At 64.1% G+C, this 112,780-nt stretch carries 104 protein-coding genes, 1 tRNA gene and 1 pseudogene (1 of these 106 cut by a window edge); 61 read left to right on the plus strand and 45 right to left on the minus strand.

Going from position 1 to position 112,780, the window contains the following annotated elements; all coding sequences use genetic code 11:
- Positions 1–863, plus strand: the 3' portion of a protein-coding gene (locus tag ACWGS8_RS00260; RefSeq protein WP_454580097.1) for a glutamine synthetase family protein. The gene continues 511 nt to the left of window position 1, outside the view; 863 of the gene's 1,374 nt are visible here — the last part of the coding sequence; its start codon lies off the left edge, out of view; its stop codon occupies positions 861–863.
- 2 nt (positions 864–865) lie between these two features.
- Positions 866–2,164 carry an NAD(P)/FAD-dependent oxidoreductase gene (locus ACWGS8_RS00265; protein WP_454579074.1) on the plus strand — a complete coding sequence of 433 codons (1,299 nt, stop codon included), beginning with the start codon at positions 866–868 and terminating at the stop codon, positions 2,162–2,164.
- Between the two features lie 16 nt (positions 2,165–2,180).
- On the opposite strand, the gene ACWGS8_RS00270 is transcribed toward ACWGS8_RS00265, so the two are convergent.
- On the minus strand, positions 2,181–2,951 hold the full coding sequence (locus ACWGS8_RS00270; protein ID WP_454579075.1) for an IclR family transcriptional regulator: 771 nt from the start codon (positions 2,949–2,951) through the stop codon (positions 2,181–2,183).
- A gap of 118 nt (positions 2,952–3,069) precedes the next feature.
- Between ACWGS8_RS00270 and ACWGS8_RS00275 the strand changes: the two genes are divergently transcribed.
- From ACWGS8_RS00275 to ACWGS8_RS00305, 7 genes are all read left to right on the plus strand, one after another.
- Entirely contained in the window at positions 3,070–3,927 is an 858-nt protein-coding gene (locus ACWGS8_RS00275; protein ID WP_454579076.1) for a CoA transferase subunit A, read from the plus strand.
- Entirely contained in the window at positions 3,924–4,718 is a 795-nt protein-coding gene (locus ACWGS8_RS00280) for a CoA-transferase subunit beta (RefSeq protein WP_454579077.1), read from the plus strand. Before ACWGS8_RS00275 ends, ACWGS8_RS00280 begins: the two co-directional genes overlap by 4 nt.
- 1 nt (position 4,719) lies before the next feature.
- Positions 4,720–5,925 (plus strand): 3-oxoadipyl-CoA thiolase, encoded by a 1,206-nt coding sequence (pcaF, locus tag ACWGS8_RS00285; protein WP_454580098.1) that lies wholly within the window; start codon positions 4,720–4,722, stop codon positions 5,923–5,925.
- Positions 5,926–6,079: 154 nt separating this feature from the next.
- Positions 6,080–7,111, plus strand: a complete 1,032-nt coding sequence (locus ACWGS8_RS00290) for a BMP family protein (RefSeq protein ID WP_454579078.1) — start codon at positions 6,080–6,082, stop codon at positions 7,109–7,111.
- 173 nt (positions 7,112–7,284) lie between these two features.
- Positions 7,285–8,796 (plus strand): ABC transporter ATP-binding protein, encoded by a 1,512-nt coding sequence (locus tag ACWGS8_RS00295; RefSeq protein ID WP_454579079.1) that lies wholly within the window; start codon positions 7,285–7,287, stop codon positions 8,794–8,796.
- Entirely contained in the window at positions 8,796–9,851 is a 1,056-nt protein-coding gene (locus ACWGS8_RS00300; RefSeq protein WP_454579080.1) for an ABC transporter permease, read from the plus strand. The genes ACWGS8_RS00295 and ACWGS8_RS00300 overlap by 1 nt, the downstream gene beginning before the upstream one ends.
- Positions 9,848–10,792 carry an ABC transporter permease gene (locus ACWGS8_RS00305; RefSeq protein WP_454579081.1) on the plus strand — a complete coding sequence of 315 codons (945 nt, stop codon included), beginning with the start codon at positions 9,848–9,850 and terminating at the stop codon, positions 10,790–10,792. Before ACWGS8_RS00300 ends, ACWGS8_RS00305 begins: the two co-directional genes overlap by 4 nt.
- A gap of 72 nt (positions 10,793–10,864) precedes the next feature.
- On the opposite strand, the gene ACWGS8_RS00310 is transcribed toward ACWGS8_RS00305, so the two are convergent.
- On the minus strand, positions 10,865–11,632 hold the full coding sequence (locus ACWGS8_RS00310; RefSeq protein WP_454579082.1) for an SDR family NAD(P)-dependent oxidoreductase: 768 nt from the start codon (positions 11,630–11,632) through the stop codon (positions 10,865–10,867).
- Positions 11,633–11,924: 292 nt separating this feature from the next.
- Here ACWGS8_RS00310 and ACWGS8_RS00315 point away from each other — a divergent pair, with 292 nt between their 5' ends.
- Together ACWGS8_RS00315 and ACWGS8_RS00320 are read left to right on the plus strand one after the other, a co-directional pair.
- The gene (locus tag ACWGS8_RS00315) at positions 11,925–12,080 is read left to right on the plus strand and encodes a hypothetical protein (protein ID WP_010912229.1); all 156 of its coding nucleotides are present in this window, start codon (positions 11,925–11,927) and stop codon (positions 12,078–12,080) included.
- A 137-nt stretch (positions 12,081–12,217) separates the two neighbouring features.
- Positions 12,218–13,159, plus strand: a complete 942-nt coding sequence (locus ACWGS8_RS00320; protein WP_454579083.1) for an LLM class flavin-dependent oxidoreductase — start codon at positions 12,218–12,220, stop codon at positions 13,157–13,159.
- Positions 13,160–13,169: 10 nt separating this feature from the next.
- Here the strand turns inward: ACWGS8_RS00320 and ACWGS8_RS00325 are convergent, their stop codons facing one another.
- Complete coding sequence (locus tag ACWGS8_RS00325) at positions 13,170–13,853, minus strand: cysteine hydrolase family protein (protein WP_454579084.1); 684 nt, start codon at positions 13,851–13,853, stop codon at positions 13,170–13,172.
- A gap of 265 nt (positions 13,854–14,118) precedes the next feature.
- Between ACWGS8_RS00325 and exbB the strand changes: the two are divergent.
- The 3 genes and pseudogenes from exbB to ACWGS8_RS00340 form a co-directional block, all read left to right on the plus strand.
- Positions 14,119–14,832 (plus strand): annotated as a pseudogene (gene exbB, locus ACWGS8_RS00330) (tonB-system energizer ExbB); the annotation flags it as partial.
- A 7-nt stretch (positions 14,833–14,839) separates the two neighbouring features.
- On the plus strand, positions 14,840–15,307 hold the full coding sequence (exbD, locus tag ACWGS8_RS00335; RefSeq protein WP_454579085.1) for a TonB system transport protein ExbD: 468 nt from the start codon (positions 14,840–14,842) through the stop codon (positions 15,305–15,307).
- Entirely contained in the window at positions 15,304–16,209 is a 906-nt protein-coding gene (locus ACWGS8_RS00340; RefSeq protein WP_454579086.1) for a TonB family protein, read from the plus strand. The genes exbD and ACWGS8_RS00340 overlap by 4 nt, the downstream gene beginning before the upstream one ends.
- Before the next feature lie 52 nt (positions 16,210–16,261).
- Here ACWGS8_RS00340 and ACWGS8_RS00345 read toward each other — a convergent pair whose 3' ends face one another.
- From ACWGS8_RS00345 to ACWGS8_RS00365, 5 genes are all read right to left on the minus strand, one after another.
- On the minus strand, positions 16,262–16,582 hold the full coding sequence (locus ACWGS8_RS00345; protein WP_454579087.1) for a hypothetical protein: 321 nt from the start codon (positions 16,580–16,582) through the stop codon (positions 16,262–16,264).
- Between the two features lie 193 nt (positions 16,583–16,775).
- Positions 16,776–17,015 (minus strand): hypothetical protein, encoded by a 240-nt coding sequence (locus tag ACWGS8_RS00350; RefSeq protein ID WP_010912222.1) that lies wholly within the window; start codon positions 17,013–17,015, stop codon positions 16,776–16,778.
- A gap of 66 nt (positions 17,016–17,081) precedes the next feature.
- Positions 17,082–18,140: a SagB/ThcOx family dehydrogenase gene (locus ACWGS8_RS00355; RefSeq protein ID WP_454579088.1), complete on the minus strand. Its 1,059-nt coding sequence runs from the start codon at positions 18,138–18,140 to the stop codon at positions 17,082–17,084.
- Between the two features lie 409 nt (positions 18,141–18,549).
- Positions 18,550–19,299 (minus strand): helix-turn-helix domain-containing protein, encoded by a 750-nt coding sequence (locus tag ACWGS8_RS00360; protein ID WP_454579089.1) that lies wholly within the window; start codon positions 19,297–19,299, stop codon positions 18,550–18,552.
- 328 nt (positions 19,300–19,627) lie between these two features.
- Positions 19,628–19,703 (minus strand) — tRNA-Ala (locus ACWGS8_RS00365).
- A 146-nt stretch (positions 19,704–19,849) separates the two neighbouring features.
- On the opposite strand from ACWGS8_RS00365, the gene ACWGS8_RS00370 reads away from it, so the two are divergent.
- Both ACWGS8_RS00370 and ACWGS8_RS00375 read left to right on the plus strand, forming a co-directional pair.
- Positions 19,850–20,140 (plus strand): YggT family protein, encoded by a 291-nt coding sequence (locus tag ACWGS8_RS00370; protein ID WP_027047523.1) that lies wholly within the window; start codon positions 19,850–19,852, stop codon positions 20,138–20,140.
- A 13-nt stretch (positions 20,141–20,153) separates the two neighbouring features.
- The gene (locus ACWGS8_RS00375) at positions 20,154–20,465 is read left to right on the plus strand and encodes a DUF167 domain-containing protein (protein WP_454579090.1); all 312 of its coding nucleotides are present in this window, start codon (positions 20,154–20,156) and stop codon (positions 20,463–20,465) included.
- Between the two features lie 190 nt (positions 20,466–20,655).
- Here ACWGS8_RS00375 and ACWGS8_RS00380 read toward each other — a convergent pair whose 3' ends face one another.
- From ACWGS8_RS00380 to ACWGS8_RS00390, 3 genes are read right to left on the minus strand one after another with little or no spacing between them, the layout of a single operon-like run.
- On the minus strand, positions 20,656–21,537 hold the full coding sequence (locus tag ACWGS8_RS00380) for a MurR/RpiR family transcriptional regulator (protein ID WP_454579091.1): 882 nt from the start codon (positions 21,535–21,537) through the stop codon (positions 20,656–20,658).
- A gap of 42 nt (positions 21,538–21,579) precedes the next feature.
- Positions 21,580–22,647, minus strand: a complete 1,068-nt coding sequence (locus ACWGS8_RS00385) for an ABC transporter ATP-binding protein (protein WP_454579092.1) — start codon at positions 22,645–22,647, stop codon at positions 21,580–21,582.
- Positions 22,648–22,649: 2 nt separating this feature from the next.
- Complete coding sequence (locus tag ACWGS8_RS00390; protein ID WP_454579093.1) at positions 22,650–23,420, minus strand: SDR family NAD(P)-dependent oxidoreductase; 771 nt, start codon at positions 23,418–23,420, stop codon at positions 22,650–22,652.
- A 181-nt stretch (positions 23,421–23,601) separates the two neighbouring features.
- Between ACWGS8_RS00390 and ACWGS8_RS00395 the strand changes: the two genes are divergently transcribed.
- From ACWGS8_RS00395 to ACWGS8_RS00410, 4 genes are all read left to right on the plus strand, one after another.
- Positions 23,602–24,834, plus strand: a complete 1,233-nt coding sequence (locus ACWGS8_RS00395) for an ABC transporter substrate-binding protein (RefSeq protein WP_454579094.1) — start codon at positions 23,602–23,604, stop codon at positions 24,832–24,834.
- A gap of 109 nt (positions 24,835–24,943) precedes the next feature.
- The gene (locus ACWGS8_RS00400) at positions 24,944–25,813 is read left to right on the plus strand and encodes a carbohydrate ABC transporter permease (RefSeq protein WP_454579095.1); all 870 of its coding nucleotides are present in this window, start codon (positions 24,944–24,946) and stop codon (positions 25,811–25,813) included.
- Positions 25,810–26,634, plus strand: coding sequence for a carbohydrate ABC transporter permease (locus ACWGS8_RS00405; RefSeq protein ID WP_454579096.1), 825 nt, complete (start codon positions 25,810–25,812; stop codon positions 26,632–26,634). The genes ACWGS8_RS00400 and ACWGS8_RS00405 overlap by 4 nt, the downstream gene beginning before the upstream one ends.
- Before the next feature lie 20 nt (positions 26,635–26,654).
- Entirely contained in the window at positions 26,655–28,127 is a 1,473-nt protein-coding gene (locus tag ACWGS8_RS00410; protein ID WP_454579097.1) for a M81 family metallopeptidase, read from the plus strand.
- Positions 28,128–28,318: 191 nt separating this feature from the next.
- On the opposite strand, the gene ACWGS8_RS00415 is transcribed toward ACWGS8_RS00410, so the two are convergent.
- From ACWGS8_RS00415 to ACWGS8_RS00440, 6 genes are all read right to left on the minus strand, one after another.
- On the minus strand, positions 28,319–30,373 hold the full coding sequence (locus tag ACWGS8_RS00415) for a M3 family metallopeptidase (protein WP_454579098.1): 2,055 nt from the start codon (positions 30,371–30,373) through the stop codon (positions 28,319–28,321).
- Positions 30,374–30,463: 90 nt separating this feature from the next.
- Positions 30,464–30,898: a nuclear transport factor 2 family protein gene (locus ACWGS8_RS00420; RefSeq protein ID WP_454579099.1), complete on the minus strand. Its 435-nt coding sequence runs from the start codon at positions 30,896–30,898 to the stop codon at positions 30,464–30,466.
- Positions 30,895–31,539, minus strand: coding sequence for a carbonic anhydrase (locus ACWGS8_RS00425; protein WP_010912207.1), 645 nt, complete (start codon positions 31,537–31,539; stop codon positions 30,895–30,897). The genes ACWGS8_RS00420 and ACWGS8_RS00425 overlap by 4 nt, the downstream gene beginning before the upstream one ends.
- 147 nt (positions 31,540–31,686) lie before the next feature.
- A complete protein-coding gene (locus tag ACWGS8_RS00430; RefSeq protein ID WP_454579100.1) occupies positions 31,687–32,457 on the minus strand; it encodes a DUF429 domain-containing protein in 771 nt (256 codons plus the stop codon).
- A complete protein-coding gene (gene pdxY, locus ACWGS8_RS00435) occupies positions 32,454–33,338 on the minus strand; it encodes a pyridoxal kinase PdxY (protein WP_454579101.1) in 885 nt (294 codons plus the stop codon). The genes ACWGS8_RS00430 and pdxY overlap by 4 nt, the downstream gene beginning before the upstream one ends.
- 13 nt (positions 33,339–33,351) lie before the next feature.
- Positions 33,352–33,603, minus strand: a complete 252-nt coding sequence (locus ACWGS8_RS00440) for a hypothetical protein (RefSeq protein WP_454579102.1) — start codon at positions 33,601–33,603, stop codon at positions 33,352–33,354.
- Positions 33,604–33,765: 162 nt separating this feature from the next.
- On the opposite strand from ACWGS8_RS00440, the gene ACWGS8_RS00445 reads away from it, so the two are divergent.
- The 6 genes from ACWGS8_RS00445 to ppa all read left to right on the plus strand — a co-directional run bounded on the left by ACWGS8_RS00445 (position 33,766) and on the right by ppa (position 38,203).
- Positions 33,766–34,404: a LemA family protein gene (locus tag ACWGS8_RS00445; RefSeq protein ID WP_172348005.1), complete on the plus strand. Its 639-nt coding sequence runs from the start codon at positions 33,766–33,768 to the stop codon at positions 34,402–34,404.
- A gap of 48 nt (positions 34,405–34,452) precedes the next feature.
- Entirely contained in the window at positions 34,453–35,271 is an 819-nt protein-coding gene (locus ACWGS8_RS00450) for a TPM domain-containing protein (RefSeq protein ID WP_454579103.1), read from the plus strand.
- 4 nt (positions 35,272–35,275) lie between these two features.
- Positions 35,276–36,169, plus strand: a complete 894-nt coding sequence (locus ACWGS8_RS00455) for a TPM domain-containing protein (protein ID WP_454579104.1) — start codon at positions 35,276–35,278, stop codon at positions 36,167–36,169.
- A 4-nt stretch (positions 36,170–36,173) separates the two neighbouring features.
- Positions 36,174–36,812 (plus strand): TPM domain-containing protein, encoded by a 639-nt coding sequence (locus ACWGS8_RS00460; protein ID WP_454579105.1) that lies wholly within the window; start codon positions 36,174–36,176, stop codon positions 36,810–36,812.
- A gap of 149 nt (positions 36,813–36,961) precedes the next feature.
- Positions 36,962–37,468, plus strand: a complete 507-nt coding sequence (locus ACWGS8_RS00465) for an N-acetyltransferase family protein (RefSeq protein ID WP_454579106.1) — start codon at positions 36,962–36,964, stop codon at positions 37,466–37,468.
- A gap of 201 nt (positions 37,469–37,669) precedes the next feature.
- Positions 37,670–38,203, plus strand: coding sequence for an inorganic diphosphatase (gene ppa / locus ACWGS8_RS00470; RefSeq protein ID WP_454579107.1), 534 nt, complete (start codon positions 37,670–37,672; stop codon positions 38,201–38,203).
- Positions 38,204–38,213: 10 nt separating this feature from the next.
- Here ppa and ACWGS8_RS00475 read toward each other — a convergent pair whose 3' ends face one another.
- Both ACWGS8_RS00475 and ACWGS8_RS00480 read right to left on the minus strand, forming a co-directional pair.
- A complete protein-coding gene (locus ACWGS8_RS00475) occupies positions 38,214–38,807 on the minus strand; it encodes a hypothetical protein (RefSeq protein WP_454579108.1) in 594 nt (197 codons plus the stop codon).
- A gap of 44 nt (positions 38,808–38,851) precedes the next feature.
- Positions 38,852–39,469: a TetR/AcrR family transcriptional regulator gene (locus ACWGS8_RS00480; RefSeq protein WP_454579109.1), complete on the minus strand. Its 618-nt coding sequence runs from the start codon at positions 39,467–39,469 to the stop codon at positions 38,852–38,854.
- Positions 39,470–39,543: 74 nt separating this feature from the next.
- Between ACWGS8_RS00480 and ACWGS8_RS00485 the strand changes: the two genes are divergently transcribed.
- Positions 39,544–40,827 carry an MFS transporter gene (locus ACWGS8_RS00485; RefSeq protein WP_454579110.1) on the plus strand — a complete coding sequence of 428 codons (1,284 nt, stop codon included), beginning with the start codon at positions 39,544–39,546 and terminating at the stop codon, positions 40,825–40,827.
- Between the two features lie 134 nt (positions 40,828–40,961).
- On the plus strand, positions 40,962–42,536 hold the full coding sequence (locus tag ACWGS8_RS00490; protein ID WP_454579111.1) for an alkaline phosphatase D family protein: 1,575 nt from the start codon (positions 40,962–40,964) through the stop codon (positions 42,534–42,536).
- Between the two features lie 13 nt (positions 42,537–42,549).
- Here ACWGS8_RS00490 and ACWGS8_RS00495 read toward each other — a convergent pair whose 3' ends face one another.
- Positions 42,550–42,828: a hypothetical protein gene (locus tag ACWGS8_RS00495; protein WP_454579112.1), complete on the minus strand. Its 279-nt coding sequence runs from the start codon at positions 42,826–42,828 to the stop codon at positions 42,550–42,552.
- Between the two features lie 197 nt (positions 42,829–43,025).
- Here ACWGS8_RS00495 and typA point away from each other — a divergent pair, with 197 nt between their 5' ends.
- Entirely contained in the window at positions 43,026–44,855 is a 1,830-nt protein-coding gene (gene typA, locus ACWGS8_RS00500) for a translational GTPase TypA (RefSeq protein WP_454579113.1), read from the plus strand.
- A gap of 59 nt (positions 44,856–44,914) precedes the next feature.
- Here typA and ACWGS8_RS00505 read toward each other — a convergent pair whose 3' ends face one another.
- On the minus strand, positions 44,915–45,541 hold the full coding sequence (locus ACWGS8_RS00505) for a DUF1062 domain-containing protein (protein ID WP_454580099.1): 627 nt from the start codon (positions 45,539–45,541) through the stop codon (positions 44,915–44,917).
- A gap of 378 nt (positions 45,542–45,919) precedes the next feature.
- A complete protein-coding gene (locus ACWGS8_RS00510) occupies positions 45,920–46,705 on the minus strand; it encodes an alkaline phosphatase family protein (protein ID WP_454579114.1) in 786 nt (261 codons plus the stop codon).
- Positions 46,706–46,917: 212 nt separating this feature from the next.
- On the opposite strand from ACWGS8_RS00510, the gene ACWGS8_RS00515 reads away from it, so the two are divergent.
- The gene (locus tag ACWGS8_RS00515) at positions 46,918–47,532 is read left to right on the plus strand and encodes a LysE family translocator (RefSeq protein ID WP_454580100.1); all 615 of its coding nucleotides are present in this window, start codon (positions 46,918–46,920) and stop codon (positions 47,530–47,532) included.
- 93 nt (positions 47,533–47,625) lie between these two features.
- On the opposite strand, the gene ACWGS8_RS00520 is transcribed toward ACWGS8_RS00515, so the two are convergent.
- Both ACWGS8_RS00520 and ACWGS8_RS00525 read right to left on the minus strand, forming a co-directional pair.
- Complete coding sequence (locus ACWGS8_RS00520; RefSeq protein WP_454579115.1) at positions 47,626–47,949, minus strand: hypothetical protein; 324 nt, start codon at positions 47,947–47,949, stop codon at positions 47,626–47,628.
- Positions 47,950–48,084: 135 nt separating this feature from the next.
- Positions 48,085–48,648 carry a peroxidase-related enzyme gene (locus tag ACWGS8_RS00525; protein ID WP_454579116.1) on the minus strand — a complete coding sequence of 188 codons (564 nt, stop codon included), beginning with the start codon at positions 48,646–48,648 and terminating at the stop codon, positions 48,085–48,087.
- 137 nt (positions 48,649–48,785) lie between these two features.
- Between ACWGS8_RS00525 and ACWGS8_RS00530 the strand changes: the two genes are divergently transcribed.
- Both ACWGS8_RS00530 and ACWGS8_RS00535 read left to right on the plus strand, forming a co-directional pair.
- Positions 48,786–53,600, plus strand: coding sequence for an NAD-glutamate dehydrogenase (locus tag ACWGS8_RS00530; protein WP_454579117.1), 4,815 nt, complete (start codon positions 48,786–48,788; stop codon positions 53,598–53,600).
- Positions 53,601–53,808: 208 nt separating this feature from the next.
- On the plus strand, positions 53,809–55,185 hold the full coding sequence (locus ACWGS8_RS00535; RefSeq protein WP_454579118.1) for an MFS transporter: 1,377 nt from the start codon (positions 53,809–53,811) through the stop codon (positions 55,183–55,185).
- A gap of 131 nt (positions 55,186–55,316) precedes the next feature.
- On the opposite strand, the gene purH is transcribed toward ACWGS8_RS00535, so the two are convergent.
- The 4 genes from purH to htpX form a co-directional block, all read right to left on the minus strand.
- On the minus strand, positions 55,317–56,933 hold the full coding sequence (gene purH / locus ACWGS8_RS00540) for a bifunctional phosphoribosylaminoimidazolecarboxamide formyltransferase/IMP cyclohydrolase (RefSeq protein ID WP_454579119.1): 1,617 nt from the start codon (positions 56,931–56,933) through the stop codon (positions 55,317–55,319).
- A 94-nt stretch (positions 56,934–57,027) separates the two neighbouring features.
- Entirely contained in the window at positions 57,028–58,752 is a 1,725-nt protein-coding gene (locus ACWGS8_RS00545; RefSeq protein ID WP_454579120.1) for a heparinase II/III family protein, read from the minus strand.
- Between the two features lie 206 nt (positions 58,753–58,958).
- Positions 58,959–60,341, minus strand: a complete 1,383-nt coding sequence (locus ACWGS8_RS00550) for an RsmB/NOP family class I SAM-dependent RNA methyltransferase (RefSeq protein WP_454579121.1) — start codon at positions 60,339–60,341, stop codon at positions 58,959–58,961.
- On the minus strand, positions 60,338–61,357 hold the full coding sequence (htpX, locus tag ACWGS8_RS00555; RefSeq protein ID WP_454579122.1) for a zinc metalloprotease HtpX: 1,020 nt from the start codon (positions 61,355–61,357) through the stop codon (positions 60,338–60,340). The genes ACWGS8_RS00550 and htpX overlap by 4 nt, the downstream gene beginning before the upstream one ends.
- Positions 61,358–61,462: 105 nt before the next feature.
- Between htpX and ACWGS8_RS00560 the strand changes: the two genes are divergently transcribed.
- A complete protein-coding gene (locus tag ACWGS8_RS00560) occupies positions 61,463–61,684 on the plus strand; it encodes a DUF1674 domain-containing protein (protein WP_454579123.1) in 222 nt (73 codons plus the stop codon).
- 59 nt (positions 61,685–61,743) lie between these two features.
- On the opposite strand, the gene ACWGS8_RS00565 is transcribed toward ACWGS8_RS00560, so the two are convergent.
- Positions 61,744–62,409: an HAD-IA family hydrolase gene (locus ACWGS8_RS00565; protein WP_454579124.1), complete on the minus strand. Its 666-nt coding sequence runs from the start codon at positions 62,407–62,409 to the stop codon at positions 61,744–61,746.
- 166 nt (positions 62,410–62,575) lie between these two features.
- Here ACWGS8_RS00565 and ACWGS8_RS00570 point away from each other — a divergent pair, with 166 nt between their 5' ends.
- The 3 genes from ACWGS8_RS00570 to ACWGS8_RS00580 all read left to right on the plus strand — a co-directional run bounded on the left by ACWGS8_RS00570 (position 62,576) and on the right by ACWGS8_RS00580 (position 66,756).
- Positions 62,576–63,445 (plus strand): transglutaminase-like domain-containing protein, encoded by an 870-nt coding sequence (locus ACWGS8_RS00570; RefSeq protein ID WP_454579125.1) that lies wholly within the window; start codon positions 62,576–62,578, stop codon positions 63,443–63,445.
- Positions 63,446–63,758: 313 nt separating this feature from the next.
- Entirely contained in the window at positions 63,759–65,120 is a 1,362-nt protein-coding gene (locus tag ACWGS8_RS00575) for a pilus assembly protein TadG-related protein (protein WP_454579126.1), read from the plus strand.
- A gap of 373 nt (positions 65,121–65,493) precedes the next feature.
- The gene (locus ACWGS8_RS00580) at positions 65,494–66,756 is read left to right on the plus strand and encodes a class I SAM-dependent methyltransferase (RefSeq protein ID WP_454579127.1); all 1,263 of its coding nucleotides are present in this window, start codon (positions 65,494–65,496) and stop codon (positions 66,754–66,756) included.
- Here the strand turns inward: ACWGS8_RS00580 and ACWGS8_RS00585 are convergent, their stop codons facing one another.
- Together ACWGS8_RS00585 and acs are read right to left on the minus strand one after the other, a co-directional pair.
- Positions 66,757–67,506, minus strand: a complete 750-nt coding sequence (locus tag ACWGS8_RS00585; protein ID WP_454579128.1) for an MOSC domain-containing protein — start codon at positions 67,504–67,506, stop codon at positions 66,757–66,759.
- Entirely contained in the window at positions 67,506–69,461 is a 1,956-nt protein-coding gene (acs, locus tag ACWGS8_RS00590) for an acetate--CoA ligase (RefSeq protein WP_454579129.1), read from the minus strand. Before acs ends, ACWGS8_RS00585 begins: the two co-directional genes overlap by 1 nt.
- A gap of 314 nt (positions 69,462–69,775) precedes the next feature.
- Between acs and ACWGS8_RS00595 the strand changes: the two genes are divergently transcribed.
- Together ACWGS8_RS00595 and ACWGS8_RS00600 are read left to right on the plus strand one after the other, a co-directional pair.
- Positions 69,776–70,048: an usg protein gene (locus tag ACWGS8_RS00595; RefSeq protein ID WP_044548405.1), complete on the plus strand. Its 273-nt coding sequence runs from the start codon at positions 69,776–69,778 to the stop codon at positions 70,046–70,048.
- Positions 70,049–70,173: 125 nt separating this feature from the next.
- Positions 70,174–70,566 (plus strand): DoxX family protein, encoded by a 393-nt coding sequence (locus tag ACWGS8_RS00600; protein ID WP_454579130.1) that lies wholly within the window; start codon positions 70,174–70,176, stop codon positions 70,564–70,566.
- 49 nt (positions 70,567–70,615) lie between these two features.
- On the opposite strand, the gene ACWGS8_RS00605 is transcribed toward ACWGS8_RS00600, so the two are convergent.
- The 3 genes from ACWGS8_RS00605 to ACWGS8_RS00615 all read right to left on the minus strand — a co-directional run bounded on the left by ACWGS8_RS00605 (position 70,616) and on the right by ACWGS8_RS00615 (position 74,230).
- Complete coding sequence (locus ACWGS8_RS00605; protein WP_454579131.1) at positions 70,616–71,650, minus strand: aldo/keto reductase; 1,035 nt, start codon at positions 71,648–71,650, stop codon at positions 70,616–70,618.
- A gap of 44 nt (positions 71,651–71,694) precedes the next feature.
- The gene (locus ACWGS8_RS00610) at positions 71,695–72,975 is read right to left on the minus strand and encodes an SGNH/GDSL hydrolase family protein (RefSeq protein ID WP_454579132.1); all 1,281 of its coding nucleotides are present in this window, start codon (positions 72,973–72,975) and stop codon (positions 71,695–71,697) included.
- A 61-nt stretch (positions 72,976–73,036) separates the two neighbouring features.
- Positions 73,037–74,230, minus strand: a complete 1,194-nt coding sequence (locus ACWGS8_RS00615; RefSeq protein WP_454579133.1) for an MFS transporter — start codon at positions 74,228–74,230, stop codon at positions 73,037–73,039.
- Between the two features lie 126 nt (positions 74,231–74,356).
- On the opposite strand from ACWGS8_RS00615, the gene ACWGS8_RS00620 reads away from it, so the two are divergent.
- Together ACWGS8_RS00620 and ACWGS8_RS00625 are read left to right on the plus strand one after the other, a co-directional pair.
- On the plus strand, positions 74,357–75,262 hold the full coding sequence (locus tag ACWGS8_RS00620; RefSeq protein ID WP_454579134.1) for a LysR substrate-binding domain-containing protein: 906 nt from the start codon (positions 74,357–74,359) through the stop codon (positions 75,260–75,262).
- Entirely contained in the window at positions 75,231–76,112 is an 882-nt protein-coding gene (locus ACWGS8_RS00625; RefSeq protein ID WP_454579135.1) for a neutral zinc metallopeptidase, read from the plus strand. Before ACWGS8_RS00620 ends, ACWGS8_RS00625 begins: the two co-directional genes overlap by 32 nt.
- 40 nt (positions 76,113–76,152) lie before the next feature.
- Here ACWGS8_RS00625 and ACWGS8_RS00630 read toward each other — a convergent pair whose 3' ends face one another.
- The 3 genes from ACWGS8_RS00630 to ACWGS8_RS00640 all read right to left on the minus strand — a co-directional run bounded on the left by ACWGS8_RS00630 (position 76,153) and on the right by ACWGS8_RS00640 (position 78,728).
- Complete coding sequence (locus ACWGS8_RS00630; RefSeq protein WP_454579136.1) at positions 76,153–76,458, minus strand: hypothetical protein; 306 nt, start codon at positions 76,456–76,458, stop codon at positions 76,153–76,155.
- 153 nt (positions 76,459–76,611) lie between these two features.
- Entirely contained in the window at positions 76,612–77,661 is a 1,050-nt protein-coding gene (locus tag ACWGS8_RS00635; RefSeq protein WP_454579137.1) for an aldo/keto reductase, read from the minus strand.
- 404 nt (positions 77,662–78,065) lie between these two features.
- Complete coding sequence (locus tag ACWGS8_RS00640) at positions 78,066–78,728, minus strand: YggS family pyridoxal phosphate-dependent enzyme (RefSeq protein ID WP_454579138.1); 663 nt, start codon at positions 78,726–78,728, stop codon at positions 78,066–78,068.
- 157 nt (positions 78,729–78,885) lie between these two features.
- On the opposite strand from ACWGS8_RS00640, the gene leuS reads away from it, so the two are divergent.
- The 3 genes from leuS (at position 78,886) to ACWGS8_RS00655 (ending at position 84,915) form a co-directional block, all read left to right on the plus strand.
- Positions 78,886–81,510, plus strand: a complete 2,625-nt coding sequence (gene leuS, locus ACWGS8_RS00645) for a leucine--tRNA ligase (RefSeq protein ID WP_454579139.1) — start codon at positions 78,886–78,888, stop codon at positions 81,508–81,510.
- Entirely contained in the window at positions 81,497–82,075 is a 579-nt protein-coding gene (gene lptE, locus ACWGS8_RS00650; protein ID WP_454579140.1) for an LPS assembly lipoprotein LptE, read from the plus strand. Before leuS ends, lptE begins: the two co-directional genes overlap by 14 nt.
- Positions 82,076–82,329: 254 nt before the next feature.
- Positions 82,330–84,915, plus strand: coding sequence for a DNA translocase FtsK (locus ACWGS8_RS00655; RefSeq protein WP_454579141.1), 2,586 nt, complete (start codon positions 82,330–82,332; stop codon positions 84,913–84,915).
- Positions 84,916–85,002: 87 nt separating this feature from the next.
- On the opposite strand, the gene fsa is transcribed toward ACWGS8_RS00655, so the two are convergent.
- On the minus strand, positions 85,003–85,659 hold the full coding sequence (gene fsa / locus ACWGS8_RS00660) for a fructose-6-phosphate aldolase (protein ID WP_143975754.1): 657 nt from the start codon (positions 85,657–85,659) through the stop codon (positions 85,003–85,005).
- Between the two features lie 90 nt (positions 85,660–85,749).
- On the opposite strand from fsa, the gene ACWGS8_RS00665 reads away from it, so the two are divergent.
- The 9 genes from ACWGS8_RS00665 (at position 85,750) to lepB (ending at position 95,816) form a co-directional block, all read left to right on the plus strand.
- A complete protein-coding gene (locus ACWGS8_RS00665; RefSeq protein ID WP_454579142.1) occupies positions 85,750–87,933 on the plus strand; it encodes a primosomal protein N' in 2,184 nt (727 codons plus the stop codon).
- Between the two features lie 50 nt (positions 87,934–87,983).
- On the plus strand, positions 87,984–88,679 hold the full coding sequence (locus ACWGS8_RS00670; RefSeq protein ID WP_454579143.1) for an aspartate/glutamate racemase family protein: 696 nt from the start codon (positions 87,984–87,986) through the stop codon (positions 88,677–88,679).
- A gap of 175 nt (positions 88,680–88,854) precedes the next feature.
- Positions 88,855–89,250: an AGROH133_08824 family phage infection protein gene (locus ACWGS8_RS00675; protein ID WP_454579144.1), complete on the plus strand. Its 396-nt coding sequence runs from the start codon at positions 88,855–88,857 to the stop codon at positions 89,248–89,250.
- Between the two features lie 246 nt (positions 89,251–89,496).
- Complete coding sequence (locus tag ACWGS8_RS00680; protein WP_454579145.1) at positions 89,497–90,057, plus strand: F0F1 ATP synthase subunit delta; 561 nt, start codon at positions 89,497–89,499, stop codon at positions 90,055–90,057.
- The gene (gene atpA, locus ACWGS8_RS00685) at positions 90,057–91,586 is read left to right on the plus strand and encodes a F0F1 ATP synthase subunit alpha (RefSeq protein ID WP_095775827.1); all 1,530 of its coding nucleotides are present in this window, start codon (positions 90,057–90,059) and stop codon (positions 91,584–91,586) included. The genes ACWGS8_RS00680 and atpA overlap by 1 nt, the downstream gene beginning before the upstream one ends.
- A 32-nt stretch (positions 91,587–91,618) precedes the next feature.
- On the plus strand, positions 91,619–92,503 hold the full coding sequence (locus ACWGS8_RS00690) for a F0F1 ATP synthase subunit gamma (RefSeq protein WP_010912153.1): 885 nt from the start codon (positions 91,619–91,621) through the stop codon (positions 92,501–92,503).
- Positions 92,504–92,572: 69 nt separating this feature from the next.
- Complete coding sequence (gene atpD / locus ACWGS8_RS00695) at positions 92,573–94,153, plus strand: F0F1 ATP synthase subunit beta (protein ID WP_454579146.1); 1,581 nt, start codon at positions 92,573–92,575, stop codon at positions 94,151–94,153.
- A 110-nt stretch (positions 94,154–94,263) separates the two neighbouring features.
- Positions 94,264–94,671 (plus strand): F0F1 ATP synthase subunit epsilon, encoded by a 408-nt coding sequence (locus tag ACWGS8_RS00700; protein ID WP_095775824.1) that lies wholly within the window; start codon positions 94,264–94,266, stop codon positions 94,669–94,671.
- A gap of 404 nt (positions 94,672–95,075) precedes the next feature.
- A complete protein-coding gene (gene lepB / locus ACWGS8_RS00705) occupies positions 95,076–95,816 on the plus strand; it encodes a signal peptidase I (protein WP_454580101.1) in 741 nt (246 codons plus the stop codon).
- Positions 95,817–95,862: 46 nt separating this feature from the next.
- Here lepB and ACWGS8_RS00710 read toward each other — a convergent pair whose 3' ends face one another.
- A complete protein-coding gene (locus ACWGS8_RS00710; RefSeq protein ID WP_454579147.1) occupies positions 95,863–97,371 on the minus strand; it encodes a mannitol dehydrogenase family protein in 1,509 nt (502 codons plus the stop codon).
- 138 nt (positions 97,372–97,509) lie between these two features.
- Between ACWGS8_RS00710 and uxaC the strand changes: the two genes are divergently transcribed.
- The 3 genes from uxaC to ACWGS8_RS00725 are packed head-to-tail and all read left to right on the plus strand — an operon-like array spanning position 97,510 to position 100,041.
- Positions 97,510–98,919 carry a glucuronate isomerase gene (gene uxaC, locus ACWGS8_RS00715; RefSeq protein ID WP_454579148.1) on the plus strand — a complete coding sequence of 470 codons (1,410 nt, stop codon included), beginning with the start codon at positions 97,510–97,512 and terminating at the stop codon, positions 98,917–98,919.
- Positions 98,916–99,698: a 2-dehydro-3-deoxy-D-gluconate 5-dehydrogenase KduD gene (gene kduD, locus ACWGS8_RS00720; RefSeq protein WP_454579149.1), complete on the plus strand. Its 783-nt coding sequence runs from the start codon at positions 98,916–98,918 to the stop codon at positions 99,696–99,698. The genes uxaC and kduD overlap by 4 nt, the downstream gene beginning before the upstream one ends.
- Before the next feature lie 10 nt (positions 99,699–99,708).
- Complete coding sequence (locus ACWGS8_RS00725) at positions 99,709–100,041, plus strand: cupin domain-containing protein (RefSeq protein WP_454579150.1); 333 nt, start codon at positions 99,709–99,711, stop codon at positions 100,039–100,041.
- A 183-nt stretch (positions 100,042–100,224) separates the two neighbouring features.
- Here the strand turns inward: ACWGS8_RS00725 and ACWGS8_RS00730 are convergent, their stop codons facing one another.
- A complete protein-coding gene (locus tag ACWGS8_RS00730) occupies positions 100,225–101,646 on the minus strand; it encodes a coniferyl aldehyde dehydrogenase (protein ID WP_454579151.1) in 1,422 nt (473 codons plus the stop codon).
- A 255-nt stretch (positions 101,647–101,901) separates the two neighbouring features.
- Between ACWGS8_RS00730 and recQ the strand changes: the two genes are divergently transcribed.
- The 3 genes from recQ to ACWGS8_RS00745 all read left to right on the plus strand — a co-directional run bounded on the left by recQ (position 101,902) and on the right by ACWGS8_RS00745 (position 106,033).
- On the plus strand, positions 101,902–103,746 hold the full coding sequence (gene recQ, locus ACWGS8_RS00735) for a DNA helicase RecQ (RefSeq protein WP_454579152.1): 1,845 nt from the start codon (positions 101,902–101,904) through the stop codon (positions 103,744–103,746).
- A 476-nt stretch (positions 103,747–104,222) separates the two neighbouring features.
- Positions 104,223–104,486 (plus strand): PilZ domain-containing protein, encoded by a 264-nt coding sequence (locus tag ACWGS8_RS00740; RefSeq protein WP_454580102.1) that lies wholly within the window; start codon positions 104,223–104,225, stop codon positions 104,484–104,486.
- 272 nt (positions 104,487–104,758) lie between these two features.
- The gene (locus ACWGS8_RS00745; RefSeq protein ID WP_454579153.1) at positions 104,759–106,033 is read left to right on the plus strand and encodes a tyrosine-type recombinase/integrase; all 1,275 of its coding nucleotides are present in this window, start codon (positions 104,759–104,761) and stop codon (positions 106,031–106,033) included.
- Between the two features lie 178 nt (positions 106,034–106,211).
- On the opposite strand, the gene ACWGS8_RS00750 is transcribed toward ACWGS8_RS00745, so the two are convergent.
- Positions 106,212–106,418: a helix-turn-helix domain-containing protein gene (locus ACWGS8_RS00750; protein ID WP_454579154.1), complete on the minus strand. Its 207-nt coding sequence runs from the start codon at positions 106,416–106,418 to the stop codon at positions 106,212–106,214.
- A gap of 182 nt (positions 106,419–106,600) precedes the next feature.
- On the opposite strand from ACWGS8_RS00750, the gene ACWGS8_RS00755 reads away from it, so the two are divergent.
- Complete coding sequence (locus tag ACWGS8_RS00755) at positions 106,601–107,269, plus strand: hypothetical protein (RefSeq protein WP_454579155.1); 669 nt, start codon at positions 106,601–106,603, stop codon at positions 107,267–107,269.
- A 258-nt stretch (positions 107,270–107,527) separates the two neighbouring features.
- Here the strand turns inward: ACWGS8_RS00755 and ACWGS8_RS00760 are convergent, their stop codons facing one another.
- Entirely contained in the window at positions 107,528–107,740 is a 213-nt protein-coding gene (locus tag ACWGS8_RS00760; protein ID WP_454579156.1) for a helix-turn-helix transcriptional regulator, read from the minus strand.
- A gap of 127 nt (positions 107,741–107,867) precedes the next feature.
- Positions 107,868–110,864 (minus strand): Ti-type conjugative transfer relaxase TraA, encoded by a 2,997-nt coding sequence (gene traA / locus ACWGS8_RS00765; RefSeq protein WP_454579157.1) that lies wholly within the window; start codon positions 110,862–110,864, stop codon positions 107,868–107,870.
- Between the two features lie 172 nt (positions 110,865–111,036).
- On the opposite strand from traA, the gene ACWGS8_RS00770 reads away from it, so the two are divergent.
- Entirely contained in the window at positions 111,037–111,363 is a 327-nt protein-coding gene (locus ACWGS8_RS00770; RefSeq protein ID WP_454579158.1) for a conjugal transfer protein TraD, read from the plus strand.
- Position 111,364: 1 nt separating this feature from the next.
- On the plus strand, positions 111,365–111,631 hold the full coding sequence (locus ACWGS8_RS00775; protein ID WP_454579159.1) for a conjugal transfer protein TraD: 267 nt from the start codon (positions 111,365–111,367) through the stop codon (positions 111,629–111,631).
- Positions 111,632–111,762: 131 nt separating this feature from the next.
- Here the strand turns inward: ACWGS8_RS00775 and ACWGS8_RS00780 are convergent, their stop codons facing one another.
- Positions 111,763–112,032 carry a hypothetical protein gene (locus tag ACWGS8_RS00780; protein ID WP_454579160.1) on the minus strand — a complete coding sequence of 90 codons (270 nt, stop codon included), beginning with the start codon at positions 112,030–112,032 and terminating at the stop codon, positions 111,763–111,765.
- Positions 112,029–112,685: a hypothetical protein gene (locus ACWGS8_RS00785; RefSeq protein ID WP_454579161.1), complete on the minus strand. Its 657-nt coding sequence runs from the start codon at positions 112,683–112,685 to the stop codon at positions 112,029–112,031. The genes ACWGS8_RS00780 and ACWGS8_RS00785 overlap by 4 nt, the downstream gene beginning before the upstream one ends.
- Between the last annotated feature and the right edge of the window lie 95 nt (positions 112,686–112,780).

Genomic DNA, 112,780 nt, shown 5'->3' on the forward strand with positions numbered 1-112,780 from the left:
GCGCGGAAACTGTGCAGCATCCCTACGACATGGTGGCGCTGGAGGAATTCGAGCCGGTGATCCGGCGCGTCTACGACTATGCCGCGGCCGCCGGCCTGCCGCTCGACACGCTGATCCATGAATCGGGCACGGCGCAGCTGGAGATCAATCTTCTGCATGGCGACGCGCTGCCCCTGGCCGATCAGGTGCTTTTGTTCAAGCGGCTGACGCGCCAGGCCGCGCAGCACTGCGGCATGCATGCCACCTTCATGGCCAAGCCGATCGCGGCTCAGGCGGGCAGTTCGATGCATCTGCACATGTCTGTCATCGACGAGAAGACGGGCGCTGCGCTGTTTGCCAGCGACGATGATGCCGATACCGAGATGTTCGGCCATTTCATCGGCGGCCTGCAGAAATATGTGCCGGAAATCATGCCGCTGTTCGCACCGAACGTGAATTCGTTCCGGCGGATACGGCCGAACCACAGCGCGCCGGCCAACATCGAGTGGTCGCACGACAACCGCTCTTGCGGCCTGCGCGTGCCGGCTGGTGGCCGCGCGGCGCGGCGCGTGGAGAACCGTCTGCCGGGCGCCGATTGCAATCCCTACCTGGCGATCGCCGGCTCGTTGCTCGCCGGCTATCTCGGCGTCGAGCAGAGACTGGCGCGCTCGGCCGAAGCCACGGGCAATGCCTACAAGATCAAGAGCACGCTGCCGAAGACCATGGAGGAGGCGCTCGACCGCTTCACCGCCTGTGAGCCGGTGCGTCAACTGCTCGGCGAGGATTTCTTCCAGACCTATCTGCGCGTCAAGAGCGTCGAGCTCGACCTGTTCCAGAGCGTGGTGACAAGCTGGGAACGCGATCATCTGCTGCTGAAGGTGTGATCATGGCATCTTCCACAGGTTTCAATTCCGGTCTCGATATCGGCAAATCCTACTATGTCGCCACCGCCAATCCGGCGCCGGACCATCCGGCGCTGGTGGGAGATGTCGAAGCCGACCTGGTTGTCGTCGGCGGCGGCTGCACCGGCCTGTCGGCTGCCCTTCACGCCGCCGAGCGCGGCCTGAAGGTGGTGCTGCTCGAAGGCGGCAAGATCGGCTGGGGCGCATCGGGCCGCAATGGCGGGCAGATGATCCCCGGCCTGCGCAAGGGCGCCAAGGGCCTGGTCAAGCTTTACGGGCCGGCGCGGGCGAAGGTGCTGTTCGACCTTGCCTTCGAAGCGCGCGGCCTGGTGCTCGAGCTTATCGAGCGCCACGCTATCGACTGCGATCTCAGGCTTACCGGCCATCTGGTTGGCGCCGTCAACGGCTCCGATCTCAAGGATTTGGAGGAAGAGGCCAAGTGTCTCGAGAGCGTGATGAGATCCCACGATGTCGAGATCCTGTCGGCGGCGGACGCCCGCGCCAAGGTCGACACGCCTTATCACGGCGCGATGTATGAGCCGCTCGGCGGCCACATGCATCCGCTGAACTACACACTTGGCCTCGCCCGCGCGGCAGTGGCCGCCGGCGTCGTCATTCACGAGAATTCGGTGGCGGTGAAACTGGAGCGCGAGCCTGCGATCCGGGTCTCGACATCCAAGGGTTCGGTGCGGGCCAAACATGTCGTGCTGGCGGGCGATGCGCTGCTCCATGGGCTGGAGCCGCGCGTCAACAGCCGCATCATGCCGGTCGGCAATTACATCGTCGCCACCGAGCCGCTGGAGGGCAAACGCAATGTCATCCCGGCCAATGTCGCGGTGTCCGACACGCGCTTCGTCGTCAATTACTACCGCATGTCGGCGGATGGGCGCCTGCTGTTCGGCGGCGGCGAGCGCTACACGCCATCGCCGCCGGCCGACATTGCCGGCTTCGTGCGGCCGCATATGGAAACCACCTTCCCGCAGCTCAAGGGCTGCCGCATCGACCATGCCTGGGGTGGGCTGGTGTCGGTGACGACGTCACGGCTGCCGCATGTCGGGCACTATGGCGAGGTCTATTTCGCGCATGGCTATTCCGGCAAGGGCGTCATCCTGTCGACGCTGTCGGGCAAACTTTTGGCCGAAGCGATCACCGGCGACGCCTCGCGGCTGGATCTGTTCTCGACGCTGACCCCGCTGCCGTTCCCAGGCGGCACGGCGCTTCGCGGGCCGCTCTATGTGCTGGGCATGCTGTGGTACGCGATGCGGGATCGTATCAAGCATTGAGAGGGCCGGACGCGACCTAGACAACGAAGAAATCCTCGATGCGCTGCCTGGCCTCAAGCAGCGCCGGCAGGATTTCCCGCTCCATCTCGGCGACGGTGAATCGCGCCGATTGCGTCGAGACATTGATCGCCGCGACCGTGCCGCCAGCGCGGTCGCGGATCGGCACGGCGATCGAGCGCAGGCCGAGTTCCAGCTCCTCGTCGACGATGGCAAAGCCGATCGCCTTCGCCTTGCCGATGGCCTCGGCCAGCAGCCCGATGTCGGTGATCGTCTTCGGCGTCCGTCTCTCGATGGTCGCCCGGTGAAGGAATTCGTCGAGTTCCTCCGGCGCCAGGCCGGTGAGCAGCATGCGCCCCATCGAGGTGCAATAGGCGGGCAGCCTGGTGCCGACATCGAGCGACACGCTGAGGATACGGCGGCCGGGAATGCGGGCGACATAGACGACATCCTGGCCCGACAGGATTGCCGCAGAGCAGGCCTCGTTCAGCTGTGCCGCAACGGTCCGCATGATCGGCGCGGCGAAGCTCCACAGCGAGCCGCCGCCCAGCCATGTGCGGGCGACGGTCAGCAGGCGCGGCGACAGCGAGAACACACGGCCGTCCTGGGTGGCATAGCCCGTGGCGACAAGCGTCAGCAGGAAACGGCGAGCGCCGGCACGGGTCAGGCCGGCTTGCTCGGCCATTTCGGTCAGCGTCATGCCAGAGGGGTGGCGGGCCAGGATCTCCATGACGGCAAGGCCACGCTCGAGCGAGCCGACATGATCACGGGAAGCGGCCTCTTCGTCCATCTCACCTCCGCCAAACGGCATCGCCGTCGGGATTGACTCCACGACCTCACTCGGCATAGAAAGTTTCGCATACAAAACAAATGTTCGCAATACGAACTTTCTGAACCGGGAGTCGACGATGGTCAAGTTCCTGCCGCTCAAACAGGCCGTGGCCGAGAATTTGAACAATGGCGACTCCGTCGCCTTCGAGGGCTTTACCCATCTGATCCCGACCGCCGCCGCGCATGAGGCGATCCGCCAGGGGTTTCGCGACCTGACACTCATCCGCATGACGCCGGACCTGATCTACGATCAGATGATCGGCATGGGCATGGCGAAGAAGATCATCTTCTCCTATGTCGGCAATCCCGGCGTCGGCCTGCTGCGGCGCGCCCGCGATTCCATCGAAAACGGTTTCCCCCGGACGATCGAGGTCGAGGAGCACAGCCATGCCGGCATGGCCAATGCCTATGAGGCGGGCGCGGCCGGCCTGCCCTGCGCGGTGTTCCGCGGCTATCGCGGCGCCGGCCTTGCGGCGGTCAACCCGAACGTCAAGTCGGTCACTTGTCCGTTCAGCGGCGAGGTGCTGGCGGCCGTTCCCTCGATCCGGCCTGATGTTACCTTCATCCATGCGCAGAAGGCCGACCGGAAAGGCAACGTGCTGGTCGAGGGCATCATCGGCATCCAGAAGGAGGCCGTGCTGGCGGCCAGGCGCGCCGTGGTGACGGTGGAGGAAGTGGTCGACAATTTCGACGATCTGCACCCCAATCTGACCGTGCTGCCGCGCTGGACGATCGCCGCGATCTCCGTCGTGCCCGGCGGCTCGCATCCGTCCTATGCCCATGGCTATTATGCGCGCGACAATGCCGCTTATCTCGAATGGGACGAGATCGCCGCCGACCGCGAGAAATTCCAGGCCTGGATGCAGGTAAATGTCATCGAGAAGAACGCCGGTGACTTTGCCGGACGTGTCGAGCATCTGAGGAAAGCGGCATGAGCGCGTTCGGCTTTACCCCCAACGAGATGATGACGATCGCCGCCAGCCGGGCGCTGCGGAATGACGATGTCTGCTTCGTCGGCATCGGCGCGCCGTCAGCCGCCTGCAATGTGGCGCGGTTGACGCATGCGCCCAATATCACGCTGATCTATGAGAGCGGAACGATCGGCACAGCACCCGACGTGCTGCCGCTGTCGATCGGCGACGGCGAATTGTGCGAGACCGCCGTCACCACCGTCGCGGTGCCGGAAATGTTCCGCTACTGGCTGCAAGGTGGCCGTATCTCGATCGGCTTCCTCGGTGCCGCACAGCTCGACAAGTTCGGCAACATCAACACCACGGTCATCGGCGACTATGTCCATCCCAAGACAAGGCTGCCCGGCGGTGGCGGCGCGCCAGAGATCGCGACCTCGTCAAAGGAGATCTATATCACCATGGCGCAGACAAAGCGCGGCATGGTCGAGAAGATCGACTTCTTCACTTCCTTCGGCCATGGCGAGGGCGGCGATCACCGCAAGCGGCTTGGCATCGATACGGCTGGCCCGACCCTGCTGATCACCGATCTCGCCATCTGGAGGCCGGATCCGGTGACCAAGGAATTCACGGTCGTGTCGCTGCATCCCGGCGTCACCCGCCAGCAGGTGCAGGACAGCTGTGGCTGGGTGGTTAAGTTCGCCGAGGCGCTTGACGAAACACCAGCGCCAAGCGAACTCGAACTCAATACATTGCGCGACCTGCAGGCCCGCACCAAGGCGGCGCATGAGGGAACCGGAAAAGCAAAGGCTGCGTGACATGGCCGAGGCCTATATCTGCGATTACATCCGCACGCCGATCGGCCGCTTCGGCGGTTCGCTGTCCTCGGTGCGCGCGGACGATCTCGGCGCCATCCCACTGAAGGCGCTGATCGAGCGCAATGCCGACATCGACTGGCAAGCGGTGGACGACGTCGTCTATGGCTGCGCCAACCAGGCCGGCGAGGACAACCGCAACGTGGCGCGCATGGCGCTGTTGTTGGCCGGCCTGCCGAAGGAAATACCGGGCTCGACCGTCAATCGCCTGTGCGGTTCCGGCATGGATGCTCTGACCATCGCCGCGCGGGCCATCAAGGCGGGCGAAGCGGAACTGATGATTGCGGGCGGCGTGGAATCGATGAGCCGGGCGCCCTTCGTCATGCCCAAGGCCGACGCGGCGTTTTCCCGCAATGCCGAGATCTACGACACCACGATCGGCTGGCGGTTCGTCAACCCGCTGATGAAAAAGCAATATGGCGTGGATTCAATGCCGGAGACCGGCGAGAACGTCGCCGAGGATTTTGGCGTCTCCCGCGCCGACCAGGACGCCTTTGCCGTGCGCAGCCAGGACAAGGCCGTCGCCGCACAGGCCAATGGAAGGCTGGCCAAGGAAATCACCGTGGTGACAATCCCGCAGCGCAAAGGCGATCCGGTGGTGGTTTCGAAAGACGAGCATCCCCGGGCCGGCACCACGGTCGAGGCGCTGGCCAAATTGCCGACGCCGTTTCGCCAGGGCGGCACGGTGACCGCCGGCAACGCCTCCGGCGTCAATGACGGGGCGGCGGCGCTGATCGTCGCTTCGGAAGCGGCGATAAAGAAATACGGCCTGACGCCGATCGCCCGCATTCTCGGTGGCGCCGCCGCCGGCGTCGCGCCGCGCATCATGGGCATCGGCCCGGCGCCGGCGACGCAAAAACTTTGCGCGCGGCTTGGCCTGACGCCGCAACAGTTCGATGTCATCGAGCTCAACGAAGCCTTTGCCTCGCAAGGCATCGCCGTGCTGCGCCAGCTCGGCATTGCCGAGGACGCCAAACACGTCAACCCGAATGGCGGCGCCATCGCGCTCGGCCATCCCCTGGGCATGTCGGGCGCGCGCATCTCCGGCACGGCGGCGCTGGAGCTGCGTGAGCGCGCCGGCCGCTATGCGCTGGCCACCATGTGCATCGGTGTCGGCCAGGGCATCGCCATCGCGCTCGAACGAGCCTGACCGCCGCCTTCCGTTTGGCCAGCGCGAATCAGGGCCGGGTTCGGCGCGCCGCCAAATTTGACCATGTGGACAAAAGTCCGGGCCCGTTCCATAGTTCCTTGTCTGATTTTTAGAACAGCCGGCTCGACACGGCTGTCAAACAGAGGGGACTGCAATGGAAAGCCGGAAGAACAAATTTTCATCGACACGCGAAGCGATTTCGCGGCGCAATGTGCTGGAGCTCGGCGCGCTAGGCCTGGCAGCGGCCATGCTGCCGGGTGCGGCCTTCGCCAAGGACAAGAAGCTGAAGGTGGCGGCGATCTTCGCCACGCCGATCGAGGAGCCCTGGGACAACCAGATCCATGTCGCCTTGCAGAAGGCGGAGAAGGAACTCGGCATCGAATACAAATGGTCGGAAAAGGTGCAGACCGCCGATTTCAGCCGCGTCATGCGCGAATATGCGCAAGGCGGCTACCAGCTGGTGCTGGGCGACGCCTTCGCCGCCGAGCGTGAATCGCGCCGGACGGCAAAACAGTTCCCGAAGACGGCCTGGCTGTTCGGTTCGGGTGCCGGTCCAGCCGAACCCAATTTCGGCGTCTTCGACAACTGGATCCACGAACCCGCCTATCTCTCGGGGATGATCGCCGGCAAGATGTCGAAATCGGGCACGGTCGGCGCCGTCGCGGCGATGGGCATTCCGGAAGTGAACCGGCTGGTCAATGCCTTCTTTGCCGGCGCCAAGGAGGTCAATCCGAACGTCAAGAAGAAGGTCGCCTTCATCGGTTCCTTCTTCGATCCGCCCAAGGCCAAGGAAGCGGCGGTGGCACAGATCGACGCCGGCGTCGACGTCATCTATGCCGAGCGCTTCGGCGTCATCGAGGCGGCGGTCGAGAAGAAAATCCTCGCCATCTCCAACATGTCGGACCAGTCGAGCCTCGGTCCCGACACGGTCATCACCGGCCCGGTGTGGGACATGTATCCGACTGTCGAACAGGCGATCAAACTGGTCAAGGCCGGCGTCTACGCGGCGCAGGACTATGGCGATTTCTCGCGTATGGCCAAGGGCGGTTCGTATCTCGCCCCCTACCACAAGTTCGACAAGACGCTGCCTGCCGAAGTCAAGGATCTGGTCGAGAAGAAGAAGGCCGAGATCCTCGAAGGCAACTTCCGGGTGGACGTCGACGAGAACACGCCGGTTTCGGATTGAGTTTTACCCTCCCCCTTGGGGAGGGTCGATCCGCGAAGCGGAGCGGGGTGGGGGTCTAGGCTCGGCGCCGCACCCCCACCCCGTCTTACGATCTTCGCTTCGCTGCGATCGCAAGCCGACCCTCCCCACAGGGGGGAGGGTGAGATCCCGCGCCATCTCTCGCAGGAGTCCCCTTGCCCGCCCCACTCATCGAAATGCGCGGCATCACCAAGAGCTTCGGCGCCGTCAAGGCGAACGAGGCTGTCGACCTCAGCGTCGCGCCGGGTGAAATCCTCGGACTGCTGGGCGAGAACGGTGCCGGCAAGACGACGTTGATGAATGTGCTGTTCGGTGCCTACGCGCCGGACGCCGGCGAGATTCTCATCCAGGGTGCGCCAGTGAGAATCGCCAGTTCAGCCGATGCGCTGGCCGCCGGCATCGGCATGGTGCACCAGCATTTCCATCTGGCGCCAAGGCTGACCGTGCTGGAAAACCTGCTCATCGGCATCCCGGGCAAGTCGGGGCGGATCGACCGCGCCGGCGGGCTGGCACGGCTGGCCGAAATCGGCCGCCAGCATGGGCTGATGCTCAATCCCGACCTGCCGGTTTCCGCACTTTCGGTCGGCGAGCAGCAGCGGCTCGAAATCGTCAAGGCGCTGTTTCGCGGCGCAAGGCTTCTGATCCTCGACGAGCCGACGGCGGTGCTGGCGCCGAGCGAGGTCGACGGGCTGTTTTCGGCGCTGCGCTCGATGGCGGCGCAAGGCATCGGCATCATCTTCATCTCGCACAAGCTCAACGAGGTGCGGGCGCTCACCCATCGCTGCACGGTGCTGCGGCATGGCCGCGTGGCCGGTCGTGTCGACGATCCGGCCAACACGACGTCGGCCGCCATGGCGCAATTGATGTGCGGGCACGAGATCGTGCCGCCGGCAAGGGGGCCATCGACGCCTGGTGAGGCTGTGCTCACCCTCGACGGCATCTCCACCTCAAACCATGCGGGCACGGCGCTGCGCGATGTGTCGCTTGCCGTCCGTGCCGGCGAGATTCTGGGCATTGCCGGCGTGTCGGGCAATGGCCAGCGGGCGCTCGCCGAGGTGATCTCCGGCATGCGCGCGCCCGATGCCGGCCAAATGACGATCGCCGGCCAGACGGTCTCGCGGTTTTCGCCGCGCGAGGTGCAGGCGCTTGGGCTTGGCCGCATCCCGGAAGACCGCATGACCACAGGCCTGGTCACCAATTTGCCGCTCGCCGATTCCATGGTGCTGCCACGCATCGGTACCGCCGCGTTCAGCAGCAAAGGCCTGCTCAAGCCGGATGCGATCCTCGCCTTCGCCGAAGAACAGATCAAAGCCTACGATATCAGGTGCCCCGGACCGATGACGCGTGCCGGAGCGCTGTCGGGCGGCAATCTCCAGAAGGCGCTCCTGGCGCGTGAGCTTGCCTTCGATCCGAAGGTCTTGATCGTCTCCCAGCCGACGCGCGGCCTCGACATCGGTGCTGCCCGCTTCATCCACGAAAAATTCCTCGACATGCGCGCCAAGGGCTGCGGCATCATTGTCATCGGCGAGGATCTGGAAGAACTCCTGGTGCTCTGCGATCGCATCGCGGTGATGTATGAGGGCCGCATCGTCGGCACGCTCGACAGCACTGATGCGACCATCGCGCGGCTCGGCCTGCTGATGACCGGGGCGGAGGGCCATAGCTGATGTTTCGCCTGGAAGTCCGCACTTCAACGCCCACCTGGTTCAATCTCGCGCTCCCGTTGGTAGCGATCGCGGCGACGCTTGTCCTGTGCAGCGGCCTGATCGCACTGGCCGGCGCCGGCGTGCTCGAATCCTACGGCGTGATGTTCACGGCCTCGCTTGGCGACAGCTACGCCATCACCGAAACACTGGTGCGCGCCGCACCGATGATCTTCACCGGACTGGCGGTCGCCGTCGCCTTTCGCGCCAAATTCTGGAACATCGGCGCCGAGGGGCAATTGCTGGCCGGTGCGGTCGCGAGCTGCTTTGTCGGCGCCATCCCGATGCCGGGGCCGCTCGCCATGCTGTTGATGGCGATTGCCGGCGCCGTCGCCGGCGCCGTGGTCGCGCTGGTGCCCGCGACGCTGCGGGTCAAATTCAAGGTCGACGATGTCGTCAGTTCGCTGCTGCTCAATTCGGTCATCTACTACGCGCTGATGGCGCTGATCGAAGGGCCGTGGAAGGACAGTTTCAGCGGCTATCCGATCTCGCCACCAATCGAGGATCCGGCCAATTTCCCGGTGCTGATCGAAGGCACGCGGCTGCATCTGGGCGTCATCGTGGCGCTCATCGCCGCGCCTCTGATCTGGTTCCTCATCGCGCGCACCACGCTCGGCTTCCGTATCAGGGTTACCGGCGAGAACCCGGAAGCGGCCCGCTACGGCGGCATCCATGTCGAGCGGGTGCTGCTCTCGACCGCGCTGCTGTCCGGCGCGTTGGCGGGGCTTGCCGGCGTCGGCGAAGTCGGCGGCGTGCATTTCCAGGTGATGAGCGACATTTCGCCGGGCTACGGCTATTCCGGCATCGTCGTCGCCATGCTCGCGCGGCTCAATCCGCTGGGCGTGGTGCCGGCGGCAATCTTCCTCGCCGCCGTGATGACCGGCGCCGAGGCGATGTCGCGCGCGACCGGCGTGCCGGCCTTCCTCAGCGACGTCATCCAGGGCACCGCCTTGCTTGCCATGCTGGTGGCGCTGCTGTTCACCGCCTATCGCATTCGCCGCGTGGGGGCCGCCCAATGAGCGTGGTGCTGGAACAGATCTTCCAGGTTGGCTTTTTGGCCGCCATCATCCGCATTGCGACGCCTTTGGCCTTCGCCACACTGGGTGAAATGTTTTCCGAGCGCGCCGGCGTGCTCAATCTCGGCATCGAAGGCATCATGCTGCTCTGCGCCATGACCGGCTTCACCGCCACCAGCCTCAGCGGCAGCCTGTGGCTCGGCGTCGTGGTGGCGGTGCTGACCGGCATGCTGATGGGCGCGCTGCATGCGCTGTCCACGGTGGCGTTGGGCTTGAGCCAACACGTCTGCGGCATCGGCGTGACTTTGTTCTCGTCGGGCCTTGCCTATTTCCTCTACCGGCTGATCTTCGGCCAGCAATCGGTGCCGCCCGCCATCAAGGGTTTTCAGACCCTGCCGATCCCGGTTCTATCGGACGTTCCGGTGCTCGGGCCGGCGGTGTTCAACCAGTTCGCGCTGGTCTACATGGCGATCATCGCCATACCGCTCGCTGCCTTTGTGCTTTACCGAACGCCCTGGGGCCTGTCGGTGCGCATGGTCGGCGAGAACCCGCGCGCTGCCGATTCGGCTGGCGTCAGCGTCATTGCCACGCGCTTCCAGGCCGTCATCCTCGGCGGTGCGCTGATGGGGTTGGCCGGCGCCTTCCTGTCGATGGCGCAGTTCAACGCCTTCACCTTCGGCGTCGTCTCCGGGCGCGGCTGGGTGGCGATCGCTCTGGTGGTGTTTGGCCGCTGGGACCCATGGCGCTCGGCGAGCGCCGCACTGCTGTTCGCCTTTGTCGATGCGCTGCAACTGCGCATGCAGGCGAGCGGGCTCGGGCACATCCCCTACGAAGCGTTCCTGATGCTGCCCTTCATCTTCACCATCGTCGCGATGGCTGTGATGTCGCGCAACGCGGTAGCGCCATCGGCGTTGTTGAAGCCGTTTCGGCGGGAAGAGCGGTAGGCGAGTTGGTGTCTTTTCCTCTCCCCCGATCGACGGGGGAGAGGAAGGGCGCCGCGTCGTCCATGAAAAGCCTCACATCGCCGTAAAACCGTTGTCCACGAACAGATGCGCGCCGTTGACGAAGCTCGACTCGTCGCTGGCCAGATACAGCGCCGCCTTGGCCACTTCCTCCGGCTCGCCGATGCGGCCCTGCTGTGCCGCCAATGCCGCGTCTGAAACGTCGACGCCGAGCTTGCCGAGGTCGGCGACCTCGCGCAGACCGTGCGGCGTCCTGATAAAACCGGGGCAGACGGCGTTGCAGCGGATGTTGCGGTCGCGGAATTCGACGGCAATGGCGCGCGCGAACATGTGGCAGGCGCCCTTGGTGGTGTCGTAGAGCACCTCCATCGGTGTGGCCGCCACGGCCGAGATCGACGAGGTGCAGACGATCGAGCCACCGCCCGCCGCGATCATGCCGGGCAGCACGGCGCGTGTCATCAGGAACATCGAGCGGACATTGACGGCATGCAGCCAGTCCCATTCCTGCACCGTGGTCTCCAGGAACGGCTTTATCACGATGGTGCCGGCGTGGTTGAACAGAACCGTGACGGGCCCGAGTTTTTCGGTCGCGCCCTTCACCGCCGCCTGAACTTGCGCCTCGTCGGAGACGTCGGCGACGAAATGCTCGGCGACATGACCCCGTGCGCGGATTGTCGCTTCCGTGGCGGCGGCCGCCTCGCCATTGCGGTCGATGATCGCCACCTTGGCGCCTTCGGCCGCGAACAGTTCCGATGCAGCCCCGCCCATTCCCGTCGCGCCGCCCGAGATGATGGCCACCTTGCCGGCCAGTCTTTTGCCCATTTTATTCCCCTGTTCGACCCGGTTCGCGTTTTGCTTGTCGGGCGATGCTACAGCGCCCGCACCACGCGGCCAATGGACGAATTGGGTGCTGCGGGAACAAGGCCATAGGTCCATTCGGGCGCGTCAGAAGCAAGGCTCATGCCCCTGCCGATCAGTCGCGTCGGAAAGCGATCCCAGCAACTCGAAACCAACTTAGCTTCTGAATTGAGAAAATTATTCTGCCGACAGCTCAAAAATAGCAATCGACAAAGTCTACAAGTTTTATAGATTAACCGGCGAGACGGAGGTCGATATGTCCTATATCCAGAACGCTCAGACTGACAGCAGCGGCCAGAGGCTGGCCAATGCCCAGACCTTTCGCCCGGCCTATGCCGGGGCTTTCGCCTATCTCGTCTTTGCCCTTGCGTTCGTGTTCACCGGGGCCGTTGTTCTGGGCCTCATTCCCTAGGGCACCAGAGCGACAGGGGTTAGTTCCCCACTGTATCAAGGCAATCGGAGTTGAATGAACCGGATTCCGGTGCGTTTGCGCGCGGCCGTGGTTCGAATTTCAGCGCATCCATGATTCCAGCGATGGAGGAGATGACAATGCCGATCGAATTCACCCATGTCCCCGGCAAGACCGCCGACGCCGCCATTCCGTTTTTCTATGACTTTGCCGAGACGGCGACCAAGCTCGGACTGATCGAGGATGGCGGCTTCCAGAAGATTGTCGTCGACGATTCGGCCGGGCTGCTGACGAATATGGATCTTGCCGCTCAGGTGCTGGACCGCACCGCCTCGCTCGAGGTTGTGCTGACCCACTGGGCGGGCGTCGTCGAGCCGACCGTGGCGGCGCGCCAATTGGCATCGATAGATCGAAAAAGCGGTGGACGGCTGGCGCTGCGGATAATCAGCGAGCCGTTGAATGATGACGATGCCGAGTCACGGCCGGTCGGGCACAGCGTCATCTGGCAGCGCATCGATGAATATCTCGTGCTTTTGAAACGGCTGTGGTCGAACGACCAGCCCTTCGATCATGAAGGTGCGTTCTACAGCATCAAGGGCGGCTATGTCCCGCGCAAAGGTCCGCACGGCGCCGACCTGACCATCCGCATGGGCGGGCAATCGGGAACGGTGCTGAAAGTGGCCGGCCGGCATGCCGATGTCTTCGAACTGGCGCCGGGCTCGATCGATGATGTCAGGCAGCTGATGGAGCGGGCGCGTGGCGCTGCCGCCGAACATGGCCGGGCCGGCAAGCTGCGCTTTGCGCTTCCGGTGCGGATCCACCGGGGCGCTTCCGCGACCGGCCACAAGGCGGTCGACCTGTCCGGGCCGCCGGCCCAGGTCGCGTTGTCGCTGCTTGCCTATGCCGGGCTCGGGATCGATGAGTTCATGATCGTCGGCGTCGACACGCCGCGCGAGATCGCGACGGCCGGCCGCGAAACGATCGCGCTGCTGCGCAACTCGCTGGCGCGCCGCGAGCATGATGCTTTCCATCCGGGGGCCTATGCGCCCCGCGCGGGGCTGGAGACGCGGGCCGCGGGCTGAGGCCGATCAATCAATCGTCTGCGTGATACCTGCCGGCAAGCCGCGACAGGCCGTCGATGACGGCGGCTGAATCGGCCAGGACGCCGAAGACGCCGTCCTCGACCGTCACCATGTGCAGCGCCGCCTCGTGGGCTTGTCTGTCGCCGCTGGCGCAGGCATCCGAGATCGTCAGGCACTGAAAGTTGCGGTCGCAGGCCTCGCGCAGCGTGGTGTGGACGCAGACGTCGGTCGTGCAACCGGAAAACATCAGGTGCGTGATGCCTCGCGCGCGCAGCACAAGCTCGAAATCCGTATAGGTGAAGGCGCTGTTGCAGGTCTTGTCGACGATGATGTCATCAGGCGCGACATCGATCTCCGGAACGATCTGGAACCCCGCGCCCGAGCGCAGCAAGACATCGGTGCCGTCGAGACCGGAACGCTTGCGGCGCCATTTCTCATAGGGCGTCATGTCGGCCATGTCGGCGCGATAGCCCTGCCGGGTGTGGATGACCGTGACGCCGGCTTTGCGCGCGGCTGATAGAAGCCGGTTCACCGTGGGCAGGACCGCCCGCAGCGGCGAGGGGTCATATCCTTTTCTGGCGAAATAGCCCGTGGTCGACAGGAAATCCTGCTGCAGGTCGATGACGACAAGTGCCGTATTTTCGGCCGCCAGCCTGCCGTCATACGGGAAGTCGAAGGGCGTCGCCTTGATCATCCGAGGGTGTCTCCTTACCGATCGTGAGAGCCATCCTGACTGGCGAAGCTCAAGTCGTCCACTCAGGCCGAGGCTGTGACGCGAAGAAGCAGGATGTTGCGGGCATCGTGCCGCCGCTGGCCAACGTCACAGGCTGTCCCGACGAATTGTTGACTGTTGCGATCATCTTCAATGTTGACTTGCGTAGTCATGTTTCATAATCAACCCGGACATCGGACGGCCGCGGCCAGAAATGGGAAATCGGCGGCCGCATTGGAGATAGCCAATGGAGCTGAACCTGCCGCACGATCTGTCGCCATGGGGCATGTTCATGGCCGCCGACATCATCGTGAAGGCGGTGATGATCGGATTGTCCTTCGCCTCTTTCGTCACCTGGACGATATGGCTGGCCAAGTCGCTGGAGATTCTTGGTGGCAAACTGCGTATCCGCCGCGCCGCCCGCGCGATCGGCGAGGCCGCGACGCTGAAGCAGGCCAGCCGTGTGCTCGACCGCAGCCGCGGTCCCGGCGCGCTTCTGGTCAAGGCAGCGGAAGAAGAGACCGCACTCTCGGCTGGCGCGCTCGACCATGTCGGCGGCGATGGGCTGAAGGAAAGGGTCGCCTCGCGCCTGTCGCGCATCGAGGCGGCGGCGTCGCGGCGCATCTCGCGCGGCACCGGCGTGCTGGCGACGATCGGTTCCACAGCACCCTTCGTCGGCCTGTTCGGCACGGTCTGGGGCATCATGAACGCCTTCATCGGCATTTCGCAGGCACAGACCACCAATCTTGCCGTGGTCGCGCCGGGCATCGCCGAGGCGCTGCTGGCAACGGCGATGGGCCTCTTCGCGGCAATTCCGGCCGTGGTGATCTACAATGTTTTCGTCCGCTCGATAGCCGGCTACCGGCAGATCCTCGCCGATGCCTCGGCGGGCGTCGAGAGGCTGGTCAGCCGCGACCTGGATTTCCGCACGGCGCCGGCGACGGCGCTGGCGGCGGAGTAGCGACGCCGTGGGAAGCCGAATCCGCCAGACCAAGGACGACGATCTCGAGGAGAGCCACGAGATCAACGTCACACCCTTCATCGACGTCATCCTGGTGCTGCTGATCATCTTCATGGTCGCCGCACCGCTGGCGACGGTGGACGTCAATGTCGACCTGCCGGGCTCGACGGCGACGCCGCCGCCGCGACCCGAAACGCCGCTGTTCCTGACCTTGAAGGATGATCTTACGCTGGCGATCGGCAACGACAGCGTGCCGCGCCTGGCCTTCGCGGCCACGCTGGACGGCCGGACAAAAGGCGACAAGCAGACGCGCATCTTCCTGCGCGCCGACAAGGCGGTCGCCTATGGCGATTTGATGGAGGCCATGAACCTGCTGCGCGGCGCCGGCTATCTCAAGATCGCCCTGGTCGGCCTCGAGACGGCGCCCGCGGCCGATGCCCCGGCACCTGCCGCCGCGGGAATGGCCGCGCCATGACGCAGGCCGCCGCCCTGCCCGCGACTTACCTGTCGCGCTTCGGCTGGCGCGATCTTGGCTTGTGGACGAGTGCTGCGGCGCTGGTGCTTGGCGCCCATGTCGCGGTCGCCTATGCGGTGCAGAGCTTCAGTCCGGTCGAGACGGATGGCGGGCCGCCGCCGGCCCAGGTGATCGAAATGGCACCGATGGCGGTGATGCCGGCCGTGCCCGAACAGGCCGCGATGCCGGAAGCGGCGATGCCCGATCAGGCCGAACCCGTCGAGGAGGCCGAGAAGGTCGCCGAGCAACCGGCAACGGTGCCGCCCGACGAGACCGAGCCGACCAGGACAGCCGAGGCCGAACCGGTCGACCAGCCGCCACCGGACGAGGTCGTTCCCGAAATCGTCGAGGCCGTCACGCCAGAGGTCGTCGTTCCGTTGCCGCCGCTGAAGCCGGTCGAGGAATCCAGGGAAAAGACGCCGGTCCAGGCCAAGACGAAAGAGCCGGTGGAAAAGCCCAAGCCGCGGCCAAGGAAGGAAAAGACCGAGCCGGCAAGGACGGTTGCCACCGCAAGCGCGGTGACAAGGCCGGCGGCCAGGGCGGCCGCGCCGAAATCTGCGGCAGGGTTCTCGGGCGTCAGCCCGGCCAAGTGGGAATCCCGGCTGGCGGCATGGATCAACCGGCACAAGCGCTATCCCAGCGCCGCGAAATCCAGGCGCGCGCAGGGTAATGTGAACGTGACATTCACGATGGATGCGTCCGGCAGGGTGCTGTCGGCCCGCGTGGCCCGTTCTTCTGGCGATCCCGACCTCGACCGTGCCGCGCTGGCCGTGCTGCAGGGCGCAGCGGTGCCGGCACCGCCCCCGGAACTCGGCTCGCGCGTCAGCCGCACGGCGCCGTTCGTGTTCAATTTGCGGGATTAGAGCAAGGGCCCGGCCAGATGCTGGTGCTGTCCGACCTTTGTACGAATAGCAGTCAATGGCTCATCGACTGGCACAGCGCTTCGACCTGCTCCAGGTAGAAGCGGCATTTCGTGCGCAGTATCCTGAGGTTCGGGTCATCGGCGCCGTTGATCTCGACGGTCTGCATCATGAAGTCGAAATGGGCGTGGAAGGCGTCCGCCGCGCCCCACAGGCAGTCGGCCTGCCAGGTGTCGCCCATCGCCAGGGAAATCAGTTGCCGGGCCTCGGCGCGTGCGGCACCCGGCGATACCGGCCGGCTGGCGATCAGGGTCTGGAGCCGGCCGAAGACACTCTCCCCGGCGTCGGCGCTTCTGATGGGTACGATCATGTTCATCGGCGGGTCCCCCTCGAATCTCTATGAGTAAAGTCCATTTGCGGGCGCCTGGCGATCAAGGCGGGGATCGCGGCGGTGTCGGATGGCTGGCCGCGGCTTTTCTGGAGCGGCAGCGGGCTTTGCAGGGCGCACAGCGTCGCCCACCGGTTCGACTGAGAGCCTGCCGGCGCGCAAAGGCTGACGATAGCATGCGCTACGCTCTCCTTGGCTGAGCGTCCTTCGGCTTGGCATGCATCGGGTTGCCACTGAGCTGCGCATGCCTTGCCGGCCGCGCGCCGCGCAGGACGTCGAAGGCTTCGGCATAGGCCATGCCGAGCAGGTAGGAGATCATGGGAAAACGGCTTGCTTCAGCCATCTGCACGAGCTCGTTGCTCATCGTCGCGATATATTGAAGGCTATCGATCTCTGACTGGCGTAGGGACTGATTTGCCACGTGCTTCTCCTGTCATCTGGTGGAACTCAGGAACGCGTACAGGCTGCAACGGATATACTAAGACGGCTAATTAATAGACCGGCCCGCCGAATGCGGGTCTGGTTCCGGGGTCGAAAGGGTCAATGCATAGATGGGTGCATCGGTGAGGCGGTCGAGGCCGAGAAGCCGCTTGATCGCCGAATGGCTGAGTGCCGCCGTGGGGCAGGCCGACAGACCATGCCTGGTCGCCGCCAACATCATGTTCTGGCCGATATGGCCGGCCTCGATCAGCACGACGCGATAGGCGTTGGCGTCCTCATACTTCCACATGGTGCGGTCGAGCCTGGCGCAAAGCAGGATCAGGCAAGGCATCGCATCCGCCCATTTCTGGCCGCCGACCAGTTCGGAAATCCTCGGCAGATGGCTGGCCGAGATCCCGCCGAGGTCGTGATCGGCGGCGGAATAGTGGTAGACGCCGGGCTCGAGGCCCTCGACGCCACGGGCAACCACATAGGCCTCGTAAGGGTTGCGCGCGCCGCCCGAAGGGGTCATGCCCAGCGGCAGGGCGCCGACGCAGTTGCGGGTCTCGCCTGTGATGCCCATGCCCGCGAACAGGCAGTCGGAGAGCTGCTGCGCGGTGATGGTGGGGGCGGCGGCGCTGCGGTTGGTGCGGCGCCGCGCCATCAGGGTCAGGAGTTCGTTGTCGTCGAGTGCGTTCGGCAGCCGAATGGCGCCGGCTGCATTCTTGAGCATGAGGTCGGGCTGCGCGACGCGACCGGCGCGCTCGATCTGGCGGGCTTCGGCCTGTTCAATGGTCATGAACTCCGAGTCCTGGACGCAGAAGTGCATCAGCGCCGTCGGGATGCCCCAGTTCCACTGTCCGGAGAATTTTGTTTCCTGTTCGGCGAGCGGCGAGCCGGCGGTGACCAGGGCGGAAAAATCAAGCAATTGCGGGACGACCGCGTTGAGGTCGGACTTCGACCATCCGTGCGCGCGCGCGATTTCCGCCGCGGAGGCCCATTCGTCCCAGGATGCGAGAAGACCGATCACCTCGGGGCTGCATTCGAAGACGCTGCGGGTCAGGAAATTGCAGGCCGTAACCTTGTTGGTCCCGGGATAGAAGACCAGCGTTTTTGAAGAGCGCATTTTCATGATGCTGAATGCCGTTTTGCCGTGAGGCGCCGACAGGCGAACCGCCGATCGGCGCCGAACGACTTCAGCGCTTGTTGTAGTGCATGCCCTGCGAGAAGAAGACGGTCTGCGTGCCCGCGGCGACCGTCAGCTTCGGGGCATTGTTCACTTTCTTGGCCATTTTCGTCCCTTTCCCGACCCCCCATGGGATCTGTTGAAAGACCCCCACAGCGGGATCTGCGTGAGGAAAGGTAAGGTCGAAAGAGTTAATGGTTTGTTAAAATTGTAGTAAAGCCGATATGATCTAAAATATCTTTCTTGGCGATAAAGTCTAAAATATCGATTTTGCTCAGATATGGAGTAGGCAATCGCTAGCATACGCTTTTTCGGGATATTCTTGTTCTTATTTAGCGTAACCGATCGGCTAACCGAGCCCGTCCCGGGCCAGACTGGCGACGAGTTGATCGATGCCGGGATCGTCGAGCCTGACGACATGCGCCAAGCGGATCGCATGCCGCGGCCGGATACCGGACATATCCTGCCGCATGATGACCGATACGAAGGCCGGCCCGGCCTCGGTCAGAAGCATGGCCTTGCCCGTCAGCACCGGTTCGGAGATGGGAGCCCACTGCACGGAGATCAGCGACGGTTCGCCGGTCTGGCGTCGGTTGACGCCGCTGAAATAGATCCAGTTCAGGCGCGAGATCGCCACGCCATAGTGGTTGCCGCGCGCCCGCGCCCATGTCGAGCCACGCCGCTCCGACCATCCGGTGACCCTGCGGAATGTGACCAGCTCGGCCTCGCGACGCACGAAGGTCACCGACCGCATCAGGAGGTCGGGACGGGCAGGGATCGAAAAGTAGGTGAAATAGGTGCCGCCCGCGATCGACGGGGCGGGTGGGCGGATCATCTGGTTGAACAGGCTTTCGGAAATCGGCGGCAGGCCGGGAGCCCTGTGCTCGGGGGCGCCAGGGTCCTGGTAGAGTTCGGCTTCGTCGATCCGGAAGTAGTCGCAGATCAGCTTGGCCGTGGCCTTGTTCGGAACGGTCTGCCCTTGCAGGTACCGTTCGAACTGCGTGCGGTTGATACCCAGCTCGCGGCATACCGCGCTAACGGAGGCATGGTCCTTGCAGAGCCGTCTGAGATTTGCAGCAAGGTTCTCGCGAATGGACACGTCTTTGCTTTCGCAGGCGAATTCTTCATTTCAACTCGCAGTCCATATAGCGCCTTCGGTCGCCCCCGCCGAAACGCCTTGTCACAACACACAGAAAAAACTGATTTGAGAACGCCACTCTAATGGGGCGGCTTCCAAAAAAAATAGCGGCGATCCGACAACGGCCATCGCCATAAGTCCAATTGACAATTGTCTTGCCCCGGAGACCGCGACATCGCCCATGGCTTGTTCTGGGAGATTTTGGCGCTGGACGCCACATTGCGATGCATTGGATGGTGCTTGCGCCCTGGTGACGCGCAACAGAAAGGCCGAAAACCGATTATTCCGATGGTGGAGCTGAGGAGGATCGAACTCCTGACCTCGTCATTGCGAACGACGCGCTCTCCCAGCTGAGCTACAGCCCCGTCCAACGGATGGCGCATTTATCGGGCGTGGCGGATTTCTGTCAAGGCGGCGTTTTGCCGAAATCCTCGTTGCCCGGTGCGTCGGCCGGCGGCCCTTGCCGGTTTGGCGCGCAATGGCTACATGTCGGCAACAATTGGAGACCGGCATGCTCGCCCTCATTCAAACCATCGTCATGGCGCTTGACCTCTATTGGTGGATCATCATCGCCTCGGCGATCTTTTCCTGGCTCTACGCCTTCAACGTCGTCAATTCGCGCAACCAGTTCGTCGGTAGCATCGGCAACATGCTCTACCGGCTGACCGAGCCGGCGCTGCGGCCGATCCGCCGCTTCATGCCGGACCTTGGCGGCATCGACATCTCGCCGATCATCCTGCTCTTGATCCTGTTCTTCGTCAGGCAGTTCATTCTCACTACCGTGGCGCCGCTGGTGCTTTGAGCCTGGCGACCGCATGAGCGCGCCGCTCCGCATCCGCGAGAACGGCATCGACCTGTTCGTGCGGCTGACGCCGAAATCTTCCCTGGACAGGTTGGAAGGTGTCGAAACGGCGGCGGACGGGCGAAGCCATCTGAAGGCGCGGGTCCGTGCCGTGCCGGAAAACGGCGCCGCCAATCACGCGCTGGAGAGACTGGTCGCCAGGACGCTGGGCGTGCCGGCATCGGCCGTTTCGGTGGTTGCGGGCGGCACGAGCCGGTTGAAGACTGTGCGCATCGTGGGCGATCCGGAGACGCTGGCGCCGCGTGCTGAGGCGCTCTGCCGGTAGTGCCTGGACTGTCGAGGGCGTCCCCCTCATCCGGCCCGCTTCGCGGCCACCTTCTCCCCCTGGGGGAGAAGAGGAAAGCGCCGGCGCTGGCTCCTCGGGGAGAGGTCGGATTGTCCCGAATTGCCCTTCGCAATTCGGTCGGCAATCCGGGTGACGGGGCTTTGCCCAACGCGACCACCCCGGTACGCCTTCAATCCCCCAAGGGCAGCCTTGGGTCGTCGACCTTCAGCGTGTTCACGCTCTGCTTGATGCGGCGCAAATTCTCCAGCACTTTCGGACCGCGCGTCTCGGCCACTGACGTGACGATCATGTCGACGATCGCCAGCAGCGCGTAGCGCGACGATGTCGGCTTGTAGATGTTGCCGTCCTCGAGCGGCTGCAGGTGGATGACCGTGTCGGCGGCCTTGGCCAGCGCCGAATCGGGCGCGGTGATGGCGGCCGTGGTGGCGCCATATTGCTGGGCGACCTGCACCGCCTCGATGACCGAGCGCGCATAGCCCGATACCGAAAAGGCGACCAGCGTGGTTTCCGGCGTCGCAACGGCGGCGTACATGCGCTGCAACTGCCCGTCGATCTGCGCCAGCACCGGCAGGCCAAGCCGGAACAGCCGGTTCTGCATCTCGGTCGCCATCATCGAAGAGATGCCGCCGGAGCCGATGCACAGCACATTGCCCGACGTCGCAAGCCGCTCGGCGACGGCGACCAGCGTCGTCATGTCGAGGTTTTCGCTGGCGCGCTGGATGGCCGAGATCGCCGCTTCGGTGATGGCCGAGGCGATGCGCTGCTCGCGTGCGTCGCGGCTCAGCGGCTCGGGCGACAGATACTGGCCGCCAATGGCGATGGCCTGGGCCAGGTAGAATTTGAAGTCGCGCAGGCCCTCGCAACCGAGATTGCGGCAGAAGCGCGTCACCGTCGGTTCGCTGACGCCGACGCGCGCGGCAATTTCGGAGATGGCCGCCTTGGAGGCGAAATCGAGATCGGACAGCACAAGGCCGGCCAGCCGGCGGTCCGACTTGGTGCCGTCCTGCGACATCAGCTGCAGCCGCGTGATGATGTCGGCCGGCGTCTTCATGTTTGCTGTTTCGTCTTCATGCCGTTGCCTTCGGGGCAGGCCTTATAGCGGCAGGCCCGTCGCCTTGTCGAACAGATGGATGTTGCCGGGATCGACCGAGACCGGCAGCAGGTCGCCCGGCTTGACAGGCACCCTGTCGCGGAAGACGGCGCGTACAGTATCCGTGCCGATGGCGCCATAGACATGGGTTTCAGAGCCGGTCGGCTCGACGACATCCACCTTGAGCGCCATGGCATAGGCGGCCTCGCCGATGATGAAGTGCTCGGGCCGGATGCCGGCCTCCACCGCATTGCCAGCCGACGCCGCCTTGCCGGCAAGCGCAAGCCGTCCGCCGCCAGCCGATTCGAACCAGCTTTTCCCGGGCGTTGCCTTGAGGGCTCCCGAGACAAAGCTCATCGACGGGGAGCCAAGAAAGCCGGCGACGAACTTGTTGGCCGGTCGGTCATAGAGCTCGAGCGGGGCGCCAACCTGCTGGATCCGGCCACGGTCCATCACAACGATGCGGTCTGCCATGGTCATGGCCTCGATCTGGTCGTGGGTGACATAGACGATGGTCGATTTCAGCCGCTGGTGCAGCGCCTTGATCTCGGTGCGCATCTGCACGCGCAACTGCGCGTCGAGATTGCTGAGCGGCTCGTCGAACAGGAACACCGATGGCTCGCGCACGATGGCGCGGCCCATGGCGACGCGCTGACGCTGGCCGCCCGAGAGCTGGCGGGGATAGCGGTCGAGATAGGAGAAGAGGTTGAGCACGCCGGAGGCCTTCTTGACCTTGTCATTGATCGCAGCGCGGCTCTCGCCACGGATCTTCGGCCCGAAGCCGATATTGTCCGAGGCTTTCAGATGCGGGAACAGCGCATAGGACTGGAACACCATGGCGATGTTGCGCTGCTGTGGCGGCAAATCGTTGGCGCGCGTGCCGCCGATCAGAAGGTCGCCGGAACTGATCGTCTCGAGGCCGGCCAGCATGCGCAGCAAGGTCGACTTGCCGCACCCCGACGGGCCGACCAGCACCACGAACTCGCCGGTCTTGATGTCGAGGTTGATGTCCTCGAGGATCTTGTGCTGGCCGAAGGATTTCGACAGGTTGCGAAACAGGACGTCGGTCATGGTCACGCTCCCAATATGTCATCGATGAACGGCAGGCAGCCGGCGGTCAGCCCAGCATCCACGGGCATCACCACGCCTGTTATGCCCGAGGCGCGGTCGGATGCAAGGAAAGCCACGGCTTCCGCCACTTCCGAGGCGTCGACGATGCGGCCGAGCGGGTAGAGCCGCTTGAGCTTGCCGAGGATTTCCGGATCCTTGGCCAGGCGATGGTCCCAGGCGGCGGTGCGGATCGATCCGGGACAGACGACATTGGCGCGCACGCCGCGGCGGCCGAGTTCGACGGCGATCGATTTGGCATAGGCGTTGATGCCGGCCTTGGCCGCGGCGTAGGCCGGATTGCCGAAATGCGCGATGGCGTTGACGGAAGAGATGAAGACGACGCTGCCCGATCCGCGCGCCGCCATCGCCTTCGCAATAGGGTCGGCGAACATCATCACCCCGGTCAGATTGAGGCCGAGCTCGTGCTCGATCTTGTCGGAATCAAGCGCGGAAATCGTCTCGGCGCGCGTCCAGCCGGCATTGTTGATCAGGATGTCGGGCACGCCGTCTTCGTCCAGCACGGCGGCGATCCCCGCCTCGATCGAGGCCCGGTCGAGAAGGTTAAAGACATGGCGCGAGGCAAGGTGCGGGCTTGCCAGCGCCGCCTGCGACTGGTCGCAGCCGACCACCCGGGCGCCCCGTCCGGCCAGCAATGCGACGATCGCCGAGCCAAGGCCGCCGCCGGCACCGGTGACGACGACAGTGCGGCCTTCGAATTCGGCTTTCGAAACCACGGCGCTTGCTCCTCCCGCAGGTCAGGCAGATGCCGGCAGGCTACTGAAAGGAATGTAATTAAGCAACATGATAATCCGCTTGCATGCCGTGAAATCCCCGATAATGTAGGAAAGTCACATAAATCTTGTGCCAGCCATCGGCACAAGGAGCGCAAATGCGCGGAACAATGGGAGAGATCAGATGAGCCTTGCCAAATGGACTGTCGGCCTGATGGCCGGAATGAGCATGCTGGCCTTCGCGGCGCAGGCGAATGCGGGTGAAGTTCGCGTCACTGTCGCCGAATACAGCGCCAAGACCGGTCCGTATTTCGAAGCGGTCAAGAAGGAGTTCGAGGCCAAGAACCCCGGCATCACGATCAAGTTCGAGGTCGTGCCGTGGGATGTGCTCTTGCAGAAGCTGACCACCGACATCACAGCTGGCACCAATGCGGACCTGTCGATCATCGGCACGCGCTGGCTGATCGACTTCGTCCAGCAGGACGTCGCCGAGCCGCTCGACAGCTACATCACGCCCGACTTCAAGGGCCGCTTCATCGACACCTTCCTGTCGCCCTCGATCATGGGCGGCAAGACCTACGGCCTGCCGATCGCCGCTTCGGCGCGCGCGCTCTATTACAACAAGGAACTGTTCGAGAAGGCCGGCATGGCCAAGCCGCCGGCGACCTGGACCGAGCTGCAGGACGATGCGCGCAAGATCAAGGCGCTGGGGTCCGGCACCTTCGGCTTCGGCCTGCAGGGCAAGGAGATCGAGACCGACGTCTACTATTACTACGCCATGTGGTCGCAAGGCACCGAGATCCTCAACAAGGATGGCACGTCGGGCCTCGGCACGCCGGGCGCGCTCGAAGCCGCAAAGCTCTACAAGTCGATGATCGACGAGGGGCTGACCGAACCGGGCGTCACCTCCAACAACCGCGAGGACGTGCAGAACCTGTTCAAGCAGGGCAAGGTCGGCATGATGATCACCGCGCCCTTCCTGTCCAACCAGATCAAGGACGAGGCGCCGAAGCTGAAATACGGCGTGGCGGCCATTCCGGCCGGTCCGACCGGAGCGCGCGGCACCTATGGCGTTACCGATTCCATCATCATGTTCAAGAACTCCAAGAACAAGGACGAGGCCTGGAAGCTGCTCGACTTCCTGTTCACCACGGAGCAGCGCGCCAAGTTCACCCAAGGCGAAGGCTTCCTGCCGGTGAACAAGGAAGAGGCCAAGATGGACTACTACGTCAACAATGCCGATCTCGCCGCCTTCACCGCGCTCTTGCCCGACGCCCGCTTCGCGCCGGTCATTCCGGGCTGGGAAGAGATCGCCCAGATCACGTCGGACGCCATGCAGAAGATCTATCTCGGCGGCGACCCCGAGGCAGGCCTGAAGGACGCGGCGGCGAAGGCCAATGCGGTGCTGAAGAAGTAGCTCAACAAATAGGGCGTATCTCCCTGCGCCCCGTGGCGCGCCCCAGACTCAGGCGGGGCGCGCCACATCTTGCGGATGCGAATTTTGGATTCGCCAGCCAGGCCAGCCGATGCAAAATCGTTTCCTGCCCTATCTCCTGACCTTGCCCAGCCTGTTCCTGGCGGCGGTCGTCATCTTCTGGCCGGTCTGGGACCTGATCCAGATCTCGACGCATGACGTCAACCGCTTCGGCCAGTTGCGCGAGTTCAGCGGCCTTGCCAATTTCGCGTCGCTTGCCGCCGATCCCGATTTCGTCGCGGCACTCTGGCGCACCGGTGTGTGGACCGTGCTGGTGGTCGGCGGCGCGCTGCTGCTGTCGGTGCCGGTGGCGATGATCCTCAACACCGATTTCTACGGCCGTGGCATTGCCCGCGTCATCATCATGCTGCCCTGGGCCGTGTCGCTGACCATGACGGCGGTGGTCTGGCGCTGGGCGCTTAGCGGCGAAAGCGGCATGCTGAATTCGGCGCTGCTTGGCCTTGGCCTGATCGACCACAACATCCAGTGGCTGGCCAGCGCCGAGACGGCGTTTCCGATGCAAGTGCTGATCGGCATATTGGTGACGGTGCCGTTCACGACGACGATCTTCCTCGGCGGCCTGTCGTCGATCCCGGACGATCTCTACGAAGCGGCGGCGCTCGAAGGCGCCACGCCGCTGCAGCAGTTCCGCGAGATCACCTTTCCGCTGCTGAAGCCGTTCATCAACATCGCCATCGTGCTCAACACCATCTACGTCTTCAACTCGTTCCCGATCATCTGGGTGATGACGCAGGGTGGGCCGGCCAACTCGACCGACATCCTGGTCACCCACCTCTACAAGCTCGCCTTCCGCATCGGCAAACTGGGTGAGGCCTCGGCGGTGTCGCTGGTCATGTTCGCCATATTACTGGTCTTCACCATGATCTATGTACGGTTGGCGATGCGGGAGCAGCGCGCATGACCAGCAAGCTCAAACGCACGATCATCGCCTGGCTGCTTTTGGCGCCGCTGATCGTGGTGACGATCTTTCCCTTCGCGGTGATGTTCCTGACCGCCGTCAAGCCGCGCCAGGAGGTGCTGTCGCCGACATGGTGGCCGAGCGAGTTCCGCTGGTCGAATTTCGCCGACATGTGGGTGGCGACCGGTTTCGGCCAGGCGCTGGCCAATTCGCTCTACGTGTCGGTCATCGCCACGGTCGGCGCCATCCTCATCTCCGTTCCCGCCGCCTACGCCATGTCGCGCTTTCGCTTTACCGGCTATGGCGCCTTCCGCCAGTTCCTGTTGATTTCGCAGATGATCTCGCCGATCGTGCTGGTGCTCGGCCTGTTCCGGCTGATGGCCGCCTGGGGGCTGGTCGAATCGACGACGGCGCTCGGCTTCATCTACATGGCCTTCAACGTCGCCTTCACCGTGTGGATGCTGCAGAGCTATTTCGACACCATTCCGCGCGACCTCGAAGAGGCGGCCTGGATGGAGGGCGCCGGCCGCTGGCTGACCCTGCGCAAAGTGTTCCTGCCGCTCTGCCTGCCGGCAATCGCGGTGACCGCGATCTTCACCTTCATCAACGCCTGGAACGAGTTCGTCGTAGCGCTCACCATGCTGCGCAGCCAGGAAAGCTATACGCTGCCGATCCAGGTCTTTTCCCTCGTCGCCGGCCGCTACACGATCGAGTGGCATCACGTCATGGCGGCGACGCTGCTGGCGACACTGCCGGTGGCGATCCTGTTCATCTGGCTGCAGCGCTACCTGGTCCGGGGGCTGGCGCTCGGGGCGGTCAAATAGCCTGATATAGCGGAGCTTTCATGCGCATCTTCACCGCCTCGCTGGCGACGGAAACCAACACCTTTTCGCCGGTGCCGACAGACCGGGCCTCGTTCGAGATGGCCTTCTATGCCGGACCGGGCAAGCATCCGGAGACGCCGACGCTGTGCTCTTCGCCGATCGTCGCCTTGCGCCGGCGCGCGGCCAAAGAAGGGCTGACCGTGATCGAAGGCACCGCGACCTGGGCCGAGCCCGGCGGCCTGGTGCAGCGGCAGACCTTCGAGGCGCTGCGCGATGAGATTCTCGATCAGTTGAAGGCGGCACTGCCGGTCGATGCGGTCATTCTCGGGCTGCACGGCGCCATGGTGGCGCAAGGCTATGACGATTGCGAAGGCGATCTGCTGGAACGTGTGCGCGGGATTGTCGGGCTTGACGTGGTGATCGCCTGCGAGTTCGATCCGCACAGCCATCTGACGCCCAAGCGCGTGGCGGCGTGCGACATCATGGCCTATTTCCTCGAATTCCCGCACACCGATTTCTACGAACGCGGCGAGCATGTCGTCGAGCTGGGGCTGGCCGCCGCGCGCGGCGAGATCAAGCCGGTCATCTCGACCTTCGACTGCCGGATGATCCAGGTGCTGCCGACCAGCCGTGAACCGATGCGCTCCTTCGTCGACCGCATCAAGGCGCTGCACGGCAAGGACGGCGTGCTGTCGGTTTCCGTCATCCACGGCTTCATGGCCGCCGACGTGCCGGAAATGGGCACGCGCATCCTCGTCGTCACCGACAATGACAAGGCCAGGGGCGACGCACTGGCGGAGCGCCTGGGACGTGAGCTCTACGAACTGCGCGAAAAGACGGCGATGACGATGCTCGATACCGCCGACAGCATCGACCGGGCGTTGGCCGTGCGCGCAGAGAATACCGGCAAGCCGGTGGTCATCGCCGACATCTGGGACAATCCCGGCGGCGGCGTTCCCGGCGACGGCACCTACGTGCTGCGCCAGATGCTGGCGCGTGGCCTCGACAAATTCGGCGTGGCGACGATCTGGGATCCGATCGCGGTGACCTTCTGCCTGGCGGCGGGCGAGGGCGCCGTCATCGACCTGCGTTTCGGCGGCAAGGCCGGGCCGCAGGCGGGCGAACCGATCGACGCCCGCATCAAGGTGCTGAAAGCCGTTGCCGAGGGCTGGCAGAGTTTCGGGCCGAGTCGGGTGACGCTCGGGCCGGCCGCGCTGATTCGCATCGAAGGCACCGAGGTCGACATCATCCTCAACACCAACCGCACGCAAACTTTCGAGCCGGACATTTTTTCCAACATCGGCGTCGATCCGCTGGCCAAGGACATGCTGCTGATCAAGTCGACCAACCATTTCTATGCCGGCTTCGAGCCGATCGCGGCGGAGATCATCTACGTCACGGCGCCGAGTTCGTATCCGAGTAATCCGGCGGTGACCGATTACAGGAAGCTGACACGGCCGGTGTGGCCGCGAGTGGAGGATCCGTGGCGCTGATAATCTCCCCCTTTGTGGGGGAGATGCCCGGCAGGGCAGAGGGGGGCGCGAAGGATCACGACCTCGCTTAGCTTGGGTGAGCAGGAAACTGACCGGGGATCGGCGGGACTATGGTCGACCGAGACGCCGGCGGGACAGCGCCTCCCTCTGGCCTGCCGGCCATCTCCCCCACGAGGAGGGAGATCGGTTAATCACACCAATCCGCGCTTCTCCATCATCGCTTCCGGCGACGGCATCTTGCCGCGAAAGGCCGTGTAGAGCTCTTCCGGGTCCTTCGAGCCGCCGGCGGCGTAGATGTTCTTGCGCAGCCGCTCGGCCAGCGCCGGGTTGAAGGGATCACCGGTCTCCTCGAAGGCGGCAAAGGCGTCGGCGTCGAGCACTTCCGACCACATGTAGGAATAGTAGCCGGCCGAATAGCCGTCGCCCGAGAAGACATGGCCGAAATGCGGGGTGCGGTGGCGCATTGCGATGGTGTCGGGCATGTCGAGTTTTGCCAACGTTTCGGCTTCGAAACGAAGCGGTTCGGCCGGGGCATCGGGCCGGGCGTGATAGGCCATGTCCATCAAGGCGGAAGACGTGAATTCGACGGTGGCGAAGCCGGCGCCGAAGGTGCGCGTGGCCAGCATCTTGTCGAGCAGCGCCTTCGGCATCGGCTTGCCGGTCTTGACGTGCAGCGCGTGCTTTTCCAACACCGCCGGCACCGTCAGCCAGTGCTCGTAGAGCTGCGAAGGCAGTTCGACGAAATCGCGGCTGACCGAAGTACCGGCAACCGACGGCCAGGTGACGTCGGTCAGCATGCCGTGCAGCGCGTGGCCGAATTCGTGGAACAGCGTCTTCGCCTCGTCGACCGACAGCAGCGCCGGCTCGCCTGCCGGCGGCTTGGCGAAGTTCATGATGTTGTAGATCACCGGCTTGGAGCCGTGGCCCAGTTTATAGCCGGACTTCAGCGCGCTCATCCAGGCGCCGGAACGCTTCGAGGGCCGCGCGAAATAATCGGCGAGGAACAGTGCGCGCTCGCTGCCATCGGCGTTTTTCACCACGAAGACTCGCGCGTCGGGGTGCCAGGCGACGATGCCCTTCTTCTCCTCGAAGGTGATGCCGAACAGTTTGGTCGCGACGTCGAAGCAGGCGTCGATCACCCGGTCGAGCTGCAGATAGGGTTTCAGCTCGGCCTCATCGAAGGCGAATTTTTCCGCACGCAGCTTCTCCTGGTAGAAGCGCCAATCCCAAGCGGCGAATTTTTCGTTGCTGCCGGCTTCCGCCGCCAGCCGCTCCAATTCCTTCTGGTCGGCGGCGGCCTTTTCCAGCGCCTTTTCCCAGACGGGGTCGAGCAGGTCGTGCACCGCCTTCGGCGTCTTGGCCATGGTGTCGTCGAGCTTCAGCGCGGCAAAGGAGGCGTAGCCGAGCAGCCTGGCCTTTTCGGCGCGCAGTTTCAGCATGTCGCGCACGACGTTGGTGTTGTCGGAGGCGCCGCCATTCTGGCCGCGCATGGTGAAGGCTTTGAAGGCGATCTCGCGCAGGTCGCGGCGTTCCGAGAAGGTCGTGAACGGTTCGTAGATCGAACGCGACAAAGTGACGGCGTAACGCCCCTTCTGGCCGCGCATCTCGGCCGCCTCGGCCATCGAGCTCCGGACGAAATCCGGCAGACCGGCGAGATCGGCCTCGTCGAGGAACAGCGCCCAGTCGCGCTCGTCGGCCAGCACGTTCTGGCCGAAAGCCGTTCCGAGCGACGACAGCTCCTCATTGATCCTGGCCAGCCGCTTCTTGCCTTCGGCATCGAGCTTGGCGCCGGAGCGGACAAAACCTTTCCAGGTCTTCTCCAGCACCCGCAGGGTTTCGGCGTCGAGGCCGAGGCTCTCGCGGCGCTGGTAGAGGTCGTCGATGCGGGCAAACAGTCTCTCGTTCATCGAGATCGCCGAAAAATGCCTGGACATCTTCGGCGAGATGTCGCGCTCCAGCGCCTGGATGGTCTCGTTGGTGTAGGCGCCGGCGCGGCACCAGAAGATCGACGAGACCTGATCGAGCGCCTCGCCGCCGAGTTCCAGCGCGGCAAGCGTGTTCTCGATCGTCGGCGCGTCCTTGTTGCCGGCGATCGCATCGATCTCCGCCTCATGCGCCGTCAGCGCCGCGTCAAAGACCGGGGAGAAATCGCCGTCGCCAATATGGGCAAAGTCGGGCAGGCCGAGCGGCCCTTGCCACGCGGTCAGCGGATGGGCGGCGAGGTCGACGGTTTTCGTGGAGGACATGAAGGGTCTTTCGCTGGCGTCAAGGAGGAGGGTGTCACCGATGTAGGGCGCGGTCCGCGGGCCCGCAATATGGCAGTTGGCCGACCCGCCTCAATACGCTTCGCAGTTTTCGGCGATGGCCGCCTGCGAGCTGGCGGTGATGCGGTTGTCGGCCACCGCGAAGGTTTCCTGCATCAGCATGTCATTGTCGGGGAAGTCGTAGCAGGCGATCACGGTGGTGATGCCGCCCTCGCTCTTCTCTATGCGGTGGCGGATCGCGGCGCCGGCAACCGCGCCTTTCCATTCGGCGAGCGCGGCGATGAACTCCTGCTTGCTCTGGACGATGCCGAGGTCTTCGAGCTTGATGCGGACGTCGTCGGCAAGCAGGTCGGCGAGTTCGGTGCGGTCGGCGACCAGCAGCGCCGAATACCAGCGGCTGATGATGGCGCCGTCATCGGCGCGCGCCGCAACGATCGCGATCAGCAATGCGGCGGCGGTGAAGACGACCGACCGGACGTTCCTCACCGGGCGCGCCTTTCCCTTCATTCCAGCACCGGCCGCTCGAAATCGCCGGTTTCCTTGTTCATCACCCAGAGCTCACCGGTCGAAATGTCGAACCAGGCTCCATGCAGCGACAGCCGCCCCTTGCCCTCGAGGATCGAGACACAAGGGAAGGTCCGGAGGTTGGCGATGGAATAGCGGATCGAGATGCGTTCGAGCGCTGTCTGGCGCTCCGCCGCCGTCATGAAGGTGCTGGAGGAGACGGTTTCGGCGGCTGGCGCGATCAGGCTCATCCATTTGCCGATGAAGTCGCCGGGGGACAGCGGCGCGGCATTGGGGTCGAGCGCGGCGCGGATGCCGCCGCAGCGGCCGTGGCCCATGACGACGATGTTCTTGACCTTGAGGCTCTGCACCGCGAATTCGAGCGCCGCCGAGGTCGAATGGAACTCGCCGTCGGGCTCGTAGGGCGGCACCAGATTGCCGACATTGCGCAGCACGAAGAGTTCGCCCGGCCCGGCGTCGAAGATCGCCTCGGGGGCCGCGCGGGAGTCGCAACAGGCGACGATCATCGTCTCAGGGGCCTGCCCCTCGCGGGCGAGTTCGCGATAGCGGCCGCTCTCCGTGAGATAGCGGCCATTCATAAAATTGCGATAGCCGGCGAGGAGGTGATCGGGAAGATGAGGCATGGGCGGCTAAGGCCTTTCCGGGGTTGGAGGCGGCAGCTCGTTGCGGTCGAGAAAGCCTCTAGCGGCAAAAGCCCTTTGCGAGCAATGCAGAATTGTGGGGGCTGGCTATAAACGCCATGCACATAAGCGGGACATCCGCCGACATTGTCATGCCCAGATCGCGACCGGTATGCCAAAACCGTCAGCGAGTGGCGGGTTGGGAAATGGCTTCGCACTGCCGCTGGCGATGCGGCCGGCGATCAGCATCATGACCGCCGCATCGAGGAAATCGTCGGCGGCGGCGCCACGCGGCGGCGGCTGGTCGAGGAACTCCATGGCATAGCCGTGCTGGCAAAGCAGCGCCTTGCGTTCCGCCATGCCGGCTGGATTGACGCTGCCCTTGATCTTCTTCGGCAGTTGCATGGCCTGGTCGCCATTCAGGCGGCAGAAGGCGACTTCCGGATGCGATTCGAAGACGCGGCCGCGCAGATCGGGCCGCGCGATCAGCAGTGCGTCGATCTCGCGGATCTTCGAAAAGATGCCGAAGGCCTGGATCGAAACGCCGCGCTGCGGATCGGATGTCGCCCTTGCCACCTCGCTTGCCCTGCCATGCGCGGCATACCAGGCTTCGATTGTGGTGAAGTCGCTCGTGTCGGCATAGAGTGCTGCGCGGGACGGGATCGAAAACACGCTGGACTGGCGTGCCCCGAGCAGCGGCCTGACCAGCGCCTCCGGTCCGCGGCCGCCCTTGCTGGAGAATTCGGGCAGGCCGATCGGCATGTCGACGGCGACAATCGCATCGTCGGGAGTTGCCGCAAGCAGCGCCGCGAAACTGGGGAAGATTTCAACCGAGGGTGCTGAGCCGGGGTTGCGCCGCACAGCGATCCAGCCGGCCTTGCAGCCGTCGGCGCCGACGAGCACGACCCCGGCCGGAGTCACGCCCGGCGGTCCCGCCCCGGATGCGTGAGATGGCGCAGCTGCACCATGGCCATTGGGTGCGACAGGCTCTGCGCATCGGTTTCGAGCTGCAGCTCGTCGCCTCCGCGTTTTGCCGTGCGCGCCAGGATCTCGTACACCGCCGCAGTGGTCGATTGCAGCGCCTTGATCGGCGGCTGGCCGGAAAGGATGCGGGCGAGGTACACGGCCGCCGTCAGGTCGCCCAGCCCGTTCGGCGGCTTGTCGATCAGCCGATGTTCGGCCAGCAGCGCCTGGGTGCCGTCGAGCAGCAGATTGCCGGTGCCGCCAATCATCATCGACTGCGCCGACGTGACCAGCATCGTCGACGGTCCGGCGTGGAGTGCTGCCGCGATCACCGATTTCAGATCGGGCAAAGGCGCGCCGGCCATCCATTCCAGCTCGTAGCGGTTGGGGGTCGCGATGTCGGCGATCGGCATCAGCCGGTCGCGCATGGCGGCGGCCGTGGGCTCGGGCACATAGAGCCCGCTGGAATCGCCCATCACCGGATCGCAGATATAGACGGCATCGGGCGTCCTGGCCTTCACCGCGGCGACCAGCGAGGCGACGGCCTCGGCCTGGCCGGCCTCGCCGAGATAGCCCGACAGAACCGCGCCGACCTCGCCCAGCCATGGCGCGCGCTCCAGATCTGCCATCAGCGCCTTGAACTGGTCGAGCGGCGGCACGATCCGCGTCGCCCGCCCATGGCCGGGATGCCAGGGCAGGATGACCGTCGGCACCGCCCAGACCGGAAAGCCTAGTGTCTCCAAGGCAAAGACGGCGGCGCGGTTGCCGACCGAGCCGCGGGCGACATGGCTGGAGATGACGATGACCGCACGCGGCGCGTCGGGTTTTTCGGCGCTCATTGTTTTTTGATTCCTAGCTGCCCCGGGTTAGGAAAAGCACGAGCCAGACCATCAGGCCCAGCGCCAGAAGCAGGCCGAGTATCCGGCCAATGCGCGTGCCCCAGACCTCGATCGGGTCGGTGCGGTCGACATCGGCAGCGGCGACATGGTCGCGCACGCCTTTCGTCGTCCGCGCCACAAAGGAGGCGCCCGCCGGATCGGTCTCCTGCGCGACGCGCTCAAGGATGCGTCGCGATTCCCTGTCGCTGTCCGGGCGTTGCGCCATGATGATGTCCCGTTTTGACCGGACCTTATCGCGTTCGCGCGGCCAATCACAGGGCCTTGCGGAAGACGATATTGGCCGTCGCTGGTCCAGAGGCCGAGGCCGTTTTCTTGCGCGCTGATTGTGGTAATGCTTCGCATGCAACTTCTATCGAGGGACCCCATCATGCTTGCCCAGCGCCTTGCTCGACCATCGACATTCCGCACGCTGCCCGCCTTCCTGATGATGGCAATCGTGCTGCCGCTGCTGGCCGGCTGCGGCTACAACACGATCCCGACGGCGGAGGAAAACGCCAAGGCGGCCTGGAGCGAGGTGCTGAACCAGTACCAGCGCCGCGCCGACCTCATCCCCAATCTGGTCGAGACGGTCAAAGGCTATGCCTCGCATGAGAAGGACACGCTGGACGCGGTGGTCGAAGCGCGCGCCAAGGCGACGCAGATCACGGTGACGCCGGATACGCTGAAGGATCCCGAAGCCCTCAAGAAGTTCCAGGATGCCCAGGCCGGGCTGACCAGCGCGCTGTCACGGCTGATCGCGGTGTCGGAGGCCTATCCCGACCTCAAGGCCAACCAGAATTTCCTGGCGCTGCAGGCGCAGCTCGAGGGCACCGAGAACCGTATCGCGGTGGCGCGGCGCGACTACATCCAGGCGGTCAGGGACTATAATCTGACGCTGAAGACCTTCCCGTCGGTGCTGTGGGCGACCTTCTGGTTCCGCGGCAACGAGCCCTTCGCCAACTTCACCGTCGACGAGGACAAGATGCAGCCGCCGAAGGTCGATTTCGGCACGAAGCAGGGCGGGTGAACGGCGACTGTCATCGGAATAAGTCCCGCGAAAAGACGGACCGCTGGCGTGCAAACACCCCGCACTTACCTCACCCTTCTTGGCCTTCTTGCCAGCCTCCTTTTTCTTCCCCTAGCCGCCATCGCCGCGGACCTGCCGGCGCTCACTGGCCGCGTCGTCGACAATGCCAGCATCATCGATGCCGGCACCAGGGCGGCGCTGACAAAGAAACTCGCCGATTTCGAGACCAAGGGCTCCGACCAGATCGTCGTGGCGACGATTCCCAGCCTCGGTGGTGAGGAGATCGAGCCCTATGCCAACCGGCTGTTCCGCTTCTGGAAGCTTGGCCAGGCCAAGGAGAACAATGGCGTGCTGCTGCTGGTCTCGCCGAACGACCGCAAGATGCGCATCGAGGTCGGCTATGGGCTGGAAGGCACGCTGACCGACCTGCACACCAGGTTGATCATCGAAAACGACATGGTGCCGGCCTTCCGCGCCGGCGATTTTTCCGGTGGCATCAGCAAAGCCGTCGACGACATGATCATGGTGCTGGAAGGCAATCCGGAGGAACTGGAAGCGCGCGGCAAGCGCAACCAGGAGGCGCCGTTCAATTCCGACGACCTGTTCTTCGCCATTTTCATCGGCATCTGGGCGATCATCTTCTTCGGCAGCATCGCCGCCTCTATCCTGCCGCCGATCTTCGGCCAGAAGCTCGGGCCCGGACGCTATCGCTGGCTCGGCATGACCTTCGAGCCAGGCCGGCGCTCCTCAAGTGGCGGCTGGTCCTCCGGCAGTTCCGGTGGTGGCTGGTCCTCGGGCGGTGGCGGCGGCGGCTTTTCAGGTGGCGGCGGTTCGTCCGGCGGCGGCGGCTCCTCGGGAAGCTGGTGACGGCATGGCGACACGAACCATCCGTCTGCCGAGGCCCGGCCATTTCAACCCGGCGATCCACGCCGTCCTGGCCGCTCTGGCGCTGCTTTTGTCCTGCTTCGCGGTTTTCGCCGCCGAGCTGCCTGTCCTGACCGGCCGCGTCGTCGACAATGCCGGCATCATCGATGCCGGGACCAGGGCGGCGCTGACGCAGAAGCTCGCGGATTTCGAGAAAAAGGGCTCCGACCAGATCGTCGTGGCGACCATTCCCAGCCTCGACGGCGAGGAGATCGAGCCTTATGCCAACCGGCTGTTCCGCTTCTGGAAACTCGGCCAGGCCGGTGAGAACAACGGCGTGCTTTTGCTGGTCGCCAAGAACGACCACAAGATGCGCATCGAGGTCGGCTATGGGCTGGAAGGCACGCTGACCGACCTGCACACCAAGCTGATCATCGAAAACGACATGGTGCCGGCGTTCCGCGCCGGCGATTTCTCCGGTGGCATCAGCAAAGCCGTCGACGACATGGTCATGGTGCTGGAAGGCAATCCGGAGGAACTGGAAGCACGCGGCAAACGCCATCCGGCCGACAGCAGCACCCCTATCGACCCGATCGTGGCGGTGTTCCTGATCCTGTGGGCGACGATGTTCTTCGGCGGCCTGGCCATGGCGTTCCTGCCGCCGATGTTCGGCACCAAGCTGTCGCCGGGCGTGTATAGATGGCTGGGCATGACGTTTCGTTACGGCCGGGGGCCAAGTGGATCGTCTGGCTCCAGCGGCTGGACGACGGGTTCCTCGGGCAGCGGCTGGACGACGGGTTCCTCGGACGGCGGCTGGTCGTCCGGGTCGAGCAGCAGCGGCGGCGGGTTCTCCGGCGGTGGCGGCTCGTCCGGTGGTGGCGGTTCTTCAGGAAGCTGGTGAGACAATGGCAACACGACCGATAAGCCCGCAGGATCATGAGCGCGTCGCCGACGCGATCCGTGCCGCCGAAACCAGGACCGATGGCGAGATCTACTGCGTCGTCGCCCATGCCAGCGACGGCTATTTCGCCCCCGCCGCCTTGATGGCGACGCTCGGCATGCTGGTCGTCAGCCTCGCCGTCGCCTATGGGTTGGAGGCATGGTGGCTCACCATCCGCCTGCCGCATTTCGTCATCGCCCAATTGCTGGCGCTGGCCTGCGTGCTGGCGCTGTTGTGGGCGGTCCCCGGCCTGCGCATCCATATGGTGCCACGGCGGCTGCGCTATCAGGCCGCGCACGCCAATGCGATCAAGCAGTTCCTCGGCCGCAACGTCCACCGCACCACGGCGCGCACCGGCGTGCTGATCTTCGTCTCGATTGCCGAGCGCTATGCCGAGGTGGTCGCCGATTCGGGTATCGACGCCAAGGTCGGCCAGCATGTCTGGGACAGCGTGGTGCGTGACCTGACGGCGCACGCCGGCGACGACCGGCTTGCCGACGGCTTCGTCAACGCGATCGAGCAGGTGGGGGCGGTGCTGGCCGAGCATTTCCCGGTCACCTCGGGCGATATCAACGAGCTGGACGACCATCTGGTCGAAATTTGAAAGCCCGCCTCTAGACGCTCACTTGCCGGTCCGGCCTGTTTCCGGGCTTTTGCCCGATGTCAGCAATGTCAGGATCGGCTGTGAGAAAGCGGCCGGCGGGCCGCCCGGACTCTTGCAATCGGGCGATGCGGGTTTATGGTTAACAAATCATGAATACGCTGACGATCGACATCCGGAAAGCCGACCCACGCGATGCAGGCGCCATTGCCGAAGTGCATCTGGAAGCCTGGCGCGGCGCCTATTCCGGCATCATTCCGCACCGTACGCTGACGTCGATGATCAACCGCCGCGGCGCCGACTGGTGGGCGAATGCGATTCGCCGCGCCGCCACCGTGCTGGTCGTCGAGATCGGCGGCACCATCGCCGGCTATGCCACGATCGGCAAGAACCGCGCCCGGGAACTCAAGCAGCAAGGCGAGATCTACGAATTGTACCTGCGCCCGGAATATCAGGGCATCGGTCTCGGCCGGCGGCTGTTTTCGGCGGCCAGGGCGCGTCTTGCCGACCACGGCCTGAAAGGCATGGTGGTGTGGGCGCTGGAAGACAACCAGAGCGCGCTGGCCTTCTATGCCGGCGCCGGCGGCCGCGATGTCGCCGAGGGTGTCGAGATCTTCGAGCAGAAAGCGCTGAAGAAGGTCGCCTTCGTCTGGGAATGACCGTCCAGGGATGATCGCGGAAAGCAACGCCGGTACGCCGTGCGTATCCCCGTGAAATCACGACGCTGAAATATCTTGTGCCGATGATTGAACGCGTAGGGCGCCATCGCGTCTCAGCTGATGTCCGCGAACACGATTCGCCGCATTGCGCCATTCTGCGCCGCCCGCTATCTCCTCCCCAACCGAGAGAGGGACAAAGCCATGCGCATTGAAGCCATTGCCACCGGAAAGAATCCGCCTGAAGACGTCAACGTCATCATCGAAGTGCCGATCGGCGGCGAGCCGATCAAGTATGAGATGGACAAGGAGGCCGGCACGCTGTTCGTCGACCGCTTCCTGCACACCTCGATGCGCTATCCCGGCAATTACGGCTTCGTGCCGCACACGCTGTCAGGCGACGGCGACCCGATCGACGTGCTGGTCTGCAACACGCGCGCGCTGGTGCCGGGCTGCGTCATCAATGTCAGGCCGATCGGCGTGCTGGTGATGGAAGACAATGCCGGCCAGGACGAGAAGGTCATCGCCGTGCCGTCGCCGAAGCTGACGCTGCGCTACGAGAACGTCACCGAATACACGCATCTGCCCGAGATCACGCGCCAACAGGTGCAGCACTTCTTCGAGCACTACAAGGATCTCGAGCCCGGCAAATGGGTCAAGATCGAAGGCTGGCACGATTCCAAATATGCCAAGAAGATGATAGTCGACGCGATCGAACGGGCGAAGACGAGCAAGTAGCTTAGAGCGGTCAGTTATCCACGCGGCCGAAAGCCGGGACATTGCCGATGACGGTGTGCCTGTCCTTGCCGCAGGCGAAGGTGCGCGCCTTCTCGTCGGCGAGTTTTCGCGCCTGGTCGTTGGCTCGCGGGTTGCCGGTGGCCGCCACGAGGCCAATGGTGCAGCCTTCCCGCGCCTCCATCTGGCCGACCTTGGCAACGAGCAATACGTCGGTCGACTTGTTCTGATCCTCGGGATTGCTGATCGTGCGGCGGTGGATGACGGCGAAGGGCACAGCCTTGTCGCCATTGGTTTCGATGCGCCATTCCACCTTGGCCGCGGACGAATTGAAGCCTGAAAAACTCTCCCAGACGGACGTCATGTCGCCGCCGGGCGGAAAGCCGTAGAACAGCGATTCACGGGCGTCATCATAGGCGATCAGCACCGGGTAGCCGCGATAGCCCGAACAGGCGAGATCGGCCCAGTCGCCATCGCCTTCTTCGGCCTGCGCATAGGTCACGCAATCCTTCTTCGAATCGAGGTCGGTATAGGCGCTGGATATGTCGCCGGCACGAGCCACCTGACACAGGACGGCAAGCGCAAGCGGGATCAGAATGGCACGCATGACGACAATCTCCGGTTCGGGCCGGAGCAACGTATCGCCAAACGCTATTTCTTCAAGCTCGCTTCGATCAGCAGATCGGCGTTCGCCGCCACCGACTGCGCGGGGCCGCCGAGGCCAAAGAGCTGGCCGCTGATATAGGCGCCTTCGATCAAAAGCAGCAGTCCGTCGCCCAGCGTATCGGCGTCTTGCGCGCCCATGGCGGCGGCCATGGCGCGCAGCCGGCGGCGCAGTTCCTGCTTGTTGGCCTCGCTCACCACGCGGGCCGGATGGCTGTGGTCGGGATACTCGACCGCCGCGTTGGTCATGCCGCAGCCGCGATAGTCCGCCACTTGCGTGCGCTTGCCAATGCGGGTCAGGAAAGCCTTGATCTGCGCGCGCGGGTCGCCCGGATGGGCTTTGACCGCCTCGTCGAAACGCTCCCAATACTCAAGATCGTATTGCCGAAGATAGGAAGCGGCCAGCTCGTCCTTGGAAGGAAAGCTGCGATAGAGGCTGGGCTTGGTGACGCCCGCGCGTTTGACGATCTCGTCGACGCCGATCGCCCTGATGCCGCGCCGGTAGAAAAGGTCATACGCCACGTCGAGAATCTTCTTGGCGGCCTTCGGTGGCGCCGATGCATGACCATTGCTGATGGACAGTTCAACATTTTTGTCGGTTGGCATCATGAGACTCGATTGACAATGTTACCGATCGGTACGTATAAAGGTCCCCATCTTGCAACGTACCGGTCAGTAACATGATAGCTCAATCCCGTCCGTTTGGCCAGCGCTACGCTTTCGTGGTGGTCGGTGTCATCTTCCTTTGTCTGCTAATCGCCGCCGGGCTGCGCTCGGCGCCCGCCGTCATGATGCTGCCGCTGGAAAACAGTTTTGGCTGGCGGCGCGATGTCATCTCGCTGGCCGCCGGCGTGGGCATCCTGCTCTATGGTCTGACGGGTCCGTTCGCCGCCGCGCTGATGGAGCGGATCGGGCTGCGCCGCACGCTGATCGCATCGCTGGTGGTGATGTCGGGGTCGACCGCTCTCAGCCTGCTGATGACCAAGCCCTGGCATCTGTTCATCACCTGGGGCGTCTTCTCGGGCATCGGCTCCGGCGCCGTCGCCAGCGTGCTGGGCGCCACCATCGTCAACCGCTGGTTCAAGACCAATCGCGGCCTGGTCATGGGGTTGATGTCGGCCTCCAGCGCCACCGGCCTGCTGGTGTTCCTGCCGCTGCTCGCCTCGCTGGCGCAATCGGGCGGCTGGAAGCCGGTCGCCACCGCCGTCGCGGTCGCCACGGCCTGTCTGCTGCCACTGGTCTGGCTGCTGGTGCCGGAGCGTCCGGCCTCGATCGGCATGGTGCGCTATGGCGCCGAGGCCGACGATGTGCCGCCGACATCGCCCGCATCGCAGGGCAATTTCCTGGCGCATACGCTCAACACGCTGCGCCGCGCCGCCGGCACGCGGGTGTTCTGGTACCTGTTCGCCACCTTCTTCGTCTGCGGTTTCACCACCAACGGGCTGGTTGGTACGCATCTGATCGCCTTCTGCGGCGACATGGGCATCGGCGAGGTGCAGGCCGCCGGCCTGTTGTCGATGATGGGCATTTTCGACCTGATCGGTACGACGCTGTCAGGCTGGCTCACCGACCGTTTCGATCCGCGCAAGCTGCTCGGCGTCTACTATGCCATCCGCGGTCTGTCGCTGATCTACCTGCCCTATTCCGGCTTCTCGGCGACCAGCCTGATCATCTTTGCCGTGCTCTACGGCCTCGACTGGATCGCCACCGTGCCGCCGACGCTGCGGCTCGCCAACGAGGCGTTCGGCGACCGCAGCGGCCCGATCGTGTTCGGCTGGATCGTCGCCGGCCATCAGGTTGGTGCCGCGGCAGCGGCCGCCTTCGGCGGCACGATGCGCGAGCTGCAGGGCAATTACGAACTGGCCTTCCTGATCGCCGGCATGACGGCGATCGCGGCGGCCTGTATCTCGCTGCTGATCAACACCAGCCGGCCGGCATTCGACCCGGAACCGCAGGCGGCTTGAGAAGCTAATCTCCCCCTCCGTGGGGGAGACTAGCCGCCTGTCCACTGTTATCAAAACTTCATGGTTCCGAGATGCGGCTGAAACATTGAGGCCGGACCTTGATGGCGACGTTCAAAGCCATCCAGGAGACAGCCATGAACAAGCTTTCGATGACCCGCCGCGCCTTTGTCACCTCCGCGAGCGCTGCCGGTCTGCTTGGTGCCTCGGGCCTCGCCTTGCCCTACTATTCCCGCGCGAGCCAGCGTCCGGCCTTCACGCATGGTGTCCAGTCCGGCGATGTCGATGCCAGCAGCGGCATGGTGTGGACGCGCACGGATCGTCCGGCACGCGTCATGTTCGAAGTCTCGTCGACGGAAAGCTTCGCCAATGCGACGCGGCAGGCGCCGCTCGATACCTCGCCCGCCAGCGACCACACGGTGAAGCGGCTGCTCACCGATCTCGCCGCCGACCAGGACATCTTCTATCGCATGATTGCGGCCGATCTCGCCGACATCAACGCCGTTTCCGAGCCGATTGTCGGCCGCTTCCGCACAGCGCCAGCCTCGAAGCGCGACGTCCGCTTCGCCTGGTCGGGCGACACCGCCGGCCAGGGCTGGGGCATCGACGAGACCGGCATGAAGACCTATTCTACGATCGGCAAGCACACGCCCGATTTCTTCCTTCATTCGGGGGACACCATCTATGCCGATGGCGCGCTGAAGGATGAAGTGGACCTGCCTGGCGGCGGCAAGTGGAAGAACGTCGTCGTCATCGACGGCAAGCGTAAGGTCGCCGAGACGCTGGACGAATATCGCGACCAGTGGAAGTACAACATGATGGACAGGAATGTGCTGGGCCTCAGCGCAATCTGCCCGACTTTCTACCAATGGGACGACCATGAGGTGCTGAACAATTGGTCGGATTCCAAGGATCTGACCGCGGACGACCGTTATAAGGAAAAATCCATCCATGTGCTGGCGGCCCGTGCGGCGCGCGCCTTCCATGAGATGACGACGATCCGCTACGAACCGTCCGAACCCGGTCGCGTCTACCGCAAAATAGCCTACGGCCCACTGCTCGACGTGTTCTTCCTCGACATGCGCTCTTATCGCGGCCCGAACGGCCCGGACATGCAGGAGGAGATGACGCCGCAGTCACGCATGCTCGGCGAGCAGCAGACGAAGTGGCTGAAGCGGGAACTGGCCAACTCCAAGGCGACCTGGAAGATCATCGCCGCCGACATGCCGCTCGGCCTCGTCGTCTGGGACAATGCCGCCAAGAAGGCCGGCGCCGAAGCCGTCAGCAATGGCGACAACGGCGCGCCTAGGGGGCGGGAACTCGAATTCGCCGACCTTTTGCGCTTCATCAAGAATGCCGGCATCACCAACACCGTCTGGCTGACCGCCGACGTGCACTATACGGCCGCGCATTACTACAATCCCGACAAGGCGCAGTTCCAGGATTTCAATCCGTTCTGGGAATTTGTCTCGGGGCCAATCCATGCCGGCACGTTCGGTCCGAACGATTTCGATATGACCTTCGGTCCGGAGCTGAAGTTCATCAAGGCGCCGACCGCCGAACAGGGACAGAACGTGCCGCCATCGGCAGGCCTGCAGTTCTTCGGGCTGGTGGATATCAGCGGCGCCAGCGAACAGATGACCGTGCGGCTGATGGATCGCGACGACAACGAACTCTACAAGGTCACGCTCGATCCGGTGCGATCGGCATAGACGCTCGCAATCGTCAATCCGGGTAGCAGACCATTGGAATGTTCGGCCAGACGGCGGTATCGCAGTTGGCGGCGTCCTGGCGTTGCTTGAAGGCGGCGGTGACCGGCCCGGTCACTACCGGGTCGACGCCGTCAGGCGCGTCGGCGAAGACCTGTTCGGCCGGCGCATTGGACGGCAGGACCGGGCGTGCCTCTTTCTGCGCCGCAGCGGACTGCGCGGCGTTGGCCGCCAGCAACAGGGCAAAGGCCACCGAGGCGATGAGGGGCCAAAATCGGTTGAGTTTATCGGTCATGACGTTCGAACTGCCCGGGCCCTGAAAGGTTCCCGCCTTGGTTAACAAAATCATCTCACACGCAGATGCTTAAGATTTGATGAGTATTTGGTGTCGCGCTTCCCCTTTCGCAACTGCGAAAAACCCTGTATGAGCCGCGCAACCGAAAGAGGCAGCGCCTTTGGCCTGCTGCCTGCAACGCTTCCGAGACCCAGAACATGAAACTCCGTAATATCGCGATCATCGCGCACGTCGACCATGGAAAGACCACCCTTGTCGACCAGCTTTTGAAGCAGTCCGGCTCCTTCCGCGACAATCAGCGCGTCGCCGAGCGCGCCATGGATTCCAACGACCTGGAAAAGGAGCGAGGCATCACCATCCTGGCCAAGGCGACCTCGGTCGACTGGAAGGACACCCGCATCAACATCGTCGACACACCCGGCCACGCCGATTTCGGCGGCGAGGTCGAGCGCATCCTGTCGATGGTGGATTCGGCCATCGTGCTCGTCGACGCCGCCGAGGGCCCGATGCCGCAGACCAAATTCGTCGTCGGCAAGGCGCTCAAGGTCGGCCTGAAGCCGATCGTCGTCATCAACAAGATCGACCGTCCGGACGCCCGCCATGTCGAGGTGGTCAACGAGGTGTTCGACCTGTTCGCCGCCCTCGACGCCACCGACGAGCAGCTCGACTTCCCGATCCTCTACGGTTCTGGCCGCGATGGCTGGGTTTCGGAAAATCCGGAAGGCCCGAAGGACCAGCAGCTTGCGCCGCTGTTCGATCTCGTCATCAAGCATGTGCCGGCGCCGACCGTCCATCCAGGTCCGTTCCGCATGATCGGCACCATCCTGGAAGCCAACCCCTTCCTCGGCCGCATAATCACCGGCCGCATCGAGAGCGGCACGCTGAGGGCCAACCAGGCGGTCAAGGTGCTGCACCATGACGGCACCCAGATCGAAACCGGCCGCGTCTCGAAGATCCTGGCTTTCCGCGGCCTCGAGCGCCAGCCGATCGAGGAAGCCCAGGCGGGCGACATCGTCGCCATCGCCGGCCTGTCCAAGGGTACCGTCGCCGACACGTTCTGCGATCCGGCGGTGATCGAGGCGCTGCATGCGCAGCCGATCGATCCGCCGACCGTGACCATGTCCTTCCTGGTCAATGACAGCCCGCTCGCCGGCACCGAAGGCGACAAGGTGACCAGCCGCGTCATCCGCGACCGCCTGCTGCGCGAGGCCGAAGGCAATGTCGCGCTGAAGATCGAGGAATCGCCCGACAAGGATTCGTTCTTCGTCTCCGGCCGAGGCGAATTGCAGCTCGCCGTGCTGATCGAGACGATGCGCCGCGAAGGCTTTGAAATCGCCGTGTCGCGCCCGCGCGTCGTCATGCAGAAGGGCGAGAATGGCGAATTGCTGGAGCCGGTCGAGGAAGTCGTCATCGACGTTGACGAGGAACATGCCGGCGTGGTCGTGCAGAAGATGTCGGAGCGCAAGGCCGAGATGGTCGAACTGCGCCCCTCCGGCGGCAACCGCCAGCGCATCGTCTTCCACGCGCCGACACGCGGCCTCATCGGCTACCAGTCGGAACTCCTGACCGACACGCGCGGCACCGCCGTGATGAACCGTCTGTTCCATGCCTACGAGCCCTACAAGGGCGAATTGCCGGGCCGCACCAACGGCGTGCTGATCTCCAACGAGCAGGGTGAATCGGTCGCCTACGCCATGTGGAACCTGGAAGACCGCGGCCCGATGGTCATCGATCCGGGCGTCAAGGTCTATCAGGGCATGATCATCGGCATCCATTCCCGCGACAACGACCTCGAAGTGAACGTGCTGAAGGGCAAGAAGCTGACCAACATCCGCGCCGCCGGCAAGGACGAGGCGGTCAAGCTCACGCCGCCAATCCGCATGACGCTGGAACGCGCGCTGGCCTGGATCCAGGACGACGAACTGGTCGAGGTGACGCCGAAGACCATCCGGCTGCGCAAGCTCTATCTCGATCCGAACGAGCGCAAGCGTTTCGAGAAGTCGTCCAAGGTGGTCGGCGCGGCTTAATTTTCCTATTTCCGATTGTCCGAAGGGGCGGCGCAGCAAATGCTCCGCCCCTTTCTCGTTTACCCGCCGGCCGCGCTGATGATCGCCTCGTGGTCCGGCTCGCCGGCCAGGTCGATCCGGACCGTCATTCCCTGGCGGGCAGGCTTGCGCAAGGCTTTGGCTCCATCCGGATCGACGACCAGCAGGCGGCGTTCCTCCAGCGCCTGGAGCCGCGAGCGCGAGATGCCGAGTTCGCTGGCGAGCAGACGATCAAGCCGCAGCGATGTCGGCATTTCCAGCCCGAGCTGGAGTTCCAGGGCCGCCGCGCTCTCGCTGCCGCCGCCCAGCAATCGCTTGTGCACGGCAACATCGGCAAACTCCTCGATACGCCCCACCTGATTGCGCAGGGCGACCACGTCGAAGGCATGGCGCCGCGCCAGCTCCGGGTCGTTGCTCTCAAGCGCCTGCAGCAGCGCCGGTTCGATGTCGCGGCGGTTGCAGCGCTCGAAAATGCCGAAATTCCAGGAATTGTCACAGTCGACGCAGCGGTAGATCAGCCAGACGTCGATGCGTTTGCCGTTGGCGTTGACGCGGAATTTTCCGCTGCAGCGATAGGCCTTCAGGCCGCCGCAGCGATTGCAGTTGATCGACGGTTGAGGTGCAGTTTGGGGCGCGATCGCCCAGTGGATGCGCAGAGGCATGCCGATAAGCCCTTCCCGTCGGGAAGTTCATCAGGTCGGCACGATCGAGATGCCCATGCGGGCGCGGCGTGGCGGTAAGCTGCGGAGATTTTGAAGTCAGGTGTCGCTGGCGGAAAGCGCGCGACAGCGGTTCAGCAGTGCCAAACCGGTCTCGAACCGCCGCCCAGAAGAACACATAAACATGAAACAGGCACCGCGGATGCGGCGCCATGCGAGTGTGTCGGGGGAGTTGACGAGACCGGCGGTTACTGAGGCAAAGTGAAGCTCGAAATTGTTTCGCGGCGGGTCTTCTAGCCGTAGCCAATGAGGACGGCAAGGGAGGCCAACAAATGATGGCTTCCGACTTATCCGGGGACGATCATCTGGAGACGTCCGGTGGGAAAACTACCGTCGGTTCCATCCGCTAGCGATCACCGATCTGATGGCGCTGGTGCCCAGGGGAGGTACGCTCTCTATGTCTTCAATGGTCCGCAGGACCGAATAGTGATCGATCTTCTCAGCGTAACGCCCTCGTTCAATTCCAAATCCGTAGAATACGGTGAATATATGGTTCGCTGCATGGTAGTCGTCCTCATCGAACGTCACGATCAAAAGGCTGCGGTTCTTCTTCGACCACACGGCGTAGGCTCCAAGATGGCTTTTCAACCAGCTGTCAGCCGCCTCTATCGTGCCATCATGCATGTCATTCTCGAGACTGGGGATTACGAAGCTGACGGATGGCAGCTTCGCATAGTCGCGAGGGAACTGCGCCAAAGGCCTCTCAAATCCCTTTGAATCCGCAAACGATTCCCAGGGATTGTGTTTTCGCGGCGATCCGGCTTCGATGTAGCCTGCAAACGTCTTGCCATGAGCCCGAAGACGAGCGGCCAGGTTCGGTCCGGCCAAGCTGTGCATGCCATCGTCATGGACATTGTGTGTCAGGCCGCTGAACAGCGCGAGGTAATTGGGTTGGCTGGGGTGAGCAACCCCGTAGGATCGGTCGAACAGCGCGCCGCCCTTTGCCAGCCTGTTCAAATAGGGTGCAGTTCGTCGCGCCAGGGAAATCTGCTCAAAGGTGTGGTTCTCCATGATCACGACAACGATGTGATCATATTTCGGCGGCTTCCTCGACGATGCGACGGCCTGGGGCGCTCCGCTCAGCGCCATGATGGCTACCAGGACAGCCGTCATGGAGAACCGTCGAAGGACAGCGCGCCAACTTTGCACAACCACGAGAACTTCTCCTCCGGCCTCCCCGGCAAGATCAACCTGACCGCAAGTCAGGCATGCCAGTCAAGGGCATGGCCAAACGCGGGGCGGTCTGGGATCTGCTGCCACCGACGTTGCAAGCGGCGATGTCGATCGGATATCGTCCGCCCTTCAACCGCTTGGAGGGCAGTGCCATGCATCTCACCTCGCTCCTGATCTTCGCCGCCGCCTTGTTCGTTGCCGCTGGCTCGCCCGGTCCGTCGATCGCGGCACTGGTGGCACGCGTCATCGCGAAGGGCTTTCGCGACGTGTTCCCGTTCCTGCTCGCCATGTGGATCGGCGAGGGTATCTGGCTGTCGCTGGCCGTGTTCGGACTTGCCGTGGTGGCGCAGACCTTTCACTTCGCCTTTGTCGTGGTGAAGTGGGTGGGCGTCGCCTATCTCGCTTACCTCGCCTGGAAGATGTGGACGGCGCCTGTCGATGCCAAGGAGGGCGAGATGCCGCGCGAGGATTCGCCGGCGAAGCTGTTTTTCGCCGGCATGGCGGTGACGCTCGGCAACCCCAAGATCATGATGTTCTACCTGGCGCTACTGCCGACCATCATCGACCTTGCCTCGGTCAGCATTGTCGGCTGGGTCGAGCTGACGGCGACCATGGCGGTGGTGCTGATCGCCATCGATCTCGCCTGGGTGCTCGCCGCCGCGCAGGCGCGCAGGCTGCTGAAGAGCAAGCGCGCCATGAAGATCGCCAACCGCGTCAGCGCCACGACGATGGCCGGCGCCGCCGCGGCCATCGCGGCGCGGTCATAGGGCACGAGCCGAACCGAAGGACCGCCTCAGCGAAAAGCGGGATCCGCCTTTCGTGTCGCTGACCTTCGGCGGGACAGATCGTGCTTGAACAAATCACATCATTTCAATGATCGGCGCGATCTCGACGCTGAAGGCCGGGTCCATCAGGATAGGACAGCCCTTGGCCTTGCCGACGGCATCGTCGATATCCCTGGCTTCGATGATCGTATAGCCGGCGGTTGGATTGCTGCCGCCATTGTTCTCGACCTTGCCGCCGGACAGCACCATCTTCGACATGCCGACCGGATTGCCGCCATCGACGACGGCCGAGCCGAGCTTGCCGTACCAGTCCGTCCAGGCGTCCATTGCCGCTTTCCGTTCGGCCTCCTCGGTCGGCATCTTGCCGGAGCCGTGATAGACATAGAGAAATTTCGCCATGTTCTCCTCCCGTTATGAGCGGCATTGAACCGGCATGCGGTCATGCCGCCTGCCGATCATCGGACCAAACCGGCAAACACGCAACGGAAATGAGGGGTGGCTAATATAAGGTGCGGCTAGGCCTCCTGCCGAGCCTCAACGGGCCATGGCGAGGTATTCGTCGTTCGGCCGCATGTCGATTGCCGCGGCCACCCGGTTCGACATGTTGAAGAAGGCCGCGGTCGAGGCGATGTCCCAGATGTCGCGGTCGCTGAAGCCCGCCTTGCGCAGCGCCGCCCGGTCGGCTTCGACGATCTTGGCCGGCTCCTCGGTCAGCTTGACGGCGAATTCGAGCATCGCGGTCTGCCTCGGTGACAGATCGGCGGCACGGAAATTCATCACCATCATCTCGCCGAGCGCAGGATCGCCGGACAGCTGGCGCACCGCAGCGCCATGCGCGGTCAGGCAGTAATAGCAATGGTTGATCGAGGACACCGCAACGGCGATCATCTCGCGCTCCAGCTTCGACAGGCAGGACTCGCCCAGCATCAGGTCGTTGTACATGTCGGTGAAGGCGCGCAGTTTCTTGTCGTCGAAGGCGTAGGCCTTGAGCACATTGGGAACGAGGCCTAGCTTCTCCTCGCATTTGGCGAAATAGGCCTTTGTCGGCTCGCTCAGCTCTCCCGAGGCCAGATCAAGCGCTGAAATCTTGCCGGTCATGGTTCATTCCTCCTCGTCAGGCGCTGCCTTGTGATCGAATTCCGATAATTCGTGACTAGCCGTCAAACCTTTGTCGCCAAACAGCGGTCATCTGCTACGATAGTCACAAAAGCATGCGACGGGAGGGAAGAAGCGTCATGGCCAGCGTGAAATCCGCAGCTAAGTCGAAGAAAAAAGCCACGGCAGCGGCAAAAACGGAGGAAAGGCCAGCCAGGCTAGCCGATTACCTGCTCGCCCGCGCGCCGGCGGAAGACATTGCCGCCTATGAGGCGGCCGACCTCGCACGTGCCGCCGAACTCGCCAGCCAGGCAGTCGCTGGCCACAAGAAGGGCGGGTGCGTGGTTGCTGTCGACACCGATTCAGGCGTCGTTCGCGAGGGCCGGCCGGTCACGGTGATCACCGTCGTCAATGACAACATGCCGTTCCTGTTCGATTCCATCCTGGGCGAGATCACCGAGACATCCGGTGAACCGACCCTGGTCACGCACCCGGTCATCACCGTTCGTCACGGCAAACGCGGTGTCGAGGAAATCCTCGGCGACGGCAATTTCGCCAAGGACGATGGCAGCCACGACCGGCTGAGTGTCATCCATGTCCACATACCTCGCCTGACGGCCGAAGCGGCGAACGCCCTGACCGAACGGCTGCGCAAGATGCTCGGCCAGGTCCACGCCGCGGTCAAGGACTGGAGGCCGATGCTGGCCCGCCTCGACCAGGCGATCTCCGAATTCCGTTATTCGGCGGTACCGCTCGACAAGAAGAGTGTGGCCGAGGCCATCGCCTTCCTGGAATGGCTGCGCGACGACAATTTCACTTTCCTCGGCATGCGCGAGTTCAAATATTCAGGCGGCGAGGAAAGCGGCAATCTGGAGCGCGCCGACAAGCCGGGCCTCGGCATCCTCTCCGATCCCGATGTGCTGGTGCTGAGGCGCGGGACCGAGGCGGTGACGACAACGCCTGAAATCCGCGCCTTCCTGCATGGGCCGGAGCCGCTGATCGTCACCAAGGCCAATGCCAAGTCTTCCGTGCATCGCCGCATCTATCTCGATTATATCGGCGTCAAGACCTATACCCCGAAGGGCACGCTTGCCGGCGAACTGCGGATCGTCGGCCTATTCACCTCGACCGCCTACACGCGCTCGGTGATGAAGATCCCGTATCTCAGGTCGAAGGCCGAAACCATCATCGCGAAGTCCGGCTTCGACCGCCACGACCATTCCGGCAAGGCGCTGATCAACGTGCTGGAAAGCTATCCCCGCGACGAACTGTTCCAGGTGCCGGTGCCGATCCTGCGCAAGCATGCCGCGGCCATTCTCGGCCTGATAGAGCGGCCGCGCGTGCGGGCGCTGGTGCGCGTCGACCAGTTTGACCGCTTCGTCTCGATCCTCGTCTTCGTGCCGCGCGACCGCTACGACAGCGTCGTGCGCGAGAAGATCGGCGCCTATCTGAAAAATGTGTTCGAAGGCCGGCTGTCGGCCTATTACCCGGCCTTCCCCGAAGGCGGGCTGGCGCGCGTGCATTTCATCATCGGCCGCTCCGGCGGCAGAACGCCGAAGGTCGAGCAGGCGACGATCGAGGCGGCGATCCGCGACATCGTGCGGACGTGGGAGGACGCCCTTTCCGACGCGGCGGATGCCAATGGCGGCGACCAGGCGTTGAAGGCCATCGCCGCGCGGCTGCCGGAAAGCTACCGCGACACGTTCAGCGCGGCGGTGGCGCTGGCCGATGCCGGGCGCATCGCCAGGATCAGCGCCGATAATCCGATCGCCATCGACTATTATCGCCATGCCGAGCAGAAGCCGCACCAGGCGGCGCTGAAGATCTATCACCATGGCAGCCCGGTGGCGCTGTCGCGGCGGGTGCCGGTGCTGGAAAACATCGGCTTCCGCGTCATCAGCGAGCGCACCTTCGAGGTCGGGGACGACGCGACGGGCATGATCAACAGTGATCAGCCCGACATGGTCTTCATCCACGACATGGAACTGGAGAACAGCTACGGCAAGCCGATCGACCTTAGCGATGGCGGCGCGCTGTTCGAGGACGCCTTCCTGTCGGTGTGGCGCGGCGATGTCGACAATGACGGCTACAATGGCCTTGCCCAGACCGCCGGCCTGTGGTCCGGCGAAATCACGATCCTGCGCGCCTATGGCCGCTATCTGCAGCAGGTCGGCATTCCGCAAAGCCAGGATTTCATCGCCGCGGCGCTCAACCGCTATCCAGAGATCGCGCGCGGCCTGCATGCGCTGTTCATCGCAAGGCTTGGCCCGACGGCGGAGACCGAGGGCGTGGTGGCGGCAAAGCACCTCAAGGCCAAGATCAAGGACGCGCTGGAAGATGTGCCCAACATCGATGATGACACCATCATCCGCCGCTACCTCAACCTGATCGAAGCGTCGCTGCGCACCAATCATTTCGTTGCCGATACGAAGCAGAAAGGCCAGTCGCTGGCGATCAAGCTCGAATCGCAGGCGGTCGAGGGCCTGCCGGCGCCACGGCCATGGCGCGAGATCTTCGTCTACGGTTCCGAGGTCGAGGGGCTGCATCTGCGCTTCGGCCCGGTGGCGCGTGGCGGCCTGCGCTGGTCGGACCGCGCCCAGGACTATCGCACCGAGGTGCTCGGCCTGGTCAAGGCGCAGCAGGTCAAGAACGCCGTCATCGTGCCGGTCGGCGCCAAGGGCGGCTTCTACCCCAAGCGCCTGCCGGTCGGCGGCAGCCGCGACGCGATCTTCGAGGCCGGGACCTCGGCCTACAAGAATTTCGTCTCAAGCCTTTTGTCGATCACCGACAATATCGGGCTGGATGGTGTCATCCCACCGGCCGGCGTCGTCAGGCGCGACCAGGATGATCCCTATTTCGTCGTCGCCGCCGACAAGGGCACGGCGACCTTCTCCGACACCGCCAACGCCATCTCCGAGAAGCATGGCTTCTGGCTCGACGATGCCTTCGCCAGCGGTGGCTCTGCGGGCTATGACCACAAGAAGATGGGCATCACCGCCAAGGGCGCCTGGGAAGCGGTCAAGCGGCATTTCCGCGAGATCAATCGCGACATCCAGACCTCGCCCTTCAGCGTCGTTGGCGTCGGCGACATGTCGGGCGACGTGTTCGGCAATGGCATGCTGTTGTCGCCGCAGACAAGGCTGATCGCCGCCTTCGACCATCGCGACATCTTCATCGATCCCGATCCCGACATGGCGGCCTCGATGGCCGAGCGCGAGCGTATGTTCGCGCTGCCGCGCTCGAGCTGGCAGGACTATGACAAGACCAGGCTTTCGGAAGGCGGCGTTATCGTCTCGCGCAGCCAGAAGTCGATCACCTTGCCGGCGGCCGCCGCGGCGGCGATCGGCTTGGGCAAAACGACCGCCACGCCGGCCGAGATCATGACCGCTATCCTCAAGGCGCCGGTCGACCTCCTGTGGTTCGGCGGCATCGGCACGTATCTCAGGGCCTCCACCGAAACCAATGCCGAGGTCGGCGACCGCGCCAACGACGCCATCCGCATCACCGCGCTCGACGTGCGCGCCAAGGTGATCGGCGAGGGCGCCAATCTCGGCGTCACGCAGCGGGCGCGCATCGAGTTCGGCATGAATGGCGGCCGCTGCAATTCCGACGCCATCGACAATTCGGGTGGCGTCAATTGCTCCGACGTCGAAGTCAACATCAAGATCGCGCTGGCGTCGGCCATGCTCAAGGGATCGCTGGCGCGCCCGGCCCGCAACAAGCTGCTGGCCGAGATGACCGAGGAGGTCGGCGGGCTGGTGCTCTCCAACAACTACCAGCAGACGCTGGCGCTTTCGATCGCCCGCAAACGCGGGCTTGCCGACATCGCGCATCAGGCCCGGTTCATGTCGGCGCTCGAAGCGCGCGGCCTGCTCGACCGTGCCGTGGAGACGCTGCCGTCGCCGGCCGCCCTTGCCGAGCGCGAGGCGCGCGGCGAGCCGCTGACCAGGGCGGAGCTTGGCGTGCTGCTCGCCTATGCCAAGATCGTGCTGTTCTCCGACATCGTCGCCAGCGACGTGCCTGACGATGCGCATTTCGACCGCGACCTGTTGGGCTACTTCCCGGATAGGATGGCGAAGAAATACGCCGCCGAAATCCATGGCCACAGGCTGCGCCGCGAGATCATCGCCCGCGTCGTCGCCAACGATCTGGTCAATCGCGGCGGCCCGTCCTTCGTCAACCGGCTGCAGGAAGCCACGGGGCGCACCGCCGCCGACGTGGTGCGCACCTTCGCCGTGGTGCGTGACGGCTTTGCCCTGCCGGCGCTCTACAAGGAGATCGATCGGCTCGACAACCAGATCGACGGCCAGGTGCAGCTCGATCTCTACCAGATGGTCAGCCGGCTGATCTATGTGACCAGTGGCTGGTATCTCAAGAACGATGCCGGCACGGCGCCGCTCAGCCAGCGCATCGCCGAGCTGCAGGACGCGCGCAAGGCGCTGGAGCCGAAACTTGTTTCGCTGCTGCCGGCGTTTTCGCGCGAGCGGATCGAGGAGAAGCGGCACGGGCTGTTCAAGGGCGGTGCGCCGGAGCGGCTGGCCGAGCAGCTGGCCCTGAGCGAGGTGGCGGAACTGATCCCCGACATCGCGCTGACGGCGCGCACGGCCGGTGCCGACATCGTCGCCGCGGCACGTGCGTTCTTCGCGGTCAGCGATGCCTTCCGCATCCCGCGTGTCGAGGACGCGGCGCGCTCGATCACGCCGTCGGACTACTATGACCAGCTCGCTTTGTCGCGCGCCACCGACACGATCGGTGCTGCACGGCGCGGCATCGCGGTCGCCGCACTCACCGGCCACGCCAAGGCCGCCGATCCGGTGGCGGCCTGGCTGGAAGCCGGCGGCGAACGCGTGGCGCGCATCCGCGAACGGCTTCAGGCGCTGACCGAAGGCGGCGACATCACCGTGTCGCGGTTGTCTGTGGCGTCGGGGCTGATGAGCGATCTGACGGGGATGTGAGGCTTCGGAGGCTTACCCTCCCCCTCCTGGGGAGGGTCGCTGCGAAGCAGCGGGGTGGGGCGAGCGGCGCCCCCACCCGGACCTTCGGTCCGACCTCTTCACAAGGGGGAGGTAAGGGGATGGCGCCCGCGACGCTTGTCATTTGCATGACCCAAGGAAAACATGCAGACATGGCGCCGCCGACGAAACGTAGGCGAGTGGAGGGAATATGGCCGAGGTAGCAGTGCAGCGGGCGTCCGGGCGCGGCATCTGGGGATGGATGTTCTTCGACTGGGCGGCGCAGCCGTTCTTCACGGTCGTCACCACCTTCATCTTCGGCCCCTATTTCGTCTCGCGCATGGCTGGCGATCCCAACACCGGCCAGGCGGTCTGGGGCTACGGCATCGCCGCGGCAGGGCTGGTCATTGCCGTGCTGTCGCCGATCCTCGGTTCGATCGCCGACCAGACCGGGCCGCGCAAGCCGTGGATCGCTTTCTTCGCAGCGATCAAGATCACCAGTCTGGCTTTGCTCTGGTTCGCCGCGCCCGGCTCGAACCTGTTCCTGATCGTCGCGCTGTTTTCGCTGGCTTCGGTGGCGGCGGAATTCTCCACCGTGTTCAACGATTCCATGATGCCGCGGCTGGTGCCGAAGAGCGAGATCGGCCGCATCTCCAACACGGCATGGGGGCTCGGCTATCTCGGTGGCATGATCGCGCTGATTTTTGTCGTCACCTGCCTCGCCGGCTCGCCGGAAACCGGAAAGACCATCATCGGCATCGACCCGCTGTTCGGGCTCGACCCGAAGCTCGGCGAAGACGCGCGCGCCACCGGGCCGCTTTCGGCCGGCTGGTATTTCCTGTTCATCCTGCCGATGTTCTTCTTCACGCCCGACGCCATCAAGGGCATCCCGATCGGGCCGGCGGTGCGGGAAGGCCTGTCGGAACTGAAATCCACACTGGCCGAGGTGCGCAGGCGCGGCGGCATCTTCCGCTTCCTCATCGCCCGCATGATCTACCAGGACGGCGTCAACGCGCTGCTGGCGCTCGGCGGCACCTTCGCGGCGGGCATGTTCCACTGGTCGATCACCGAGATCGGCATGTTCGGCATCATCCTCAATGTCGTCGCCATCTTCGGCTGCTGGATCGCGGCGCGCCTCGACACCGCGCTCGGCTCCAAGGCGGTGGTGATGATCGCGCTGGTCATGCTGTCGGTCGCCACCATCGGCATCATCTCGACGGGGCCGGGCTTCACGCTGCTCGGCCTGATCCAGATGCCGACCACCGATTCGGGCGGCCTGTTCGGCACGGCGGCCGAGAAGGCCTATATCCTCTACGGGCTGTTGATCGGCCTGGCCTTCGGGCCGGTGCAGGCGTCGTCGCGCTCCTACATGGCGCGCAGCGTCACGGCGGCGGAATCCGGCCGCTATTTCGGCATCTATGCACTGGCCGGCCGGGCAACCAGCTTCCTGGCGCCGTTCCTGGTGGCGACCATCACCGCGCTCTCCGACTCGGCGCGGCTCGGCATGGCGGTGATCATCCTGTTTCTGGGAATTGGCATGGCGATCCTGGTCAGGACGCCCTATCCGGCGGATCGGCCGGCGGAGTGAGCTTACCCTCCCCCTTGTGGGGAGGGTCGATCCGCGAAGCGGAGCGGGGTGGGGGTCAGCGCCATCACCCCACCCCGGCGCGCTCGCATGCGAGCGCACCGACCCTCCCCATCGAGGGGAGGGTAAACGCGCTAATGCCGGAAATGCCTGACCCCGGTAAATACCATGGCGATGCCGTGTTCATCGGCCGCCGCGATGACGTCCTTGTCGTTCATCGAGCCGCCCGGCTGGATCACGGCGGTGGCGCCGGCGGCGACCGCGGCAAGCAGGCCATCGGCGAAGGGGAAGAAGGCATCGGAGGCGACGACCGAGCCCTTGGTGAGCGGCTCACTCATGCCTACAGCCTCGGCCGCGTCGAGCGCCTTGCGGGCGGCGATGCGGGAAGAATCGACGCGGCTCATCTGGCCGGCGCCGATGCCGACCGTGGCGCCGTCTTTTGCATAGACGATGGCGTTCGACTTGACGTGCTTGGCGACGCGGAAGGCGAATTTCAGGTCGGCCATTTCGGCCGGCGTCGGCGCGCGCCTGGTCACCACTTTCAGTTCGAGATCGTCGACCACTGCGTTGTCGCGGCCCTGGACGAGCAGGCCGCCGGCAACCGATTTGACCGTCGTGCCCGCCGCACGGGGATCCGGCAGGCCGCCGGTGACCAGCAGGCGCAGGTTCTTCTTCGCGGCAACGATAGCCGCCGCCTCGTCCGTAGCATCAGGGGCGATGATGACCTCGGTGAAGGTCTTCACGATGTCCTGCGCCGCTTCGGCGTCGAGGGTGCGGTTCACGGCGACGATGCCGCCGAAGGCCGAGACCGGATCGCAGGCGAGCGCCTTGGCATAGGCTGCTTTCAGCGAGGCTCCCTCGGCGACGCCGCAGGGGTTGGCGTGCTTGATGATGGCGACGGCGGCGGAACGGTCCGGATCGAATTCGCCGGCCAGTTCGAAGGCCGCGTCGGTGTCGTTGATGTTGTTGTAGGAGAGCTGCTTGCCCTGCAGCTGCCGCGCCGTGGCGACGCCAGGGCGCTTGTCGCCATTGACGTAGAAGCCGGCGTTCTGGTGCGGGTTTTCGCCGTAGCGCATCACTTCGGTCAGCCTGCCGCCGAAGGCGCGCCAGGTCGGATGCTCGATCTCGAGCGCCTCGGCGAACCAGCCGGAGATCGCAGCGTCATAGCTGGCGGTGCGGGCAAAGGCCTTGGCCGCCAGCTTCTTGCGGAAATCCAGCGACAGCGAGCCGATGTTCATTTCCAGCGCGTTCAGCACCGAGGCATAGTCGCTTGGATCGGTGACGATGGCGACATAGGCGTGGTTCTTGGCCGAGGCGCGGATCATCGCCGGCCCGCCAATGTCGATGTTCTCGACGATGGCCGCATAGTCGGCGCCGGAGCGGCGGACTTCCTCGAACGGATAGAGATTGGAGACGAGCAGATCGATCGGCTCGATGCCGTATTTGCGCATCGCCGCCGCGTGCTCGGGATCGTCGCGCACGCCAAGCAGCGCGCCATGCACAGAAGGATGCAAGGTCTTGACGCGGCCATCCATGATCTCGGGGAAGCCGGTGAGCTCGGAGACGTCGCGCACGGCCAGGCCGGCCTCGGCGATCGCCTTGGCGGTGCCGCCGGTCGAGACCAGTTCGACACCGGCCGCGGCCAATGCCCTGGCGAAGTCGACGAGGCCGGTCTTGTCGAAGACCGAGAGCAAGGCACGGCGTATGGGAACGAGGTCCGGGGCGGGAATGTTCTTGGCGGCGACGGCCATGGGCTGGCGGCCTTTCACGGCTGGAGGGGCAAGCCCGCGCCGTAGCACATGACATCAGGAAATCAAGCGGCAAGCTTGGCGGTGGCCGGCACGGTCAGTTGTTTTCCAGGTATCCCGCGATGCTGGTGCGCGTCAGCTGCCAGTGGACTTCGGACACATCGGACGCCTTGAAGGCAAGCACGATCTGCCGACTGCGGCGCGGGCCGCCAAGACCAGCAAAATAGATCGATTCCTCGACCTCCGGCACCACCTCGCTTGAGGTGAACACCCAGCTGTCGGCCTGGTCGGCGGTCAGCACAAGCCGGTCATGCTCGTCCTGCAGCAGGCTGATGTCGGGGTGGAGGTGGAAGCGCACCGTGATGAAGTCGCGGCCATTGTTGCGGATCGCGGCATTGCCGGGCCGCTGGAACCGGTCCCTGCCGGCCAAAACATTGCCGTTCGACGACAGTTTCAGCTCGCGCTCGTGCAGGAAGCCGAAACGCGGGACATAGCCGTCATGGCGAGCAATGAAGCCCTGGACGCCCTTCTGGTCGATGCGCTTGCACTGCACATGCTGCGGGCCGCCGATCAGCGGCGAACCCAGCAGGTCATTGACGCGCAGCGAATGGCTGAAGCGCGCCGACGAGGTGTCGTTGATGGTCGCGGTCGAGTGCGCGGCGGTGGCGCGGGCCAGCGGCCGGAACTCGGCGGCGCCATAGGTATCGATGCCGGCATTGACGATGTAGTGCTGGCGACCGGACGACAGCTCGAAGGCAAGGCAGCCGGCGTGCGCTGCGTTGGACACATCGACCGGCGGCGGCAGGCCGGTGTCGGCGATGACGGTGACGCCACCCATCGACAGCCGCTCATAGCCCGAATGCGGCGCGTGCAGCAGCGGCGCGCCGGCGGTGTCGTCATGCCGCAATATTGTGGCGATGCGGTCGTGAATGGTGGCGCCCATGCCGTTGAAGCGGGCGAGGCTGCCATCCTGGTGGCGGAAGAAGCGCAGCGCCGGCAGCATGCGGTCGATGGCGCCGATCAGCGCCTGCGGCGGGGTCTCCGCCTGGTTGGCGTAGGTCTGGCGCAGTGGCAAAAGGTCGGCGAGGATTTCCAGCACCGTCATTGGATTGCGTGAGATATGGCCGCCATCGGCGAGGATCTGGCGGTTGAGTTCCTCGGCGAGGTTGCGGGTGGCGCCGCGGAGCGCCGAAGCCGGCGCGGGCAGGGAAAGGGCGGCGAAGGCAAGGGCTATGCGGGCACGCAGCCGGTCCTTGCCGTCGGGCATCTCGCGCGCCATCGATCTGAGGTAGCGGATCTGGACGGCCAGCGACTTCAGGAAGGCGCGGTAGAAGGGGAATTCGGCGCCCTGCAGCACGACGGAGGAATGCTGCAGCCAGGCAATGATGCGCTTGGCCGTTGTCCCGGGCTCCCAGGCGATGCCGGCAATGTTGTTTCCGTGCATGGCGATCCAGTCGGACACCAGGGCACGCGCATTGGCGGCGGCAAGTTCGGTGCCAGCGGCGCGCATATGGCGCAGCCAGCGAAAGCCATGCAGCGTCTTTTGCCAGCCATGATTGGGCACGTTGATCTGGAAGGGCGACTTGCCGCCGGTCTCGACCAGATGCCCAGACAGGGGATAGCGGCCGTAATAGATCTCCAGAGCGATCTGCGGGTCGGCCAACCGCAGGTCCGGCGGCGCAATCAGCACGCGTTCGGGCGTGCGGCCGGAATAGCGCCAGCGATAGACCGGCCCGGCGCGCAAGCGCCGGCGCGTCTTGCGCCAGAACTCCTTCGCGACAAGCGTCCACAGACGCGTCGTGTTGCTGGCAGCCAGTGCCAAAAGCCCTCCTGGTCCGTCCTCTACCCCGGCGCAAGCTTATATGATTCAAGAACTTATGCGAAGGCGGATTTCTTCCAACCGACCCACTTCACGCGTCCGTGGCCGGGGTCGTCCCTAAAAAAGTCGCGTCTGCCGTGACTTATGTCCTGTTGTGGCGCCGGCGAAACTCGCTGGGCGAGCAGTTTTCGCGGTCGCGAAAGATTGCTTTAAAGAGCGCGGCGCATGCGGGCGGCAAAGAAGCCGTCCAGGCCCGAGCGCTCCGGCGTGCCAAGGTCGAGGTCGGCGGGCGTGGTGCGCAGCGTGCCCTGCGCTGTCAGGAAAGCGTCGATGCCGGCGATCTCACCTTGCCGCAGCGGATCGTCGACAACCGCGGCTGTGTCGCTGAGAAAAGCACGATGCAGGTCTTCGCCTTCGAGCGGGTCGAGCGAACAGTTGGAAAAGACGATCCGGCCACCGGGCCTGACCAGCTTGACGGCGCGGGCGAGCAACCGCCTTTGCAGGTCGGCGAGCTTTTCGACATCGGCCGCCGTCTTGGTCCACGGCACGTCGGGATGCCGTCGCACCGTGCCTGTCGACGAGCAGGGCGCGTCGAGGAGCACCGCATCGAACAGCTGCGCGGGCTCGTATTTGAGCAAGTCGGCCTGGACGATCTCGGCCGTCAGGCCGAGGCGGTCGAGATTCTGCGCCAGCCGCGCCAGCCGGTTCGTCGATGTGTCGACGGCGGTGACCCTGGCGCCGGCCAGGATCAGCTGGGCGGTCTTGCCGCCGGGCGCGGCGCAGAGATCGGCGACGCGCAATCCGCCGACATCGCCGAACAGCCGCGCCGGCAGGCTGGCCGCGGCATCCTGGACCCACCAGGCACCTTCGGCGAAGCCGGGCAGTTCGGTGACGGCCCCGGCAAGATTTTCCACCCGAATTGTGCCGGTCGGCAGCACGATACCGCCGAGCTTTTCGGCCCAAAGTTCCGGATCGGCTTTGACCGAGAAGTCTACGGGCGCCTCGTAACGGTGCGCGGCGAGGATCTGCTTCGCTTTGTCCTGGCCATAGGCGGCCTTCAGCCGGTCGGAGAACCATTTTGGCGCTTCGTCGGTAGCGGCAAGAGCGGCGGGCAGTTCCGTCTCCTTGGCACGTGCCAGCGTGCGAAGCACGCCGTTGACCAAGCCGGAAAAACGCTGGGTCCGCGGATCGGACTTGGCATGGGTGACCGCGAGGTCGACGGCGGCGCTGTCGGGAATGTCGAGGAACAGGATCTGCGCTGCCGCCACATGCAAGATGTGCGACAAAGCGGTGGCGTTAGGCGGCAGCGGCTTTTCCAGGCGCCGCGCCAGCAGCCCCGCAATGGTCATGCGGAACCGCAGCGCGGTGACCAGAATGGCCCGCACCAGGCCACGATCGCGCAAATCGAGCGCCTTGTATTGCGGGTGGCCGTTCTCGTGGTCGGTCAGACCGTCGAGTGGCGTCCGGGCGTCGATGACGGCGGCCAGCAGCCGCGCCGCCGCCTTGCGGGCGGCGAGACCGGCGACAAATTCGCCGCCGTCTCTATGGTCCTGTTCGCCTGAAGCCGCGCGTCGAGGTCCCGCCACGCTCACGACCACCGGCCTTTAGGCCCAGTCGGATTGCGGCCCCATGGGTTGGCCTTCGGCCTTTCCAGCTCCGCCGGCTGTTCCGCCTGAGGGGCCGGGCCCCACGGGCCGGACGGCTGTTGTTCCCCGGCCTGCCGAGGCGCTGGTGTCGGACGCGGAGCGGTCTGGGTGCCGCCGCCTGCCATCTGCCGTGCCATCTCCTGCAACGCTGCGATGCGGTTGTCGGTGCTGGGGTGGGTGGAGAACAGATTGTCCATGCGCTCGCCGTGCAGAGGATTGATGATGAAGAGATGCGCCATCGCCGGATTGCGCTCCGCATCGGGGTTGGGAATGCGTTCGGCGCCGCGGGCGATCTTGTCAAGCGCCGATGCCAGCCACAGCGGGTGTCCACAGATTTCGGCGCCGCGCCGGTCGGCCTCGTATTCACGGGTGCGGCTGACCGCCATCTGCACGATCATCGCGGCAAAGGGCGCCACGATCATCGCCGCCAGCACGCCGACAAAGCCGAACGGGTTGTTGTCGCGATTGCCGCCGAGGAAGAAGGCGAAATTGCCGAGCATCGAGATCGCACCGGCAAAGGTGGCGACGATGGTCATGGTCAGCGTGTCGCGATGCTGGACGTGCGCGAGCTCATGCGCCATCACGGCCGCGACCTCTTCATGGGTCAGCCGCTGCAACAGGCCGGTGGAGGCGGCGACCGCCGCGTTCTGCGGGTTGCGGCCGGTGGCGAAGGCGTTGGGCTGCGGGCTGTCGATCAGATAGGTGCTGGGCATCGGCAGCCCGGCCTGCTTGGCCAGGGCCTGGACGATGGCGTAATATTCGGGCGCGTTCTTCTCGTCGACCTCGACGGCGCGGTTCATCGAAAGCACCATCTTGTCGGCGTTCCAGTAGCTGAAGAGATTGGTGCCGGCGGCGATCAGCAGCGCGATCATCATGCCGCCCGATCCGCCGATCAGGAAGCCGACGCCCATGAACAGCGCCGTCATCGCGGCAAGAAGCATGGCGGTGCGAAGTGTGTTCATCGTCTGCTCCTGTCGTGGCGGTGGCAAAAAGGGGTCGATCGTCGTGGGTTCATGGCTATATGATGGGAAACGCCTGCCGCTGTTTCAATCCGCCGAGATTATCGCATGACCGACGAAACCAATAAAACGCCAGCCGAAACCGATGGCGGCGCCTCGCCGAAGGAGCTGACGCCGGCCGCGCGGCGGGCGCTGGCCGAAGCCGAGGCACGGCGCACCGCGTACAGCCAGAAGGAAGCCGCCCTGCCCAAGGAGATCGGCGGCCGTGGCGGCAAGGAACCCGGCCGTTATGGCGACTGGGAAGTCAAAGGCCTGACCAGCGACTTCTAGGTGCCTTGATATTCAGGTGAGGCCGGCCTGCAAATGGCTGAAACCCGCGCTCCGGTGCTTCAAGCGGCGTCGCGCCGCGCCTCGAGCGCCAGCCAACCGCGCTCGTCGATGGTGATGCCGACATTGTCATAGCTTGCGATCGCGGCATGGTGCGTTCGTATCGGATGCTGGTGCGTGGCGTTGATAACCACGACCGCCGCCTCCGCCGCCTCGGCCGCCGCGATGCCGGCCGGAGCATCCTCGAATACAAGGCAGTCGCGCGCATCGACGCCGAGCCGGTTTGCGCCAAGCCGGAAGCAGTCGGGCGCCGGCTTGCCACGGGAAACGTCTTCAGCCGCAACAATGACCGCGGGGACAGGAATGCCGGCAGCCTCCATGCGTGCAAGCGCCAGGGAGCGTGGCGCCGAGGTGACGATCGCCCAGCTTTCGCCGGGCAGCGCCTTGAGAAACGCCACGGCGCCGGCGATCGGCACAATGCCGTCCAGATCGGCGGCCTCGGCCTTCAGCAACAGGTCGGCTTCGTGCGCCGGTTCGACCCCTGGAAGGGCAAGGTTGGTGATGGTCTCGATCGCCCGCACGCCGTGGATCGTCGGCAGGAAGGCCGCCACATCGAGGCCATGGCGGCGCGCCCAGTCGCTCCATACCCGCTCCGCCGAGGCGATGGAATTGATGAGCGTGCCGTCCATGTCGAAAAGGAAGGCCGCGAATTTTCTGCCAGCAAACATGATTTTCCTTGAGTCCGGGGAAGCGTGTCGAGGGAGGGCGCAACCGTAACGTCACGGTGCGGCCATGGAAAGGCACGAAGGCGTATTTTGCGACGGTCCAGGGAACTATGGTATCCTTGCGGCGTTTCCACGGCACCGCTTTCCATAACGATCAAGGGGACCTGTGATGCTGATCCGACTCGGCTACGAAATCTCCATTGAATGCGTCGAGGCCACGCCGGTGATTTCGCTGCTCGAGATCCACAAGGACAGGCAAGCCGACATCAAGCGGCAGACGCGTGTCCTGACCTCGCCTTCGGTGCCGACCAAGCTCTATCACGACCTGCATGGCAATGGCTGCCGCCGCTTCACCGCGCCGGCCGGCACCTTTCGCATCCTTTATGATGCGGTCGTCGAGGACAGCGGCGAAACGGATGAGGTCAACACGCTGGCCGGGGAAGTGCCGGTGGCTGAATTGCCCGACGAGGTGCTCTTCTATCTCCTCGGCAGCCGCTACTGCGAGACCGATCACCTCAGTCATCTCGCCTGGCAGCTGTTTGGCAATCTTCCCTCCGGCTGGGCACGGGTGCAGGCGATCGTCGACTATGTCCACAACCGCCTGTCGTTCGGCTATGGCTATGCGCGGCCGACCCGCACGGCGGCGCAGGCGCATGAGGAACGGGTCGGCGTCTGCCGCGACTTCGCCCATCTGGCGATCACGCTCTGCCGCTGCATGAACATTCCGGCGCGCTATGTGAACGGCTATCTCGGCGATATCGGCGTGCCGATCGATCCGGCGCCTATGGATTTCTCGGCCTGGATGGAAGTGTTCCTCGACGGCAAATGGTACACGTTCGATCCACGCCACAACCGGCCCAGGACCGGCCGTGTCGTCATCGCGCGCGGCCGTGACGCCACCGACGTGCCTTTGCTGCACAGTTTTGGTCCACACCGGCTCTGCCTGTTCAAGGTGTGGACCTATGAGCAGGAGGGCAGATTGTTCAATCCACCGCATCACGGCATCGACAGGACGGTCAGCGCACAGATGCTTGCGTAGTTCTTCGCACTGTTTCGCATCCCGCAAATCTCGGGACATTTGGCCCGCTTCGGTACAGAAGGCCTGTGCCGCAACAGGACGGCGCGGAGCATTCCGCGATTGCCTCGATCGAGCATGGTAAGCGGTCCGTAAACGCCGCCGAAGCCAGGTTCTTTCCTTTTACCGGTCGTTCACCTTTGTAAAGAGCGAAATCCAACAAAAACAATAGGTTGATGGTTCACGGCTCGGCTCTTGCGCTCGACGAGCGGCTTCCGGCCGGAATCCTGCATTGCCTCATTGCGGCGACGAGGCCGAGGCATGCGGAGGCTGTTGGATGCGAAATTACGGGGGTCTTGTTCACGTGGTCGGCGGGTTCGCCAGACACAGCGATGGAAATTTCGCAATCCTGTTCGGCTTCGCTGCCTCGGTCTTGGCGCTAGCCGCCGGCTTCTCGGTCGACATATCGCAGCTCTACAACGCCAAATCGAGCCTGCAAGGCGTGGTCGACGCCGCGGTGACATCGACGGCGCGCGACCTGACGACCGGGGTCATCAAGGAAGCCGACGCCAGCAAGGCGGTGCAGGCCTTTCTGGTGGCCAACGGCATGGCGGGCATTCTGCAGCCCGGCCAGATCGTGCTCGACAGACTGGTCGTCGACAGGACCGCCAACACGGTGCAGGCGGACGCCCATGTCGATGTCGCCCTGTTCTTCCCGGTTTTCGGTATGGCCAATACGCAACGCGTCGCCGCGTCGACGACATCGCTTTATTCGGACAAGACCATCGAAGTGGCGATGATGCTCGATGTGACAGGATCGATGGCCGGTCAGAAAATCAAGGACCTGAAAACCGCTGCTGCCAACGCAGTGGACAGTTTCCTGGGCGGCCAGGACCCGAGCAAGCCGCGGGTGCGCGTCTCGATCGTGCCTTATGCCAACTCGGTCAATGCAGGGCAGCTTGCCGCCAGCAGCGTCTATGTCGAAGCCAACGCCGGCGAGCGCAAGCAGGCGCCCGGCAATGGGAGCGCCCAGCTTGCCTCGGCTTCGCCGCGTCCGGACAATTGCGCCACCGAGCGCAAGGGTGCCGATCAATATTCGGACGCGGGTCCCGACTCCAGCATGGTCAATCGCGACTATCTGCTGTCGGGCTTTGCCACGAATACAGGCACCGCCGCTTGCCCGGTCGCCGCGCTCGTGCCTTTGACGGCCGACGCCGCGACACTCAAGAATGTCATCAAGGATCTTGTCGCTTCAGGTGGCACCGCCGGGCATATCGGCGTCCAGTGGACCTGGTATATGCTCTCGGAAAGCTGGGGCAGCGTGCTCAACGCTTCGCAGCGGCCGGCCAAGGCCGATCCGAAGAAAGTCGGCAAGTATGCAATCCTGATGACGGACGGCGAATTCAACCTGTCCTATTTCGACGCCACCGGCGTCAGCGGGGTCTACAACGACGCCGGCAAGGAAACGACCCGCACGGCGGCGATAAAGCTCTGTGCCGCCATGCGCGACCAAGGCATAGAAATCTTCACGATTGGCTTCAAGCTCGATGAGGCGAATGCGGTCACGACGCTGCAGACCTGTGCCAGCCCCGATACGGGTTCAGCCAAGCACTTTTACCAGGCCGCCGACGGCGTCGAATTGGATACGGCCTTTCAGACCATCGCCCGCAACATCGAAACCCTTGCGTTGACGAAATAGGCTTGGCCCAAACGGAAAAGGCCGCCGCTTCTTTCGAAGCCGGCGGCCTTCCGTGTTTCCGTCCATGGCGCGGCCTGTGGCGGCAACCCCTTCGGGTTACCTGCCGCGCATCTCGCGCCTTAACGGGAAGACTGCTTCCCGAAAGTGCAATCCGCTGAGGCCACGTTCTGGAAAACGAAATCACTCGACATCGGATCACCTCCTTTCGATTTGTTGAACACATGCTCATGATGGGGTGCGTTGCAGCAAATGACAAGTGCCATGCTGAAAAAGGCGTCCCGCGGAAAATGCCGACCAGTCGGGTCCGCGTGCTCCGGCTTGCGATCCGCGGCCCAAACGGACAACATGGCGCTATCGGGTCACGGGAGGGACCATGGACGCCACCGAGAGAGCCGCGCGCATCGTTCGAACCGTGATCGGGGCGCAGAAGCCGGGCTTTGCCGTCAGATTGTGGACCGGAGAACGGATCGGCCCAGCCGGTGGCCCGGTGCTTGCCATCAACGACCAGGACATCGTCTGGCAGCTGGCCCGCCGGCCGAATTTCTCGACACTGCTCGAAATGTGGATTTCCAAGACGATCGACGTCGAGGACGGGTCGCTGTTCGATCTCTATGCCCTGCCGTCACAGGGAAAGCTGAGGCTGAAGGCGCTGCCCAAGCTGGCGATCCTGCGCGACCTGCCGGCCGTGCTGTTTTCGCGGCGGCAGATGACGAAACGGGCCGATCTCGCCGGGCGCAATCCCTTTGTCAGCGGTTCGAACAAGCAGGCGATCGAACATCACTACGACATTTCGAACGCCTTCTACCGGCTCTTCCTCGACGAGCGCATGGTCTACACCTGCGCCTATTTCACCGATTTCGCGAACGGCATCGACCAGGCGCAGAAGGACAAGCTCGACCATATCTGCCGCAAGCTCAGGCTGAAGCCGGGTGACCGGCTGCTCGACATAGGCTGCGGCTGGGGTGCAATGCTGATCCATGCCGCCAGGCACTACGGCGCCGTCGGCCATGGTGTGTCGCTGTCGGAGGAACAGACCCGGCTGGCGCGCGAACGCATCCGCGCCGAGGGGCTGGAGGACAGGATCACCATCGACATCAAATCCTACACCGAGCTCGACGGCAGCTATGACAAGATCTCGTCGATCGGCATGTTCGAGGCGGTCGGCCTCGCCAACCACGCCACCTATTTCTCGACCGTCCACCGGCTGTTGAAGCCGGGCGGCATCTACCTGCACCATGCCATCACGAGGCGCGGCAAGGGCGGCACGCGCAAGACGTTGCGCAAAGGCGCGGAATACAAGGCGCTGATCAAATACATCTTCCCCGGCGGCGAGGTCGACACGATTGGCATGACGCTCGGCAATCTCGAGGCGCATGGTTTCCTCGTCGCCGATGTCGAAAACCTGCGCGAGCACTATGCCCGCACCTGCAGGCTGTGGGCCGAACGTCTGCAGGCCCGCTTCGACGAGGCGATCGCCGAAGTCGGCGAACCCAAGGCACGACTCTGGCTGCTCTATCTGACCGGCTGTTCGATCACCTTCGATCGCGGCTCGGCGCAGATTTTCCAGACCGTCGTCACCAAGCGCGCGCGTGGCCCCAGCGGCCTGCCGCCGACGCGGGCCGACCTTTATCGGTAGCTACAGGAAACGCATCGCGTCGCCGACCTTGATGCCGGCAGGCCTGTCCACCGTGCAGTAGACGCCGAGATTGTGGGCATTGTGGCGGACCAGGTTGCGCAGGATGCCGGGATCGTGGTCGAAGCCGTCCTGGCTGATGATGGTGAAGCCGCAGCGGCGGCATGGTTCGGAAATCGTCAGAAGCAGGTCGCCGATCGCGAGCTTGCGGCCGATCCATTCCGTCTCCGGGAATGAGCCTTCCGCCGCTGCCATGTCGACGACGATGTTGGGGCGGAAGCGGCGCGGATCGGCGGCGCCGTCCGGATGCAACGCCTTCAAGCGAGCCAGCGACGCCGTGGTCAAAAGGTGGATTGGCGCCTTGGTGTAGCGGGCGGTGGTGACCGGACCGGCATAGGCCGGCGGGGCATTCTCCCGGCCGAAAGGCCGGATCGAGGCGGCGAAGCCGAGATAGGCCGATACGGCGCGGTCGCATTCGTCGCCGGGTGCGCTCAGCCATTCGCCGTCGGGGACGGCGATCTCCAGGTCGCGGTTATTGGCCAGCCGGGTGCGAATGCGTGGCACCTTGTGCCATTTCGCCTCGCGGTCGGGCCGGGCAATCTCATTGTCCGAGGCATCGACGAGGCCGAACATGCGGTCGCCCGCCATGCCCGCCGGTCCGACCAGGATGGCCTCCTGGCGCTCGCCGGCGAGGGAACTCGCCGGATAACGCCAGAGCTGGCTGACAGAGCCCAATGCAGCCTCGCCTGCCATCAGCCCTTCTTGTTCTGCCTGTTGGCAATGAGGTCGTCGACGACGGCCGGATCGGCGAGCGTCGAGGTGTCGCCAAGGGCGGCAAAATCATCCTCGGCGATCTTGCGCAGGATGCGGCGCATGATCTTGCCCGAGCGTGTCTTGGGCAGGCCGGGCGAGAACTGGATCTTGTCGGGCGAGGCGATGGCGCCGATCTCCTTGCGGACATGGGCAATGAGCTCCTTGCGCAGCTCCTCGGTCGGCTCCTCCCCTCTCATCAAGGTGACATAGCTGTAGATGCCCTGGCCCTTGATGTCGTGGGGATAGCCGACGACGGCGGCCTCGGAAACCTTCTCATGGCTGACCAGCGCCGACTCGACTTCGGCCGTGCCCATGCGGTGGCCGGAGACGTTGAGGACGTCGTCGACGCGGCCGGTGATCCAGTAGTAGCCGTCGGCGTCGCGGCGGCAGCCGTCGCCGGTGAAATACTTGCCCTTGTAGGTGGAAAAATAGGTCTGCACGAAGCGGTCGTGATCGCCATAGACGGTGCGCATCTGGCCCGGCCAGGAATCGGTGATACAGAGATTGCCGTCGGCGGCCCCTTCCAGCACCTTGCCTTCGCCGTCGACCAGCTGAGGCTTGACGCCGAAGAAGGGCCGCGTCGCCGAACCCGCCTTGAGATCGGTGGCGCCCGGCAGCGGCGTGATCAGGATGCCGCCGGTCTCGGTCTGCCACCAGGTGTCGACGATCGGCACCTTGCCGTTGCCGACGACGTTGAAATACCACTCCCAGGCTTCCGGGTTGATCGGCTCGCCGACCGAGCCGAGCACGCGCAGCGACTTGCGCGAGGTCTTCTTCACCGGGTCGTTGCCGGCGCCCATCAGTGCGCGCAGAGCGGTCGGCGCGGTGTAGAAGATGTTGACCTTGTGCTTGTCGATCACTTCCCAGAAGCGCGACTGCGACGGATAGTTCGGCACGCCCTCGAACATCAGCGTGGTGGCGCCGTTGGCCAGCGGGCCATAGACGATATAGCTGTGGCCGGTCACCCAGCCGACATCGGCGGTGCACCAGTAGATGTCGCCGTCATGATAGTCGAAGACATATTGGTGCGTCATCGAGGCATAGACGAGGTAGCCGGCGGTGGTGTGCAGCACCCCTTTCGGCTTGCCGGTCGAGCCCGAGGTGTAAAGGATGAACAGCGGGTCCTCCGCCTTCATCTTCTCGGGCTTGCACTCGGCCTTCACCGTCGCGACTTCGTCGTGGTACCAGAGGTCGCGGCCCGGCGCCCAGCCGACCTTGCCGCCGGTGCGGCGCACGACGATGACGTTCTTCACCATCACATGCTGCCTGGCGGCGATGTCGATTGCCTTGTCGGTATTCTCCTTCAGCGGAATCGACTTGCCGCCACGCAGGCCTTCATCCGATGTGATAACGAAGGTCGATTCGCAGTCGACGATGCGGCCGGCCAGCGCATCGGGCGAAAAGCCGCCGAAGACAATCGAATGGATGGCGCCGATACGCGTGCAGGCCAGCATTGCATAGGCGGCTTCCGGGATCATCGGCATGTAGATGGTGACGCGGTCGCCCTTCTTGACACCGTGCTTCTTCATCACATTGGCGAGCCGGCAAACGTGCTCGTAGAGCTCGTTGTAGGTGATCTTCTTGTCGTCGTAGGGGTTGTCGCCTTCCCAGATGATGGCGGTCTGGTCGCCGCGCTTCTTCAGATGGCGGTCGATGCAGTTGTAGGAAACATTGGTCAGCCCGTCCTCGAACCATTTGATCGAGACCTTGCCGTCGAAGGAGGTGTTCTTGACCTTGCTGAAGGGCTTGAACCAGTCGATGCGCTTGCCGTGCTTGCCCCAGAACTTGTCCGGGTTCTTGATGCTGTCAGCATACCATTTCAGGTAAGTGTCATTGTCGATCAGCGCATTCTTCTTCCACGCCGGCTGGACGCGATGGACATGAACCTCGGACATTCCTGGCTTTCCTCCCGAACCATACGCCGACTTGAAACGCCGGCGGGATCGCGGCGAAGCGGCCGCGAATTCGGCGGCATTATTACCAGTTCCGCCGTTACGGCAACATTAGACGTTGGATTCGCGCGTCGGGATGCCGCAGGGGGTCTTTGCGGGGTTGTCAGCACTCGAAGGGGTTCGCTGCTAACTGCATGTTTTCTCATGCTAAACCCGGTTTGGGTGAAGAAAAAATCAATAGACGATTAATCAACGGCGCGCACAATAAGCCTTGGGAGGAAAGGAGAATCAACCAAGGACCGCCCAGGGGGACCGCAATGCGCGACCATGCCGAAATGGACCTGATGCTCAGGGGTTATGGCCTGACCACGGCCAAGATTCTTTATCATTTCCCCGACCACCCGCACCTGCTGCAGAGCTTCATCTGGCAGGACTACGACATCGCTCCGACGTTTCCGGTGCTGATCAAATTCATCGAATTCTGGAAGGCCAAGCTCGACGGGCCACTGCACTCGGTTGTCTACACGCACCAGAAATTGATCGCGCCGAACGAATGGCGCAAGGTGGATGGGGAGTTCGTGCTGCACTGACGCCGCTGCAGACGGTCTGTTTCCATTCTCGTGCGGCGACAGCAATGCGGCCGTCGGCTATCCTTCGCGGGCGGCGCGGCAAGGCAGGGTGCCCAAGGGCGGCGTCCGCGATCGGGAGAACGGACATGACCGCTTTCGACTATGCCGCGCTGCTGCTTCGGGTCAGCGTCGGCGGCCTGTTTCTTGCCCACGCCTATCTGAAATATGCCATCTTCACGCCAAAAGGCACGACCGATTATTTCCAGTCCCTCGGCGTGCCCGGCTATTTCGGCTTGATCGCCATCGCCGCCGAAACGGCGGGCGGCCTCGGCCTGATCTTCGGCGTTGCCACGCGGCTGGCGGCGATCCTGCTCATTCCCCTCATGCTGGGCACGATCGTGCTCGTTCATGGCAAGAATGGTTTCTGGTTCACCAATGCAGGTGGTGGCTGGGAATATCCGGCGCTGTGGATCGTCTGCCTGATCGTCATCGCCCTGATCGGCAGCGGCCAGCCGGCACTTTGGCCGATCTGGGGATAGGGCACTCCGGGGCCCGGGCCGTGCGTCACACGACCCAGGCAAGGAGATGTCATACCGCCGGCGGGTTGAGCCGGGCGAAACCTTCCTGGCGGCGATAGGGGAAATACGGATAGGGCGCGGTGACTTCGCTTGCCGCGTCCAGTTTCTTCATCTGCTCCGGCGTCAGCGACCAGCCGACGGCGCCAAGGTTCTGGCGCAGTTGTTCCTCGTTGCGGGCGCCGATGATGACGGAGGAAACGGTCGGGCGCTGAAGCAGCCAATTGATGGCGATCTGCGGCACGGTCTTGCCGGTTTCCCGCGCCACCGCGTCCAGCGCATCCATCACCCGGTAGAGATGTTCGTCCTCGACCGGCGGGCCGAAGCTTGCGGTGTCATGCAGCCGGCTCTTTTCCGGCAGCGGCTGGCCGCGGCGGATCTTGCCGGTCAGCCGCCCCCAGCCGAGCGGGCTCCACACCAGCGCGCCGACGCCCTGGTCGAGGCCGAGCGGCATCAGCTCCCACTCATAGTCGCGGCCGACAAGTGAATAGTAGACCTGGTGCGCGACGTAGCGCGGATAACCATGCTTGTCGGCCTCCGCCAGCGACTTCATCACTTGCCAGCCGGAGAAGTTGGAGACGCCGACATAGCGCAGCTTGCCGGAGCGCACGAGTTCGTCCAGCGTCGACAGCGCTTCCTCGATCGGCGTGCCGGCATCGAAGGCATGCAGTTGCAACAGGTCGATATAGTCGGTGCCGAGGCGCTTCAGCGCGGCGTCCACAGATTTGATCAGCCGCGAACGGGAAGAGCCGTAATCGGCCGGCCCATCGCCGATCGGCAAGGACGTCTTGGTCGAGATCAGCACGGCGTCGCGCCGGCCCTTGATGGCTTCGCCGAGCACTTCTTCCGAGGCACCGTTCGAATAGACGTCGGCCGTGTCGAACAGATTGACGCCGGCTTCGAGGCAGATGTCGACCAGCCGCCGCGCTTCCTTGGCGTCGCTGTTACCCCAGGCGCCGAACAGCGGGCCGGAGCCGCCGAAGGTTCCCGCTCCAAATGAGAGTGCGGGCACTTTCAGGCCCGACGCGCCGAGACGGCGATTGTCCATGATTTTGTCCTTTCAATTGCTGGATGTAGTCAGTTGCCGGCTGCTCAATTCTTGACCAACTGGCCGAGATCGATGGCCTCGGCCATGGCCCGGCTTCCCTTGTCGCCCGGATGGAGGTGGTCGCCGGAATCGAACTCCGGCAGCAGGCGTGTCGGGTGAGCGGGATCGCGGAGCAGCAGGTCGAAGTCGACGACCGCATCGAAGGCACCACTGGTTCTGATCCAGTTGTTGACCTTCTGGCGCAGCGCTTCTTTTTCAGGCGTATAGTAGGCATCGAGCGGCGTGCCGCTCAGCGCGCCCTCGAAGGGCGTCAACGTGCCGCCGACGATGATCAGATTATGGGCGTGGGCCTGGGCTGCTAGTTGCAGGTATCCAGCGGTGAGTGCCGCCAGAGAGGGTATGGATTTCTCAGGTGCGAATGGCGTGCCGGGCCAGCTGATATCGTTGATGCCGATGAGCAGGATGACCGCCTTGACGCCGGGCTGAGCCAGCACGTCACGGTCGAAGCGCGCCGAAGCCTTCACGCCCATCGCATCATCCAGCAGCCGCGCTCCGGATATGCCTGCGTTGAGCACCGACACTTGCTTCGAGACGAGACGCTCGGCGAGGACGTCCGGCCACCGGTTGTCGGCGTCCAGCGTGGCGCCATTGCCGTCGGTGATCGAATCGCCGATGGCGATGACGGCGCCATCATTTGCCGGCGCATCGACCAGGATCTCGCTGACCAAGGTACGCGCGTCGGTGGTCTGCGCGGCCGCGATGGTTTCGGAAGCCGTCTGGTTGCCGTCGCCGATATAGGCGGTCTGCCTGCCGTCCCAATGGAAGGTGGAGATCGGTGTGGGCTGCGGCAGATAGACCGATATCGAAAGGCGGCTCAAGGCGTCGAGGGTCAATTCCACCGGATCGCTGACCAAAGGCGCGCCCGCCGGAACTGTTGCCTTTGCCTGACCGCCGAATGTGACGGCACGATCGGTGCCGGCGGTGATTTTCGAGTCCTCGCCCGCGATCGCCACACGTATTTCGCCGATCTGGATCGGCACGGTTGAATACTCGTTCGACAGGACGATGCGGAACCGCCTGCCGCCAACGCTGGTCCTGACCGTCTGGCGTATAGTCTGGTTCTCAAGCTTGGGCATCATTTTCACCGGCAAGGCAAAATCGGTCCCCCATGTCGGTTGAGGGCTGGCCGTCCAGGTGCCCACCCAATCCTGCTTCTCGCCGGCAATTGCCGGGCTGACCATCGACAAAGCCGCCAAAGCGAACGCGCCGAGCGTCAGGCGCGTTGCCAGAAGGGCGATGGTGGCGCGGCGGATCGGAAGTGTCATAGGGTTCTCCTGTCGGGTCTGGTTTCGGGGCGCCTGGCGACGGCCGATATCGCTGCTGCCATCACTTCATGGAGGTGGTGCCGGCAGCGGCCGGGATCAGCCGCTCTTCATGTCTGTCGAGACGCAGCGCCAGTCCCGCCACACCGAGTGCCGCGACTGGCAGCAAGGCAGCGACCCAGGTAAGCGAACCCAGCCCCATGCCATGGGCGATGACCGTGCCGCCGAGCCAGGCGCCGGCGGCATTGCCGAGATTGAAGGCGGCGATGTTGAAGGACGAGGCCAGGCTCTGGCCGGCGCCTTGCGCCTTGTCCAGCACCCACATCTGCAACGGCGCCACGGTGGCGAAGGCGGCGGCGCCGAGCAGGCCGACATATATGACGGCCAGGACCTGGCTGTGGATGGCGAAGCTCATGGTGGCGAGCACCGCGGCCAGCACCACGAGACTGCCCAGCACCGCCGGCACCAGCCAGCGGTCGGCGACCTTGCCGCCGGCGAGATTGCCGGCGATGAGACCGCCGCCGAAGACGAGCAGGATCGGCGACACGGCGGCTTCCTTGAAGCCGCTGATTTCAGTCAACAGTGGGGCGATGTAAGTGAAGACGGCGAAGACGCCGGCGTAGCCGAGCACGGTGGTGGCGAGGCCGAGCAGGACCGGCGTGCGGCGCAGCACGGCGAGATCGGCGCGCAGGTGGCTCTTTTCAGGGGCGACCTGGCTGCGCGGCACCAAAGCCAGGATGACGGCGAAGGCCGCGAGGCCGACCGCGGTCACCGCCCAGAAGGTCGCGCGCCAGCCGAAGGCCTGGCCGAGCCAGGTGCCGAAGGGCACGCCGAGGATGTTGGCGATGGTGAGCCCGGTGAACATCAGCGCGATCGCCGAAGCCTTCTTGTTGGGCGCGACCAGGCCGGTGGCGACGACAGAACCGACGCCGAAGAAGGTGCCATGGGCAAAGGCAGTGATGATGCGAGCGCCCATCAGGGTCCAATAGTCGGGCGCCAGCGCACAGGCGAGATTACCAAGCGTGAAGATCGCCATCAGCGCCAGAAGCACGGTCTTGCGCGGCCAGTTTCCGGTGGCGACGGTGAGGAGCGGCGCACCGATGACGACCCCCAGCGCATAGCCTGAAATGAGCTGGCCGGCGGCCGAGATCGAGACGCCGAGGTCCTTGCTGACATCGATGAGCAGACCCATGATGACGAATTCGGTGACGCCGATGCCAAAGGCACCGGCGGCGAGGGCGTAAAGAGCAAGAGGCATGGCGGGTTCCCAGTTTGGCGACGACGAGCGCCTTGTCCAAACCGCGCTCTGGGCCGAAAGATCGTGTCGCCATGCACTGTGAACCAGACTTGTGTTGGGCACATTTTCTGTGAAATAGATTCACAAATGGCCAGACCCGACATCAACCGCTCCGGTGAGATCGAAGTCTTCGTGCGCGTTGTCGAGGCGGGCAGCTTCTCGGCGGCTGCGCGCACGTTGCGCATGACGCCATCAGCCGTCAGCAAGCTGATCGGGCGGCTGGAAGCCCGGCTCGGCGCGCGGCTGGTCAGCCGCTCGACACGCAAGCTGCAGCTGACACCGGAGGGAACGGCGTTCTACGACAGCGGTCTGCGCATCCTGGCCGACATGGCTGCGGCCGAGCGCGAGGCGGCGGCGGGTGCCGCACCGCGCGGGAGGCTGCGCGTCAACACCTACGTGCCCTTCGGCGTGCATCGGCTGATCCCGCTCTTGCCGCGCTTCCTCGAACGCTATCCCGAAATCTCGGTCGATCTGGTGCTGACCGACAGCGTCATCGACCTGATGGCCGAACGCGCCGATGTTGCCATCCGTGCAGGGCCGCTCGGCGAATCACGGTTGGTGGCGCGCAAACTCGGGCAGAGCCCGGTGGTGGTGGTTGCGGCCCCGTCCTATCTCGAAGCGCATGGCAAGCCGCTGACGCCTGCCGACCTCGATGGGCATAATCGCATGGGCTTCGGCTTCGTCAGGCATATCGATGGCTGGCCGTTTGTCGACGCTGCCGGCAATGCGGTCATGGTGCCGATCACCGGCAATACCCTGGTCAGCGACGGCGAGGCGATGCGACTGATGACGCTGGCCGGAGCCGGCATCTCCCGGCTGGCGCGCTGGCATGTCGCCGCCGACATCGCCGCCGGGCGGCTGGTGGCGCTGCTGGAGGATTTCAATCCGGGCGACGAGGAGGCGACCCATGCCGTCTATGTCGGCCAGGGCCGGCATCTGCCGGCGCGGGTGCGGGCTTTTCTTGATTTTCTGGCCGAGACCGTGCGGCTCTGAGGAAAACGCAGGTTTCAAGTCCGTTCGACAACCCGGCAGGGGCGGGATATGGAATCCCCGTCCGCTCATCGTCACGGCGCCTCGCGCCCAGGCACGGAGAGCGTTGGCATTCAGGAGGCGTGAATTGGTCCGCTTGTCCTTGGTCACGGCATCCCTGCTTGCCGTCGTGACATGGCTGCATGCCCCGGCGATCTGCGAGGCTGCCGAGGCCGCCAAAGCCGCCCCACCTGCCGCGAACGCCAGTGATGACGACGTCAAGCATCTGCTCTCGGTGGTTTTGGCGGAAACGGAGGATTTCTGGGGCGCCACCTTCAAAGCTGTCGGATCGACCTATGAGGAGCCCAAGCTGGTGCTGTTCACCGGCTTCATCGCCACCGCATGCGGTGCCGTTTCAGGGACATCATACTGCGCGGCAGACCACAGAATTTATCTCGATCCGGCGTTTCCCGAGCTGCGAGAGATTGGGTCGACCAGCGACTTCGCCAAGGCGCTGATTCTCGCCCGAGAAGTTGGGCACCATGTGCAGAACATTTCCGAAGTTCCGCGCCCTGATGTAACCGACGGCAACCAAAAGGCCGCGATCATCCGATCGGAACTGGTCGAGCTCCAGGCCAATTGTTTTGCCGGACTATGGAGCCGCTATGTCTGGGATCAGCACCTGCTTGAAGACATTGATCTGACGCAGGCCAGGGGGCTCCTTCGATCTCTCGGAGACGATCAGCCCGCCAATGCCTCCAGAAATTCGGCGGCCAAGAGATACGGCACCTCGGAACAGAGGATCCGCTGGTTTGATCGAGGCCTTGCCAGGAACGCGATCGCGGACTGCAACACGTTTGCCGATCTGCCTTGATACCGAGCCCACCCGTCGCCCCGCCGGGCGAGGTGCGCCATCACTGGCCGATAGCCTTCAGGGCATTCCTGATCTTTTCAATGACCGTGCCGATGTCCGACCGCCCGGAGGTATACTCTCCATCCGGGTCATAATATGCGTCTCGCAGCCGCTCCAAACGAGCAAATACGGCGGCTGCGTAGTCATGCGCCGTACCGGCGACGACGACCTTTTCAAATTCGCCTTGCGCGGCACTGACCGCACCGACGCAGACATTCCAATCGTAAGGGCTGGCACAACCCGCAGCCTGGCGATCAGCCATGATCGCGACGATGCTGTCCCGAAATTGCGCGGCGGATGATGCCATCGTCACCTCAGACATCCCAGATGCTGTTCCGGCTTCAGGGTAGCCGCAATCGCGTCCGGTACAAGGCGGCCGTGCGGCCTGACGACCCGCGAAAAAGCCGCGCGCCCGAAGGACGCGCGGCTCTCTGGAAAACCGCGTCGTGTTGGAGACGGACTACCCCTTCGGCACGAACGGCGCCGGGCGACGGCCAGCCGCCTGGCGCTCCAGCATCCAGCCGGGATATTCGGGCGGCAGCGCGCTGACCTCGTCGAGCCTGGCGAGATCGTCCGCGTCGAGCTTCACTTCCGTTGCGGCAAGGTTCTGTTCGAGCTGGTCCATGCGGCTGGCGCCGATGATGACGCTCATCACGAAGGGCTTGGCCAGGACATAGCCGAGCGCCACCGTGGCGACGCTCACACCATGCTTCCCGGCGATCTCGCGCATGACGGCGACGGCGGCCCAGGCGCGATCCTCGTTGACCGGCGGGAAGTTGAAGGCCGCACGCCGGCCCTCGCCATTGCCGGGCGCGCCGGGACCGTATTTGCCGGAAAGCAGGCCGCCCGCCATCGGCGACCACACCATCAGGCCGAGTTTCTCCTCGTTGATGAGCGGCACGATCTCGCGCTCGAGGTCGCGGCCGGCGATCGAATAATAGGACTGGATGGTCTCGAAGCGGGCGAGACCCTTGCGGTCGGCGATGCCGAGGGCCTTGGCGATGCGCCATGCCGCCCAGTTGGAAACGCCGACATAGCGGACCTTGCCGCTGGCAACGAGGTCGTCCAGCGCCCGCAGCGTCTCGTCGATCGGCGTCACTGTGTCGGTGCCGTGCAGCTGATAGAGATCGATATGGTCGAGCTGCAGACGTTCGAGGCTGGCGTCGACCGAATCCATGATGTGGCCGCGCGACGAGCCGCGCTCGTTCGGACCCTGGCCCATGGTGCCGTGGACCTTGGTGGCGATGACGACGTCCGAACGTTTGACGCCGAGGTCCCTGAGCGACTGGCCGAGCAGGCGCTCGGACTCACCGAAGGAGTAGACATCGGCCGTGTCGAAGAAATTGACGCCGGCGGCGATCGAGCGGCCGACGATCTCGTTGACGCCCTTCTGGTCGAGGCTGGCGATCAGGCCCCATTGGGCATTCTGGCCGGCGGCGCCGAAGGTCATGGTGCCGAGGCACAGTTCGGAGACGAACATCCCCGTATTTCCAAGCTGGTTGTAACGCATGGCGAAGGCTCCAGGAGAAAAAGGTGTGATGACACAAAACAAATAGGAACGGAACGTTTCGTTTCTAGTCGTGGCGCAATGGACCTGTGGTGGCTGGCATCATAGGTCCGTTAATTTTCGGCGGGATGTTGAAGATTCGCCGAAACATTCCTCGCTTCGTCATCCACGGGCGCAGCAGCCACGAAGCGGCGTCGCGAAGACCCTTGGAGTTGCTCCGCAGCCCAAGGGATCCATGCCGCGACCCTAACCGAAAGGCGCGGCGGAGCAGAATTCTGAACCGTTGCAACGCTTCCGAGTCCCGGGATGGATCCTGGGGTCTGCGCCGCGTCGCTTCGCTCCTTGCTTCGCCCCAGGATGACGAAGGCGCGGTCGCCTGCGGCCAATCGCACAGGGCGGAAATTGGACTACCGGCTACCAAAAATCGCCGAACCGACCCTGACGCTGGTGGCGCCGAAGGCGATGGCCGTCTCGTAGTCGCCGGACATGCCCATCGACAGCTTCTCGACGCCGGCCTCGCGAGCAAGCTTTTCCAGCAGGGCGAAATGCGGGCCGGGGTTCTCGTCGGCTGGCGGGATGCACATAAGCCCTTCGATGGCGAGGCCGTGGACATCGCGGCAGCGGGCGACGAAGGCCACCGCGTCGCGCGGCTCGATGCCGGCCTTCTGCGGCTCGCAGCCGGTGTTGACCTGGATATAGAGTTTCGGGGAGCGGCCTTGCCGGGCAATCTCCTTGGCGAGTTCGGCGGCGATTTTCTCGCGGTCGACCGTTTCGATGACGTCGAATAGCGCCACCGCCTCCCTGGCCTTGTTCGATTGCAGGGGACCGATGAGATGCAGCTCGATGTCGGGAAAAACCTGCTTCAGATCGGGCCATTTGCCTTGCGCTTCCTGCGCGCGGTTCTCGCCGAAGACCCGTTGGCCGGCCTCGATCACCGGTCGGATGTCGGCGGGTTCAAAGGTTTTGGAGACGGCCACCAGCGCCACCGCGCCGGCCTCGCGGCGGGCCTCCTGCTCGGCGGCGGCGATCTTCGCCTTGACCGCCAAAAACTGCTGAACGGTGTCACCCATATGCAAATCCCGCTGTTTTGACCCGCGTTTTTAGCCGCCGAGATGCCCATATGGTTGACGGGTTTGCCAAACCATGGTGAACACCCGGACCACATTCCTTGAACCGCCGAGCCAGTCGGCCCGCGGTTCGCGCCTGCTTTTAAGTGAAAAACGTCCCATGGCAACCGAACGATACAATCCGCGCGCGTCAGAACCCAAATGGCAGAAGGCCTGGGCCGAAAAGAAGCTGTTCGAAGCGCGCAATGACGACCCGAAGCCGAAATACTACGTGCTGGAAATGTTCCCCTATCCGTCGGGGCGCATCCATATCGGCCACACCCGCAACTACACGATGGGCGACGTGGTGGCGCGCTACAAGCGGGCCAAGGGCTTCAACGTGCTGCACCCGATGGGCTGGGACGCGTTCGGCATGCCGGCCGAAAACGCGGCGATGCAGAACAACGTCCATCCCAAGGAATGGACCTACCAGAACATCGCCACCATGCGCGAGCAGCTCAAGGTCATGGGCCTGTCGCTGGACTGGGCGCGCGAATTCGCCACCTGCGACGTCGACTACTACCACCGCCAGCAGATGCTGTTCCTCGATTTCGTCGAAAAGGGGCTGGTGACGCGCAAATCCTCGAAGGTCAACTGGGACCCGGAGGACATGACCGTGCTCGCCAACGAGCAGGTCATCGACGGTCGCGGCTGGCGCTCCGGCGCGCTGGTCGAACAGCGCGAACTGACGCAGTGGTTCTTCAAGATCACCGACTTTGCTCAGGACCTGCTGGATTCGCTCGACGGCCTCGACGAATGGCCCGAAAAAGTGAAGCTGATGCAGCAGAACTGGATCGGCCGTTCCGAAGGCCTGCTGATCCGCTGGCCTCTGGCCTCGGACGTTGCCGGCGAGCATGAGCTGGAAGTCTACACGACGCGGCCCGACACCATTTTCGGCGCCTCCTTCATGGCCGTCGCCGCCGACCATCCGCTGGCCAAAAAGGCCGCCGAGACCAATCCGGCGCTGGCGAAGTTCATCGACGAGGTCCGCCATATGGGCACTTCGGTGGCGGCGTTGGAGACGGCCGAGAAGAAAGGTTTCGACACCGGCATCCGCGTTGTCCATCCCTTTGACGACAGCTGGACGCTGCCCGTCTATGTCGCCAATTTCGTGCTGATGGAATACGGTACCGGCGCCATATTCGGCTGCCCGTCCGGCGACCAGCGCGACCTCGACTTCGCCAACAAATACGGCCTGCCGGTGATCCCGGTGGTGATGCCGGAAGGAGGCGATGCGAAGTCGTTCCAGATTACGGAAGAAGCGTATGTCGACGACGGCGTGATGATCAATTCACGCTTCCTCGATGGCATGAAGCCGGACCGCGCCTTCGACGAGGTGGCGAAGCTGCTGGAGCAGAAGACGATCGGCAACCGGCCGATGGCCGAGCGCAAGGTGAATTTCCGCCTGCGCGACTGGGGCATTTCGCGCCAGCGCTACTGGGGCTGCCCGATCCCGATGATCCATTGCGAGCATTGCGGCGTGGTGCCGGTGCCGAAGGCCGACCTGCCGGTCAAGCTGCCCGACGATGTCGATTTCGACCGGCCGGGCAATCCGCTCGACCGCCATCCGACCTGGCGGCATGTGAAGTGCCCGCAATGCGGCAGGGATGCGCGGCGCGAGACCGACACGATGGACACGTTCGTCGATTCGTCCTGGTATTTCGCCCGCTTCACAGCGCCCTGGGCGCATGAGCCGACCGATCCCAGGGCGGCCAACGAATGGCTGCCGGTGGACCAGTATATCGGCGGCATCGAGCACGCGATCCTTCACCTGCTCTATTCGCGCTTCTTCACCCGCGCCATGCGCGAGACCGGCCATGTCGACCTGGCCGAGCCGTTCAAGGGCCTGTTCACGCAAGGCATGGTGGTGCACGAGACCTACCGTGTCGGTTCGGCTTCGAATGGCCGCTGGCTGGCGCCGACCGAGGTGCGGCTGGAGGGCGTCGACGGCGAACGCCGCGCCTTCGACATCGCCACCGGCGAGGCTGTCACCATCGGCCCGCTGGAGAAGATGTCGAAGTCAAAGAAGAACACGGTGAGCCCGGAAGACATCACCGACGGCTACGGCGCGGATACGGCGCGCTGGTTCATGCTGTCGGATTCGCCGCCCGAGCGCGATGTCGAATGGACCGACGATGGCGCCGCCGGCGCGCACCGCTTCATGCAGCGCATCTGGCGGCTGGCGTCGACGGCAGCCGAGACGCTGGCAGGCGTCAAGCCCGCGGCGGCTGACTCCGGCGAGGCGGGAGCGGTCTCCAAGGCCACGCACAAGATCCTGAAGGCGGTCGGCGAGGATATCGAGAAGCTCGGCTTCAACCGCGCCATTGCCCGCATTTACGAACTGGCCAATGTGCTGACCGCGCCGCTCAACCAGGTGGCGGAAGGCAAGGCCGATCCGGCCCTGCAGAGCGCCTGCCGCCAGGCGGTGGAGATCCTGGTGCATCTGATCGCGCCAGTGATGCCGCATCTGGCAGAAGAGTGCTGGGAGACGCTCGGCGGCACCGATCTGGTCGCCGAACGGCCATGGCCGGCCTTCGACCCGGCGCTGGTCGTCGAGAACGAAGTGACCTATCCGGTGCAGGTCAACGGCAAGAAGCGGGGGGATTTGACAATTGCCCGCGACGCGGACCAAGGTGCGGTCGAAAAAGCGGTACTAGCTCTCGACTTCGTGCAGAAAGCACTCGAAGGTAAGGCTCCGCGCAAGGTGATCATCGTGCCGCAGAGGATCGTCAATGTCGTTGCCTGATCGGGAAAAGACAGAGCTGAGCCGTTTGCTGCGCCGCGTGGTGCTCGCCGGCCTTGTCGGCTCGCTGGCGCTGGTTTCGGCCTGCACGGTGCACCCGCTCTATGCCAGCGCGCCGTTGTCGACGGGTTCGACCACCAATGCCGAGCTGGCGTCGATCGCCATCAAGCCGGTCAGGACGCGTTATGCCCAGCAGGTGCGCAACAATCTGATCTTCGGCTTTGGGCGGGGTGCCGGCGAACCGGCGTCGCCGCTCTATTCGCTTAATCTCAGCGTGAGCGAATCTGTTGAATCCTCGGCCCTCGTGCAGGTCGGCACCGATGAGGACGAGCCGACCGCCGGCTCGGTGACGCTGACCGCCAACTATACGCTGACCGATGCGAAAACCGGCGCCGCCATCGCGGTCGGCAAGCGCTCTATCACCTCGTCCTTCGACAGGCCGCGCCAGGAATTTGCCTCGTTCCGGGCGCAGATCGATGCCGAGAACCGCGCCGCGCGCGAACTGGCCGAGGCGCTGCAGCTGTCCATCGCCCAGGATCTGGTCCGGCACGGGAAGGCGGCCAGCTAGCGCCACCTTCTTTCCACGGAAACGTTGCCTCGATCCTGATGCACGGCCCGCTTCGCGATGGCCGAGAGTTCTCTTTTTAACCCGACGCATATGCATGAGTGGATGATCGTGGATAACGATCATCGGCTCGAATCCGGCTCGTGCGCCATCGCCACGAAATGTATTTTTCGACCGCTCCAAAAGCGCTGACGGGAAGCAACTGTTAACCACTCGCTCCCTATTGCTCAGCAGACATTTCAGAGTGAGTCTTGAGAATGGAATCCAAGCGTTTTCCTCGGGTCAATTCATTGAAGCCAGCTTCGCCCGATGACCCCGAGGGAAGGCGTTTCAACGGCGTGAGCGGCAGGGTGGACGGCCAGCAGTCCGGCGCGGCCGGAGCCGGCAATTTCCCGCCACCTGTCGATCTCGGCGGCAACGAAAGCCCCGCTTGGCAGGAGTACTTCTTCCTGGCGCCCAATGTGCGGTTTACCCGCACGCCCGACTATGAAGCCAGCACGCGCCATCCGCGCCAGATCACCTCCGAGCAGGACGAACAGCCGGCACCGCCGGCGCGGCAAGCCGTCGCACAGCCTGCCACGGCTGCGCCGTCGTCCGCAGTCTCGCCCTCGTCGTTGTCGGCGGCGATGAAGAGCCGGAACGCCGCTTTGGAAGCCGCCCGGCCGCCCGCCAGCAACAAAGCCGCGATGCATGAAGGATCGCCGGCCTCCGTTCCGCCAAGGCATGCCAGCGAAAAGGCGCGGACTGTTGTGACGGCGGGTCCGAGGACCGCCGCAACAGCACGTGCATCCGCGCCGGCCGCGTCTTCCCAGGCAATGGCGGCGCCGGTCAGGACAACAGGTCGCGAAACCGTCCGCTGGCCCTATCTTTCGGATCACGTCTTCTTCGAGCTCATGGCGCCCTACATGATCGAAGGTTCGTCGCCCGCGTCGCGAGCTGTCCCGGTTCAGCGCGCCGCCGCGCCGGTTGCTGCCGGACGGGTCGATGTTCGCGCCGCACCCACGGCCGACCCGACCGCGTCGTTCCGTGTCATCGACTGGCTTCCAGGCCAGCAAGCCCCTGTCGCCTTGCCGGATGTCCGGCCGGCCAACTCCAACGAAGCCGTGGTTCAGCCCGCGGCGGCAAGTGTGCCGCAGCGAACCCGGGAGCGGGTCGCAGTTCCCGCCGTCGCGGGCAATGCCCCTCCGGCGCAAGTCGCGCAAGGCGCGGAGGAGACCGTTCAGGTTCCAGCCGCGCGCGCCTCTTCGCCGCTGCCTTTGGTCGGCAAGATCGTGCCAGCCACGACCGGCGAGGCGTACGAACTTCCCTCGGAAGAGCTGCTGCAGCAGCCGCCGGAAGGGCAGGGTTTCTATATGTCGCAGGAGCGGCTCGAGCAGAATGCCGATCTCCTGGAAAGCGTGCTCGAGGATTTCGGCGTCAAGGGCGAGATCATCCACGTTCGACCCGGTCCGGTCGTGACCCTTTATGAGTTCGAGCCGGCGCCGGGCGTCAAATCGTCCCGTGTCATCGGCCTTGCCGACGACATCGCCCGCTCCATGTCGGCGATTTCGGCGCGCGTCGCCGTCGTGCCTGGCCGCAACGTCATCGGCATCGAGCTGCCGAATGAGACACGCGAGACCGTCTATTTCCGCGAACTGATCGAATCGCAGGGTTTCCGCAAGACCAGCTGCAAGCTGGCGCTGTGCCTCGGCAAGACGATCGGCGGCGAGCCCGTCATCGCCGAACTGGCGAAGATGCCGCACCTGCTGGTCGCCGGCACCACCGGCTCCGGCAAGTCGGTCGCCATCAACACCATGATCCTGTCCTTGCTCTACCGGCTGAAGCCGGAAGAGTGCCGGCTGATCATGGTCGATCCCAAGATGCTGGAGCTCTCCGTCTATGACGGCATCCCGCATCTTCTGACGCCGGTCGTCACCGATCCCAAGAAGGCGGTGACCGCGCTCAAATGGGCGGTGCGCGAGATGGAGGACCGCTATCGCAAGATGGCGCGGCTCGGCGTGCGCAACATCGACGGCTACAATGAGCGCGCCGCCCAGGCCCGCGACAAGGGCGAGGCGGTCGTCATGACCGTGCAGACCGGCTTCGAGAAGGGCACTGGCGAGCCGCTGTTCGAGCAGCAGGAAATCGATCTTGCGCCAATGCCCTACATCGTCGTCATCGTCGACGAGATGGCCGATCTGATGATGGTCGCCGGCAAGGAGATCGAAGGCGCGATCCAGCGCCTGGCGCAGATGGCGCGCGCGGCCGGCATCCATCTGATCATGGCAACGCAGCGCCCCTCGGTCGATGTCATCACCGGCACGATCAAGGCCAACTTCCCGACCCGCATATCCTTCCAGGTCACCTCCAAGATCGACAGCCGCACCATTCTGGGCGAGCAGGGCGCCGAGCAACTGCTCGGCCAGGGCGACATGCTGCACATGATGGGTGGCGGGCGCATTTCGCGCGTGCACGGGCCCTTTGTCTCCGACGCGGAGGTCGAACATGTCGTGGCGCATCTGAAGGCGCAGGGCCGCCCGGAATATCTGGAAACCGTGACCGCCGACGAGGACGAGGAAGAGGTCGACGACGACCAGGGCGCAGTCTTCGACAAGGGATCGGTCGCGGCGGAGGACGGCGATTCCAGCTATGACGAAGCGGTCAAGGTGGTGGTGCGCGACAAGAAGTGTTCGACGTCCTACATCCAGCGCCGTCTCGGCATCGGCTACAACCGCGCCGCTTCCCTGGTCGAGCGCATGGAGAAGGAAGGTCTGGTCGGCGCGCCCAACCATGTCGGCAAGCGCGAGATCATCATGGGCCGGCGCCCGCCGGCGGCCGCGCCTGACGATGACGGCACGGAATGATCGGCGGCCCTTTCGGCGATCGGGCGCCTTGCGACGCGTAATAAAAAAGGCCGGTCGCCCGGCCTTTCTCATTGAAATAGTACGATCTCAGCCGATCTTCTGGCCGGTCTTGGCCCAGTCGGCGAGGAAGGCGGCGAGGCCCTTGTCGGTCAGCGGATGGTTGACCAGCGCCTTCAGCGTCGCCGGCGGCGCGGTGATGACGTCGGCGCCGATCAGGGCCGCCTGCTTGACGTGATTCACCGTGCGCACCGAAGCGGTCAAGATCTCGGTCTGAAAATCGTAATTGTCGTAGATCTGCCGGATCTCCTGGATCAGCTCCATGCCGTCCGAGCCGGTGTCGTCGATACGGCCGACAAAGGGCGAGATGAACGAGGCGCCGGCCTTGGCGGCGAGCAGCGCCTGATTGGCCGAGAAGCACAGCGTGACGTTGACCATGCGGTTCATCTGGGTGCGGATCGTCTTGCAGGCTTTCAGGCCGTCCAACGTCAGCGGCACCTTGATGCAGACATTGGGCGCGATCTTGGCCAGCACTTCGGCCTCCGCCATCATGTCCTTGTACTCGGTCGCCACCACTTCGGCCGAAACCGGACCCTCGACGATATCGCAGATCTGCTTGGTGACGTCGGCGATCTTGCCGCCCGATTTGAGAATCAGCGACGGATTGGTGGTGACGCCATCGAGCAGCCCCAGATCGTTGAGTTCACGGATATCCTTGATATCGGCGGTGTCGACAAAAAATTTCATGGCGGTCTCCTGACGATTTCGTCGTGCCTGGGAAGGCACGTTCAGCGTTGCTCTTTGATCTAGACCAAAGTCGGGGCAAGGTCACGCCTCATGATCGAAGATTCGCCCTTTGTCGCAGCCGCTCCGGTGCTGGTGCCGATGCCTGCCGAACGCCCCTACACCTATGCCGTGCCGGCCGGCATGCGCGTCGTGCCGGGCTCGATCGTGCGCGTGCCGCTCGGGCCGCGTCAGGTCGCCGGCGTCGTCTGGGACGGCGTGGTCGAGACTGTCGATGCGAAGAAGCTGCGCCCGATCGAACAGGTCTTCGACTGCCCGCCGATCGACCGCGCCATGCGCCGTTTCGTCGACTGGGTGGCGCAATACACGCTGTCGGCGCCCGGCATGGTGGCGCGCATGCTGCTCAGAGCACCGGAGGCCTTCGACCCGGAACCCTGGATCGAGGGGCTGCAGCGCACGCTTATCGTTCCCGACCGGATGACGGATGCGCGGGCCCGCGTGCTGGAGACGGCCGAGGGCGGGTTGGCCTGGACACGATCGGGCCTCGCCCATGCGGCCGGCGTGTCGTCGACGGTGATTGAAGGACTGAAAGCGCAAGGCGTGTTCGAGACGGTGATGATCCCGCCGCGCCCGGTGGTGGCCGCGCCCGACCCGAGCTACGCCGTGCCCGAATTGATGCCGGACCAGAGCGACGCGGCAACGATGCTGCGCACCAATGTCGCGGCCGGCGCCTTCAATGTCGCGCTGCTCGACGGCGTCACCGGGTCTGGCAAGACGGAGGTCTATTTCGAGGCTGTGGCGGCTGCGCTCGACCAGGGCAAGCAGGTGCTGATCCTTTTGCCGGAAATCGCGCTGACCCACGCTTTCCTCGAACGCTTCCAGCAGCGCTTCGGCGCCAAGCCGGGCGAATGGCACTCCGACCTGCCGCCCAGGATGCGCGAAAAAGTCTGGCGGCAAGTGGCTGAGGGCACGGTGCGCGTCGTTGCCGGCGCGCGCTCGGCCCTGTTCCTGCCGTTCAAGGAGCTTGGCCTGATCGTCGTCGATGAGGAGCATGACCCTGCCTACAAGCAGGAAGACCGTGTCTTCTACAATGCGCGCGACATGGCGGTGGTGCGCGGCCACATTGGCCGCTTCCCGGTGGTCTTGGCGTCGGCGACGCCATCGGTCGAGAGCCGCGTCAATGCGAGCCAGGGCAAGTACAACAGAGCCATCCTCTCCGCCCGCTTCGCCGAGGCAGCGCTGCCGCAGCTGAAGTCGATCGACATGCGGCGCGCGCCGCCGGCGCGTGGCGGCTTCCTGTCGCCGGTGCTGATCGACCATATGCGCAAGACGCTGGAGAAGGAGGAACAGTCGCTCTTGTTCCTCAACCGGCGCGGTTATGCGCCGCTGACGCTGTGCCGCGTCTGCGGCCACCGTTTCGGCTGCCCGGTCTGTTCGGCCTGGCTGGTCGAGCATCGCTTTCGCGGCCAGCTGGTCTGCCATCATTGCGGGCACAATGAGCGCCGCCCCGAAGCCTGCCCGGAATGCGGCACGCTTGACCATCTGGTCGCCTGCGGCCCGGGCGTCGAGCGCATCGCCGAGGAGGTCGTCACGCATTTTCCCGATGCGCGCACCATCGTCCTGTCATCCGACCTGATGGGGGGGGTGCGGCGGCTGCGGCTGGAACTGGAGGCGATCGCCGATGGCGAGGCCGATATCGTCATCGGCACGCAGCTCGTCGCCAAGGGCCACAATTTTCCCAACATGACGCTGGTTGGCGTCGTCGATGCCGATCTCGGCCTCGCCAATGGCGATCCGCGCGCCGCCGAACGCACCTTCCAGCTGCTCAGCCAGGTGACCGGCCGGGCCGGCCGCACCGGCAAGAAGAGCCTCGGTCTGCTGCAGACTTTCCAGCCCGACCATCCGGTCATGCGGGCAATCGTCTCGGGCGATGCCGAGGCTTTTTACGAGCGCGAGATCGCCGAGCGGGAGCGGGCGGCACTGCCGCCGTTCGGCCGTCTGGCTGGTGTCATCGTCAGCGCGGTGGCGCGCGCGGAAGCAGAAGGCCATGCACGCGGCCTGCGCCGCGCGGCTCCCGAAGCGTCAGACCTGTTCGTGCTGGGGCCCGCCGAGGCGCCGCTGTCCCTGCTCGGCGGCCGCCACCGCTTCCGCCTGCTGATCCAGGGCGAACGGCGCGCCGACATGCAAGGGTTTATCCGCACCATGCTGGCCAATGGGCCGAAGCAGCGCGGTTCGGTCCGGGTGCAGGTCGACATCGATCCGCAGAGCTTTTTGTAAGGTCGCCATATCGGCGATAGGCTGCTGATCAGCGAGAAATGGAAGATCACATGAAAACCCTTGGTCTGCTCGGCGGCATGAGCTGGGAATCGACCGCCATCTACTATCGCCTGCTCAACGAGATCGTGCGCGAGCGCCTTGGCGGATTGCATTCGGCGAAACTGCTTTTGTGGTCTTTCGACTTCGCCGAGATCGCCGAGCGGCAGCATCACGGCGATTGGGACGGCGCCGGCGTGCTTCTGATCGATGCCGCGCGCAAGCTGAAGGCGGGTGGCGCGGAGGGTCTGGTTCTGTGCACCAACACAATGCACCGACTGGCTGACCAGGTGCAGGCGTCGGTGTCGATCCCGCTGATCCACATTGCCGATGCCACGGCGGCGGCGATCAAGGGCGCCGGCGTGCAGCGCCCGGCGTTGCTGGCGACGCGGTTCACCATGGAGCAGGATTTCTACAAGGGCCGGCTCACCGACAAATACGGCCTGTCGCCTGTCGTACCCAATGCAGCAGGGCGCGACATGGTGCATCGCGTCATCTATGACGAGCTCTGCCAGGGCATCGTCAGCGACACTTCGAAGGCGGCTTACATAGAAGAGGCCGAACGGCTACGCCGTGAAGAGTCCGTCGACAGCATCATCATGGGCTGCACCGAGATCACCATGCTGATCGGACAAGATGATTTCGATATTCCGGTGTTCGACACGACACGCATCCACGCCGAGGCGGCGGTGGAATTCGCGCTCGGTTGATGCGCGCTCTTCTTTCTGACGCAATTCCCTGGGGAAAACGCTACGTGTTTTTCCCGGGAAAATCGTTTCACACTTTTCCTGGCATTGCTTTGAAAGTACCTGATGCCATCTGGCGCGGCGCTTTTCCTCGGCTAGAATGCCCGGAATTTCAAAACCGGCATTTCGAGGGGACAGTATGGATTTTGCGCTGCCATGGCCGTCGAGCCAGGGCGAATGGCTGGCCTGGTCGAGCGCCGTCTTCACCGTGCTGCTCGGGCTTCTGTTTTTCCTGGCGCCTGGGCTGGCCTTTCGCATCCTGCGCCTGCAGGCGAAGCCAGAGAAAGCGGCGGCGATCGCCGAGGGGCGCGGCAGGATGTCGGGCTTTTATCTCGGCGTCGGCCTGTGCTGCATTCTGCTGGCGCAGCCATTGGTTTACATGGCGCTCGGCTTCTCCTGGCTGTTCACGGCCTTCGGCCGGCTGCTGTCGATGATGTCGGATGGCGCCAACACACCTTTCAATTGGGTTTCCATTGTGGTGGAATTGGTCCTGGCGGCGTTGCCGCTTGCCTTTGCCTTCGGCTTTGTGCCCTGAATCCAAGGGTATTCCGGCGCATATGGCGCAAGTCTTTCGCCGGATGCGACAATAGTGCCTGAAAAGCATGCGGAACGACGCATTGCGGTCTTAAAATGCCTGTGCTAGACGGCAATCGACTTTCGGCCGGGGATAGCGGAAGCCGCGCCTCCGTGCTTGAAAAAATGCAGTAAGGTCAAAGATTTAGCCAGAGTTTTTGCTCGCGCCAACAATCTGCGGCCTGTCAGACAAGAGAAAAGACGGTCCGTGGCTCAATCGTCATCGCCAATCTCAGGTGTCGCAGAACGCTATGCGGGTTCGCTGTTCGAACTCGCCCTGCAGGCAAATTCCGTGGCCAAGGTCGAGTCGGACCTCAACAGTTTCGAGGCGATGCTCGCGGGCAGTTCAGACCTGACCCGGCTCATCAACAGCCCCGTGTTCTCCAGCGAGGAGCAGGCCAAGGCCATCGCGGCGATCGCCGACAAAGCGGGGATCACCGGCCTCACCGGCAATTTCCTGCGCGTTGTCGCCCGCAATCGCCGGCTGTTCGCCGTGCCCGGCATGATCAAGGCGTTCCGCCAGATCGCCGCCGAACACCGTGGCGAGACCGCTGCTGAAGTGACGTCGGCTCACGAGCTGACGGCTGCCCAGCAGACCGAACTCAAGGCGGCGCTGAAAAGCGTTGCCGGCAAGGACGTGGCCATCTCCGTCATCGTCGATCCGTCGCTGCTCGGCGGGCTGGTGGTCAAGATGGGCTCGCGCCAGATCGATACGTCGCTCAAAACCAAACTCAATTCGCTCAAGCTTGCACTGAAAGAGGTCGGCTGATGGACATCCGCGCCGCGGAAATTTCCGCAATTCTGAAAGACCAGATCAAGAATTTCGGCAAGGAGGCCGAGGTCTCCGAAGTTGGACAGGTGCTGTCCGTCGGTGACGGTATCGCCCGCGTCTACGGTCTCGACAATGTCCAGGCCGGCGAAATGGTCGAATTCCCCGGCGGCATCCGCGGCATGGCGCTCAACCTCGAAGCCGACAATGTCGGCGTCGTCATCTTCGGCGCCGACCGTGACATCAAGGAAGGCGACACCGTCAAGCGCACCGGCGCCATCGTCGACGTTCCGGTCGGTCCTGGCCTGCTCGGCCGCGTCGTCGACGCGCTCGGCAACCCGATCGACGGCAAGGGCCCGATCAAGGCGATCGAACGCAAGCGCGTCGACGTCAAGGCGCCCGGCATCATCCCGCGCAAGTCGGTGCATGAGCCGATGTCGACGGGTCTCAAGGCCATCGACGCGCTGATCCCGGTCGGCCGCGGCCAGCGCGAGCTGGTCATCGGCGACCGTCAGACCGGCAAGACCGCCATCATCCTCGACACGATGCTCAACCAGAAGTCGGTGCACGACAACGGCCCCGAGAAGGAAAAGCTCTACTGCGTCTACGTCGCCGTCGGCCAGAAGCGCTCGACCGTCGCGCAGTTCGTCAAGGTGCTGGAAGAGCGCGGCGCGCTCGAATATTCGATCATCGTCGCCGCCACCGCTTCCGATCCGGCGCCGATGCAGTTCCTGGCGCCGTTCGCCGGCTGCACCATGGGCGAGTATTTCCGCGACAACGGCATGCATGCGCTGATCAGCTATGACGATCTGTCGAAGCAGGCCGTCGCCTACCGCCAGATGTCGCTGCTTCTGCGCCGCCCGCCGGGCCGCGAAGCCTATCCGGGCGACGTCTTCTATCTGCACTCGCGCCTGCTCGAGCGCGCCGCCAAGCTCAATGACGATCTGGGCAATGGCTCGCTGACGGCGCTGCCGGTCATCGAAACCCAGGCCAACGACGTGTCGGCCTACATCCCGACCAACGTGATCTCGATCACCGACGGCCAGATCTTCCTCGAAACCAACCTGTTCTTCCAGGGCATCCGTCCGGCCGTCAATGTCGGTCTGTCGGTGTCGCGCGTCGGTTCCTCGGCGCAGATCAAGGCGATGAAGCAGGTTGCCGGCTCGATCAAGGGCGAGCTCGCGCAGTACCGCGAAATGGCGGCCTTCGCGCAGTTCGGCTCGGATCTCGACGCCGCCACGCAGCGCCTGCTCAACCGCGGATCGCGCCTGACCGAACTCCTGAAGCAGCCGCAGTTCTCGCCGCTGAAGACGGAAGAGCAGGTCGCGGTGATCTTCGCCGGCGTTAACGGCTATCTCGACAAGCTGCCGGTCAACCAGGTCGGCAAGTTCGAGCATGGCCTGCTCAGCCACATGCGTGCCGCGGGCAAGGATGTTCTCGACGCCATCCGCAAGGAAAAGGCGCTGTCGGACGATCTGCGCGCCAAGCTTAAGGCAGAGATCGACGCTTTCGCCAAGACCTTCGCCTGAGCGAAGCGACAAGACGGGATCAGGTTTGAAGCATGCCTTCATTAAAAGACCTTCGTAACCGTATCGCCTCGGTCAAGGCGACGCAGAAGATCACCAAGGCGATGCAGATGGTCGCCGCGGCGAAGCTGCGCCGTGCGCAAGAGGCAGCGGAAGCGGCGCGCCCCTATTCGGAGCGCATGGGTTCCGTGCTGGCCAACATCACCCAGGCAATCGGCGGCGGCGGCGATGCCCCGGCGCTGATGACCGGCACCGGCAAGGACAATGTGCATCTGCTCGTCGTCTGCACCGCCGAGCGCGGCCTGTGCGGCGGCTTCAATTCGCAGATCGCCCGTCTTGCCCGCGATCATATCCGGCGGCTTCTGGCCGACGGCAAACAGGTCAAGATCATCTGCGTCGGCAAGAAGGGTTTTGATATCCTGCGCCGTGACTATGCCTCGATGATCCTCGACCGTGTCGACCTGCGTGAGGTCAAGACGCTCGGCTTCGTCAATGCCGACGCGATCGCCAAGAAGGTCATCCACCTCTTCAACGAGGGCGCCTTCGACATCTGCACGCTGTTCTATTCGCAGTTCAAGTCGGTGATCAGCCAGGTTCCGACGGCGCAGCAGATCATTCCCGCCGGAGTCGCTTCGGCGCCCGCCGCGGCGGTGGATGGCGGCAATGCCGTCTACGAATACGAGCCGGAGCCGGGCGAAATCCTCTCCGACCTCATCCCGCGCAACATTTCCGTGCAGGTTTTCCGGGCGCTGCTCGAAAACGCGGCCGGCGAAATGGGCGCCAAGATGAGCGCCATGGACAATGCGACGCGCAACGCCGGCGAGATGATCAACAAACTGTCGATCACCTACAACCGCCAGCGGCAGGCGCAGATCACCAAGGAACTGATCGAAATCATTTCGGGCGCCGAAGCGCTCTAGGCGCGGTTCGCGGGCCATTGGCCCGCGAGAGGACCGCGTGAGAAACAAAGGACGAAAAGGGTAAAGACGATGGCGAAAGCAGCGACCCCCAAGACGGCGGCCCCCAAGGCCGCAGCCCCAGCAAAGGCGGCCAAGGCCCCGGCAGCAGCCGCGAAGGCAGCTCCGGCAAAGACGGCGGCAGCGCCGGCCAAGGCCGCGGCGGCCAAGACTTCGGCCGTGGCCGCCAAGGCGACCGGCGTTGTCGGCAAGGTCCGCCAGGTCATCGGCGCCGTCGTCGACGTGCAGTTCGGCGATCATCTTCCGGCGATCCTGAACGCGCTCGAGACGACCAATGTCGGCAATCGCCTGGTGCTCGAAGTTGCCCAGCATCTGGGTGAAAACACCGTGCGCTGCATCGCCATGGACTCCACCGAAGGTCTGGTGCGCGGCCAGGAAGTGCGTGACACTGGCGGCCCGATCGCGGTGCCGGTCGGCCCGGGCATGCTCGGCCGCATCATCAACGTCATCGGCGAGCCGGTCGACGAAGAGGGCCCGGTCGATGCCACCGAGCTGCGTTCCATCCATCAGCCGGCCCCGGCCTATGTCGAGCAGTCGACCGAAGCGCAGATCCTGATCACCGGCATCAAGGTGCTCGACCTTTTGGCGCCCTACGCCAAGGGCGGCAAGATCGGCCTGTTCGGCGGCGCCGGCGTCGGCAAGACCGTGCTGATCCAGGAGCTGATCAACAACATCGCCAAGGCGCATGGCGGCTATTCGGTGTTCGCCGGCGTCGGCGAGCGCACCCGCGAGGGCAACGATCTCTATCACGAGTTCATCGAATCCGGCGTCAACAAGAAGGGCGGCGGCGAAGGCTCCAAGGCGGCTCTCGTGTACGGCCAGATGAACGAGCCGCCGGGCGCGCGCGCCCGCGTCGGCCTGACCGGCCTGACGGTTGCTGAATATTTCCGCGACCAGGGCCAGGACGTGCTGTTCTTCGTCGACAACATCTTCCGCTTCACGCAGGCGGGTTCGGAAGTGTCGGCTCTGCTCGGCCGTATCCCGTCGGCCGTGGGCTACCAGCCGACGCTCGCCACCGACATGGGCGCGCTGCAGGAACGCATCACCACCACCACCAAGGGCTCGATCACTTCGGTGCAGGCCATCTACGTGCCCGCCGACGACTTGACCGATCCGGCGCCGGCGACCTCGTTCGCCCACCTTGACGCGACGACGACGCTGAACCGCGCCATCGCCGAAAAGGGCATCTATCCGGCGGTCGATCCGCTGGATTCGACCTCGCGCATGCTCGACCCGATGGTTGTCGGCGAAGAGCACTATGCGGTTGCCCGCCAGGTGCAGTCGATCCTCCAGCGCTACAAGTCGCTGCAGGATATCATCGCCATCCTGGGCATGGACGAGCTGTCGGAAGAGGACAAGCAGACGGTTGCCCGCGCCCGCAAGATCGAGCGCTTCCTGTCGCAGCCTTTCTTCGTCGCCGAAGTGTTCACCGGCGCGCCGGGCAAGCTCGTCGACCTCGCCGACACCATCAAGGGCTTCAAGGGCCTCTGCAACGGCGACTACGATCATCTGCCGGAAGCTGCCTTCTACATGGTCGGCGGCATCGAGGAAGCGGTCGAGAAGGCACAGCGCCTGGCGGCCGAAGCGGCTTAATCAAGGGAATAGGGAGTAGTCAGTAGTCAGTAGTGAATAGCAGCTGGGTGATCGGGGCGGTGCCCTCTTTCCCTATGTCCTACTCACTATTCCCTACTCGCTAAATCGACATGGCTGAAGCTTTCAAATTCGAACTGGTCTCGCCGGAGCGCCTGCTGGTTTCCGCTGAGGTCGAATCCGTCGTCATCCCCGGCGCCGAAGGCGAGATGACCGTGATGGCGCATCACGCACCGGTCATGACCACGATCAAGCCGGGTGTCGTCACGGTGAAGACCGCCTCGGGCGGCGAGGAACGCTATGTCGTGTTCGGCGGTTTCGCCGACATCGTCCCGGCCGGCTGCACGCTGCTGGCGGAATCGGCTGTCGCGGTGAAGGATGTCGACCGGGCCGATCTCGCCCGCCGCATCCAGGAAGCCAAGGAAGATGCCGCCGACGCCAAGGACGACCAGGCGCGCAGCAAGGCCGAGCAATTCCTCAGCCAACTCACCACGCTGGAAGGCGCGATTCTTCCGGCCTGAGGCTAGCCTCAGGCGACGGAGCGATCCGTCTTGGACGACAGATTGAAAGCGGGGCCTTGCCTCGCTTTTTTGTTTGTTGGACAGTCCGGCTATCTCTTTGATTTAACGCTATTCCGAACGGAAAACAGTACACTTTTTCCTGGAATTGCCCATGGCATGGGGGATCGCCGATGACGCAGGACGCAGACCAGCGAAAAATAGCTTCGCGATCCCGGTGGTCCACGGCCCTGATTTCGGCTTTTGGGGGGCCATTCGGCGGGTTTCTGTGGATTGGCGCCGGCAGGTTGGCGGTGGCCAGCCTTGTGGCAGTCAGCATCCTCAGTTTCGCGATTATCTACATTGGATTGCCGGTGGTGCCGGGCGTCGATCTTGCGTGGCTGGCCAACCTTTCAAGTATCGGCTTGATGGTTCTGTGGGTGGCGTTCGTCGTGCCTTTCGCGTCCCGGTTCAAGCCAAACAAATGGTACGCGCACGGGTTTTGGGTACTGGTGCTCGTCGTTCTCTCCTCACCCGTGCCCGCACTGGTGATCCGTACGTTTCTGTTCCAGCCGTTTTCGATTCCGTCCGGCAGCATGGTGCCGACATTGCAGGAAGGCGACCATCTCTTCGTTTCCAAATTCGCCTACGGCTACAGCCGCTACAGCATGCCGTTCGATCTGCTGCCGATAGAGGGACGTAAATACGGCGCGGAGCCGAAGCGAGGGGATGTCGTGGTGTTCAAATTCCCGCCCGACCCCAGTGTGGACTACATCCAGAGGATTGTCGGACTTCCCGGCGACAGGATTCAGATGGTCGGTGGCGTTCTTCACATCAACGATGTGGCCGTCGGCCTCGAGGTCGCCGGCACGTTCTCGTACGACGGGAGACCAGCCAAGCTGCAACGGGAGACGCTGCCGGGCGGCGTCAGCCATCTCGTTCTCGACCTCACGGACAACTCGATTGGTGACAACACGCGCGTGTTCCAGGTGCCCGAAGGCCGCTATTTCGTGCTGGGCGACAACAGGGACAATGCTTCCGACAGCCGGCTCACGGTCGGCTTCGTTCCCTACGAAAATCTGGTCGGTAAGGCCGCCCGGCTGTTCTGGAATTCGCAAGGCACGAATTATTCTTCCCGGCAGACGTTGGATGGTTCGGTCGGCAAATAGAGCAAAAACGCCTTGGAGCCGGCTCGCCGCCGGGTTCGGGTCATGGTCAGTTGTCCCCTATGCCGAGCGCGGCGAAAGCCAATGTCGGACCATCGCGTCGCAGGTGGACCAGATGCACCGCCGTGAGTTCGATCAGCGTCTGGCGTTCGGCGTGGTCTCCGGCAAAGCCGGCCAGGTCGAACACGGCCGTCACGGTTTCGTTCGCCGGCAATTGCTGGTCCAAAAGTGCCGTCAGCGCGGCATCGAGCGGATCGGTGAAATGGTTTTCGGGCAAGGCTTTTCCGCGCGCGGCGCAGGCGGCGATCCAGGCCGCCACCACCAGGGTGAGATGCACGAATTCGGTGCCGGCTTCGAGGCACTCGATGGCGGACGCGATGATGCGCTGCGGCAGTTTCTGGCTGCCGTCATTGGCGATCTGCGCGGTGCGGTGGGCGAGCGCGGTGTTGGAGAAACGCTCGGCAAGCTCGGCTATGTAGGTCGCCGTATCGAGTCCGGCATCTTCCGGCAATGTCGGGATGGCCTCGGCCCACAGCCCGTTAACAAACTGCCGGATCGCCGGATCGGCAAAAGCGCGGTCGACGGTGGCGTGGCCGCTGAGCAGGCCGAGATAGGCGATGCCTGAATGCGCGCCGTTGAGCAGCCTGAGCTTCATGTCCTCGAAGGGGCCGACATCGCCAACCATGGTGACGCCGAACTTTTCCCAGTCCGGCCGGCCGGCGGAAAAATTGTCCTCGACCACCCATTGGCTGAAGGGCTCGGTCATCACGGGCCAGGCATCGTCGACACCGAGTTCGCCAGCGATGCGTGCCCGGTCGGCATCCGTGGTTGCCGGCACGATGCGATCGACCATGCTCGACGGAAAGGCGACCTGGTTTGCGATGTGGTCGGCGATTCCGGTACCGTCCGCCGTGGCGAGCCTGGCATCGCGCAACGTGGCGAATTCGGTCAGCAGCCGATGCAGCGTGGCGCCGTTGGCCGGCAGGTTGTCGCAGCACAGCACTGTGAAGGGCGGTGTGCCGGCGGCCAGTCTGCGGGCAAGCGCCTCGGCGAGGAAACCATGCGCCGTCCTCGGCATCTGCGGATTGGCCAGATCGTGGATGATGTCGGGATGGGCGGTGTCCAATCCGCCGCCCGCGGCCCTGAGATAGGCCTTTTCGGTGATGGTCAGCGTGACGATGCGGGTGCGCGGATCGATCAGCGCGGCCAGCACCGCTCTGGGGTTTTCCGGCGCCACCAGCATCGACTGGATCGAGCCGATGACGCGCAACTCCTCCTCGCCACCGCTGCGGATCGCCAGCGTGTAGAGCCCGTCCTGCGGCGACAGCGCATCGCGCGTATCGGGGCTGCGCAAGGAGACGCCTGTTATGCCCCACTCCGTTTCGCCCGCAGCCAAGCACTCGTCGACATAGGCGGCCTGATGGGCGCGGTGGAAGGCGCCGACGCCGAGATGCACGATGCCCGGAGCAATGCGGCCGCGGTCATATGCAGGGATTTTGGCGCCTGCGGGCAGCTTGTGTACCGTGGCGTCGGACAGATGGCTTCTGGTCATCAGCATACCGGGGCTGGGGGCTGTGGATGACAGGCGGGGTAACACCTGTTTGCGCCTGCCGCAAGGATGCCGCTTTGCCAACGCACATTGACATCGCTTTGGCCCGAACGTACCGCTACCCAGACTGGAGGAGCCGCTTTCCCCATGGTCGCGCTGACCGATCCGGACCTGCTGTTTCCGCCCGAAGCGCATTCGCGCTCGCTTGCCCGCGACCTCTACGCCGGCATCAAGGACCTGCCCATCGTCAGCCCGCACGGCCACACCGATCCGCGCTGGTATGCGCTGAACGAGCCGTTCCCGGATCCGGCGCAACTGCTCATCGTGCCCGACCACTACATCTTCCGCATGCTGTTCAGCCAGGGCGTGCGGCTGGAGGATCTCGGCGTGGCGAGCCTGGATGGCGCGCCGATGGAGACCGACGGCAGGACGATCTGGCGACGCTTTGCCGAGCACTACTACCTGTTTCGCGGCACCCCGACCCGGCTGTGGTTCGACCATGTGCTGGCGCATCTGTTCGGCATTGAAGCGCCGCTGGATGCAACGACGGCCGACAGCCATTACGACACGATCGCGACCGTGCTGCAGTGGGAGAATTTCCGCCCGCGCGCCTTGTTCGAGCGCTTCAACATCGAGGTCATCGCCACGACCGAAGGCGCGCTCGACGATCTCAAATGGCACAAGATGATCCGCGACAGCGGCTGGGAGGGCCGTGTCGTCACCGCCTATCGGCCGGACGCGGTCGTCGATCCCGATTTCGAAGGTTTTTCGGCCAATCTCGACCGGCTTGGTGAGATCACCGGCTGCGACACCGGCAGCTGGGCCGGTTATCTCGACGCGCATCGCCAGCGGCGCGCCTTCTTCAAGAGTTTTGGCGCGGCCTCGTCCGACCATGGCCATCCGACGGCGGAGACCGCCAATCTCTCCGACGCTGCGGCGCAGGAGCTGTTCAACCGCATCCGCCGCGGCTCGGAGGATGAGCGCGAGCGCAAACTGTTCCGCGCCCAGATGCTGACCGAGATGGCCAAGATGAGCCGGGATGACGGGCTGGTGTTGCAGATCCATCCCGGCTCCTGGCGCAATCATTCGCCTTCCGTCGTCCAGAGGTTTGGCCGCGACAAGGGCTTCGATATCCCGATGCGGACCGACTATGTGACGGCGCTGAAGCCGCTGCTCGACTGTGTCGGGCTGGAGCGTGACCTGACGGTGATCCTCTTCACGCTCGACGAAAGCAGCTACGCGCGCGAGCTGGCGCCGCTGGCCGGTGTTTACCCGGCGCTGAGGCTTGGCCCCGCCTGGTGGTTCCATGACAGTCCGGAGGGCATGCGCCGGTTTCGCGAGATGACGACGGAGACGGCCGGCTTCTACAACACTGTCGGCTTCAACGACGACACCCGTGCGTTTCCCTCGATCCCGGCCCGCCACGACGTGGCGCGGCGAGTCGACTGCGCCTTCCTGGCGCGCCTCGTCGCCGAGCATCGGCTCCGCGAGGACGAGGCGCATGAGCTGGCACGGGAATTGGCCTATACGCTGGCGAAAAAGGCGTACCGGCTTTGACGGCGGCGGACCAAAATCCCGATCTCTCCGCTTTCAGCCTGGCCGGCAAGCGCATTCTGGTCACCGGCGCCAACACCGGCATCGGCCAAGGCATTGTCCTCTCGCTCGCGCGCGCCGGCGGTACGGTGGTTGGCGTCGGCCGCTCGTCGATGGACGATACGGCGAGCAAGGTCGCGGCCATCGGTGCCAGGTTCGAGGCGGTGGGCGCCGACCTTGCCGACACGGCGGCCGCCAGGCCGATGCTCGATCGGGTCTGGGACGAAAGCGGGCCGCTCGACGGGCTGGTCAACAATGCCGGCATCATCCGGCGCGCCGATGCCGCCGATCTGACCGAGACCGACTGGGACGACGTCATGGACGTCAATTTGAAAACGGTGTTTCTGCTCTGTCAGTCCTTCGCCAGGCGCGCCCTTGCCGAAGGTCGCCGGGGCAAGATCGTCAACATCGCCTCGGTGCTGAGTTTCCAGGGCGGCATCCGCGTCGCCTCCTACACCGCCTCGAAGCGCGGCGTGCTCGGCATCACCCGGCTGCTCGCCTGCGAATGGGCGGCCAAGGGCATCAACGTCAACGCCATCGCGCCGGGCTATGTCGAGACCAACAACACGCAGGCGCTGCGCGCCGACCCCGACCGCAGCGCCGCTATTCTCGGGCGCATTCCGGCGGGGCGCTGGGGCGAGCCATCCGATATTGGCGATGCCGCCGTCTTCCTGCTGGCCCGGGCTTCCGACTACATGCATGGCGCGGCGGTGCAGGTGGACGGCGGCTGGCTGGCGCGATGAGCAGAGGACGATGACGAAGATCTTCGCGCATGCCGGGGAGGGGGCCTGGACGCCGACGCCCGATGGCAACAGGCGGCGCGTCCTCCTCTCCACCGATGAGCTGATGCTGGTCGAATTCGGCTTCGACAAGGGCGGCGTCGGCGCCCTGCATTCGCACCCGCATGTCCAGTCAAGCTATGTCGCCGAGGGCCGTTTCGAGGTGACCGTCGACGGGCGGACGGAAATTCTCGAAGCCGGCGGCAGCTTCATCGTGCCATCCGGTCTGGTGCATGGCGTCAAGGCGCTGGAAGCGGGACGGCTGGTCGACAGCTTTACGCCGCACCGCGCCGATTTCCTCGCCTGAGTGGAGGCCGCCGCCGACTTCACGACCACTTCGGAAAATGAGAAAACCCGCGCCCCTAAAGAAGGCGCGGGTCTGTTGCCTGGGCGCTTGTCGCGCCGCGGTACTCGAAACATTACCGCAGGATGGTAACCCTGCCGCATCATGGTGAATATTAACTTAATGCCCGCAGGTCACGGCGCTCGATCAGGTGATCCGTTGAAGCAGGCCGAAAAGCCGCTCGAACGTCTTGCCGTAGGGCGGGCGCAGCAGGGCGCCGGCGCTTAGGCGCGACTGCAGGAAAACCGGCTTCTCCTTGCTGAAGGTGCGGAACCCCCATTGCCCGTGATAGGCGCCCATGCCGCTGGCGCCGACCCCGCCGAAAGGCTGGTTCTCCTGCACCAAATGCAGCATGCAGTCGTTGATGGTGACGCCGCCGGCGACGGTCTCGCGCAGGATGCGCTGGCGGTTGCCGCTGTCATTGCCGAACCAGTAGAGCGCCAGCGGCCTGTCGGCCTGGTTCACATGGCTGATCGCCTCGTCGATGGTGGCGTATTCGATGATCGGCAGCACCGGACCGAAAATCTCTTCGCGCATCAGCCTCAAATCCGGGCCGGCATTGCTGACCAGGGTCGGCAAAAGCTTGCGGCTCACGGCGCCGAGGTCTTCGCCGGCCGGGTTGATTTCGACGACGTTGGCACCGGCATCGCGGGCGTCCGCGATCATGGCACGCAGGCGCTGAAAATGCCGGTCGCTGATGATGGCGGTGTAGTCCGGGTTGTCGCGCAGCGTTGGGTAGAGGCGCGCGACCGCGGCAGCGAGTTTGGCTGCAACCGTGCCGGCCTGTCCCTTGGGCACCAGCAGATAGTCCGGCGCGATGCAGGTCTGCCCGGCATTGAGCAGCTTACCGTAGGCGATGCTGGCCGTTGCCGCATCGAGATCGCAGGAGGGGTCGAAGATCGCCGGCGACTTGCCGCCGAGTTCAAGCGTGACCGGGGTCAGGTTGGCGGCCGCGGCGACCGCGACCTGGCGGCCGACCGCGGTCGAGCCGGTGAAGAGCAGATGATCGAAAGGCATCGACACGAACGCCTTGCCCATCTCGGCATCGCCGGTGATGACGCTCAACTCATCCGGGGCGAAGTGCTGGCCGGCCAGCCTGGCGAGCAGCGCCGAGAAGGCCGGCGTCAGTTCGGACGGCTTGACCAGAACGCGGTTGCCGGCGGCGAGCGCTGCCGTGACCGGCGCGACGGCAAGCTGGAACGGGTAATTCCATGGCGAGACGATGCCGACGACACCCAGCGGCTGCGGCAGGAGGCGGTTGCGGCCCGGCAGGAACGGCAAGGTGGTGGCGACACGACGCTCGCGCATCCAGCCTTTCAGATGAGACAGCGTGTGGCGGATGCCGGCGCGCACGACAAACAGTTCCGCAAGGCGCGTCTCATGCGCCGAGCGGCCGCCAAAGTCGGCGTCGATCGCGGCGCAGATATCCGTCTCATGCCGCTCGGTCAGCGCCAGCAGGCGCTTCAGGCGGTCTTTCCGAACGCCTAGATCGGGAAAGGGCTGCTTCTCGAAGGCGGCGCGCTGCAGCTGGAACCGCTCGCCGAGGACATCCTGTCTCACCTGCAGCATCGTGCCCTCCCTGGCTTGTCGGGCCAAGCTTACATCCTGGCGCGTGAAGGAATCCAGCTGGGGTGCAGGTGTCGCTGGGGAAGGTGTGTCTTCGCCAGCCACAGCCAATCAGTCCGCCGTCAGCATGGGATGACTGTTCCGGTTGTGTTCCGAGGGCGGCTGCGCTACTCCAAGGCGTCACGCGGAGAGCATCTTGATCGATTCCCACATCCTCTCCCATCCCCGAAAAATCGCTTCCCGTCCGGTGTCCGCCTGATGTCGGCACAGGGAGCGAGTGTTCGGGCCGAGGATCCCAAGCGGCGCGTCCTGAAGGATGTGTTCGGCTTCGACGATTTCCGCCCCGGCCAGGCCGATGTCATGGACGCGCTGCTCGGCGGGCGCCATGTGCTGGCCGTCATGCCGACGGGTGCAGGCAAATCGCTCTGCTACCAGGTTCCGGCGTTGGTCATGGGCGGGCTTACCCTCGTCGTTTCGCCGCTGGTGGCGCTGATGCAGGATCAGGTCGCGGCCTTACGGCTGGCGGGTGTTGGCGCCGATACGATCAATTCCTCGCTCGACCGCGAGGCCAATGTCGCCGCCTGGCGGCGCGTGGCATCAGGCCAGACGCGGCTGCTCTATCTGGCGCCGGAACGGCTGATGACCGAGCGCATGCTCGAGGCGCTCTCCAGGCTCGACATCAGCCTGATCGCCATCGACGAGGCGCATTGCATCTCGCAATGGGGGCCGGCGTTCCGGCCTGAATATGAGGACCTGTCGCGGCTGCGGCACATCTTTCCCAACGTGCCGATCATCGCGGTGACGGCGACGGCGGATGAGAACACGCGCAGCGATATCGAGGCGCGGCTGTTCGCCGAGCGGGTCGAAACCCTGGTGCTGGGTTTTGACCGGCCCAACATCAAGCTCGCCATCGAATCCAAGCAGGACAGCAAGCGGCAATTGCTGCGTTTCATCGAGCGTCACCCAGGCAAGAGCGGCATCGTCTACTGTCTGTCGCGCAAGAAGACGGAGGAGATGGCCGCCTTCCTCGAGAAGAACGGCGTCACCGCGCTCGCCTATCACGCCGGCATGAGCAAGGATGCGCGTGAGGCCAATCAAAACGCCTTCATGACACTGTCCGGCGTCGTCATGGTGGCGACCATTGCCTTCGGCATGGGCATCGACAAGCCCGACGTCGCCTATGTCTTCCACACCGACATGCCGGGCAGCCTGGAAGCCTATTACCAGGAGATCGGCCGCGCCGGCCGTGACGGGCGCAAGGCCGAAGCGCATATGCTCTACGGCCTTGGCGACATCCGCATGCGCCGGTTGTTCATCGACGACGAGGATGCATCGGTCGAGCACAAGAAACGCGCGCATCGCCGGCTCGACACGCTGATCGGCTATTGCGAGACGGCGCAGTGCCGCCGCCAGGTGCTGCTTGGCTATTTCGGCGAGGACGCCGGGCCTTGCGGCAATTGCGACAATTGCCTGGACCAGGTGCCGCGCGCGGATGGCGGTGCGGAAGCGCGCATCATCCTGGCCGCGGTCGCGCAGAGCGGCGAGCGCTTCGGCGCGGCCCATGTCATCGACATCCTGCTCGGCCATGAGACCGAGAAGATCCTTGCCCGCAATCACCAGAAGCTCGCCAGCTTCGGCAGCGGCGCGGCGCACAAGAAGGATCTCCTGACATCGCTGATCCGGCAGCTCGTCGCCGGCGGCTTCCTCGAGCCGGATCCGAGCGGCCATGGCGGCCTCGCCATCGCCGAGAAAGGCCATGCGCTTGGCCGGGGCGAGCTGCCGTTCCACTACCGTGTCGAGATGCGCACCCGGGCCTTGCGCAAGATGCGGGCGGCGGAGGGTGCCAACGCCGAAGGCGTCGACGCCTCGCTGCTGGCCACACTCAAATCCTTGCGGCTGCGCCTGGCCAAGGAACGCCAGGTGCCGGCCTATGTGGTGTTCTCCGACCGCACGCTGATCGACATGGCCGAACGCCGCCCGCGCGACCTCGACGCCTTTGCCGAGGTGAACGGCGTGGGAGGGGCGAAGCTCAAGGAGTTCGGGGCGATTTTTGTCAAGGCGATTGCGGGGCACCAGTCCGATGGATCGGTCCGAAAGCCCTAACCAGATCCTGCGGCAATCGTCACATCTGTATCGACATGCTGCCATCGACGGCCAGGCGGGCGTTTGCCCTCAATTCGCCTGCAGCACGTTGCGCCCAAAAGGCTAGATCAACCCGCCGCTGCCGTGAATGAGGGGCGGGATTTTGTGTTGGAACTTTAGTTAGAAAGCGGAAGCTGGGATGATCCCTAGCCACCTCTTGGCCCGCCCTTTGGTCCCCCATTCCGGGCGGGCTCTTTTTGCCTATCAGGCGGCAGCATTTCGATGCCGAGCAAGACCGTATCCTCAGCCTGCGTTGCTTTTTCGAGGAGGGTCGCCGGCGTGCAGTTGCCGGGGCTGGACCTAATACCTTCGTCGCAACCGCTCGACCTTGCGTCGCAATAAAAGTTTCGGAACTATTTTAGCGCATGCTAATTGAATCGCGACTGTCGTGGGCGGTTTATGCGTTTCGCCGCAAGATTTTCGGGACGAATGATAAGATGGGCGGCAACCCCGATGATCCACCAATTGAACGACGCTCACTTGCCCGGGCGGCCGTTCTCAAGGATGGAACCATTATCACCCAGGATCTGACGATCGCTTGCTCCGTCAGAAATCAGCACGCTCATGGTGCGGAGCTACGGGTGGAGCCGGGCGTGGTTGTTCCCGAGCGGTTCGTCCTTCACGTCCCTGCGGATGGTGTCGAATATCGTGCCGTGGTGCGATGGAGGAAGAACGAGCGGCTTGGCGTACAGATCTATTGAAACAACAGGATGCCATTGACTAACCGGATGACGGAACCAGGCAACTGGCCGAATTTATCGCGTCATCAGCACTCGCGAAGTGCGCGATCCTCAATGCGATTGGTGATTGGTGGCGGAGAGGGAGACAGCCATATTGCTGTCTCATGTCGTCTCAACCAATCGAAATCATGAGGCAATATCAATGCTTTAATCTAAAATGGCTGTCTCGTACCGTTGCAATCGGCATCATCTAATGCCATTGTTTTTGGCGGGTAAGATGATGGGATAGAGAAATGCCGAAGATCGCGAAGGAACTTTCAGCACTAGCCGTCAAGAACTTGAAACACCCCGGATCGACCGCACCGGGCAACGCTGTATTTGCTGTTGGCGGTGTTGCCGGGCTCATGCTCCAAATCACGCCTGGCAGCGGCCGGTCATGGTTATTGCGCACAACAAACGTCAATGGCCGGCGTTGCGAAATGGGTCTTGGCGGGCATGACGTATCATTGGGCGAAGCCCGCGAGCGGGCGAGGGCGACCAAAGACAAAATCCGCAACGGCATCGATCCGCTTCAAGAGAAGCGCGAGCGTCGCAAAGCCGCGATCGAGGCCGCAAAGCGCCATCTCACATTCCGCGATGCCGTTGACAAATTCCTTGCCGACACGCTGGCGGAATTCAGGAACGAAAAGCATCGGAAGCAATGGCAATCCACGCTGGACACGTATGCAATGCCCGTCATCGGCAATCTTGCCGTTTCCGAAGTCACCAAACATCACATGGTCGAAATCCTTAAGCCGATCTGGACGACCAAGACGGAGACGGCCACGCGTTTGCGGCAACGTTGCGAACGCGTGCTTGATTGGGCAAAGGCACACGGACACCGCGAGGGCGACAATCCGGCAGAGTGGAAGGGCAATCTCAATGCCATGTTGTCCAAGCCAAGCAAGGTTGCGACAGTCGATAATCAGCCCGCCGTTCAGTTGAAAGACGCGCCCACGTGGTTCGCAGCATTGCGCAAACGCGAAGGCACGGGTGCACGAGCATTGGAATTCGCGACATTGACCGCTGCGCGATCAGGCGAAGTGCGCGGCATGGAATGGCTTGAAATCGATTGGCACGCCAAATTGTGGACGGTGCCGGCATCGCGAATGAAAATGAGGCGGCCGCACGTTGTGGCGCTATCCGGTGCGGCAATGACAATCTTAACTGCGATGAAAGAGGCCGCGGCCGCCGACACAGAATATGTGTTTCCGGCGATCCGGGGCGGCATGCTATCCGACATGACGTTGAGCGCTACGATGAGGCGGATGCACGAAAGCGAGATCGAGGCGGGCCGCACGGGCTGGCTCGACAAGAACTCGAAGCGTCCAGCCGTGCCCCATGGGCTGCGGTCAACGTTTTCTGATTGGGCAGGGGAGTTGTCCGACTATCCCCGAGACATGCGGGAATTTGCGCTCGCTCACGCCATCAACAGCGACGTTGAGGCCGCATACCGGCGCGAAACCATGATTGAGAAGCGCCGAGCCATGATGAGCGATTGGGCTGCGTTTTTGCGGGGCGGGAACTGATCAAAGCTCTAAGACTGAGCCTCGGCAACGCCGGCCGAAGGCGATAAGCTCGCGAGCAAAACGGAACGCTAAGCTGTTCAGCAATATCGATCGCTGATCGCATCGGGCGAACCGGAATTATCAGCGGTGGCGCTGAGATGTTTCCGTTCAGTTCGATGGGCGCTGCGTGACGGCACCTCTAATTTCGCTTGGCTAAGCGCACGCCGGGCCCACCACCATTCTCTGGAATGAATTCGATGCCAGCGTTCTCCAGGGCACCTTGTACCGCCAGCAGTGTGTTGTCGAACAAAGCCTCGCCGCGCTCCAATCGCGCGATAGTGTTGGGAGAGACCTTGGCGAGGGCAGCAAGCTCCCGAATGCCTAGATGGAGAGCTGCCCGCGCCATCCGACACTGGGCCGAAGTTATTGCCATCCGTAGTAACCCTGTTACTAAGTTGTTGCATTTGCTGGCCATAGATAGTAACACTGATACTACCGTTGATGCCGACAAGCATCTTGAGCGGTTGGACAGGTGCGGTCACACCTGCCCAACCTAACCACAACCCTAGCTGTTATGGAGCTCGGATCATGGATGATTCCGACAATAGCATGAGTTTGTCTTTCGTCACCCGGCGGCGCTTGCTGGCGGGCACGGCCACGGCCGCCGTGGCATGGCCCTTCCATGGAAAGTCTTGGGCCGCCGAACTGACGGACGGCAGCAGCGCGGCTGATCCTGCTCTTCGTCTGTGTGGGAACTGGCAAAAGATCCACAACGAGACACTGGCGCTGTGCCGCGAACAGCAAAGGTTGGAGACACACCTCGCTAGGACGGTCGGCTTTCCTTGCGCCAAGGTACGGCTTGCCGATGGTACGGAATTAGCGCTCCATTCCATGGAAGGCCTGAACGATGCGTACTCTCCCGAAATTGAAGTCGAATGGAACAGGGCGGTTGCCGACTTCGCGGCACACCAGGCGCGTTGGGATGCCGCCGATGCTGAGATCGGCTATTCGAGAGCAGACGAACTGATACGGCAATCCGAAATAGCCGAACGCGAACTTCTGGATAATCTACCGCAGACAGCCGCTACCTCCATCGAGGGCATTTTAGCCAAGCTGCTCGTTATCTTGCATGACGGTGAGCATTGGGAACGTCCCGCCGATTTCCCTTGGCCTCATATCCGCTCGGTGCTGGATGACCTCGGCCGCCAGCATAAATATCGATCCGGCGATGATCGCGATCGATCGGGCAATCGTTAGCCGACGGACCTTATAGGCGGTGAGGATGCAGCCTGCTTCGAAGGAAGCCGGATCGGAGGCAGCCCGTCACGGCCTCTTCGCTCCAAAGTTGCCCTGCTTGAGCAAGCCATCTTGATGGGCGCGAGGCCGACCATCGTTTCTGGTTTGCCGTTTTCGCTCGCCTCGGCGGCGCTCCTGACGGACATGGCAGTAACCCTGCCGCCGTGACCGCTGCATCTCGATGAAGGCCAGCTTTCCGCGCAGTGTGCATCACCCTCATCAAAACTTGTCGTCCTCGTCTTGCGGACGCCACGAAACGGGATTGGTGATCCAGCGACTGATGTCGGATTCATGCCAGCCTGCACCGTGGATACTGATCTGGATCTGGTGTGGGAAGGTGCCGTCGGCGATCTTGCGATAGATGGTGGACCGGGACAGACCTGTCCGGGAGACGACGGTTTTCAGGCGGATGATACGGTCTGGTTCGCGCATGGACGCACTGCCTCTGCTGGTTGTCTTTGACTGCTCCTGATCCAGAGAGGACAGACACTACGGGCGCACAAGAGGGTTTTCCGCCTCGTCGCACCCCGGCGTAGAGACAGCGGCAAATAGGATGGGTCTAGAGTCCTATGCCCCGGCCCCGCCCGAGGTCGATGCCGTGGGTGAATGCGAGTTCCGCACCAAGGCGCCGACCAGAATCGACGCTGATGCCAAGGTCGTGCTTGCGGTTGGCGAGGATGGATTCAAGCTGCGGATCGCGCTCGAGGCTTTTGGCCATGTCACCCATCGCCGATCGCGTGGTCTTGTAGCCGGACATGTCACCCGCCTGATACTGGTGCTGGCTGGTCCGGTCGAGTTTGTGCCAACGCTCCACGAAATGGTCTGCGCGGCGGCCCGGATCGTTGTCCAGTCCGGTGCGGATTTCGGTTTCAAGCTGGAGGGCGCGGATGGCGCGGTTGATCCGTCCGCCGGCGGCCTCGGCGACAAGTTCCGGGCTCTTGACATAAGCCGCCTCGGCATCGCGCCAGCCATGGGGCCGCACCTCATCGAAGGCTTTTCGGGCGTCAGCCAGTTCGCGCAACCGCATCGGGTTGGCCTTGTTTCCCTCGTCCTCGTCGCTGAATATCGCTTCCATGGCGCGGGCATGACGCACGAGCGCATCGGTTCGGGCTCTCCGCAACGCCGCCTGCCCGTCCTCGGCGATCTCTCTGGCGGGCGCGGCGGGTTCGAGGCGCACTTCCTCTCTTGCCGGCCTGCGCATGGCGTCGAAGTCGGGCGCGCCATCTGCCGAAGGGCGCCGGCCGTCGAACATGTTGCGTAGCCTTTCAGGCACGACCTTGCGCACGATCTCTGCGACACGCTTGCGAAAGGTGATGCCGCGCCGCTCGGCATAGCTCTGCGCCGGGTCGATCTGTTCGTAGTCCGACGCCATGTCCTTGGCGCGGTCACGTGACAGCGTACGGACAAGCCGGTCCCGTGTCGCGAAGTCGTCGCCGCCGTAATGCAGGTCCATCCCGTCTCGATGCCGCGACAGGGCAACGTAGCTGCCGTGCGCATCCATCCCCGGCGTCGCCAAGACATGGGTCCGGTCAACCGTCATGCCCTGCGCTTTGTGGATGGTCGCGGCATAGCCGTGATCAATGTGTGCGTAGTCTTTCAGGTCGAATCGCACCGACCTGCCGTCGTCGGTGCGCACGGTCATGCCCTGTGTGCTGACCTCTTCGATCACACCAAGCGTGCCATTCTTGACGCAGAGCCCACGCTCATTGCGCAGGAACATGACGCGATCTCCGCAGGCGAAGCTCCTTGCCCCGCGCTCCACATCCACCTGAACCTCGTCGCCGAGATCGCCGGCAGCGCGCATGCGCTCGCGCGCAGCCTTGTTCAGCGCCCGCACCTCGTCGTTTGTGTGGGTGAGAATGATCCGGCTTGCCTCTGGCTCTGCCTGCCTGTCGCGATCCCAGCGCTGGACCAGATCGCCGCGCGCCTCGTCGCGCGTCGTAGCCTGGTGCACCATGCCTCTGTCGTCGTAGGCGCTGATCGCAGCGTCGATCCTGCCGGTCGCTAGGTCGCGCGTTGCGTCGCGCTGCCAGTCTTCGCGCTGCCGCCGCACCTGGCCGATCTCGACGCCGCCATGGCGCTCGTGGATCGAACGGAATGCGGCACCTGCCTCGATCGCCTGTAACTGCTGCGGATCGCCAACCAGCACGACCTTCGCGCCAACGTCCGCCGCATGGGAGAGCACGCGCTCCAACTGGCGCGTGCCGACCATGCCGGCCTCGTCGATCACCAGGACATCGCGCTCGGTGAGCAGATCGCGGCCCTGTCCCCAGCCATGTTCCAGGCTGGCGATGGTGCGCGACGAAATCCCCGATCCGCTTTCGAGATTCTCGGCCGCGATGCCGGAGAGTGCCGCGCCTCGAACCTCAAAGCCCGCGGCAGCCCATGCCTGGCGCGCAACACCAAGCATCGCGCTCTTACCCGTACCGGCAAAACCAACCACGACGCCAAGACCGCGTCCGTCGGTGATGTGATCCAGTGCGTCGGTCTGCTCGCCAGAAAGGACAAGCCCGCGTTGTGTTGCACGCGCCAGCGCAGCATCCCGATCCTGTTCACTCACCGCATGGCGCTCCTGTCTAGCCATGCGTTCTGCCGCGTGGTGCAGGCGCTGTTCGGTCTCGATCATCTGCCGGGTGGTGAACCGGTCTTCTCCGCGTCTGTCCTTGCCCAGTTCGACAAGATCCGGCGCCTTGCCGATCGCGCCAATGACCTTATTGAACTGCTCGATACCGTCGCTGTGGCGATGCGCAAACTTCGCGATGTCCTTGCGGGTAAAGGTCGATTGCTGATGCGTGATGGCATCGAGCGCCACGGATTGATCGGCGATAATGCGCGCGCCATTGTTGCGCGCGATCTCGCGGTGCAGTTCGGCGCGATCGGCTTCAATGCCGGCAGCGTCAAGGCCATCACCCTCAATGCGTTGTGCCGGAGCACCGATCTGCGTCTGCGGCTCCAGGGCAATGCCCTGCGCTTCCAGACTGCGATGATCGATGCGGGCGTCGATGTCGAGTTCGGCAAGGCGTTCATTGGCAAGTTCCGCCCATCGCTCGCGCCAGCGCTCGACCAGTTCGGTGCGGTTCCAGTCGCGGACCTTTGCACCAAAGCCATCCTCATCCACTGACCGCATGGTGAGCATGACGTGAGCATGAGGTTTAGGGCTTCCATCCTCCGCCCTGTCCCAATGCACATTGATATCGGCGACCATGCCCTGGCTGACAAACTCGGCTTGAACGAAGTCGCGCGCCAGCTCGATGCCGTGCGCCTGGCTCAGCTCGCGCGGAAGGGCAAACTCCACTTCCCGGGCCAGTTGCGCGTCCTTGCGCATCTCGAAGGCCTCGACATCGTTCCACAGCCGTTCGCGGTCGCTCCAGGCCCCCGGCGCATTCTCCGGCAGCAGCACTTCGGAATGGACGACGCCGCGCTTGGCCGAGAAGTCATGGCTGCGTTCGATCCGCTCGTCGCGCAACCGCGAGGCTGAGCGGTAGGCGGCCGACGCGACAGCACTTGAGCCGGCCTTGCGGCCAATGACCTTGACATGAAGATGATAGATCGCCATCGCGACCAGATCATTTGCACGTCAAAGCGCACGTCGGCACGACGTATAAGCGCGCCCTCCCTCGAAAAAATCTCGGGATGGACCAGGCCGTCCCGGGCTGTCTCGGCAACCCTGAAGCCTTCCGGCAGACGCTCCCCTATCATCGCCGCATCGACAACCGATGGAGACAGCCATGCGCAAACCACGGGACTTCGACGCGGAATTGAAGGCACTGGAAGACAAAGCGCGAGAACTCAAAACGCGCAAGGTACAGCAGCTCGGCGAACTCGTGATCGCCACCGGCGCCGACGCACTCAGCGCCGACGAACTGGCGGGCGCGTTGGTCGCAATCGCCGAGACGATAGACGCCGCAAAGCGTGAGGCATGGGGCAAGCGTGGAGTGACGTTTTTCGAGAGCAGATCGCGCCGAACTGCTTCGGCATCTGAAAGCAACCGAGGTAGCGCTCCTGCGCCACCGGGCAGCTCGCAATCGCCGGCAGGCAGCTCAGGCTCGCAATGACATGCGCGCCTGGCAGATGGAACGCCGCAGGCGCACCCGACATCTGATCGAACTCGGCGGTCTCGTGGTCAAGGCTGGCATCGTTGAACTGACTAACGACGACCGCGCCATCATCTACGGCGCGCTCATCTGGATGGCGGACATGCTCAAAAGCGAGGAAGCCGAACGTGCGCGAAGCCTCTGGGCCAAAAAGGGGAAAGTCGCGTTCGGGAAGGAGCAGACAACAGATGCGCCGACAACCTGGCGGCGCCAGCACAACGGAGCATGACGGCGGCGGCGCGAAAACCCAAATATAGTAGCGCCGCCCTCTTCGTACCGGCAGTCGATTTTAGGTTCTGAAATTTCGAAGGTCCAGCTGGGGGCAGGATTGCGGACCGTCATAAGACGCTTCCATTGTCGTTAGTAGGCGTTCAGGATGGCACGCTGATAAGTCCCAGTCTGCAGTCCGCGCGAAAGTTCGAACAGATCGCCTTTGGTGTTTTGACTCGGAGCTGAAAACGGTTCGAATCCTCTCGGGGGCGCCATTTCAGGCGTCGGTTCTGGCCATATTTTAGGCTTGGGACCTTCTTTCGAGCGCATGCCGCTTGATAAGCAAACAAGTTTGTGGCCGCGCGTTTCGCTCCGCATGATCGCGTTCTCGTGGCGGGCGCGCTCCAGACTTGTGCTCATGCCACTTTCCGCACCTGCATGATCAGACCTTCGGCGCGGCGGCGAAGCGTGCCGGGGCGATGCTTTGCGTACAGATCAAGCAGGTGGCCGCTCAGTTCGTCCTCAAGCCAGAGCAGGTCCCTGATCTCCCTGTCTTTCCAGTGATCGGGCCTGAAGCTTATTTCGCCGAACGCCGCGCGATACGGCCAGCGCTCCTGCTGCGGGCGCAGCGCCCGCTCGCCAAGGCGAACGATCTCCTGAAGCAGCGGCTCCGGCAGGTGCATATCGGCGGCGGGCCTGCCGGCGGCGCGGACCAGGACCGGTAGCGGAAGGCGTCCCGCGTCGCAAACAAGCAGACCGAGACTCAGCGCCGCCCTGCGCGCATTCATCATCGTGGGGGCCGTGCCGCACATGATGCGCCACCATGTCTCCCGCGATGCGGTCGCGATGCTCCTTTGATAGAAGTCCATCACCTTGAAATGAAACAGCGCGGCGTCGCCCTTGGTGATGCCACCGCCGGTCGCCTTGCACTCGACGATGAAGGTGCCGCGCCAACCGTCCGCCGCGCCGTCGAGTTCGTGGCGCACGCCCGAGGCGGAGACCGATCCGAACATCGATTGGTTGCCGGGACCCTGCCGCCTTGTGAAGCCGGGGCGATAGAGCAGGCCCGACACCGCGCGCTCCCATTGTCGGCCTTCCAGCGTCGCGCCCGTTATTTCAGGCCCGAAGCGCGCGATGAGCCAGACATCGAGCGTGAAATCGGCAAGCA

Source organism: Mesorhizobium sp. 43Arga (assembly GCF_053714255.1).

Excerpts from the sequence above, each read along its gene's own strand:
- ACWGS8_RS00675 (WP_454579144.1), top strand. The coding sequence starts at position 88,855 with ATGGATTTTGCGCTGCCATGGCCGTCGAGCCAGGGCGAATGGCTGGCC.
- ACWGS8_RS00310 (WP_454579082.1), bottom strand. The coding sequence starts at position 11,632 with ATGGGCAAAAGACTGGCCGGCAAGGTGGCCATCATCTCGGGCGGCGCG.
- fsa (WP_143975754.1), bottom strand. The coding sequence starts at position 85,659 with ATGAAATTTTTTGTCGACACCGCCGATATCAAGGATATCCGTGAACTC.
- ACWGS8_RS00280 (WP_454579077.1), top strand. The coding sequence starts at position 3,924 with ATGAGCGCGTTCGGCTTTACCCCCAACGAGATGATGACGATCGCCGCC.
- uxaC (WP_454579148.1), top strand. The coding sequence starts at position 97,510 with ATGGTCGCGCTGACCGATCCGGACCTGCTGTTTCCGCCCGAAGCGCAT.
- ACWGS8_RS00520 (WP_454579115.1), bottom strand. The coding sequence starts at position 47,949 with ATGGCGAAATTTCTCTATGTCTATCACGGCTCCGGCAAGATGCCGACC.
- ACWGS8_RS00565 (WP_454579124.1), bottom strand. The coding sequence starts at position 62,409 with ATGTTTGCTGGCAGAAAATTCGCGGCCTTCCTTTTCGACATGGACGGC.
- ACWGS8_RS00400 (WP_454579095.1), top strand. The coding sequence starts at position 24,944 with ATGCAAAATCGTTTCCTGCCCTATCTCCTGACCTTGCCCAGCCTGTTC.
- ACWGS8_RS00265 (WP_454579074.1), top strand. The coding sequence starts at position 866 with ATGGCATCTTCCACAGGTTTCAATTCCGGTCTCGATATCGGCAAATCC.
- lepB (WP_454580101.1), top strand. The coding sequence starts at position 95,076 with ATGGTTCTGTGGGTGGCGTTCGTCGTGCCTTTCGCGTCCCGGTTCAAG.
- ACWGS8_RS00605 (WP_454579131.1), bottom strand. The coding sequence starts at position 71,650 with ATGGACAATCGCCGTCTCGGCGCGTCGGGCCTGAAAGTGCCCGCACTC.
- atpD (WP_454579146.1), top strand. The coding sequence starts at position 92,573 with ATGGCGAAAGCAGCGACCCCCAAGACGGCGGCCCCCAAGGCCGCAGCC.
- ACWGS8_RS00560 (WP_454579123.1), top strand. The coding sequence starts at position 61,463 with ATGACCGACGAAACCAATAAAACGCCAGCCGAAACCGATGGCGGCGCC.
- ACWGS8_RS00640 (WP_454579138.1), bottom strand. The coding sequence starts at position 78,728 with ATGGGTGACACCGTTCAGCAGTTTTTGGCGGTCAAGGCGAAGATCGCC.
- ACWGS8_RS00570 (WP_454579125.1), top strand. The coding sequence starts at position 62,576 with ATGCTGATCCGACTCGGCTACGAAATCTCCATTGAATGCGTCGAGGCC.
- purH (WP_454579119.1), bottom strand. The coding sequence starts at position 56,933 with ATGGCCGTCGCCGCCAAGAACATTCCCGCCCCGGACCTCGTTCCCATA.
- ACWGS8_RS00425 (WP_010912207.1), bottom strand. The coding sequence starts at position 31,539 with ATGCCTCATCTTCCCGATCACCTCCTCGCCGGCTATCGCAATTTTATG.
- ACWGS8_RS00315 (WP_010912229.1), top strand. The coding sequence starts at position 11,925 with ATGTCCTATATCCAGAACGCTCAGACTGACAGCAGCGGCCAGAGGCTG.
- ACWGS8_RS00290 (WP_454579078.1), top strand. The coding sequence starts at position 6,080 with ATGGAAAGCCGGAAGAACAAATTTTCATCGACACGCGAAGCGATTTCG.
- ACWGS8_RS00305 (WP_454579081.1), top strand. The coding sequence starts at position 9,848 with ATGAGCGTGGTGCTGGAACAGATCTTCCAGGTTGGCTTTTTGGCCGCC.
- ACWGS8_RS00690 (WP_010912153.1), top strand. The coding sequence starts at position 91,619 with ATGCCTTCATTAAAAGACCTTCGTAACCGTATCGCCTCGGTCAAGGCG.
- ACWGS8_RS00730 (WP_454579151.1), bottom strand. The coding sequence starts at position 101,646 with ATGCTGCAGGTGAGACAGGATGTCCTCGGCGAGCGGTTCCAGCTGCAG.
- ACWGS8_RS00775 (WP_454579159.1), top strand. The coding sequence starts at position 111,365 with ATGCGCGCCTGGCAGATGGAACGCCGCAGGCGCACCCGACATCTGATC.
- ACWGS8_RS00325 (WP_454579084.1), bottom strand. The coding sequence starts at position 13,853 with ATGATCAAGGCGACGCCCTTCGACTTCCCGTATGACGGCAGGCTGGCG.
- ACWGS8_RS00575 (WP_454579126.1), top strand. The coding sequence starts at position 63,759 with ATGCGAAATTACGGGGGTCTTGTTCACGTGGTCGGCGGGTTCGCCAGA.
- ACWGS8_RS00410 (WP_454579097.1), top strand. The coding sequence starts at position 26,655 with ATGCGCATCTTCACCGCCTCGCTGGCGACGGAAACCAACACCTTTTCG.
- ACWGS8_RS00355 (WP_454579088.1), bottom strand. The coding sequence starts at position 18,140 with ATGCGCTCTTCAAAAACGCTGGTCTTCTATCCCGGGACCAACAAGGTT.
- ACWGS8_RS00375 (WP_454579090.1), top strand. The coding sequence starts at position 20,154 with ATGAGCGCGCCGCTCCGCATCCGCGAGAACGGCATCGACCTGTTCGTG.
- pdxY (WP_454579101.1), bottom strand. The coding sequence starts at position 33,338 with ATGAGCGCCGAAAAACCCGACGCGCCGCGTGCGGTCATCGTCATCTCC.
- ACWGS8_RS00615 (WP_454579133.1), bottom strand. The coding sequence starts at position 74,230 with ATGCCTCTTGCTCTTTACGCCCTCGCCGCCGGTGCCTTTGGCATCGGC.
- ACWGS8_RS00740 (WP_454580102.1), top strand. The coding sequence starts at position 104,223 with ATGGGCGGCAACCCCGATGATCCACCAATTGAACGACGCTCACTTGCC.
- ACWGS8_RS00760 (WP_454579156.1), bottom strand. The coding sequence starts at position 107,740 with ATGCGCGAACCAGACCGTATCATCCGCCTGAAAACCGTCGTCTCCCGG.
- ACWGS8_RS00320 (WP_454579083.1), top strand. The coding sequence starts at position 12,218 with ATGCCGATCGAATTCACCCATGTCCCCGGCAAGACCGCCGACGCCGCC.
- ACWGS8_RS00480 (WP_454579109.1), bottom strand. The coding sequence starts at position 39,469 with ATGCCAACCGACAAAAATGTTGAACTGTCCATCAGCAATGGTCATGCA.
- ACWGS8_RS00665 (WP_454579142.1), top strand. The coding sequence starts at position 85,750 with ATGATCGAAGATTCGCCCTTTGTCGCAGCCGCTCCGGTGCTGGTGCCG.
- ACWGS8_RS00595 (WP_044548405.1), top strand. The coding sequence starts at position 69,776 with ATGCGCGACCATGCCGAAATGGACCTGATGCTCAGGGGTTATGGCCTG.
- ACWGS8_RS00780 (WP_454579160.1), bottom strand. The coding sequence starts at position 112,032 with ATGAGCACAAGTCTGGAGCGCGCCCGCCACGAGAACGCGATCATGCGG.
- htpX (WP_454579122.1), bottom strand. The coding sequence starts at position 61,357 with ATGAACACACTTCGCACCGCCATGCTTCTTGCCGCGATGACGGCGCTG.
- ACWGS8_RS00345 (WP_454579087.1), bottom strand. The coding sequence starts at position 16,582 with ATGAACATGATCGTACCCATCAGAAGCGCCGACGCCGGGGAGAGTGTC.
- traA (WP_454579157.1), bottom strand. The coding sequence starts at position 110,864 with ATGGCGATCTATCATCTTCATGTCAAGGTCATTGGCCGCAAGGCCGGC.
- ACWGS8_RS00270 (WP_454579075.1), bottom strand. The coding sequence starts at position 2,951 with ATGGACGAAGAGGCCGCTTCCCGTGATCATGTCGGCTCGCTCGAGCGT.
- ACWGS8_RS00700 (WP_095775824.1), top strand. The coding sequence starts at position 94,264 with ATGGCTGAAGCTTTCAAATTCGAACTGGTCTCGCCGGAGCGCCTGCTG.
- ACWGS8_RS00610 (WP_454579132.1), bottom strand. The coding sequence starts at position 72,975 with ATGACACTTCCGATCCGCCGCGCCACCATCGCCCTTCTGGCAACGCGC.
- ACWGS8_RS00495 (WP_454579112.1), bottom strand. The coding sequence starts at position 42,828 with ATGACCGATAAACTCAACCGATTTTGGCCCCTCATCGCCTCGGTGGCC.
- pcaF (WP_454580098.1), top strand. The coding sequence starts at position 4,720 with ATGGCCGAGGCCTATATCTGCGATTACATCCGCACGCCGATCGGCCGC.
- ACWGS8_RS00620 (WP_454579134.1), top strand. The coding sequence starts at position 74,357 with ATGGCCAGACCCGACATCAACCGCTCCGGTGAGATCGAAGTCTTCGTG.
- ACWGS8_RS00750 (WP_454579154.1), bottom strand. The coding sequence starts at position 106,418 with ATGGCGCGGGCAGCTCTCCATCTAGGCATTCGGGAGCTTGCTGCCCTC.
- ACWGS8_RS00455 (WP_454579104.1), top strand. The coding sequence starts at position 35,276 with ATGGCGACACGAACCATCCGTCTGCCGAGGCCCGGCCATTTCAACCCG.
- atpA (WP_095775827.1), top strand. The coding sequence starts at position 90,057 with ATGGACATCCGCGCCGCGGAAATTTCCGCAATTCTGAAAGACCAGATC.
- ACWGS8_RS00485 (WP_454579110.1), top strand. The coding sequence starts at position 39,544 with ATGATAGCTCAATCCCGTCCGTTTGGCCAGCGCTACGCTTTCGTGGTG.
- ACWGS8_RS00670 (WP_454579143.1), top strand. The coding sequence starts at position 87,984 with ATGAAAACCCTTGGTCTGCTCGGCGGCATGAGCTGGGAATCGACCGCC.
- ACWGS8_RS00585 (WP_454579128.1), bottom strand. The coding sequence starts at position 67,506 with ATGGCAGGCGAGGCTGCATTGGGCTCTGTCAGCCAGCTCTGGCGTTAT.
- ACWGS8_RS00515 (WP_454580100.1), top strand. The coding sequence starts at position 46,918 with ATGCATCTCACCTCGCTCCTGATCTTCGCCGCCGCCTTGTTCGTTGCC.
- ACWGS8_RS00510 (WP_454579114.1), bottom strand. The coding sequence starts at position 46,705 with ATGACGGCTGTCCTGGTAGCCATCATGGCGCTGAGCGGAGCGCCCCAG.
- ACWGS8_RS00770 (WP_454579158.1), top strand. The coding sequence starts at position 111,037 with ATGCGCAAACCACGGGACTTCGACGCGGAATTGAAGGCACTGGAAGAC.
- acs (WP_454579129.1), bottom strand. The coding sequence starts at position 69,461 with ATGTCCGAGGTTCATGTCCATCGCGTCCAGCCGGCGTGGAAGAAGAAT.
- ACWGS8_RS00745 (WP_454579153.1), top strand. The coding sequence starts at position 104,759 with ATGCCGAAGATCGCGAAGGAACTTTCAGCACTAGCCGTCAAGAACTTG.
- lptE (WP_454579140.1), top strand. The coding sequence starts at position 81,497 with ATGTCGTTGCCTGATCGGGAAAAGACAGAGCTGAGCCGTTTGCTGCGC.
- ppa (WP_454579107.1), top strand. The coding sequence starts at position 37,670 with ATGCGCATTGAAGCCATTGCCACCGGAAAGAATCCGCCTGAAGACGTC.
- ACWGS8_RS00420 (WP_454579099.1), bottom strand. The coding sequence starts at position 30,898 with ATGAAGGGAAAGGCGCGCCCGGTGAGGAACGTCCGGTCGGTCGTCTTC.
- ACWGS8_RS00655 (WP_454579141.1), top strand. The coding sequence starts at position 82,330 with ATGGAATCCAAGCGTTTTCCTCGGGTCAATTCATTGAAGCCAGCTTCG.
- ACWGS8_RS00300 (WP_454579080.1), top strand. The coding sequence starts at position 8,796 with ATGTTTCGCCTGGAAGTCCGCACTTCAACGCCCACCTGGTTCAATCTC.
- ACWGS8_RS00405 (WP_454579096.1), top strand. The coding sequence starts at position 25,810 with ATGACCAGCAAGCTCAAACGCACGATCATCGCCTGGCTGCTTTTGGCG.
- ACWGS8_RS00415 (WP_454579098.1), bottom strand. The coding sequence starts at position 30,373 with ATGTCCTCCACGAAAACCGTCGACCTCGCCGCCCATCCGCTGACCGCG.
- ACWGS8_RS00385 (WP_454579092.1), bottom strand. The coding sequence starts at position 22,647 with ATGACCGACGTCCTGTTTCGCAACCTGTCGAAATCCTTCGGCCAGCAC.
- ACWGS8_RS00630 (WP_454579136.1), bottom strand. The coding sequence starts at position 76,458 with ATGGCATCATCCGCCGCGCAATTTCGGGACAGCATCGTCGCGATCATG.
- ACWGS8_RS00725 (WP_454579150.1), top strand. The coding sequence starts at position 99,709 with ATGACGAAGATCTTCGCGCATGCCGGGGAGGGGGCCTGGACGCCGACG.
- ACWGS8_RS00460 (WP_454579105.1), top strand. The coding sequence starts at position 36,174 with ATGGCAACACGACCGATAAGCCCGCAGGATCATGAGCGCGTCGCCGAC.
- ACWGS8_RS00490 (WP_454579111.1), top strand. The coding sequence starts at position 40,962 with ATGAACAAGCTTTCGATGACCCGCCGCGCCTTTGTCACCTCCGCGAGC.
- ACWGS8_RS00530 (WP_454579117.1), top strand. The coding sequence starts at position 48,786 with ATGGCCAGCGTGAAATCCGCAGCTAAGTCGAAGAAAAAAGCCACGGCA.
- ACWGS8_RS00635 (WP_454579137.1), bottom strand. The coding sequence starts at position 77,661 with ATGCGTTACAACCAGCTTGGAAATACGGGGATGTTCGTCTCCGAACTG.
- ACWGS8_RS00370 (WP_027047523.1), top strand. The coding sequence starts at position 19,850 with ATGCTCGCCCTCATTCAAACCATCGTCATGGCGCTTGACCTCTATTGG.
- ACWGS8_RS00445 (WP_172348005.1), top strand. The coding sequence starts at position 33,766 with ATGCTTGCCCAGCGCCTTGCTCGACCATCGACATTCCGCACGCTGCCC.
- ACWGS8_RS00475 (WP_454579108.1), bottom strand. The coding sequence starts at position 38,807 with ATGCGTGCCATTCTGATCCCGCTTGCGCTTGCCGTCCTGTGTCAGGTG.
- ACWGS8_RS00340 (WP_454579086.1), top strand. The coding sequence starts at position 15,304 with ATGACGCAGGCCGCCGCCCTGCCCGCGACTTACCTGTCGCGCTTCGGC.
- ACWGS8_RS00535 (WP_454579118.1), top strand. The coding sequence starts at position 53,809 with ATGGCCGAGGTAGCAGTGCAGCGGGCGTCCGGGCGCGGCATCTGGGGA.
- ACWGS8_RS00380 (WP_454579091.1), bottom strand. The coding sequence starts at position 21,537 with ATGAAGACGCCGGCCGACATCATCACGCGGCTGCAGCTGATGTCGCAG.
- ACWGS8_RS00395 (WP_454579094.1), top strand. The coding sequence starts at position 23,602 with ATGAGCCTTGCCAAATGGACTGTCGGCCTGATGGCCGGAATGAGCATG.
- ACWGS8_RS00275 (WP_454579076.1), top strand. The coding sequence starts at position 3,070 with ATGGTCAAGTTCCTGCCGCTCAAACAGGCCGTGGCCGAGAATTTGAAC.
- ACWGS8_RS00465 (WP_454579106.1), top strand. The coding sequence starts at position 36,962 with ATGAATACGCTGACGATCGACATCCGGAAAGCCGACCCACGCGATGCA.
- typA (WP_454579113.1), top strand. The coding sequence starts at position 43,026 with ATGAAACTCCGTAATATCGCGATCATCGCGCACGTCGACCATGGAAAG.
- recQ (WP_454579152.1), top strand. The coding sequence starts at position 101,902 with ATGTCGGCACAGGGAGCGAGTGTTCGGGCCGAGGATCCCAAGCGGCGC.
- ACWGS8_RS00525 (WP_454579116.1), bottom strand. The coding sequence starts at position 48,648 with ATGACCGGCAAGATTTCAGCGCTTGATCTGGCCTCGGGAGAGCTGAGC.
- ACWGS8_RS00580 (WP_454579127.1), top strand. The coding sequence starts at position 65,494 with ATGGACGCCACCGAGAGAGCCGCGCGCATCGTTCGAACCGTGATCGGG.
- leuS (WP_454579139.1), top strand. The coding sequence starts at position 78,886 with ATGGCAACCGAACGATACAATCCGCGCGCGTCAGAACCCAAATGGCAG.
- ACWGS8_RS00710 (WP_454579147.1), bottom strand. The coding sequence starts at position 97,371 with ATGCTGATGACCAGAAGCCATCTGTCCGACGCCACGGTACACAAGCTG.
- ACWGS8_RS00440 (WP_454579102.1), bottom strand. The coding sequence starts at position 33,603 with ATGGCGCAACGCCCGGACAGCGACAGGGAATCGCGACGCATCCTTGAG.
- ACWGS8_RS00600 (WP_454579130.1), top strand. The coding sequence starts at position 70,174 with ATGACCGCTTTCGACTATGCCGCGCTGCTGCTTCGGGTCAGCGTCGGC.
- ACWGS8_RS00755 (WP_454579155.1), top strand. The coding sequence starts at position 106,601 with ATGGATGATTCCGACAATAGCATGAGTTTGTCTTTCGTCACCCGGCGG.